Raw genomic sequence first — 112,010 nt, forward strand, 5'->3', positions numbered from 1 at the left:
TTATTGAGGCAGAGCTTAAAGAGCACTCGCGGCTTAACGAAAATCGTGGGGAACCCTAACAAGTGGTTCAAGTCGTTCGCTTCGCTCACTCGGGACGGGCTAAAGCCCGCCCCTTAACCAAACGTTAGGCTCTAGGAGAGTTATGTCGCCATCACCTGAACATAAGGCTTGGGTCACGGTGCTTCGCAAGAAAATTCCAGATGGATTTCGTGTCCACAACTATTGGGACGAAAATGAGACCCACAGCATCGCGGTATTTTCAGGGCACAACGACGATGAATACTTTGCCTCAACTGTGGGATTAATGGATATAGAACAAAGGAATTATCAAGGCGACTCAATATGTACGGAGATACTAATTGAGCGTAGAGGAACAGAGCAATGGCTCGGAAATTTAGCGTCAACGATTGCTTTCTACGCCTTAAAAGATGGCTGGAAAATAGCTCCTGGAGTTATCTTTGAGCGCATGCTTGAAATATATGACTCGCAAACATCACTGCCCCACATAATGTTCGTGCCAATTTTTCAATGGGATGATATGAGCAGAGTCTTTGCGGGGGCTAAAACCATTTATCCTCTTCTTGCTGTTCCAATCTCTGAAAAAGAGTTGCAACTAGTGGCAAAGAGCGGATCGCAAGCGCTGGAAGATCGTTGGGTTGCGCTAAAAACTGATGTTTTTGACTGGTCGCGAGAGTGTGTGGCATAAGCCTAACAAATGGTTCAAACCGTTCGCTTCGCTCACTGGGACGGGCTAAAGCCCGCCCCTTAACCAAACGTTAGCGGTATATATGAATTTCAACGTAACCGAAAAATACAAACGTAGCGAAAAACGAAAAGTGATACTCGCCGCTTTGCTTTTCATCGGCATAATCGCCGGCGCTGCCTGGATGTTCATCTCCAGCGAAAGCATGTATCACAAAATACTAGCTGCAATTATTTTTTTGCTACTCGTCAAGCATCTGCCCGGCGCGTATAAAAATATAAAAAATCACGACTCATCCTATCCATCCGTATCCATTATCGAATCTGAGAATAAAATCGACATATCACACAAAGGTGCCGTTGTGAGCATGCCGTTATCGGATATAGAAAGCCTTAGAATCCAGAGCATTAAGGGCAATATTAAATCTCTACTGTTAACCACAAAATCTTTCAGTAACCTACGCTTTGAAGGCTATGAAAATTTAGCTGAAATGGCGGAGTTGCTTAAAAAATATACCCCGGTAGGAAAAATCCAAAATGCCACGTGGTATCACCGCTAACAACTGGTTCAAACCGTTCGCTTCGCTCACTGGGACGGGCTAAAGCCCGCCCCTTAACCAAACGTTAGCAATCATTCCGGAATACGGTGCATGTCGGAAACAAAAGCCAGAGCCGAGATACTAATTAAGTTACTCGGACCCAAAGTCGATGTAGCCTCCATTAAGGCTCAATTTTCTAGCGATGATAGTGATTGGCACAGGGTCAGTACCAAGGCATATCAAATACACATTCGAAATGCCAAAAAACAAAGAAGTGAAGATGAGAAAAAACAGAATATTTCTTGTACTTCAAATTCTGAAATAGCCGAAATAATCGAATCAAACAATAAGTTGGCAGATTACGCATTATGCCTCCCAGCAACGTCCACGATGGGAGAATTTAGACAGGTCAAGGCACTACTTAAAGACATGCCAAATAACGAGCACAAGCTGGTCTCTTTAGTAGAAAGCGCTGTGTTGGACCCACGCATTAGAGCCCTCCAAAAGAAGGGCCGATTTGAGCACTTCTCAGCCTTCAAAGAATTTGTTCAGCTAATTGAAGCTGCAACTATTTGCTATTTTCGAGGAAATTACATTAGCTCATATATGACGTTAATGCCGGTCACAGAAGGAATAATGCTTAGGTGGATGGGCTACAATGGGGATGGTGAAAAACCAGAATTTGATGAATTGAGAAAATTCTTCACAAAGGCTCATACTCGTCAACCCTGCCCAGGCAATCCTCTATTCCACGAAGTTTACGCAAAAGCTTGTGACAAGATATTAAACGAGCATTTATATAAACCATCAAAAAACGGCCCCGCCCACGCAAACTTTAATAGACACTTGGCAGCCCATCTATTGAATCAATCTCAATTTGCCACAAAAGAGAACTGCGTACGCCTGTTTTTACTTCTAGACATCATGTCTGAGCTATATTTGTACGAGACATTCTGTGGCGACCCAAGGTTTAATTTGTCTGGGGATGATATCGCCACAGAGTACAGTGCATATCAATCCCTTAAGTTTAATCACATGATCACTAGAGAGCCAGAGCAGCAACTACTAGGAAATATACAGCAGTGAATGCTAACAAACGGTTCAAGCCGTTCGCTTCGCTCACTCGGGACGGGCTGAAGCCCGCCCCTTAACCAGACGTTAGTTGCCGTGGTGGAAGTTCGCACATGAATGCAAAGGAATTTGTCGCAAGCTGGAAAGCGGAGAAGGATGAAAAACTCTGCGAAATGCTTGCGGGAAACGGTTACGTTGGGGCGAAACTTCGTGAGCTAAGCCTTTCTAGCGAGCAAATCGATAGCGTTGTTCACCTGCTTGACTCATTCGCAATCGATATTCTCTACACATTGCTTTTTGGTCTAGATGGGGCTGCTGGTGTTGGCGATGCTTTGCAGCAGCCCTTCGAGCTTCGAGATCAGGGTGGTGGCCTGGTCTACCGCGGAGGCGAACTCCAGGTTGAGGCATTTGAGCAGTTGCAGGAAACACCGACGTCCCTTGCAGCCCTCAAGGAGCGTGCATTGTTGATCCACCGACAGAGACTCGGCGAGACAACGCTCCGCGCAGTAAAGGATGCCCACGTAACGGACAGTGGAAGCTGCCGTTGCCCACATTGCGGCAGGTCCTTCGTTATAAACTCGCTGCGATCGTGGGATGGGGAGAAACACCGGACGTGTGGCGGCTACCTCAGGCTTGTCAAATGCTCGGATCGCACCTAGCCATTCGCTCAAGCGTTAGGTGCCGTCGGCATGAATCCAGACATTCACGATGCAGTTCACGACATAGTTCTGGAAATCGTCAACGCATCTGAAGCGGAAAACAAACAAACTCAGTGGACTGCTTATCAGCGACTCCAGGCAATCTGTGAAGGCAATGAAAAAGCAGAAAGCAACCATCCCTTCCAATGAGAAACTTCAGGTGATTTCACAAGTGACAAAAGACCGGCGCTAGGCTTCTATAAAAAGGCATTGGGCTATACCGTTACAGGTTCGCTTGATGAATATATCGCATCAATATGCCTAGCAATTACCGAAATACACATTATCCAGAGCAACACCACTAGCGCAAAAAAAACTTTGTTGGACAAGCTAACGACGCAGCATTAAAAACAGATGATTTATGACTTAGAAGAAGCATTAGCGAACTATTACTTCAGCTATAAAACGGCATCTAACAAATGGTTCAAATCGTTCGCTTCGCTCACTGGGACCGGCTAAAGCCGGCCCCTTAACCAAACGTTAGGGCTCATATGAAATTTATTGCAGGCCATTTGATCATTTTCTTGGTCGCGTTCGTTATTTTCTTTTTTACGTTTGGTTTGTATGCGGAGGTACAAAATCGAATTGATTACGAACAGATTAAATCCTCCCCAGGCTTTGCCAGTGCTATACCAAATGGAGTAACTGTATCTGGCTATGGCCCACTTCAAGCCAAGATTGTAGTATTCGACTACGCTGTCTCAGGCATTACATATCAATCAACTACAAGCAAAACCAATGCATCAGGAGCGCTCAATTATTTCACGGATGCAAAGTATCGGGAAGTTGCGTACGACACGAGTAATCCAAACGTCTCAATGTTGCGCCATTACTATACCCACCCATCACGCAAACATGAAACATTAGGAAAAATATTAATTATTACTGCGTTGATTGGTGCCGTGCCTGCACTATTTCTAACCTTTCTGATTGCTGCAGTTATGTGGGTAATAAAACGTGCCGCGAACTCGCCCTAACAACTGGTTCAAATCGTTCGCTTCGCTCACTGGGACGGGCTAAAGCCCGCCCCTTAACCAAACGTTAGACACCACAAGGAAGTTATGCGTAAGTCCATCAGCATCGCAATCGTAGTCGCCATCTCGATTGCTCATTACTCAATCATGGGTTATCTGGGCTATGACCCTGCACCTGAGTACGAAAACTTAATGGCTTGGTCTTTCGCTCTCATGGTTGCACTGTGGTGTTTGGATGACGCAAAGAAATATAACTTCCACCGACCTTATGAGTTCGGTGCTTTTATTTTCTTCCTCTGGCCAATCGTTTTGCCGGCGTATCTCATTCACACGCGGGGCTGGCGAGGCACACTCATATTTTTGGCCTTTCTATTTATAGCGCTATTGCCTTACATTTGCGGCTGGGTTTCTTACTACGCAAGCCCTGTTTACAGTGAATATGGCATCTAACATATGGTTCAAGTCGTTCGCTTCGCTCACTCGGGACCGGCTAAAGCCGGCCCCTTAACCAAACGTTAGAAGCCAAAGAAGGACAGGTGTCAGTCCATAAAACGCAAAATATGCCAGTGACAGTAAAGATAGAGAACGACGAGTCAATTGATTTAGCGCTTAGGAAATTAAGCAAAAAAGTCAAAAACGAAATGGATCGGCGCTGGTATAAGCGGCGGTTTGGTTACTATGAAAAGCCGTCCACACTTAAGCGGAAGAGCAAGAAAATGAAGAAGCTTACAATCCAATCTGGTGGCGCGTTATGGCTGAAAATTGGATTGAAAGAGCAGTTTTCAAAAAATGGTGGCTCGGCCGCCGGTCGTTAGTCGTGCAATTGTCTTCTAACAATTGGTTCAAAGCCGCTCGCTTCGCTCACTCGGGACGGGCTAAAGCCCGCCCCTTAACCAAACGTTATGTGCCAAATATGCAGAAACTTCTTAAGGCATATCTTAGAAACGAGATCTCAAAATCCGACCTCTCTTCGGCCGTACTCGACATTGATGGGATAGAAACCAGACTTGGAAGAACCCGCTATTTGCGCCTCAAACACGGAGATAAGCGGTCAGCGCTAGATCTATTTCAGGAACTTAATGAGTGCCCAGTTTGCTCCAAGCTTCATTCAGAAAATTTGGCTAGCTCAGAGGAGCTTTTCAATAAATTAGACAGCCTTAGCACCAGGGGGAAGATTGAGCGCACACAGAAGCCAGCCTGGTATGAGCCTCATCTTGCCAGGCGCAATCCATTTGGTGCTCAAGCTTTCTTTAAATGCAGCGAGTGTGCCTCAATTATTGAGGTCTGTGAGCCAGAGCGAATGTATAGGGGTTTCTGTGAAATCCTTGGCTAAAAGGCACATAACAACTGGTTCAAACCGTTCGCTTCGCTCACTGGGACGGGCTAAAGCCCGCCCCTTAACCAAACGTTATGTTCCCTAATACTGAGCCTACTTAATGATCGAAATTTTAGAAGCCTTCAAACCATTATTATTAGTTTTGCTAGGCTCCCTAACAGCAATACTTGGCGGCTTTTTCCAGTTTAGAGTTAGTGATAAATCTAGAAAAATCACTCTACTTTCTAACAAGCTAGAAAGAGCATACGAGTTATGCCAACTGATTTATGATGGCCACAAGCGAGAAATAAACAACGCTCGAATTTTTTTGCCTTACAATCCAGATAAATATGCAGAACAAAGAAATCATCCAGGCATGGAAATGAGTGAGCTAAAAATGCTAATTCGTGCGTATATGCCAGATCTAAATCCACAACTAGAAAATCTAGATAAAGGTCACAAGCCTCTCAAGAAAAGCTTCAATACTCTTGACCAAGCCGTCGCTCAAGGGCTCTTTGGCACCACTAGAACATTTACGATATTACAGGCTGATCGTGATTCAAGAAAATGGGATGATTACCTTGCTTTACTAAGCAAAGGCTCCTTTGAGCTAAAGAAATCACTAGAAGAAAGAATGAGCAAATTAGTTTGACGCTTAATCCGTGAACATAACAATTGGTTCAAATCGCTCACTCCGTTCGCTGGGACGGGCTAAAGCCCGCCCCTTAACCAAACGTTATAAGCCTTTAGGAAATATCTATGGTGAGCCCAGAAAACCGAAATCGGTTGCTTATCAAATTCATGGATGAGCAGTATGTCGACAGCTTTATAAATGAAGGCTTATTGTTCATGAACAATATTCAATACTTTAGAGCTTACGAAGATAGCGACCCTGCATTGAGAGGCGATGCACACGAAGGGCTTGCAGCCAGTTTCCTTCCTGAGAATATAACTTTAGAAATCAACGGCCACGTTATTACCGATGCCGTTGATAAAGTTGATTTACGGCAATGCCATCAGGATGAAACCAACATCTACAGCATGACGATAATCAGCGACCAAGACATATTGAGCGCTGGTGAGAGCGGTTTAAATCTATCGAGCAATTTCTTAAAATTTGGCAACAAGGCAATTTTCATAGGCGGTAGCGACATAAGTGAATTTTGGCGTCGATTAAAAAACGCCATCGACAATAATCAATCAATATATACGTTAGAAGAAAACAATATTGTCGGCAGCAAAATCAGCTATGTAGAGCGAAAGTTACATCACAGCCAACTGAGTGTATTCAATAAATTCAACGAGTATGCATGGCAGCACGAATGGCGTATTGCTCTAAAACAAACCGAGCGCATTGGTCCACTGCCACTTAAAATAGGCCGCCTCGCAGACATAGCGCATGTAATTGACACCGCAGACCTCATAAAAGAACCAATTAAACTCCAGCAAAAAGTCTTATAACTACTGGTTCAAGCCGTTCGCTTCGCTCACTCGGGACCGGCTAAAGCCGGCCCCTTAACCAAACGTTAGGCTTGCATAAATGGCGCACGAACAACTCCACCAAATTGCAGCCGACTTCTTCCGTGTATTTTCTCGTACGGAATATGCTCTTAAAGCAAGCGGATTTAACAATGGCAATGGCCCAGCCGAAGCCAATTGGGGAAATTTTGCCCGCGCAGTTGAAGCAGCTATTGGTAGCCCGTCAACTCCTGAGCTTCGCCAAGCAATCGAATATATCCTCAATGAACCTCCAAAGAAGCAATTTATCGAGAATGGCCTCATTGAGTGGAGAGATACTGCGCCACAAACAAATTCAAATTCTGATGCTTTATTTCAATACATTAGGCGAATTCGGAACAATTTATTCCATGGAGGTAAGTTCAACGGTCATTGGTTTGCTCCCGAGCGAAGCGAGCGCCTTATCAACGCAAGCCTAATAATTTTGCAGGCAGCAGTTGAGATGGAGCCCAGTGTTCGGGAGGCATACCATGGCTGACACCTCCAACAGCCTAACAAATGGTTCAAGTCGTTCGCTTCGCTCACTCGGGACCGCGTTCCGCGGCCCCTTAACCAAACGTTAGAGGCATCACATGGCTGACCTGCAAATTGCAGAAATCCCATATGAAAGTGGAAAAGTTAAGTTCCGTTACTCACGGTACTTGTCATCAGATGGATCACGATGGATAAGACATGGCCTATTTATTGCGTACCATCCAAATGGTCAAACCGCTTCGGAAGGAAACTATGAACATGGTTTGGAGCAAGGGCTCTGGCGTGACTTTCACGATAACAGCAAACTAGCTGCCGAAGGCGAATACCAAGCAGGCGAACAAATAGGTAATTGGAAATATTGGAACAATGAGGGTGTCAGCGAAGGCTAAAAGCCTCTAACAATTGGTTCAAACCGTTCGCTTCGCTCACTGGGACGGGCTAAAGCCCGCCCCTTAACCAAACGTTAGGCAGCAGAGGCTAGTCTCCATGTACAACACGAACGCACCAAGCTACCCAGAGTTCGTCGAGACTGAGTTCTTTCATGTCTCAACGGTTCGACTGCCCGCATTCGCAGGTATGCAGATCACCAACGGCCCGTACGGCGCGGTCTCCGAGCAGGGTCCGTCAACTGGCGAGACGCATGCGGTTGTAGGAAAGGAGCTAGATATTTCGGTTGCTCGTGAGGTGGTCGCCTGGGTTATAGAGCATCAAAAAGAAATACGGGCACTCCTCTTTCCGGCCTTGGTTGAGGGATACCACGCAATGAGGGAGCTAATCATCGAAAGTCTGATTGATGAGAGCCCCGAGGATGTGGTTCCAGAAATACAGTCACCGGAAGAGCTTGCGCCACTGTGTGGGCTAGTGGCTCTGCACATTGGCGGTATCACCCAAGATCGCCAACCGTTATTTGGTATCGAACTCGGGTGTAACTGGGAGCCAGAACACGGTGCTGGAGTTTGTTTTCAAGGCCTAACGATCGTGATGGCTGGCGAGGCGTCAGATGCATTCGCGTTCCCTCAGTGACGACGCCTAACAAATGGTTCAAATCGCTCGCTTCGCTCACTGGGACGGGCTAAAGCCCGCCCCTTAACCAAACGTTAGAGCCAGAACCCATGGAAACCGTTGTTGACCTATACAATGCCGTCAGAGATCGCTATCCAGAGATCGCAGAGGCCGCTGATAGAGTTCACATAAAAACTTGGGGCGAACCTGATCCTGAGTTTGCTTATTCTTGGTTCGAAAGCCTCGCAAACTCTTTGAATATCGACATGAATAAAGGCATCGACCCCAGCAATTACATGAAGCTTTTTTCATTTTTCAATCAAACATTGCAGGGCTGCGGTACAGAAATCAAAAACTGCATTGACGTAGCGTTTGTCGAGAATCTATTTTGGCGAATACCTAGTGACAAAGCGGAACCATACTGGGCAAAGCTGCCTGCATCACTTAAAGAGCTCTACATAGCGTTTCACAGCCGTGCACCGCTCTAACAAGTGGTTCAAATCGCTCGCTTCGCTCACTGGGACGGGCTAAAGCCCGCCCCTTAACCAAACGTTATGCACTTTATGAAATTACCGATTGAACTCGATAACGCCTTAAGTTTCATTCATGGATTCCTCAAGGCACTAGAAATAGCTGCAGGTAGGAAGGCTGGAATTTCTGTAGGCATCTATAGAAGCAAAGGGGCGCTAGAAGCCGACCTAGCCTTGCACCTTAAAAAATGCAAAATTAAATATTTAACAATGAAAACATCACTATCAAACCGTGATGAATTCATTAGTAAATCTTGGCGCCAACTAGATGCGTCACTTTCGCATTTATCAGCTACAGCTCTAGAAGACTTGAAATGGCAATTTGAAGAGTGTATCGGCCTACTATCCACGTCAATTGGTGAAGGTTCGCCTTTCAACCCTCTCTACAGCGTTCCAATTTACGAAGTCGAAGTCACAAGCAGCAATATGCACTCTCTACATACTTTTGAAATCTGTGGCTGGGGGCTTGTATTTTCCAGCTAACACAGCGCATAACAACTGGTTCAAACCGTTCGCTGCGCTCACTGGGACGGGCTAAAGCCCGCCCCTTAACCAAACGTTAGGCGTACCAGATGTCACACGACGAGCATAAGAATGACATCCGAATCGGAGAAAACGAGTGGATCGCATTCATTGATTTATCCGGGCGGTACGAGTCAGCTATAAATATTGATCATATAATTCATAAAACATCAGACCTATGGAACTCCTTGGAAACCGAGTGCGTTGCTGGCTGCTGCGGCATTGATGCTTTTTCTTTTTACCCTAAAGACATCATCAGCGCGATATCAGAAAACGATAACTCCCAGCTTGGGGCCTTGATCCAAGAAACCATAAATGAAATAGAGTGCCTTCCAACCACTGTAGTAGTTAGTAATCGTCTCAACAATTACGAAGACAAAGCCGTTTTCATTGCACTTCTAAACCACTTGCTCAAAGTCATTACAAGCACCAATGAACACGCCTAACAAATGGTTCAAGTCGCTCGCTTCGCTCACTCGGGACCGGCTAAAGCCGGCCCCTTAACCAAACGTTATGCGCCAAGAGAGAACCGTGTGTGGATCAAGTAATTATTGCGCCCGATGAAGAGTGGATTACTTACATCGCTAAAATGTGGTTGCTTGGGAGCCACATTTCAGAAGAAATTACGGGCCAAAAAATGGATGGCTCCATGCAAGATCTTGATCGCATTCAGGCCATAGTCGCCTCTGGCCAAGTTCAAATAGAAAATACTCAAGAATTGCAATCGTTTGGAATAGTCTTCGGCAAAGTCTTCGTAAACGAGACGCAAGACTATGATTGGTGGGTTGTTGAAGATGATTATGGCAAAGATGCCTGTGTCCGCTACAAGGAAACAAGCCTGCTTATATTCCCCCAAACAATGCTTTCAAAGCGCATTGAGGATGGTGAGGCAGTTGATGTTTCTGAGCTATTTTATGGCTTAAGGGCACAACTGGAACTCATCAAAAATGAAAGCTACGCAGACGCATAACAAGCGGTTCAAGCCGTTCGCTTCGCTCACTCGGGACCGGCTAAAGCCGGCCCCTTAACCTATCGTTAGGCAACACATGAAAGAAATCCGAGCCAGCGCATCATCAATTGACAATCCAAATATTGCTCCTGCACGCCATTCCAAGCCAGCACTATGGAAAATATTCTGGTTGGCATATGTGATGCCAGCATTGGCATGGCCTATAGCGCTTGGCTACAGCCATTTATCACTAACTTTTACAAACACCATGATTTCCATTGTCAAAGCCACTGGTCTTCCACCTCAAAAGGCAATATGGCTCACTGTTATCGCCCCCGTTTATTGCTACAGTTTTCTTTGCTGGTACTGGGTCTGGAAGTATGCAAGAAATACAAACATGGTCATCTGGGGCCATCTTGCAAAAATCGTCACCTTTATTCACTGTTTTTGGTCCGCACAAAAAGCAATCAGTTTTTGGGCGGCCTAACAATGCGCTCAAAGCGCTCACTTCGTTCGCTGGGACCGGCGAAGCCGGCCCCTTAGCTTAATCGTTATGGCCAAAGCCGACATGGAACAATTCATAAAATCGCAGTTATTGAAAGCTGATTTAATAGAGATTGATCGCCAGCTGTCAGTAACAGGCATTAATGATATGACAAGCATGCTTCTTTTAAAGCAGGCCTTCATAACAGTATCTAACTTAGTGGATTTCGAAATCACAATTCGAAGCATATATCGCGAGCACGAAAAGCTTTCCAGTGAATATAAGTCATCCTCGAAAAATTACGAGTTTGCCAAATATCTTAGAAACAAATATATCGGCCACATCAAGCAAGAATTAATTCAAAAATCCATAGAATGGAAGCCAGAACTCCGGTACTCATTAAAAAGAATCGACGAACCCGGAATGATGTTTATTTTCAACTTATTCATACTGGAAACAGCAATCAATACATATGTCAACGATGACGGTAGCCACAAAATATTTGAATCAGAAACAGATCTTAAATATCCGCCTGACTTAAAAAGATTTCTTATATACCTATCATCTACGGTACGCTCGGCAATTAGCTACCTGAGCAACCTAGCTAACGCCTTTGGTGAAAGGGTCGAAATGCTTGATGCAAGCGAACAGAAAATAGAGCACTGGATTGCTGCAGGCGAAACAAGGTTTGAATTCATAAAAAAGTAGCCATAACAAATGGTTCAAATCGCTCGCTGCGCTCACTGGGACGGGCTAAAGCCCGCCCCTTAACCAAACGTTAGGCACTGCCATGGCCATAATCGAGTGCGCGTTAACAATCGACTCACCTCCTGCCGAAGTCTATAAAGCATCACAAGACTATTCTGTTAGGTATCAGTGGGATCCCTTTCCTGAAAAAATTGAACTCTTAGGAGGGGCAACTGAAATTGGTATTGGAGTGAAGACACTCGTAGTAGCTAAATCAGGTTTAAAAATGGAGGTTCAATTTGTACAAGTTGCACCTCCAACAACGGCCGCTATTATCATGACCCAAGGCCCGTCATTTATTCACAGCTTTGGAGGTAGCTGGGTATTTAACCTCTCAGCCCAAACTCAACCAGAGCAAAATTTCGCTACTCAATAAAAACAAAGGCTTGGGCAGTACCACTAATTTCCGAATACATAGCATCCCTGTATTTTAAGAAAATTGTCATGGCAAGGTTAATCGGCCTTAAGACATACTGTGAACGGCGTGCCTAACAACTGGTTCAAATCGCTCGCTGCGCTCTCTGGGACGGGCTAAAGCCCGCCCCTTAACCAAACGTTAGGCATTTATCATAAAGGTCGGTATGGATACCAAAATAATTCAACGGGTTTACGGTTCATATTATGGTCGTAACCGGTCTTCAGCTTATCAAGATCTAGTTTTTACAGTTGCCACCGCAGAAAGCTTGGATGGGGATATCCAAACTCAAACCAAAGCAACTCTAGAAAAAATCGAGCGCAACCTAATCGAGCTTGGCTCTAACAAACATCAAATACTTTCAGCCCAAGTTTATCTTGCAAATATTTCAGACAAGCCTGTATGACAATGGGGTAGAACCCCTCTTAAAAAATCACGTTCCTTGGCCACTCACCACGAAAAGCCATCGCCACTTCCTAACTAGGGTGAATACCTTAGCCACCAATAATCTTCATCACAGTTGCACCTCCGGAAAATGCCACGCTCTGCTTGTCGCCCAGCGACTTGACCAGCAAGCCCTGTAATGCAGGTAACGCCTGGTGACGTGGCTTGTCGAGCAAATCGCCGATGTAGTGGCGATTGCTTGATGACAGGCAACCATGCAACCAGCCGGTCGAGGATAAACGCAGCCGCGAGCAGGTACGGCAGAACGGCACGCTTTCATTGGCGATTACGCCGAAGTGGCCGACTTCAGGAATGGCGAAACGCAGCGCGGTGGCGTCCAGCGGGGCGTGCGCCTGAACATAGCCATAGCGGCTGCCGACCAACGCCAGCAGCTCGGCCATGCCGACAAACTGACGCTGGAAACCATTGCCATCGCGAGCCAGATGGCCCATACGCATCAATTCGATAAAACGCAGCTCGAAGCCATTCGCTAGACAGTAGTCGAGCAGCGGCAGCACCTGGTCGAGGTTCTGTCCGCGCAACGGCACCATATTGACCTTGATCTGCATCCCCGCCGCCCGCGCCTGCTGCAGGCCATCGAGCACTGTCGCCAGATCGCCACCACGGGCAATGGTGCGAAATGCCGCAGCGTCGAGGGTGTCCAGGGAAATATTCAAGCGGCGGATGCCGCATTCGAGTAGCAGCGGCAGTTTGCGCGCCAGCAACTGACCGTTGCTGGTCAGGCTGATATCCGCTAACCCAAGCTGGCTGACGCCACGCAGAAAGCTCTCCAACTTGGGGCTGACCAGCGGCTCACCACCGGTGATGCGCAGGCGCTCAATGCCAGCAGCTTCGATCAGGTAGGCCACACCACGCAGCATGGCCTCCGCGGAGAGTTCGTCCTGCGCCGCTACCAGCCGCTTGCCATCGGGGACGCAGTAGGTGCAGGCGTAGTTGCAAGCGGCGGTCAGGCTGACCCGCAGATTGCGAAAGCGTCTGCCCTGGCGATCAACAATCATGCATGGCTCCAGCGAAGGTGAGCAGCGAGTATAGAGGCGCCGCCAGCCCAGCAGATTGTTTATCCACCCGCTGAATACCTCAGCTAGCCGGGGCGTCACCCTCGCGCTTGCGCTTGTTGCCCATGCGCACGCCGATATCCATGAGGAACTGGAAGAAACCTTCCTGATCTTCCAGCACATTGCTCCAGAACGGAGAGTGGTACAGCGCCACAGCGCCGTGCACCAACGCCCAGGCGGCGCAGTAATGGAAATACGGCGGCACGTCTTCCAGCTTGCCTTCGGCGATGCGGCCCTTGATCAGCTGGGTCAGACGCTCGAAGTTGGAGGCGCGAATTTTGTGCAGCTGCTCGACCATCTCTGGCACTTGATTGCCCTTGACCACCTTCTCTTCCAAGCGGTCGAACAAACGGTAGCGCTGCGGGTCGCGCATGCGGAACTCGAAATAGGCGCGCGACAGCGCTTCCTTGTCACGGTCAACATCGGCCGAGTGCAGCAGCTCGTTGAGATCGCGCTCGTAGTCCAGCATCAGGCGCAGGTAAATCTCCGCCTTGGATTTGAAGTGTTTGTAGATGGTGCCTTTGCCGATACCAACCGTGTCGGCAATCATCTCCACAGTCACGCTGTCTTCACCCTGGTCGAGGAAGAGCTTCAGGGCTGTGTCGAGAATTTCCTGTTCGCGGCGGCGAAACTCACGGACCTTGCGGGGTTCTTTATGCATAAAAGGACTACGGGGTCAAAAAAACGAAGGCGCGTATTATGCCTAACTAACGGCAAATTGCACGGATCATCCGACCATGTACGACGTTCATGACGAGTTTCCGCAACTTCCTGGCCTGCGCTACCTGAACCACGCAGCCGTTTCCCCTTGGCCACAACGAGCGGTCGATGCGGTCAGCCGCTTCGCCATCGAGAACGCGCAAGCTGGCGCGCGCGACTACCCTGCCTGGCTACAGGTCGAACGCCGACTGCGCGAGCGCTTACAGCGCTTGCTCAATGCGCCCTCCCACAGTGATATCGCGCTGGTGAAAAACACCTCCGAGGCGTTGTCCTTTGTCGCCTTCGGTCTGGATTGGCGGCCAGGCGACCAAGTGGTGATCAGCGACGAAGAATTCCCCTCCAACCGGATTGTCTGGGAAGCGCTCGCGCCGCTGGGTGTTGAGGTCGTGCAGGTCAATCTGCATCAGGGTGATGCGGAAGCAACCCTACTCGCCGCCTGCGGGCCGCGTACGCGGTTAATGGCGATCAGTGCGGTGCAGTACGCCAGCGGCCTGCGCCTGGATCTTCCGCGTTTAGGGCAGGGCTGCGAGGCGCGCGGCGTGCTGCTGTGCGTCGATGCCATTCAGCAGCTCGGCGCCCTGCCCTTCGACGTGCAAGCCAGCCAATGCGCCTTTGCCATGGCCGACGGGCACAAGTGGTTGCTCGGCCCGGAAGGCCTTGGGGTGTTCTATTGCCGCAGCGACCTGCGTGCACAGCTCAAGCTGCATGAATATGGCTGGCACATGCTCGAACATGCCGGCGACTACCAACGCACCAGCTGGGAGCCCGCACACAGCGCCCGGCGCTTTGAGTGCGGCAGCCCGAACATGCTCGGCGCCATGGCCCTGGAAGCGAGCCTGTCGCTGCTCGAAGAGGTTGGCATGACGCAGGTCGAGGACGCTCTACAGGAGCGTATGCAATGGTTAATTGATGGCCTACATAAGGTGCCCGGAGCGCGCGTGCACAGTGCCGTGGCACGCCAGCAGCGTGCCGGAATTCTGACCTTCAGCCTGGATGGCTGGCAGCATCAGGCCTTGTTTGAACGCCTCAAGGAACAGCAGGTGATCTGCGCACAGCGCGGTGCAGGTATCCGCCTGTCGCCACACTTCTACAGCGAACCCAGGGTTATTGAAGAGACACTGGCGCTGCTGCAGCAGCTAGCGCCTGCTTGAGGACTCAACAGCGCGATGTGTATTCCAAATCCGTTTAAGAATGCAGGCAAACTGCCTGGACGATCGCCAATATTCACCAATACTGATGAGTACTGGTGTGCGGCGTATCCCCCAAGCGCCCCGCCAGCCAAGGTACCGTGGACCGCGTACCTTGATTTACTCCTAATGGTCTTAACCCGGTCTCATCCCCCAGAGCCCGGGTTTTTTTTATGCCCGCCATCCATGGCGGCCTCCCCTCGGGCCGCCGCTACGCGACGTTAAAAATTGCTCCATTTATTGCGCTGAATCTGCGGAGCTCACTTCACCCGAGCCAGCGGGAATAGGCGCTTGAAATTGGCGGTGGTCTGCTCAGCCAATTGCTCAAAGCTCACGCCACGTAGCACCGCCAGGTATTCGGCCACATCACGTACATACTCAGGCAGGTTCGGCTTGCCGCGATGCGGGATGGGCGCCAGGTAAGGCGAGTCAGTCTCTACCAACAAACGATCCGCCGGCACCTGGCGCGCCACCTCACGCAGCGCCTCGGCATTGCGGAAGGTGACGATCCCGGACAGGGAAATATAGAAACCAATATCCAGCGCGGACTTGGCCATTTCCCAGTCTTCGGTAAAGCAATGCAGCACGCCGGCCTGCGGCAGCGCCGCTTCACGCAGCAACGCTAGAGTGTCGGCGCGCGCCTCGCGGGTATGCACGATCACCGGCTTGCCGGTAATCCGCGCCGCATCCAAGTGCAAACGAAATGACGCTTGTTGCAGCGCTGCGGACTCCGGCTCGTAGTGATAATCCAGGCCCGTTTCGCCGATGGCTACCACCTGCGGGTGGTTCAACTCACCGAGCAGCCAATCCAGCGCTGGCGCCGCGCCGGGCTCAAGGTCCAACGGGTGCACGCCGACTGAGCAGTCGACATCGGTATAACGCTCTGCCAGGCCTTTGACAGTGGCGGCATTATCGGCGCTGACGCCGATACACAGGAAATGACCAACGCCGCGCGCGCGCGCAGCATCCAGCGCCGCATCGAGCGAACCGCCATGGGCGGCCAGATCAAGGCGGTCAAGATGACAGTGGGAATCAACCAGCATGGGGAGCAATCACTTGAAAATCGGTGCCACAGAGCGAGCACCGTGATACGGAGGAAAAACCACTTACATGGTGTGCGTAGGGCGATCCGAAGTCAGCGCACCGGCCAAGTAGGTTTCGATCTTGTTGCGCGCGGTATTGTCGCCATCATTGAACTGCACACCCACACCGGCAGCGCGATTGCCCTGAGCGCCCTTGGGCGTGATCCAGACGACCTTGCCGGCGACCGGAATCTTTTCCGGTTCATCCATCAGGTTGAGCAGCATGAATACTTCATCGCCGAGCTTGTAGCTCTTGTTGGTTGGAATAAACAGGCCGCCGTTCTTGATAAAGGGCATGTAAGCGGCATAAAGCACGGATTTGTCCTTGATTGTCAGCGACAAAATTCCGTTACGCGGGCCCAAGTTAGGAGGCAGACTCATGCGGCATTCCTGATTTTATTCACTTAATAGCCGATTCTAGCCCGGTCCGGGCAAGCTTGCCCACTGCACCAGCAAGGCTTCGAGAAGCAAGACACGGTTCAGGTTAGCCTTACCGAGAACTTTCTGGCGCTGCGCCAGCAACCAATCCTGCATATTCAGCACTTTCGGCTGCGGGGTCTTCTCCGCCAGGTACTGCACCACCTTGCGCATATCGGCTTGCCCGAGGCCGTCTTCATCACGGGTCAGTTGATAACGCAGCATCAACTGTGACCACTGACAGAACCAGTCGAACAGCAATTGCAGCGATACCGCATTCCAGCTTTCGGCCAATTGACTGGGCGCGATTTGCTGTTTGAGCAGCTTCTTCACCCCCTCCACCACCTGCGCACGCTGGGTGGTAACGCCCTGCGCATGCATCTTCACCGCCGCCAGCGGCGAGCCGGCAGCCAGAAACAGCAACTCGCGATGCTCTTCAGCGCTACAGCCCGGCAGCGCCTGCGCCAGCCACGCCAGGCTCATCGTCTCGCTCGGCAGCGGACAAGCCTGCTGCACGCAGCGGCTTTTCACCGTCGGCAACAAGCGGCTAGGTTGATGGCTGATCAACAGCAACACGGTATTGCCGGACGGTTCTTCCAGACTCTTCAGCAAGGCGTTGGCAGCGTTGACGTTCATCGATTCGGTCGGTTCGACTAACACCACCTTGCGCCCGGCCAGTTGCGCGGTCTGCACGACGAAGCTGACCAGCTCACGCACCTGATCGACCTTGATCGCCTTGTCGGCTTCTTCCGGCTCCAGAATGTAGTTATCCGGATGGGTACCGGCTGCTAGCAGGTGGCAGGACTTGCACTGACCACATGCATCCAGGCCGGCAGGCTGCTGACACAGCAGCCGCGCCATCAAGCGCTCAGCCAAGGCACGTTTGCCGATACCCGCCGGCCCGTGCAGCAAATAGGCATGGGCATGCTGCGCGCGCCCCGCCAGTTGCTGCCAAAGTGAATCCTGCCAGGGGTAAGCGTCAGCCACGCTGCAGCTCCAGCAGTTGCGGCAGCAACTTATCCAATGCCTGCTGCACCTCGCTCAAGGATTGCGCGGCATCCAGAATACGGTAGCGCTGCGGTTGCTCAGCTGCACGCCGCAGGTAAGTCTGGCGCACGGCATCGAAGAACTGCCGGCCTTCCTGCTCGAAGCGATCCAGCCGACCACGAGCTGCGGCACGGGCCAGACCCACTTCAACCGGTAGATCAAATACAAGCGTCAGGTCCGGGCGAAGTGAGCCCTGAACGAATTCCTCCAGCAAGGCAATACGCACCTCGGAGAGCCCCCGACCACCGCCCTGATAGGCATAAGTTGCATCGGTAAAACGATCACAAAGCACCACAGCGCCGCGCACTAATGCCGGGCGAATCACCTGCGCCAGATGCTGCGCACGCGCAGCAAACACCAGCAGCAGTTCGGTATCGGCCGCCATCGGCTCATCACTGGGCGCCAACAGCAGCTCGCGCACCCGCTCAGCCAAGGGCGTACCGCCCGGTTCACGGGTCAACAGCACATCGATACCCTGCTCGCGCAGGCGCTCGGCCAGGTAGTCTCGGTTGGTGCTCTTGCCAGCGCCCTCCGGGCCTTCCAGGGTGATAAACAAACCGCTCACAGGCTGTCCTTACTGATTATTGGGCGCGACTGGGGGCGGACTGGAACGGTAATCCGCTCGGCGCTTGAGTTGATACTCACGCACAGCCCGATTGTGCTGCTCCAAGGTATTAGAAAATACGTGACTGCCATCACCACGGGCGACGAAGTACAGGCTGCTACCCGCCACCGGGTTGAGCGCCGCATGAATCGCTTCACGGCCAACCAGGGCGATCGGCGTCGGAGGCATCCCATCGATGGTGTAGGTGTTGTAGGCCGTCGGCTGACGCAGGTCATTACGAGTGATGCGGCCGTTGTAGCGTTCGCCCATACCGTAGATCACCGTTGGGTCAGTCTGCAGGCGCATGCCGATGCGTAGACGCCGCACAAACACTCCGGCAATTTCGCCACGTTCTTGCGGCACACCGGTTTCCTTCTCAATCATCGAGGCCATGATCAGTGCGTCATACGGTTCTTTGTACGGCAGGTCCTTGGCACGCTGCGCCCATTCCTCGGCCAGCACCTGCTCCAGCCGCACATGCGCCTGCTTGAGCAATTCCAGATCGCTCATGCCGCGGACAAAGCTGTAGGTATCGGGGAAGAAACGCCCTTCCGGATTCAAGCCCGGCAAGCCAAGCTTCTTCATCAGCTCGGCATCGCTCAGCTCGCTCAGGGTCAGCTCCAGGCGTGTTTCGCGTGCTAGTGCGGCGCGCACCTGACGGAAATTCCAGCCCTCAACCAACGTCAGGCTGTATTGCAGCACTTCACCGCGTCGCCACTGCCCAAGCATATCCAGCGCTGTAGCGCCAGGCATCAGCCGGTATTCGCCACTGTGCAGCGGTTGATTGCGCAAATTGAAGCGCCAGTAAAGGCGCAACCAGAAAGCCTGATCAAGGATGCCATCGGCCTCAAGACGATTGAGCACGCCACCGGGAGTTGCGCCTGCGGGCACGTCCACCAAGTACTCGTCAGTCAGGTTCAGCGGCTGGTGCAGCGCCGTATGCTGTTGCCAGGCGGCAAATGCTATCAGCAAGCCCGCCAGCAACACGCCAGCTTCCAACAGCAGCAAAAATTTGCGTATCACGAATCAGCAGTCCAGTAGATCGCGGGCAAGGGCCTGCAGTTTACGGGTGAGCGGGCCGACCGGCCAGCCGTGTGCAAGTAAAGCGCGAACTGGCCACACGCCATAGACGCTGTTACACAGCATCACCTCATCAGCCGCCAGCAACTCGGGGTAACTGATATCACGCACCTGACACTCGATACCTTGCGCAACCGCCTGAGCCAAAAGCTCGGCGCGCATTACGCCAGCCACCCCGCAACGCGACAAGTCAGCGGTAATCAGCACACCAGCGCTGACCAGCAACAGATTGCTGTAAACCCCCTCAATCACCCGGCCGCTGGTGTCCAGCATCAGGCCCTCGGCATGCTCGGCGTCCTGCCACTCGCTACGCGCCAGCACCTGCTCCAGTCGATTGAGATGCTTCAGGCCCGCCAGCAATGGCTGCTCGGCCAGACGCGTAGCGCAGCCAAACAGACGTACGCCCTGTTCGGCATAGGCCGCGGGATAAACAGGCTTCGCAGCCGCCTGTAGTATCACGCGAGACGGCACCGAGTGTGGCGGCGCATAACCACGTTGCCCATCACCACGAGTGAGAATGAGCTTGGCCACGCCCTCACCGAGCTGCTGACTGAAGGCCAGCACCTGCGCACGCACAGCCGGCTGATCAACGGGTATTTTCAGTCGTACACAACCTTCAGCCAAACGAGTCAGGTGGCGCTCCAACAACACCGGCTGCCCAGCCTTTACAGCGATGGTCTCAAACAGCCCATCGCCATAGGCCAAGCCGCGGTCCTTGACGGATAGCAGCTCGACCGGCTGACCATCGACCCAACTCAGCATCAACCAGCGAACCGGCGGAACACCAGCGAGCCGTTAGTGCCACCAAAGCCGAAGGAGTTGGACAGCACGATGTCCAGCGCCATGGCTTTGGCCTGGTGCGCGACGAAGTCCAGATCACAGCCTTCGTCCGGGTTATCCAGGTTGATGGTGGGCGGTGCCACCTGATCACGCAGTGCGAGAATGCTGAAGATCGCCTCCACCGCCCCGGCAGCGCCAAGCAGGTGGCCGGTCATGGACTTGGTCGAGCTGACCGCCAGCTTGTAAGCATGCTCACCGAACACCGACTTCACAGCCGCCACTTCAGCCTTGTCACCTGCTGAGGTCGAAGTACCGTGGGCGTTGATGTATTGCACCTGATCGGCGTTCAAACCGGCATCACGCAGGGCATTGGCCATGCAACGAGCAGCACCGGCGCCATCTTCTGGTGGTGAGGTCATGTGGTAAGCGTCGCCGCTCATGCCAAAGCCGATCAGCTCGGCATGGATGGTCGCGCCACGCGCCTTGGCGTGCTCCAACTCTTCCAGCACCAGCGCGCCAGCGCCGTCGGAGAGCACGAAGCCATCGCGATCTTTGTCCCACGGACGGCTGGCCCGGCCCGGCTCATCATTGCGGGTCGACAGCGCACGAGCAGCACCGAAGCCGCCCATACCCAGGCCGCAAGCGGCCATCTCGGCGCCACCGGCAACCATTACATCGGCTTCGCCGTAGGCAATGTTGCGCGCCGCCATACCGATGCAGTGCGTACCGGTAGTACAGGCCGTAGCAATGGCGTAATTAGGCCCCTGCAGCCCCAGATGGATCGACAGGAAACCAGAAATCATATTGATGATCGAACCAGGCACGAAAAACGGCGAAATACGCCGCGGCCCTTGCTCATGCAGCGATTTACAGTTGTTTTCGATATTGGTCAGGCCACCGATACCGGAGCCCATGGCCACACCGATGCGTTCACGGTTGGCATCGGTAACTTCCAGGCCGGAGTTGCGCACTGCCTGAAAGCTGGCAGCGAGACCGTACTGGATAAACAGATCGAGCTTGCGCGCCTCTTTGGCAGACAAGTATTCCTCGACGTTAAAACCCTTTACCGCACCACCAAAGCGCGTGGAGTAAGCGGAAAGATCCATATGCTCAAGCAGGCCAATGCCACTGCGGCCAGCCAAAATGCCCTGCCAGCTACTCGGCACATCGTTACCCAATGGCGACAGCATGCCCATACCGGTAACCACGACGCGTCTACGCGACACAGCAATCTCCTTTTCTAGTTATCAACGCCTGGAAAGCGCTTAAAGAAAAGCCGCACGCCTGATGAAGGGAGTGCGGCTTTTCCGAGTCGGGATCCGACGATTACGTTTTACGCGTGAGCGGTAACGTAGTCGATCGCTTCCTGAACGGTGGTGATCTTCTCGGCTTGTTCGTCCGGGATCTCGGTCTCGAATTCCTCCTCGAGAGCCATCACCAGCTCAACGGTGTCAAGAGAGTCGGCACCCAGGTCTTCAACGAAGGAAGCGCTGTTGGTGACTTCCTCTTCTTTGACGCCCAGTTGCTCGGCAACGATTTTCTTGACGCGCTCTTCGATGGTGCTCATACGTTGTTCTCACTCCTAATGGGACAAATCTTGGCCACTGTTCTGCAGCCAAGTGTATAGAAAGGGTTTTTAGCATTTCAAGCTGAATGCCGGGGTGCCCCACAAACACTTCAACGACCTGCCTATAAACCTGTTGCAGCTTTATAACGGATTTTAGACAGCATCTATGACAGTTTTCTGAAGCCATCCGTCACATTCAGCTCATGTACATCCCGCCGTTCACAGGGATAGTAGCGCCTGTAACGTAAGCCGCGCCATCAGAAGCGAGGAAAGCGACCACTTTTGCGATCTCTTCAGCCTGCCCCAAACGACCCAACGGAATCTGTGTCAGCAGCGCATCACGCTGTGCTTCCGGCAATTCGCGGGTCATATCGGTGTCGATAAAGCCCGGCGCCACGGCGTTCACGGTAATTGCCCGCGAACCCACTTCACGTGCCAACGCACGACCAAAACCTTCAAGACCGGCCTTGGCAGCCGCATAGTTGACCTGGCCACCGTTGCCCATGGCGCCCACCACCGATCCGATGTTGATGATGCGACCATAACGCGCCTTGGTCATACCACGCAGCACTGCTTTAGTCAGGCGATACAAGCTGCTCAGGTTGGTATTGATGACATCGAACCACTCGTCATCCTTCATTCGCAGCATCAGATTATCGCGGGTGATGCCAGCGTTATTGACCAGAATCAACGGCTGACCAAGATGTTGCTGGATATGTTCGAGGGTACTGGCGACCGACTCACTGTCACTGACGTCGAGTACCAGCCCAGCCCCTTCAATACCATTGGCTTTCAGGGTTTCCGCTATCCGCTCGGCACCCGACGCGGTGGTGGCGGTACCAATAACCACCGCACCCTGACGCCCCAACTCCAGGGCAATCGCCTGGCCAATGCCACGGCTCGCGCCAGTGACCAGTGCAACCTTACCTTGCAGGCTCATATCGTTTCTCCTTAATCAGACCAGGGCCGCGTTCGCAGCAGCGAAGGCGTCCGGGGTGTCCAGGTTATGGGTATTGATGCCTTTGACGCAGCGCTTGTTCAAACCAGACAACACCTTGCCCGGACCGCATTCAACCAGATCAGTCACGCCCTGCGCAGACAGGCAGACAATCGACTCAACCCAACGCACCGGGCTATAGAGCTGAGCCAGCAGATCACGCTTGAGCCCTTCCAGATCAGTCACTGCCGCAGCGCTGACGTTCTGTACCAAAGCGATTTGCGGAGCCTGCCAGTCAATTGCCGCTACTGCTTCGGCAAAGCGCTCAGCCGCAGGGCGCATCAGCGCGCAATGCGACGGCACGCTAACCGGCAAGGGCATGGCGCGCTTGGCGCCACGTGCCTTGCACGCCTCAATGGCGCGCTCGACGGCAGCAGCGCCGCCGGCGATCACCACCTGGCCCGGGGCATTGAAATTCACCGCGCTGACCACTTCGCCCTGCGCAGCTGCGGCGCAAGCCGCCAATACATCAGCATCTTCCAGGCCGAGAATCGCCGCCATGCCACCCTGCCCAGCTGGAACAGCCTGCTGCATCAGCTGGCCGCGATGCTCAACCAGCTTAACCGCCGCGGCCAAGGACAAGCTGCCCGCTGCAACCAGCGCCGAGTATTCACCCAAGCTGTGGCCAGCGACAAAAGCCGGACGCGCGGCGCTCTCAGCAAGCCAGGCACGCCACAGCGCAACAGAGGCGGTGAGAATCGCCGGCTGGGTTTTGTCAGTTTGATTGAGTTGCTCTTCAGGACCTTGCTGGGTCAACGCCCAGAGGTCATAGCCGAGGGCTTCGGAAGCCTCAGCGAAGGTGTCGAGGATCAGCGGCCGTTGCGCACCATGCTCGGCGAGCATGCTCAGCGACTGGGAACCCTGACCCGGGAAGACGAATGCGAGAGATGCAGACATGGAAACCTGTTCCTAATGATCGTGATCGTCGGTAATACGCGCCCAGCCTAGCCAAGCGCAAGAAACTGACAGTTGGATGACAGGCTGCCCGCCGCAGTCACATTCTAAAGCAGGTGCTCACCCAAGCGACCGTGCAAACGCTGCGGCAAATTCTCTTCAATCTCCCGCAAAGCTCGGCGAATAGCGCTTTTAAAGCCATCAGGCCCGGCGGCACCATGACTTTTCACCACAATACCCTGCAATCCGACAAAACTCGCACCATTGTGCTGCGCCGGAGCCAACTCACCCTGCAAACGCCGCAACAGCGGTAACGCCAAAGCCCCCACCAAACGCGCCGCCAGGCTGGACGTGAACAGCGCCTCAATGCGAGCGGCAATCATCGCCGCCAGGCCTTCGCTGGACTTGAGCAGGATATTGCCGACAAAGCCATCGCACACCACCACATCGGCCTCACCGCGATACAACCCATCACCCTCGACAAAGCCGATGTAATTCAAGCCTTCCGCCTGCTGCAGCAAACTGGCCGCCAGCTTGACCTGCTGATTACCCTTGATCTCTTCAGTGCCGACGTTCAGCAACGCCACACGCGGACGCACTGTGCCTAGCGCTTCAGCTGTAACTGAGCCCATCACGGCAAACTGGTAAAGGTGCTCGGCACTGCAATCGACATTGGCGCCCAGATCAAGCAGGTGACAGAAGCCCGCCTGCGTAGGAATGGCGGCGACCATGGCCGGACGGTCAATTCCCGGCAGAGTTTTCAGCACATGGCGCGACAGAGCCATCAAGGCACCGGTATTGCCGGCACTGACACAGGCCCGCACCGCCCCACTGCGCAATAACTCAAGACTGATGCGCATCGACGAATCCGGCTTGCCGCGCAGCGCGCGGGCCGGCCGCTCGTCCATCTCGATAACCTCGCCAGCATGCGCAACGCGCAGGCGCACACGATCAACACCGGGATAGCGGGCAATCAGAGATTCAAGAAGAGAGGATTGGCCGACGAGGACCAGGTGTAACGAAGGGTATTCAGCCAGACAGGAGATGCAGGCTGGAACAATGCAGTGGGGACCGAAGTCCCCACCCATTGCATCAATCGCTATGATCGGAGCGGACAAGATTTACTCGTCAGCGCCCTTGTCGATCACTTTACGACCACGGTAAACGCCTTCTGGCGACACGTGGTGACGCAGGTGGATTTCACCGGTGGTTTTCTCGACCGACAGAGTGCTGGCCTCGAGGGCATCGTGCGAACGACGCATGTCACGGGCGGAACGGGATTTTTTGTTCTGCTGAACAGCCATAACTAATTAACTCCTAAACGTTTGGGTCACGCTTTAACTGCGCCAATACACTGAACGGGTTGGACCGCGTTACCTCGTCCTCGCTCGACTCGGGCTCTTCGAGGCCGGTCGGCTGCTGGCAATCTTTAGGGTCATGAGCCGGGACAATGGGCAAGGCGAGCAGAAGCTCCTCCTCAACCAGCGCCAGCAGATCCAATGGGTCTTCACCCAACTCAATCACGTCATAGCCTTGCGGCACTGACTGGGTATTCGCACCCTCTTTCACCACAGCGTAATCACACGCACTGTGGATCGGCAAAGTGACCAGCTCCAGACAACGCTGGCAAACCATCTTGACTTCAACCTCAAGCTCGCTGTGAAAAACTACAGCATTGCGCTCGTCGCGCTCGAAGAAGAACTTCGTACGCACCATGCCTTGGTTATCGGCAAGCGGGCCGCAGAGTCGCTGCAAATCTGACAGTTGCAGCTCACCTTCAAGGGTGGCGCTACGATCGGCTAATTTGCGCGGATCAACGTGAGGTGGAATCGGGCCATTTGACATAGGCGGCGCATTTTAGGGATGCAACCCGCCGCTGTCAAAGGAAATTCGGCCTGTCCAGCATATGGACCGACAGCTAGAATTGCCCACCCTCTGCAAACTCCTATATAGAAGGAAATCGCCGTGCTGCCTCTGGTGCTCGCCTCCAGCTCACCCTACCGACGTGAACTGTTCACCCGCCTGCGCTTGCCCTTCACCTGGAGCGCTCCGCACATCGACGAATCACGACGACCTGATGAAGACGCAGAAGCCCTGGCGCGACGGCTATCGCTAGAAAAGGCCCAAGCACTGAGCGCTACCCACCCGCAGCACCTGATCATCGGCTCAGATCAGGTGGCAGTACTCGGCTCGCAAATCATCGGCAAACCACACACCCTGGAGCGCGCTCGCGAACAGCTAATGGCCGCCAGCGGCAACAGCGTGACCTTTCTGACCGGCCTCACACTGCTTAACAGTGCCACAGGCCAGCAGCAAACCGCCTGCATACCCTTCACCGTGCATTTTCGGCCGCTCAGTGACGCGCAAATCATGCGCTACCTGACCGCTGAACAACCCTTCGACTGCGCCGGCAGCTTCAAGGCCGAAGGCCTGGGCATCAGCCTGTTTCGCAGCACAGAAGGCAGCGACAGCAACAGCCTGATCGGCCTCCCCTTGATCCGCCTGGTGGACATGCTACTGACCAGCGGTATCGATATCCCCTAAAAACAACAAGCCCGATCAATGACCGGGCTTATTTGCAACGGCTTCAGACCTTAGCGTAACGCCGCCCCTTGGAACCCCATCCACAGGGCAATGCGCTCAGCCATGCTGGCACCCAGGGTTTTCGCGAAGCGATCGAAAGGCGACTCCTGCACCGTGAAATCAACGATTTCCTTCTCACCAATCACTTCCCGCGCCACATAGCTGGTATTGCCCAAGGCATCGACCAAACCCAGCGTTAAAGCCTGCTCGCCCGACCAGACCAAACCCGAGAACAACTCAGGATGCTCGGCATCCTTCAAGCGCTCACCACGCCCCTTCTTGACACTGGCAATAAACTGGCGATGGGTGGTTTCCAGTACACCCTGCCAAAACTCGGTCTCTTCGGCTTTTTGCGGCTGGAACGGATCGAGAAACGCCTTGTGCTCGCCGGAGGTATACACACGACGATCCACACCCAGCTTCTCCATAGCCCCAACAAAACCAAAGGTTGCCGCAGTCACACCAATAGAGCCGACCAGACTGGCCTTGTCGGCATAAATCTCATCGGCCGCACTGGCGATGTAATAGGCACCCGACGCACCCAGATCAGTGATCACCGCATACAGCTTGATCGCCGGGTATTCAGTACGCAGACGACGAATCTCGTCATAGATATACCCCGACTGTACCGGACTGCCGCCCGGGCTATTGATGCGCAGGATCACGCCCCTGGTGTTGGCATCCTCAAACGCCGCACGCAGGCTGCTGACGATATTGTCGGCGCTGGCCGACTCTTGATCAGCAATCATCCCGCGCACCTCGATCACCGCAGTATGACTGCCGGTGGTCGCGCCCTTCTTCATCGCCAGCATGGGCGAGAATAAGGCCAGCGCGCCGAAGATATAAATAAAGGTCAGCAGCTTGAAGAAAATCCCCCAACGCCGCGCGCGGCGCTGCTCCTGCACACCGGCCAGAAGAGTCTTCTCCAGCAGCTGCCAGCTCTTACCGTCGCCATCAGCCGCCGACGCCTTCCATTCATCTGCCATGCAAAACCACCTCAACTGACTGATTAGACGCGCACCGACCTAGCCAGGCGCGCAACTCGGTAAAACATTCTATTGCCAGCGTAGGCCGGCACTCACGCAGCGCCTGCAACGACTGCGCACCATAACCCACCGCCACACAATCCATGCCAGCGCGCTGCGCCATCAACAGATCGAAGGATGAGTCACCCACCATCAGTGCCCGGCTGGCAGCAACACCGCTTTGCGCAAGAATCTCGTGCAACATCAGCGGGTCCGGCTTGCTCGCCGTTTCGTCGGCGCAGCGGCTGTAGTCGAAATAATCCAGCCAGCCACGATCCGCCAGCACGCGCTGCAAACCATGCCGCCCTTTTCCAGTCGCTACCGCCAGGCGATAACCCTCGGCACGAAACGCCTCCAAATCCTCAGCCACGCCATAGAACAGCGCCGATGGCTCAGACTCAAGGGCCAGGTAGTTTTCGCTGTAGCTTTGCCGCAAGCGCTGCGCACGAAGTGCGTCATGCATATCCGGATAAAGACAACGAATCGCCTCAGGCAAACCCAAGCCGATAATGCCGCGCACCTGATCATCCGTGCAGCGCGGCAAGCCGCAAGCATCTGCAGCCATATGCATCGCCGCGACAATCCGACCGATGGAATCAACCAGTGTGCCGTCCCAATCGAAGATCAGCAGCTGGTAGCCACGTTCCTGACAATCACTCACCGAGACGCACCATAGTTCGCGCCCACATCTCATCGACTGGAGCTTCAAGTTTGAGCTGACCACCTTCAGGCAGCGGCACAACCAACTCATAGGCATGCAGAAACAGGCGTTTGCCGCCTAGATCGCGAATTTCCTTGGTGAAATCGTCATCACCATACTTGCTGTCACCAGCAATGCAGTGTCCGGCATGCTGCGCATGCACACGAATCTGATGGGTACGCCCGGTCACCGGCTTAGCCTCAACCAGGGTAGCGAACTCACCAAAGCGGCGCAGCACACGAAAGACGGTCAAAGCCTCCTTCCCCTCAGGATTGACCTCAACCATGCGCTCACCAGAACGCAGATTGCTCTTAAGTAGCGGCGCATTTACCTGCTTCTTGGCCGTCGCCCAGTTACCACGCACCAGCGCCATATAACGCTTGTCCACGCCATCACCACGCAAGGCTTCGTGCAGGTGACGCAACATGCTGCGCTTCTTGGCAATCATCAACAGGCCGGAAGTATCGCGATCGAGGCGATGCACCAGCTCCAGATCCTTGGCATCCGGACGCAGCTGACGAAAGGCCTCGATAACCCCGTAGTTCAGGCCACTACCGCCATGCACGGCAATACCAGCCGGCTTATTGAGAACGATCAGCGCCTTGTCTTCATAGACAATCGCCGCTTCAAGGCGCTGCAAAAGCCCCTGCGCCAGCGGCTCTGGCTCATCGCGCTCAGCCAAACGCAGTGGCGGCACGCGAATGATGTCACCGGCCTGCAACTTGTACTCAGGCTTGATCCGACCTTTATTCACACGCACTTCGCCTTTACGCAAAATCCGGTAAATCAAAGTCTTGGGCACGCCTTTGAGCTGGGTGCGAAGAAAGTTATCAATGCGTTGGCCGGCAAGCTCCGGCGCAACCTCGAGCAGCTGGACGCCGGAGGTTGGAGGGGAAGGATTTGTCATCGCGCAATCATAACAATTTTTTATGGAATTGAAGCACTTAATCATTGCTGCTATAGTCGGGGACGCCGCCAAAAGCGGCCTGGTTTGCGGATGATCGCCAAAACTGCCATCCCCAACCAACGCAACCCATTCGGGACGTGAGGCCGTCCGACGGGTTATTCAACGAAAGAAAAGCCTCCAAGGCTGTGAATAACTCGGAAATAAAGCCTTTAAGCCATGATGCGCAACCTGCCCCTCTGGACGGTTGCGGTAATAGTTAACCCGCTGCGGATTTTCGCGAGCGGCACCCGAGTTTCAGCGATACGTGTAGGGTGGAGATGTACAACTGTTGGTCCGCGTAGCAGCTCGCTTTACCAAGACGCTTCATCTCGTCCGCTACCAACAGCTGATTCCTCCTCCTGACTTAGTGCTTTCTGTTATCACAGCGAGCAGGAGACGTCCGTCGCGGCCCAGCACAATTGGCTGACCGCCGCTAGACACTGGAACGCTTTACGACCGTTCCTGACGCACCTGACACCGACCCTGAAGTCGTGTGTGCCGAACGCCGCTTCCGCCAGCACCGGAAACCGACGGTATTACATGAAAAGAATGCTGATTAACGCAACTCAACCCGAAGAGCTGCGTGTCGCCCTAGTAGATGGGCAGAAACTCTACGACCTGGACATCGAGTCCGGTGCCCGTGAGCAGAAAAAATCCAACATCTACAAGGGTAAAATCACCCGTGTAGAACCTAGCCTCGAAGCCGCTTTCGTCGACTTCGGCTCTGAGCGCCACGGCTTTCTCCCGCTCAAAGAAATCTCCCGCGAATATTTCAGCAAGGCCCCAGAAGGCCGCGTCAATATCAAAGACGTGCTCAAGGAAGGCCAGGAAGTAATCGTTCAGGTCGAGAAAGAAGAACGTGGCAACAAGGGCGCAGCCCTGACCACCTTTATCAGCCTCGCCGGTCGTTACTTGGTACTGATGCCAAATAACCCACGCGCTGGTGGCATCTCGCGCCGCATCGAAGGCGAAGAGCGCAACGAACTGCGCGAAGCGCTGAATGGTCTGATCGCGCCTAGCGACATGGGCTTGATCGTGCGCACCGCAGGCCTCGGCCGCTCCAGCGAAGAAATGCAGTGGGACCTCGATTACCTGCTGCAACTCTGGACCGCTATCAAAGAAGCCTCACTGGACCGCGCTGCGCCCTTCCTGATCTACCAGGAAAGCAACGTGATCATCCGCGCCATCCGCGACTACCTGCGCCAGGACATCGGCGAAGTGCTGGTCGACAGCATCGAAGCGCAGCAGGAAGCTCTGAGCTTCATCAACCAGGTGATGCCGCAGTACGCCAGCAAGATCAAGCTGTACGAAGACAGCGTGCCGCTGTTCAACCGCTTCCAGATCGAAAGCCAGATCGAAACCGCCTTCCAGCGCGAAGTAAAACTGCCGTCCGGCGGCTCCATCGTCATTGATCCGACCGAAGCCCTGGTGTCCATCGACATCAACTCGGCGCGCGCCACCAAAGGCAGCGACATCGAAGAAACCGCCCTGCAGACCAACCTGGAAGCGGCCGAAGAAATCGCTCGCCAACTGCGCCTGCGTGACATCGGCGGCCTGATCGTTATCGACTTTATCGACATGACCCCGGCGAAGAATCAACGCGCCGTGGAAGAAAAAGTCCGTGAAAGCCTGGAAGCCGACCGTGCCCGCGTACAAGTGGGTCGCATCTCGCGCTTCGGCCTGCTGGAAATGTCGCGTCAGCGCCTGCGTCCGTCCCTGGGTGAAAGCAGCGGTATCGTCTGCCCACGCTGCAATGGTCAAGGCATCATCCGCGACGTCGAATCGCTGTCGCTAGCCATTCTGCGCCTGATCGAAGAAGAAGCCCTGAAAGACCGCACCGCTGAAGTTCGCGCCCAAGTGCCAATTCCAGTTGCAGCCTTCCTGCTCAACGAAAAACGCAACTCGATCACCAAGACCGAACTGCGTACCCGTGCGCGCATCGTGATCGTGCCGAACGATCACCTGGAAACCCCGCACTTCGAAGTCACCCGCATCCGTGACGACAGCCCGGAAGCTCAGTCCACTCAATCCAGCTATGAAATGGCGACCATTGAAGTGGAAGAAGAGAAACAGGCCGCCGCAACGCGCACCCTGGTTCGCCAGGAAGCCGCGATCAAGACCGCGCCGCAGCGCACTGCACCAACCCCGGTTGAAGCAGTAGCCACACAGCCTGTAGCTGCCGCCGAGCCGAGCCTGTTCAAGGGCCTGGTCAAGTCGCTGGTCAGCCTGTTCGCCGGTAAGGAAGAAGAAAAGCCTGCCGTCGTCGAGAAGAAAACCAGCGAACGTCCACAGCGCAGCGATGAACGTCGCAACGGTCGCCAACAAAACCGCAGCCGTGGTGGCCGCAACAATGAAGATCGCAAGCCGCGCGAGGACCGTGGTCCACGTGAAGAGCGTGCACCGCGTGAAGAGCGTCAGCCTCGCGCAGCCCGTGAAGAACGTGCTCCACGTGAGGAACGCGCACCGCGTGAAGAGCGTGCGCCACGCGAAGAACGCAGCCCGCGTGACGTCGTAGAAGTTCGCGAGCCACAGGAAGTGCGTCAATCGCGCCCACCGCGTGAAGAGCGTCAGCCACGCGACCGCAAACCACGTGAAGAGCGCCAGCCGCGCGAACTGCGTGAGCCACTGGATGCCGCACCTGGCGATAGCGCAACCGTTAGCGAAGAAGCCCGCGCCGAACGTCCGCAACGCGAACCGCGCCAGCCGCGCGCGCCGCGTGAAGAGCGCCAGCCGCGTGCCGAACAGGCTGCAGCTGTCAGTGACGAAGAAGCACTGAATGCTGAAGAAGCACTGCAGGACGATGAGCAGGAAGGCAGCGAAGGTGGTGATCGCCCACGTCGCCGCTCCCGCGGCCAGCGTCGTCGCAGCAATCGTCGCGAACGCCAGAACGATGCCAACGGCAACCCGATCGAAGGCAACGAAGAAACCGCAGAAGTTCAAGCCGATGCCGGCAACACGGTAGTGGCTACAGCAGCGACTGCAGCAGCTATCACTGCTGCGGACGAAACGGCTGAAGCAACGCCGGTAATTGCCGAGCCGGAGCAGCCACGTGAAGTCGCTGCAGCTGAAGCGCCGCAAGCAGTTGTTGAAACCGTTGCTGAGACCGCTGTTGTAGAAGCAGTAAGCAGCCCGGTTATCGAGGCCAGCGAAGCACCTGCACAGGCCGAAGTCAGCGAAGCTGCACCAGCACCTGCTGTTGTAGAAGCGCCCGCACCGGTCGCAGAAGTTGTTGAAGCGCCAGCTGTGGTTGCCGCTGCCGAGCCGGTTGCCGAAGTTGCAGTGACTGAAGTTGTGGCAGCTGAAGCCGCACCTGCGGTCGCTGTCAGCAGCAACGGTCGCGCACCGAACGATCCGCGCGAAGTGCGTCGCCGTCAGCGTGAAGCCGAGCGCCTGGCCCGCGAAGCCGCCGCCGAAGCCCCAACTGCCGCCGTGCAGGTTGAAGCGGCTGCGCCGATCGCTGCGGAGCCGGTTGCAGACGTAGTTGCCGAAGCCGTAGTGGAAACTGCAGCCGAAGCGCCTGCGCACAGCGAAGCAGCCGAGCCCAAAGCTGAAGCCACAGAAGCAGAAGTAAGCTCGGAGCCGCAAAGCTCGCTGTTTACTGAAGCAGAAGCTGACGAGCAGGATAAAGAAGCGGTCAAACCGCAGATCTGATCCGCTAGGTAATAAAAAATTGCCTGGAGCAATTTTTAACGTCGCGTAGCGACGGCCCGCAGGGTAGCTGCCAGGGATGGCGAGCTATAAAAAAGGGGATGCTTCGGCATCCCCTTTTGCGTTCTGGCTTTCTATGTCAGCGCGGCCAATCGCTATTCGCTGCCTGTCGCTAAAACGCCTTAAAGCACGTTCGGCTCGATCTCTAACTTAACCGAAAAACGCTGAAAAATATCCGCCTGGATACGCTGCGCCAGTGCCAACAGCTGCGCACCAGTGGCGGCGCCGTAATTCACCAGCACCAACGCCTGCAGACGATGCACACCCGCATCACCCTCACGAAAGCCCTTCCAGCCAGCCCGCTCGATCAGCCAGCCCGCGGCCAGCTTGACCTGCCCGTCCGCCTGGCCATTCACCACCTGAGGATAGGCCACCAAATCGGCATGCTCAGCGCGCAAACGCTGCGCCAGCTCACTCGATACCAGCGGGTTCTTGAAGAAGCTGCCGGCATTGCCTAGGTGAGCAGGGTCAGGCAATTTTTCGCTGCGAATGGCGCAGATCGCCTGGCTGACATCCAGCGCCGTCGGGGCATTGATTCCCTGCTCTTCCAGACGCTGACGCACTGGGCCGTAATCCAGATGCAGCGCAGCCGCACGACTCAAGGCAAAACGCACCCGCAGGATGACCCAGCGTCCGCTTTCGCGTTTGAACAGACTATCGCGGTAGGCAAAGGCGCAGTCCTGCAGAGAGAACTCGCGCAGCTCGCCACTGCGCCGATCCAAGGCGGTCAAACCGGCAAACAGATCCTTCAACTCAACGCCGTACGCGCCGATATTCTGCACCGGAGCCGCGCCCACGGTGCCTGGGATCAGGCTGAGGTTTTCCAGGCCGGCAAAGCCCTGCGCCAGCGTCCATTGCACAAACGGATGCCAGGGCTCCCCCGCTTCTGCCTCGATCACAACACGCTCACCGTCATCGCTCAGTACGCGAATACCGCGACTGGCCATACGCAGCACCAGCGCCTCGACATCGGTTGTGAGCAGCAGATTACTGCCACCACCGAGTAACAGCAGCGGAAGCTGCTGCGTTTGCGCATAGCTCAGCGCTTCGCGCACCTGCTGATCGTTCTCGGCTTCGGCAAAATGACTGGCCTGGGCCTCGACGGCAAAGCTGTTATAGGGCTTCAGTGATACCTGAGTGCGCACCTGCAGGCTCATAAGCGCCCCTTGAGTTCGATCACCAGCGCATCACAGGCCTGCTCGATCAAATCCAGCACCTGGGTAAAACCGGCTTCCCCCCCGTAATAGGGATCCGGAACTTCATCCAATTCAAGCTGATAGCGGCGCAGAAACAGGTCCAGCTCGGCCGGGGTATGACCCGGACGCAACTGCGTTAAGTGCTGCAGGTTACTATTGTCCATCGCCAGAATCAGATCGAAGGCATGAAAATCCTCAGCCATGACCTGCCGCCCACGCAATGCAGAAAGGTCGTAGCCGCGCTGTAATGCGGCCTGACGCGTACGCAGATCCGCCGCCTTACCCACATGCCAATCGCCGGTACCGGCAGAATCGACTTCAATGCGCCCTTCCAGCCCGGCCTCACGCAGCTTGTGGCGCAACACGCCTTCGGCGGTGGGCGAGCGACAGATATTGCCCAGGCAGACGAACAGAACGCGCATCAGGCCCCCAACAGGCGACGAACCCGCTCGAGGTCTTCCGGGGTGTCGACGCCGGCGGGCGGCGCTTGCAGCGCATCGGCGACATGGATACGCACCCCGTGCCAGAGCGCACGCAGCTGCTCCAGACACTCGGTATCTTCCAACCAGCATGGACCCCAGCTGACGAAGTCATGCAGAAATTGCGCACGGTAGGCGTAGATGCCGATATGCCGGCGGTACGGCACGCCGACTGGCAGTTCGTCACGGCTCTTGGCGAAGGCATCGCGCGCCCAGGCTAGCGGCGCGCGGCTGAAAGTCAGGGCCAGGCCGGTCTTGTCGCTGACCACCTTGACCACGTTGGGGTTGAACAACGCCTGCACATCCTCAATCGGCTCGGCCAAAGTGGCGATTGCCGCCTGCGGGTTGGCCGCCAGGTTGGCCGCCACCTGATCGATGACCGATGGCGGGATCAGCGGCTCATCGCCCTGCACGTTGACCACGATGGCATCAGCCGCCAGGCCCAGAGCAGTGGCTACTTCAGCCAGGCGGTCGGTGCCGGAGTTGTGGTCGACGCGAGTCAGCACTACCTGCGCACCAAAGCTGCGGCACACCTCAACGATGCGTGCATCGTCGGTGGCAACCACCACCTGCTGCGCGCTGCTTTTGCACGCCTGTTCCCAGACATGCTGAATCATCGGTTTGCCGGCAATATCCTGCAGCGGCTTGCCCGGCAGGCGACTGGAAGCGAAACGCGCCGGAATCACAACGGTAAAGACAGTGCTCATTTACTTGTCCAGACGCTCGTCGACGTTGAGGGTGCGGGCTTCGCTTTCCAGCATCACCGGGATGCCATCGCGCACCGGAAAGGCAAGTGCGTCGGCCTTGCAGATCAGCTCGCTCTTGTCAGCGGCGAGCTTCAGCGGGCCTTTGCACAGTGGGCAGGCGAGAATGTCGAGTAGTTTCGGGTCCATGGGAGATCCTTGAGAGGAAGCAGCTACTGGGGCGGACGAAGCCGCCGAATGATCAGAACAATCAGGTGCGCGGCACAAGGCGCTGCAATTGCTGATCAAACCAGGCGACAAACGCAGCCGAGGGCTCGGCATCCACCGCCAGGTACCACCAATCGTCAGCCGCAAAGGCACGGCACTTGACCGCATCCTTTTCCGTCATCAGCACCGGCAGTGCCGGACTGAAATTCAACAGCTCGGCGCTGTACGGTGCATGGTCAGCAAAGGCATGCGCGACAGGCCGCCAGTGTAGCCCTTCGAGGGTGTTGAAGAAACGCTGCGGGTTGCCAATACCGGCGACCGCATGCACGGCCTGACCGGCCGAGAAATGACTCAGCGGGTGCTGCTGAGCACTGCGTAGATTGACCAGGGCGCGCGGCTGCAGGGTAAAACCGTAACCGCCCTGCGGATCATTGGAGGCGCCGTTATACAGCAGCGCATCCACAGCCTGTAGACGCTCGACCGGCTCACGCAGCGGGCCGGCAGGCAGGCAACGACGATTGCCCAAGCCGCGCGCGGCATCGATCAGCACCAATTCAAGATCTCGGGCCAGACGGTAGTGCTGCAAGCCGTCATCACTGAAAACCAGGTCCAACGGTTCGGCCGCCAGCAAAGCCGCCACGGCGCGACCGCGATCAGGGTCAATCATCAGCGGCACGCCGCTGCGTTGCACAATCAGCAATGGTTCATCACCGGCCACGCTGGCAGCCTGATCGGCCTGCACCAGCCAGGGCAGCTGTGGCGGCTGCGCGCCATAGCCACGACTGACCACACCGACGCGCAGCCCTTGGCGGCGGCAGTGCTCAATCAGCCAGAGAATCATCGGGGTCTTGCCGGTGCCACCAACGGTGATATTGCCAACCACCACGACCGGCACCGGTGCACGGTAGATTTCGCCCTCGCCCGCCAGAAAGCGTGCACGCTTGCGCCGCACCACCACGCGATAGAGCCACTCCAGCGGACGCAGCAAGCCCAATGCCGGATGACCGGCGTACCAGGCAGCAGTGAGTCGCGTGGATAGGCTCATCAGCGGGCAAGCCTCAAGGCGCGGCTTGCGCCTCAATGGTGGTCATACGCAGGTGGGCAAAACCCAGCTTGCCGGCCGCATCCATCGCGGTAATCACCGCCTGATGCTGCGCCTTGGCATCGGCACTGATGATCAGCGGTAGGCTGTTATCGCCTTCCGATTCCTTCTGCAGCGCCGCCATCAGGCTTTGCAGATCACTTTTCAGCAACTGCTTGGCATTCAGCGAGTAGCTGCCATCGGCGGCGATCAGGATTTCCAGCTGCTTCAGTTCGGTCTGCTCTGGCGGCGTACCAGTAGCGGCCTCAGGCAGATCGACCTTGAGCTGAGTCTCACGGGTAAAGGTAGTTGTGACCACGAAGAACAGCAGCAGGATAAATACCACGTCGATCAACGAGGCCAGATTGATCTCGACGTTCTCCCGCGGTTTGCGCCGGAACTTCACGCCTTATCCTCACCCAGGTCAACGTCACGGTCACCCTGCACCACTTCCACCAGGCGAATCGCTTCCTGCTCCATGCCCACTACCAGCTCATCGACCCGGCGTTGCAGGTAGCGATGGAAGAACAGTGCAGGGATAGCCACCATCAGGCCTGCGGCCGTGGTGATCAGCGCCTTGGAAATGCCGCCGGCGAGTAATGCCGCATTGGCCATACCCGAGCCCATAAAGGAGCTGAAAATTTCGATCATGCCAAGCACGGTCCCCAGTAGACCCAGCAACGGAGCGATACCGGCAATGGTCCCCAACGCATTCAGATAACGCTCAAGGTCATGAATGACTCGGGCGGCAGCTTCCTGAATGCACTCTTTCATGATCTCGCGACCATGCTTGGAATTGGCCAGGCCCGCAGCAAGGATTTGCCCCAAGGGTGAGTTGGCGCGCAGCTCCTTGAGCTTCTGGTTATTAAGCTTTTTATCTTTGATCCACTTCCATACCTGACCGAGCAGGTTGGGTGGCGTGATGCGGCTCGGCCGCAGTGTCCAGAGGCGTTCGGCAACGATGCCGGCCGCAGCGATAGAACACAGAATGATTGGCAGCATCATCCAGCCGCCAGCTTTAACCAGTTCCCACACGTGGCAGTTCCCCTTCACAAAAGTGGCGCCACTCTAGCATAGGGTCGCCGCCTCGCCGACCGCTGCCGTTCTCATTTTTCCCGCCAAAAACGTGCTCGATAGCGCAAACCCTGCGCCTGCTCGAATGCACCCAGGCGAATCCGTATAGCGCCATGCAGAGCCGTGTCGTACAGCTGCGTATTCAAGGCCCGGTAGCGGGCTACCACCTCGTCATGCGGATGGCCAAAAGCATTGTGCGCACCGCGGGAAACCAGCGCGGCAGCGGGCCTGACCTGCTCCAGTAAGGCGGCAGATGACGAACTGCGACTGCCGTGATGGGGTGCCAACAGCCATTGCGCCGGCATCATCAAGCCGCTGTTGAGCAGTGCCCACTCGGCATCGTTGTCGATGTCGCCGGTCAACCACAGCCGCTCGCCATTGGCTTCTATACGCAGCACGCAGGATGCCTGATTGCCATCAGTCGCCTGCGTCCAACGCCAGGTGCTGAACTCGACCCCATCCCAGTTCCAGCTCAGCCCATTGACGCAGGCGTCGGCCAACAATAAAGGTGCGAGCTTATCCGGCTCGCCACTGAGCACTTGGCTCACGGGCAGACCGCGCTTGATCGCTGCAGCGCCTCCCGCGTGATCGTTATCGGCATGACTGATCAGCAACAGATCAAGCCCGCGCACATCCAACGCCCGTAGAGATGGCAACACCACCCGCTCACCGGTATCGAATTCGCCAAAGCGCGGTCCCGCGTCATACAGCAAATCATGCCCCTGGGTGCGAACCAGCACCGCCAGGCCCTGACCTACATCCAGCACCCACACCTCGGCTCGCCCATGTTCAGGACCCTGTTGCGGGCTGAACAACAAAGGCAGCAGCAATAACGCGCCCAGGCTTCGCATCGGCAAGGCGGCCGGCAAGAGCAACACCAGCGCGCCAAGCGCAACGAGCAGCCAGGCCCAATAGGGCAAAGCGCTGGGCAACCAAGCCGGCAGCCACAGAGCGAACAAGGCCAGTAATTCGAACAGCAAGTTCAGCACCCAGCCCGCCAGCCAAAGCAGTGCTGCCCCCACCCCAGGTACTGGCAGCAATAACGTACCGAGTAATGCCAGCGGCACCACCAATAACCCCACCACTGGCACAGCCAGCAGATTGGCCAAGGGGCCACTGGCACTTACCGGCAAGCCGAGCGCCAGCAATAACGGCAACAAGCCGATTGCCATAGCCCATTGTGCGCGCAGCAGGGTATTCCACCAGGGCCAAGCGCCGAGGCGACCGCTGAAGATCAGAATCAGCAGCATCACTGCACCAAAGGACAACCAGAAACCCGGCTGCAAACTAGCCAGCGGTTCACCCAACAGCACCATAAGTAATGCCACTAACAACGGCAGCCACACGCCCAGATGGCGGAAACGCCAGCGCCAGAGCAGCACCAAACCGACCATCACGCAGGCGCGCTGTACCGGCACCTCAAAACCGGCCAACAGCCCATAAGCCAACGCGCCGGCAAAGGCCATTACACAAGCGCACGGCAGCCAGAGCCAGTTGCGCGGCCAGAAGCCCAGCCGCGCCAAGACGGCCACCAGGCCGTATAAAAGCGCCGCCAACAGACCGATATGCTGACCGGAGATCACCATCAGGTGCACCGTGCCGGTGTTCTGCAGCACCTGCCAGTCGGCTGTCGACAACCCCGAGCCATCGCCCAGCACCAAGGCCGCCAAGGCGCCTTCACGGCCATGTGCGGGCGTTGCCAAGAGCTGCTGACGCAAGCGGTCGCGCCAAGCACCGCTTCCACGGGCAGGCGCAATTAGCTCACCACTTTTTACCGTGCCCGTAGCCCCGATGCGCTGTGCCAGCAGCCACGCCTCGTAATCGAATGACTGGGGGTTGACCAGGCCATGGGGACGCTTAAGGCGTACAGCCAAGCGCCAGGTTTCACCAGCGCGCAGTGTCGGCCCGTCATACCAGGACAGACGCAGACGCGTGGGCAACTTAGCGCGGCGTGAAAGCACTTGCTCCAACTCGAAACGCACCACCCCATGACTCGCTTCAGGCAGTCCGACCACCTGCCCCTGCAGCCACAGGGTTCGAGCATCCAGCTGCCGCGCCAGGCGTTCATCCAGCGCCCACTGCGCCGATACGCAGGCCCACGTGAAACCAAACAGAAACAAGGCGATGGGATAACTGCGAAACGGCAATAGCATCAAGCCGGCGACTGGCAGAAAAATCAGCAGCCATAACGGCGGCAAGGCCGGAAGAAAACGCAGCACCAGTAGCCCAGCTACCAGCGCCAAAATCCCTGTGCGCATAGACTCGCTCCGTGAGTCAGATCCAGCGTTTAACCTGTCGATCAGCTTTTGCATATTTGCTGTCACAAAGTCGGACAGCGGACGGTCATCAAAGGGTGCATAATATCGGCGCTTTTACCTGCCAGAGAGCCTTCATGCCGCGTCGTTTATTCAAGCGCTACATGCCCCACCCAGACCGCATAAAGGGCAATAAATCCCTGCGCTTTCTGGGCAGTCTGATCCACGACCCCAACCTCTGGCACCTCAACCGACATTCTGTTTCACGGGCCATGGCCATTGGCCTATTCTGGGCAATGATTCCTATACCGATGCAAATGGTCGCCGCTGCCGCCGTAGCCATTCCCGCTCGGGGCAACCTGCCAATCTCGATTGGCCTAGTCTGGCTGACCAACCCGATCACCATGCCGCCTGTGTTCTATTGCAGCTATAAATTTGGCGCCTGGCTGATGAGCACACCCACGTTGAAAATGCCTGATCACATCACCCTTGGTTGGGTCGGCCATGTTCTGCAAACGCATTGGCAGCCGCTGTATCTGGGGTCTCTGGTGCTGGGGCTACTGCTCGCCCTGATCGGCTACTTTGGCACCAACGCCTACTGGCGCTGGTGGGTGCGGCACAACTGGCGCAAACGCCAGGAAAAACGCCTTCAGCAAGACGCACCGAACTGACACAAAAAAGCCGTTACTCAGTAACGGCTTTTTTGTTTCTGCCAGCGTAGCTTATTCGTAACGCAGCGCATCGGCCGGCTGAATCTGCGCGGCACGCCAGGACGGGTAAACGGTAGCCAGAAAGCTCAGGCTGAACGCCGCCCCGCAGATCAACAGGACATCAGACAGCAGCAGTTCCGACGGCAGGTTACTAATGAAGTACACGTCCGAACTCATCACCTGCTGGCCACTCAAGCGTTCAATCCAGGCGACCAGTTGGCTGACATTCAGCGCCGCGAGAATGCCCAGCACCGCGCCGATCACTGTACCAATTACACCGATCACAGTGCCCTGCACCATAAAGATGCCCATAATCTGCCCCGGCGTCGCACCCAGGGTACGCAAGATGGCGATATCCGCGCCCTTGTCTGCCACCACCATGATCAGCGTGGCGATGATATTGAAGGCCGCCACCGCAACGATCAGCAGCAGCAACAGGCCGATCATGGTTTTTTCCATTTTCATCGCACTGAACAGGCTACCCTGGGTCAGCGTCCAGTCGGCGGAGCTATAACCTGCGCCCAGCTCGCCAACAATCTGCGCGGCTACCTGCGGCGCCTGATAGAGGTCCTTCAGCTTCAGCCGAACACTCTGCACCTGGCCTGGCTGCATGCGCTGGATATGCGCCGCATCGGCGACATGAATCAGCGCCAGCGAACTGTCCAGCTCGGCCCCCACCTTGAAGATGCCGACCACGTTGAGACGCTGCATACGCGGGCTGATACCGCCCGGCACGCTGCTCAGTTCCGGCACGATCAGCGCAAGCTTATCGCCCACGCGCAGTTGAAAGCGTCGCGCGGTAATTTCACCAAGCACCACGCCAAACTCACCTTCGCGCAAATCGCTCAGACGGCCTTGCTGCATATGTTTGTCGATGATCGATACCTGCGGTTCCAGCGCCGGATCGACGCCGTGCAGTTGCACCGGCTGCATCGCCCCGCGCACCGAGAGCATGCCTTCCAGCTCGGCAAACGGCACTGCGGCGACCACCTGCGGATTGCTCTTCGCGGTGGCTGCAACCTGCTGCCAATCATCCAGCGGCTGCGCCCCGGCGATGCTGGCATGCGGCACCATGCCGAGGATGCGCGTGCTCATTTCCTTCTGGAAACCGTTCATCACCGACAGCACCACAATCATGGCCAGCACGCCCAGGGCCAGGCCGATCATTGAGGTCATCGAGATAAAGGAAATAAAGTGGTTGCGCCGCTTGGCCCCGGTATAGCGGATACCGATAAAGATACTCAGCGGACGAAACATCAGGCGGCCACCAACTTGCCGTCTTCCAGACGCAGAATGCGGTCCATCTTTTGCGCCAGCTCCATATCGTGGGTCACCACCAGAAAGGCCGTTTGCGAGGCGCTGCTAAGCTCCTTCATCAGGTCCTGAATGCCCTGCGCGGTGTGGTGATCAAGGTTACCGGTGGGCTCATCGAGCAACACCAAGCCTGGCTGATTGACCAGCGCGCGGGCAATCGCCACACGCTGACGCTCGCCCCCGGATAGTTCAGACGGCTTGTGTGACAAGCGGTGACCCAAGCCAACGCGCTCCAGCAACGCGGTGGCGCGTTCGCGTGCTTCGCTGATCGGCGTGCGGCCAATCAGCAGCGGCATGCAGACGTTTTCCAGCGCGGTGAACTCCGGCAGCAGGTGGTGGAACTGGTAAACGAAACCCAGGGCGCGGTTACGCAGCAGACCGCGCTGCTTTTCATTCAGCGCTGACAACTCCTCGCCAGCCAGCCAGACGCTGCCGGTACTCGGCGTATCCAGGCCGCCAAGCATATTCAGCAAGGTGCTCTTGCCCGAGCCGGAACTGCCGACAATTGCCACACGCTCGCCGGGGTGCAATTCAAGTTGCAAACCATCCAGCACCACCACCGATTGCGGGCCCTCGTCGTAGCTTTTACCGAGGTTGCGACAACTAAGAACTGCACGATCTTGCATAGCGGGATCACTCATAACCTGATCATTCATAACGTAGCGCCTCCGCGGGCTGGGTACGCGCCGCGCGCCAGGCCGGGTACAGGGTGGCGAAAAAACTCAGAATCAATGCCGCGCCACAGACCAGCAGCACGTCGACCAGCATCAGCTGCGAAGGCAGGTAGTCGATGAAGTACACATCGGCATTAAGGAACTTGATCCCCAACAGCCCTTCCAGCGCGGCAATCGCACTGCTGATATTCAAGGCAGCGAGACAGCCCAGCAGCGCGCCGATGGCCGTACCAAATACGCCGATCACCGTACCCTGGACCATAAAGATCGCCATGATCTGCCGTGGGGTCGCGCCGAGGGTTCGCAGAATCGCGATATCGCCCTTCTTGTCGGTAACCACCATCACCAGCGTGGAAATGATATTGAACGCGGCCACCGCAACGATCAGCAGTAACAACAGGCCAATCATTGCTTTTTCCATGCGGATCGCTTGGTACAGATTGCCGTGGGTGCGGGTCCAGTCGCGGGCATAGTAATCGCCCTCACCGAGAGTTTGCGCCAGCGCCCAGGCGGTGCGCGGGGCCTCAAACAGATCGGCGAGCTTCAGGCGAATGCCCTGCACTTGGTCGGGCTGCCAACGCTGCAAACGTGCCAGATCCTGCACGTGGGTCAGAGCCAGGTGGCCGTCAATTTCGCCGGCGCCGACATGGAAAATACCGACCACGGTAAAGCGCTTAAGGCGCGGAAACATGCCGGCGGGAGTAACCGTGACTTCCGGGGCGACGAAGGTGACCTTGTCACCCAGGTCGACGCCGAGTTTGGCGGCGGCCTTATCACCCAGCACCATGCCAAACTCGCCGGGTTGCAGCGCTTCGAGGCGACCCTGCTGAAAGAAATTGCCAATGATCGAAACCTTGGCTTCCTCCAGCGGATCGACCGCATTGATCAGCACCTTCTGCACCTTGCCGTCGTTGGTCAGCAAGCCCTGCATCTGGCTGAAAGGCGCAACCGCAAGCACTTGCGGGTTGCTTTGCGCCCGTTCGGCCAGGCTGCGCCAGTCCTTGATCGGGGTGGCACTTTCCACGGTGGCATGCGGCACCATACCGAGCACCCGGGTGCGCATTTCATGGTCGAAGCCATTCATTACCGACAACACTAGGATCATCACCAGCACACCAAGTGCCAGCCCGATCATTGAGGTCAGGGAAATAAAGGATACGAAGTGATTGCGACGCTTGGCCCGCGTGTAGCGCGTGCCGATAAATACGAACAGAGGTCTGAACATGTGAGGGCTGATTCGAGGGAAAAAGAAACGTCCTTGTGGGGGCTTGGCGAGCAGCCTTACACTCTAAATCAGGGTAAAGTCTGCTGCGCGTCGGACCTGCTACGTTGAAAACTGTCTCGGAATGCTCATTTACATTCGTAAACTGCGCTTCCTCACCACTTTTCGCCTTGCATGCCGCTAGCTCGCAAGACTTTGAACAGGTTCTTCGACCACTACTGCTGCCATGGGTTCGCCATGCCGACTCAAGATGAAGATGATCGCCGCGAATACTATCGTATCGACGATACGATCGCACTGGAATTCACCCTGCTCTCGGGCGCAGAAGCCCTGGCCAGTGACGAGCTTCACGACAGCTCCCCACTGTTCAACCTGCTCAGCGATCTGCACCTGATGGACTTCGAGTCGCAGCATCTGCTGCGGCACATCACCGAGCGTGATCGCACCCTGGCCAATTACCTCAAGGTGATGAACAAGCGTATCGACCTGCTCGGCCAGGCCGTGGCGCAAAGCCTGCTGCGTGACATCGGCACGCCGCGCAAGGTCAGCTTGTCCGAGGGTGGCGTCAGTTTTAATAACCCTCAACCCGTGGCAACCGGCGCGCACCTGGCGGTGAAGATGGTGCTGATGCCGCAGGCTCTGGGCCTATTGCTAAGGGCCAAGGTGGTGCATTGCCAACCACTGCCCTCGCAGCAATTTGAAATTGGCGCAGAATTCGAAGCGCTGAGCGATGCTCAACGCCAGCTACTTGCCCGGCATATCCTGCAACGCCAGGCTCTGGAACGTCGCCAGGCCCGCGAGCAGCCCCTGTAACCCTGATAGCGAGCCATCATGCCCCGTCTGTTTCTGCTTCTCGCCCTGCTCCTGTCTCTCGGCGCTAATGCTGACACCCTGCAAATCCCCATCGGCCAGCAAGGTGGAAGCGCGCTGCAGCTGCCGCAGTTCGGCGAATCCCAACGCTCCGTGCTTGAGCGTTTCGGACTGGCCGATGAAGAGCACCCCAGCGTCGGCAACCCGCCGATCACCCGCTGGGATTACCGCGAATTCAGCGTCTACTTCGAGCATAAACACGTGATCAACAGCGTGCGTCATCACCAGCCCGGCGCCGCCCTGCCCGACAAGGAGCAACAGTGACAGTTATCTATGGACACCGCGGCGCCAAAGGCGAGGTGCCGGAAAACACCCTGGCCAGCTTCCAGCAATGTTTGAAGCATGGTGTGCGCCGCTGCGAGCTGGATCTGCACCTTTCACGCGATGGCGAGCTGATGGTGATTCACGACCCGACCCTCAAGCGCACCACCGGCCACCGCGGCAAGGTAGTCGAGCATGACGCCGCCGAGCTGGTGACCTATGACGCGCGCAAAGGCGGCCCTGGCGCAGTTACGCCCTGCCCAATTCCACGACTGGAAGAGCTGTTCCAGCACTGCGATTTCGAGCACTGGCAGCTGGAAGTCAAAAGCGCCTCGAAGGTTCGCTCGGCGCGGATGGTCAAGGCGATTGCCGAACTGGCCGAGCGCTACAACCTCAGCGACAAAATCACTGTCACATCCAGCTCACGGGAAGTGCTGCGGGCTTTGCAGCGCCTGGCCCCACACCTGCAACGCGGCCTGGTTGCCGAATATGCCTGGCTCGACCCGTTGAAAGTGGCCAAGCACTATGGCTGCCACCTGCTCGCGCTGAACTGGACGCTGTGCACTCCGGAGCGCCTGCTGAAAGCACAGAAAGCCGGTTTGCATGTCTCGGTATGGACGGTCAATGAGCCTGCACTCATGCGGCGCTTGGCGGATTTTGGCGTGGACAGCATCATCACCGACTTCCCCGGACTAGCAATGGTGACTCTGGCATAGTCACCCGCAGAGCCACAGAAACGAAAAAACCGGCCACAAGGGCCGGTTTTTTCGTTAAGCCTGATCAGAAACTCTCGCGATTAGGCCAACGCCAATCGCTGGAGTCACTGAACGGGTTCTCCCCGGCCGGCTCAGGCCACCGGCCGGAGCCGCTCAAAAAAGCCGGTTGAGGCCGTCGAATGCCGCAACCCGATAGGCTTCCGCCATAGTCGGGTAGTTAAACGTGGTGTTGACGAAGTACTTGATGCTGTTGGCTTCGCCCTTCTGATTCATGATCGCCTGGCCGATATGCACAATCTCGGATGCCTGGTAACCGAAGCAGTGCACGCCCAGCACTTCCAAAGTTTCGCGGTGAAACAGCAGCTTGAGCATGCCCACCGGCTCGTGAGAAATCTGCGCACGGGCCATGCCTTTGAAGAATGCCTTGCCGACTTCGTAAGGGATTTTAGCCTGGGTCAGTTCGCGCTCGGTTTTGCCGATCGAACTGATCTCCGGAATGGTGTAAATACCGGTCGGCACGTCATCGACGAAGCGCCAGCTGCCATTGTCGACGATGCTACCAGCAGCCGAGCGCCCCTGGTCGGCCGCCGCACTGGCCAGACTCGGCCAGCCGATTACATCGCCCGCCGCATAGACGGTCGGCACTTCGGTACGGTAAGTCTCGTCGACTTCGATTTGCCCGCGACTGTTGACCTTAATGCCGATATTTTCCAAGCCCAACTGGTCGGTGTTACCGGTACGGCCGTTGCACCAGAGGAAGGCATCGGCCTTAATCTTCTTGCCGGACTTAAGGTGCAGAATCACCCCGTTCTCTACGCCCTCAACACTTTCGTATTCTTCGTTATGACGAATCAGTACGTTGTTGTTGCGCAGGTGGTAGCTCAAGGCGTCGGAGATTTCCGCATCGAGGAAGCTCAGCAACTGGTCGCGGTTGTCGATTAGGTCGACCAGCACACCCAGCCCGCTGAAGATCGAGGCGTACTCGGAGCCGATAACCCCGGCGCCATAGATGATGATGCGGCGCGGGGTGTGGCCAAGGCTGAGGATGGTGTCGCTGTCGTAGACGCGCGGGTGGTGAAAGTCGACGTCCACCGGGCGGTAAGGCCGCGAGCCGGTAGCAATGACGATCTGCTTGGCCACCAGCTTTTCCACCACACCATTGGCGCAGACCACTTCGATGGTGTGTTCATCGGCAAAACTACCGGTGCCGAAAAACACATCGATGCGGTTACGCGCGTAATAACCGGTACGCGAACTCACCTGCTTGGCAATCACCCGTTCAGCACTTTTCAGCACATCAGGAAAGGAGAACCAGCGCGGCTCGCCGATCTGACGGAACATCGGGTTGGTGTTGAATTGCATGATCTGCCGCACCGAGTGGCGCAGCGCCTTGGACGGGATGGTGCCCAAGTGAGTGCAGTTGCCACCGACTTCACGACGGCTGTCGACCACGGCCACCTTGCGCCCGGCCTTGGCCGCGTTCATTGCCGCGCCCTCACCTGCCGGGCCAGAGCCCAACACCACTACGTCGTAGTTGTAGACCGCCATGTTTACTCCTTCAGATCACGCCGGAGCTCTTGTACCGAGCTCTCGGCAGGGCCAGCACTGCGTATGCAGCCTGGCAACAGTTCGTTCGCTGCAAGCCTAGCCGCTAAGCCGGCCACAGGACGATTAGCGTTTGGTCGCGTCGTAGGCCAAGGCTGCGGTCTTGCCTTGCGAGTCGCTGTTGATTTCCTCGCATTTCTCGCGGCTGCCACCACAAATCGAGCATTCCTTCTCGATGCCCAGGTTGGCGATACCACCGCACGAGCCAGCGATGGGCTTACGCCCCATCATCACGCCCACGGCCATCATGCCCACCACCAGCAGCATGGTCAGAAAAACCACTAAAAATGTCATTGCTCGTCTCCTGCAGCGAATAGCTGCTCGAAAGCCTGAGTAGTCTGTGTGACGAAAGTGTCACCTTCACGGGTCACGAAAAACGCCGCAATACCCATGCGCTCAGCAAATGCCAGGCCAGGCTCAGTGCCCATCACCATTAGCACTGTAGACAAGCCATCGGCACGCAAGGTCGATTTATCTACCACGGTTACCGCAGCCAGCTTGTGGATGATCGGCGCACCGGTCAGCGGATCGAGAGTGTGCGAATAACGCTGCCCTTCTTCCTCAAAGTAGTTGCGGTAATCACCCGAGGTGGAAATGCCGTAACCATCGACGGCAAGCACACGCTGAGCGACACGCTGGCCGTCCTGCGGCGCTTCCAGGCCGATCCGCCAAGGTTGACCATCCGGCTTTTTGCCGGCAGCCTTGAGCTCCCCGGTGACCTCAACCATATAACTGGTCACGCCCAGCTCATTGAAACGCTGGACGATCTTGTCCACCGCATAGCCTGCGGCAATGCTGTTGAAATCAACCTGTACATCAACATCCTTGCACAGCTGCTCACCTTCGCGACGCAGGTGCTGCATACCGATACGCTCACGAGCGACGGCTAACTGCTCCGGTGTTGGCACTTTCTCGGCTCTGGCCTTGGGTCCGAAGCCCCAAAGGTTAAGCAGCGGTTCCAGAGTCAGGTCGAACGCACCGGTACTTTGCTCATGCAGCGCGCGCCCAGCCTCAACCAATTCCAAGACCCCGGCCGGCATCGCCTGACAGGTGCCGGCCGGAGTCTGGTTGAATTGTTCGATTGCGGAATCATCGCGGTAGGTCGACATCTGTTGATCAACCTCAGCCAGGATTGCATCGGTTTCGCGCTTGAGTAACTCAAGGCTCGGCAAATCCTTGCTGCGCACATATTTAACGGTGTAGGTGCTGCCCATGGTCGGGCCACCAAACTCTTCTACCCGTTCTGAAAACCAGCAGCCCGTTAGAGCTGCCAGCAAGCTGGCTGCAATAACGGGCCGTAGTACCGCATAGATCATGAATCAGCCGCCGAAGTCGTCGAGCAGGATGTTCTCCTCCTCCACACCCAGGTCGACCAGCATCTTGATCACCGCCGCGTTCATCATGGGCGGACCGCACATGTAGAACTCGCACTCTTCCGGAGCCGGATGGTCCTTCAGGTAGTTTTCGTACAGCACGTTGTGAATAAAGCCCTTGAGGCCGGTCCAGTTGTCTTCCGGCAGCGGATCGGACAGCGCCAGATGCCACTTGAAGTTCGGATTCTCGGCCTGCAACTGATCATATTCTTCGTTGTAGAAAGCCTCACGCATGGAGCGGGCGCCATACCAGAAGCTGATCTTGCGGGTCGACTTCAAGCGCTTGAGCTGGTCGAAGATGTGCGAGCGCATCGGCGCCATACCGGCACCACCGCCGATAAACACCATCTCGGCTTCGGTTTCCTTGGCGAAGAACTCACCAAATGGGCCGTACACGTCGATTTTGTCGCCCGGCTTGAGGCTGAACACGTAGGAGCTCATCTTGCCCGGAGGCAGATCATCCTTGCCTGGTGGCGGCGAAGCGATACGGATATTGAACTTCACCAGACCGACTTCTTCTGGGTAGTTGGCCATGGAGTAGGCACGGATCACGGTCTCTTCGACCTTGGACACGTACTTCCACTGGTTAAACTTGTCCCAGTCGCCGCGGTACTCTTCCTGAATATCGAAGTCCTTGTAGTGCACTTCGTGCGGCGGGCATTCCAGCTGCACATAACCACCGGCGCGGAAATCGACGTTCTCGCCCTCTGGCAGCTTCAATGTCAGCTCTTTGATGAAGGTGGCCACGTTGGGGTTTGACTCAACGGTGCATTCCCACTTCTTCACGCCGAAGACTTCTTCCGGCACTTCGATCTTCATGTCCTGCTTGACCGGAGTCTGACAGGACAAGCGCCAGCCAGCCTTGGCTTCGCGGCGGGTAAAGGCGGCCTCTTCGGTCGGCAGCATTTCGCCACCGCCGTGCTCGACCACGCACTTGCACTGGGCGCAGGTACCACCGCCGCCACAAGCCGAGGAGAGGAAAATATTGTTGGCCGCCAGGGTCTGCAGCAACTTGCCGCCAGCCGGCACCACAATGGTTTTTTCGCCGTTGATCTCGATGCTTACGTCACCGCTGGAAACCAGCTTGGCGCGCGCCGCGATAATGATCAGCACCAACGCCAGCACAATGCCGGTGAACATGCCGATGGCGATGAAAATCTCGAAATTGATCATCTATTCATCCCTTCCTTACAACTGCACGCCGGAGAAGGACATGAAGCCCAGAGACATCAGACCGATGGTGATAAAGGTGATGCCCAATCCCTGTAGACCTTCAGGTACATCGCTGTACTTGAGTTTCTCGCGAATACCCGCCAGCGCGGCAATTGCCAGGGCCCAGGAAACGCCGGCACCGACACCGTAGACGGTACTTTCCGCCAGGTTGTAGTCACGCTCGACCATAAACAGCGAGCCACCCATGATGGCGCAGTTCACGGTGATCAACGGCAGGAACACGCCGAGGGCGTTGTACAGCGAGGGCACGTACTTATCCAGGGTCATCTCGAGGATCTGGACGATCGCCGCGATCACGCCGATAAAGGTCAGCAGGCCAAGGAAGCTCAGATCGACTTGGGGATAACCGGCCCAGGCCAGTGCACCGTCCTTGAGAAGATTGGTGTAGATCAGGTTGTTCACCGGCATGGTGATACCCAGCACCACCACTACGGCAATACCGAGACCAATGGCGGTTTCGACCTTTTTCGAGATGGCAATAAAGGTGCACATGCCAAGGAAGAACGCCAGCGCCATATTCTCAACGAACACCGCACGGACGAACAGGCTGATGTAGTGCTCCATTAGTAGGCCTCCTTATTGGATACCTGAGGCGCCATCTTGAAGCTCGGTTTCTCGATCTGGTCTCTTTTCCAGACGCGAATACCCCAGATAAACAGACCGATCAGGAAGAACGCCGAAGGCGGCAGCAAGAGCATGCCGTTAGGCTGGTACCAGCCACCGTCGTTGATCACCGGGATGATCTCGTAACCCATCAGTTTCCCCGCACCAAACAGCTCACGAATGATGCCCAGGGCAACCAGCATGGCGCTATAGCCCAGACCGTTACCGATACCATCGAAGAACGACACCACTGGCGGATTCTGCATGGCAAAGGCTTCTGCGCGGCCCATCACGATGCAGTTGGTGATGATCAGACCGACAAACACCGAGAGCTGCTTGGATAGGCTGAAGGCATAGGCTTTGAGCACCTGATCAACCACGATCACCAAGGAGGCAATGATCACCATCTGCACGATCATGCGGATCGAGCCTGGGATCTGGCTGCGAATCATCGAGATAAACAGGTTGGAGAACCCGGTTACCAACGTCAGCGCGGCAGACATCACCAGCGCGGTTTTCAGGTTCGAGGTCACCGCCAGGGCGGAGCAGATACCGAGGATCTGCAGGCCAATCGGGTTGTTGTTGAAAATCGGGTTAAGCAGGACTTCTTTAATAGTCGGCTGCGACATGATCAAGCCTCCCCTGCACGCAGGTTCGCGATAAACGGACCGAAGCCATTCTGGCCAAGCCAGAACTTCAGCAAGTTGTCCACCCCATTGCTGGTCAGGGTAGCGCCTGCCAGGCCATCAACTTGATGCACGGCCTTGGGGCTTTGTGGATCGACGCCACCCTTGACGATTTGCACGGCCAGTTTGCCGTCCTCATCGAACAGGGTTTTGCCTGGCCACTGGCCTTTCCACTTCGGATTGTCGACTTCACCACCCAGGCCCGGCGTTTCGCCGTGCTGGTAGAAGCCCATGCCGACCACAGTATTAAGGTCACCCTTGAGCGCGATAAAGCCATGCAGGGTCGACCACAGACCGTAACCGCGCACTGGCAGGATCAGGGTTTCCACCTGACCATTCTTCTCCACCACATACACGGTGCTGAAGCGCTCCTGACGCTTGATCCCGGCAATGTCCTCGCTGCTCTGAAGCACGTCAGACATTTTCGGGTCTTTGGACGCCTTAAGCGGATCGAAGGTGACCGGGTCATGGGCGTCAGAGAACTTGCCAGTTTCCAGGTCCACCAGCTTGGCGCTGATGGTGCCTTTGAACATGTCCTTGACCTGAGCACTAGACATGCTGGCATCGCCCAGACCGGCAATCGCCAGAATGCTGCGCTGCTTATCCAGCAGACGGTTGTCCACCTGGGTCGGTTTCAGCGCCACGGCTGCACCGGCGACAAACACCGAGCACACCAGGCAGACCAACAGGGCCACCACCAGCGTGCGGACGGTGGATTCTTTTTGACTAGACATTACGTGCCAGCCTCCGCTTGATATTGGCTTGAACGACAAAGTGGTCGATCAGCGGTGCGAACAGGTTGGCGAACAGAATCGCCAGCATCATGCCTTCCGGGAACGCCGGGTTGACCACACGAATCAACACCACCATCACACCGATCAAGGCGCCGAAAATCCACTTGCCGGTATTGGTCATGGACGCCGACACCGGGTCGGTGGCCATAAACAACATACCGAAAGCAAAGCCACCCACCACTAGGTGCCAGTACCAAGGCATGGCAAACATCGGATTGGTAGCCGAGCCGATGGAATTCAGCAGCAGGCTAAGGCCAATCATCCCCAGCATCACACCGGCGACGATGCGCCAGGAAGCGATCTTGGTGATCAGCAGCACACCACCACCGATCAGGATTGCCAGGGTGCTGGTTTCACCGAGCGAGCCGTGAATGGTGCCAACAAAAGCGCTCATCCAGGTAACGCCATTGCTCACTACATTGTCGATACCACCTGCCGCCGCCAGGCTCAGCGAAGTAGCACCGGCAAAACCGTCTACGGCAGTCCATACCGCATCACCGGACATCTGCGCCGGGTAAGCGAAGAACAGGAAGGCACGGCCGGTCAGCGCCGGATTGAGGAAATTTTTGCCGGTCCCGCCGAACACTTCCTTGCCAATCACCACACCAAAACTGATACCCAATGCGACCTGCCAGAGCGGAATGCTCGGCGGCAGAATCAGGGCAAACAGTACGGAGGTGACGAAGAAGCCTTCGTTGACTTCGTGCTTACGGATCGACGCAAACAACACTTCCCAGAAACCACCGACGATAAACGCCGTCGCATACACCGGCAGGAAGTACGCCGCGCCCTGGATAAAGTTATCCCACAGGCTATTGGGATCAAACCCGGCCAGCGAGCCGATCAGCGCAAAGCGCCAGCCCTCTTGTGCCGTCAGCAGCTCAGGGTTGTTAGCAAAAATCAGGTTGGCCTGGTAACCGGTGTTCCACATCCCAAAAAACATCATCGGGAAGGTACACAGCCACACGGTGATCATCATGCGCTTGAGGTCGATACCGTCACGCACGTGGGCGGTGGTCTTGGTTACGCTGCCAGGGCGATAGAAGAAGGTGTCGACAGCCTCATAGAGGGCGTACCAATTCTCGTACTTGCCGCCTTTTTCAAAGTTGTGCTCGATTTTATCGAGGAATGCACGAATACCCATGACTTAACCCTCCTTCTCAATACGGGCGAGGTTATCGCGCAGGATCGGGCCGTACTCATACTTACCGGCACACACATAGGTGCACAGCGCCAGGTCTTCTTCATCGAGCTCCAGGCAGCCCAATTTCTGAGCCATCTCGGTGTCGCCGACAATCAAGTAGCGCAGCAGTTGCGTCGGCAGGATATCCAGCGGCATAACGGCTTCGTAGTTGCCCACCGGCACCATGGCGCGCGGGCTGCCATTGGTGGTGGTAGAGAAGGCGAACTTCTTCGCGGCATTGAGCTTGGACACAAAAATGTTCATCACCGAGTGCTTGTTTACCCCGGCACGCAGGTAATGCATCAGCTCACGCTCGTGTCCTTCAACCAGGCAGGACACCTGCAGGTGATAGCGACCGAGGAAGGCGAAAGCACCCTGCGCCGTACGGCCACCCAGCACTGAGCCGGAAATAACCCGATTGACACCAGGCTGCAGCTGACCTGCAGTCAGCTCACTGAGACTCGCGCCCAGACGCGTGCGCAGCAGACGTGGCTGCTCAACCACAGGGCCGGCCAGCGCAACGACACGCTCGGTCCAGAGCTGACCGGTGGTGAACAGTTTGCCGATGGCAATCACGTCCTGATAGTTGATCGACCAGACGCTCTTGGTGGCGCTGACCGGATCGAGGAAGTGGATGTGCGTGCCCGGCAAACCCGCCGGGTGCGGGCCAGCGAAGGCTTCGGTGTGCACGTTGCTCAGCTGCTCACCAGGCAAGCTGGTACCTTCAGCCTTGCACAGAAACACCTTGGCCAGATTGCTCAGCACTTGCAGACCATTGTTAAAGTCGTCGGCATACTCGGCAATCACCACAGCCGGATCGGCTGCCAGCGGCTGGGTATCAATGGCCGTAACGAAAATCGAGCTGGGCTGTGCATCAGCAGCCGGCACCTTGCTGAAAGGACGGGCACGCAGTGCGGTCCACAGGCCCGATTGCAGCAGGACTTCACGCACTTTGGCGTCGCCAACAGTCGCCAGCTGGTCAACTGCTACGTGATCAAAGGTGATTTGCTCATCGCCCTCGACATCGATCACCACCGATTGCAGCACACGCTTTTCACCACGGTGGATTGCGCTGATCACGCCTGCGGCTGGAGCGGTGTATTGCACGCCTGGCGACTTCTTGTCCGAGAACAGCACCTGGCCAAGCTTGACCCGGTCACCGACCTGGACCTCCATCGAAGGCTTCATACCGTGATAATCGAAGCCTATGACGGCGACGCTACGCACCGGCCTTGCAGCCTCAATGCGCTGCGCCGGCACGCCTGTTATGGGCAAATCAAGCCCATGTTTAATTTTGATCATAGGTTTGCCTAACCACTGATTTATAAGCTTTTTTAGAATACGGACGACACCAACGCAGAAAAATGCGGCGCAACGCCAAAACAGATCGGGCGCTAGGCAGGATGTCGGTCGCGGGAAAAAATCTGGCCGATTATAAGTCGCACCTTCGGCCACTGGCCACCCAAGCGCTTGCTTTTATCCGGTTTAACGTAACAGAAGGCAACAGATGCCGGCTTGACTGCAAAGCCGTCGCGCGCGACATAAGACTAATAGACCAACGGAGCACTGCCATGCGCCTGCTACTCGCGCTTACCACCCTAATGCTGCTGAGCAGCGAGTTATTCGCCAACAACCGCGAACGCCTGCAAGAAGCCAACTTCGCCACCACGCACCAGCTCGAGCAGAACAGCCTGGAGCGCAAGAACCAAAGCGTGCTCACCTACCTGTGGGCCGATGTCTATGCTGCGGCCTTCTATGCCCCCAGCGAGGCCAGTGCCAGCCAGGCAGCCGCCCAGCCACTCACACAACGCCTGGAGCTCTATTACTTCCGTAACATCGACAGCCAAGACGTGATCAAAGCCGCCTGGGTCACGCTCGAACGCCAGCACGACGCCGCCACACTGCAGCGCCTTCGCCCCGAAGTAGACACCCTACACGCCACGTTCAAAGATATTCGCCCAGGTGACCGTTACGCCCTGAACCTTAACGCAGGCAGCGGCCTGACCTTGGAAATAAACGGCAAAGTCGCCTACGCCAGCCAGGACCCGGCACTGGCCAAGGCCTACCTGGGCATCTGGCTGTCACCTAACGGCCTGTCGGATAAGTTACGCACCAGTCTACTGGCCGACTAAAACAGGCTGTCAAAACCACCTGCGTTGCCATCGCGACGTTAAAAACGGCCGGGACGCGACGTCTCAAAGTGCTCATTTACAGCCCGTAAGCCCCGTTTTTTTTCGTCTGTTTGACCGCCGGAAGCTGTTACTAACGCGGCGCCTGCGCTGGCTGCCTCACCGACGTTTTCAACGACCTGTTTTTCCAGACAATAAAAAACGGGAGCCGAAGCTCCCGTTTTTTTATTGCCTGCGCTTAGCGCGGGAAGGCTGGCGGGTTGACCCCGGCCATGTCTTCCATCACGCGTACCACCTGGCAGCTGTAACCGAATTCGTTGTCGTACCAGACGTACAGCACAACGCGGTTGTCATTGCAGATGGTGGCTTCGGCATCGACCACACCGGCGTGGCGCGAGCCGACGAAGTCAGTGGAGACCACTTCCTGCGACTGCACGAAGTCGATCTGCTTCTGCAGGTCCGAGTGCATGGCCATCTGGCGCAGGTACTCGTTGACCTCTTCACGGCTGGTGGCTTTCTCAAGGTTGAGGTTGAGAATGGCCATCGACACGTTCGGCGTCGGTACGCGAATCGCGTTACCGGTCAGCTTGCCTTTCAGCACCGGCAGCGCCTTGGCGGCAGCAGTGGCGGCACCGGTTTCGGTGATCACCATGTTCAGCGGCGCGCTGCGGCCACGGCGATCGCCCTTGTGGAAGTTGTCGATCAGGTTCTGGTCGTTGGTGTACGAGTGCACCGTTTCGACGTGACCGTTGACGATGCCGTACTGATCATTGATCGCCTTAAGCACCGGCACGATGGCGTTGGTGGTGCAGGAAGCGGCCGAGATGATCTTGTCGTCAGCGTTGATTTCGCCGTGGTTGATGCCGTGCACGATGTTCTTCAGCGCGCCCTTGCCCGGCGCGGTCAGCACCACGCGATCGACACCCGGGCAGGCCAGGTGCTGGCCCAGGCCATCGGCGTCACGCCACACACCGGTGTTGTCCACCAGCAGCGCGTTCTTGATGCCGTACTGGGTGTAGTCGACTTCGGCCGGCGACTTGGCGTAGATCACCTGAATCAGGTTGCCGTTGGCGGTCAGAGTGCTGTTTTCTTCGTCGATGGTGATGGTGCCATCAAACTTGCCGTGTACTGAGTCGCGGCGCAGCAAACTGGCGCGCTTGACCAGGTCATTGGTCGCGCCCTTACGCACAACAATGGCGCGAAGACGCAGACCGTCGCCGCCACCGGTTTTCTCGATCAGAATGCGCGCCAGCAGGCGGCCGATACGACCGAAGCCGTACAACACCACGTCGGTACCTTCGCGGGCTTCGCTATTCTGCGTACCTGCTACTTCGACCAGCTCGTCCTTGACGAACTGCTCAATGCTGCGGCCCTGGCCTTCAGTCTTGAACTTGCTGACCATCTTGCCCAGGTCCACCGAGGCGGCACCCAGCTTGAGTTCGCTCATGGCCTTGAGCACCTGGAAGGTATCGTGCACCGACAATTCACTGTCGCCAGCCAGACGGTGACGCGCGAAGCGGTGGGCCTTGAGAATGTCGATCACCGAACGGTTGATCAGACCACGGCCGTAGATCGAGGTGACCACGTTGTTGTTACGGTAGAGCTGGCCAATCATCGGAATCATCGCTTCCGCAAGGGCTTCTCGATCGATCCACTCACCGAGACACTGGTCGGGCTTCTGAGTCACGGGCAGTACCTTCCACATGTAGGGGCTGAAAAAAGGGGCTACATTATGACGGCGCAAGCAAGCATGAGCAATGCACGACTGTCGTAACTGACACCGCACATAAACGCCCGCTACAATCGTCGGCCTTGTGCCATGACCGTGAGCCGCCCGTGCCTGTACTGCGTCTACCGTCCCTGCCGGCCACTGCCGGCAAACAACACTGGGGCAACCTGCCCGGTGCCGCGCTGAGCCTGGCGATTGCCGAAGCCGCCAGCAATGCCAAACGCTTCACCCTGCTGCTGACTGCCGACAGCCAGAGTGCCGAGCGCCTGCAAGAGGAGTTGAGCTTTTTCGCTCCGGATTTGCCGGTGCTGCATTTCCCTGACTGGGAAACCCTGCCCTACGACCTGTTCTCACCACACCAGGACATCATTTCCCAGCGTATTGCTGCGCTATATCGCCTGCCCGAGCTGAAACACGGTGTTTTGGTAGTGCCGATCACCACCGCCCTACACCGTTTGGCGCCCAAGCGCTTCTTGCTTGGCAGCAGCCTGGTCATGCAGGTCGGCCAGCAACTTGACGTCAATCAGATGCGCAGCAACCTGGAAGCCGCTGGCTACCGCTGCGTTGACACGGTGTATGAGCATGGCGAATTCGCCGTGCGCGGCGCGCTGATTGATCTGTTTCCGATGGGCAGCAGCCTGCCGTATCGCATCGACCTGTTCGATGACGAAATCGAAACCCTGCGCACCTTCGACCCGGAAACCCAACGTTCCATCGATAAGGTTGAGTCGATCAAGCTACTGCCGGCGCGCGAGTTTCCGCTGGAAAAGAAAGCCGTCACCGATTTCCGCGGGCGCTTTCGCGAACGTTTCGATGTGGATTTTCGCCGCTGCCCGATCTATCAGGATCTCTCCACCGGCATCACCCCTGCCGGTATCGAGTACTACCTGCCGCTGTTTTTTGAAGAAACCGCCACCCTCTTCGACTATTTACCCAGCGACACCCAAGTGTTCTCTCTGCCCGGCATTGAGAAAGCCGCCGAGCAGTTTTGGGTGGATGCGCGCAGCCGCTACGAAGATCGCCGCGTCGACCCGGAACGCCCGCTGCTGCCGCCTGCAGATATTTTTCTACCGGTAGAAGACTGTTTTGCCCGGCTGAAGAACTGGCCGCGCGTCGTAGTCAGCCAGGACGACATCGAAACCGGCGTCGGCCGCTTACGCTTCGATGCCAAACCGCTACCGGATCTGGCCATCCAGGCCAAAGCCGGTGAACCGCTGGCCGCGCTGCGCCGATTTATCGAGGAATACCCCGGCCGCGTGTTGTTCTGCGCCGAATCCGCCGGCCGCCGCGAAGTGCTGCTGGAGTTGCTCGCCCGCCTCAAGCTCAAGCCCAACGAATTCGACAGCTGGCCAGCGTTCACCGCCAGTAAAGAGCGCCTGGGTATCTGTATCGCGCCGCTGGATGACGGCCTGCTGCTGGAAGACCTGGCACTGGTGGCGGAAAGCCCACTGTTCGGCCAGCGCGTCATGCAGCGCCGCCGCCGCGAGAAATCCCGCGACGGTGGCGATAACGTCATCAAAAACCTCACCGAACTGCGCGAAGGCTCGCCGGTGGTGCATATCGACCATGGCGTCGGCCGCTACCTGGGCCTGGTGACCATGGAGTTCGACGGCCAGGCCGCCGAGTTCCTCGCCCTGATGTACGCCGAGGAAGCCAAGCTCTATGTGCCGGTGGCCAGCTTGCACCTGATCGCCCGCTACACCGGCAGCGACGACGCCCTCGCGCCGCTGCACCGCCTCGGCTCGGAAATCTGGCAGAAGGCCAAGCGCAAGGCCGCCGAACAGGTGCGCGATGTCGCCGCCGAACTGCTCGACGTCTACGCTCGCCGCGCCGCCCGCGAAGGCTATGCATTTGCCGACCCGAAGGCCGACTACGCCACGTTCAGCGCCGGCTTCCCTTTCGAGGAAACGCCGGATCAGCAAGCCGCCATCGAGGCGGTATACAGCGACATGCTCTCCGCCAAACCCATGGACCGCCTGGTATGTGGCGATGTTGGCTTCGGCAAAACCGAGGTGGCGATGCGCGCCGCCTTTATCGCCATGCATGGCGGCAAGCAGGTGGCGGTGCTGGTGCCCACCACCCTGCTCGCCCAGCAGCACTACAACAGCTTCCGCGACCGCTTCGCCGACTGGCCGGTCAAGGTCGAGGTGATGAGCCGTTTCAAGTCGGCCCGCGAAGTTAACGAGGCCATGCAGCAACTGGCTGAGGGCAAGGTAGATATCGTTATCGGCACCCACAAGCTGCTGCAGGACGACGTTAAATTCAGCAACCTGGGCCTGGTGATCATCGACGAAGAGCACCGCTTTGGCGTGCGCCAGAAAGAACAGCTCAAGAGCCTGCGCAGCGAGGTGGACATCCTCACCCTCACCGCCACACCAATTCCGCGCACCCTGAACATGGCCGTGGCCGGCATGCGTGATCTGTCGATTATCGCCACGCCGCCAGCGCGGCGTTTGTCGGTGCGCACCTTCGTCATGGAGCAGAACAACCCGACGATCAAAGAAGCGTTGCTGCGTGAACTGCTGCGTGGTGGTCAGGTGTACTACCTGCACAACGATGTTAAGACCATCGAGAAATGCGCCGCCGATCTCGCCGAATTGGTGCCCGAAGCCCGTATCGGTATCGGCCACGGGCAGATGCACGAACGGGAACTGGAACAGGTGATGGGCGATTTCTATCACAAGCGCTTCAACGTGCTGATCGCCTCGACCATCATCGAAACCGGTATCGACGTGCCGAGCGCCAACACCATCATCATTGAGCGCGCTGACAAGTTCGGCCTGGCTCAGCTGCATCAGCTGCGCGGGCGCGTCGGCCGCAGCCACCACCAGGCCTACGCCTACCTGCTGACCCCGCCGCGTAAACAGATGACCGACGACGCGCAAAAGCGCCTGGAAGCCATCTCCGGCGCCCAGGACCTCGGCGCCGGCTTTCTGCTGGCCACCCATGACTTGGAAATCCGCGGTGCCGGCGAGCTGCTCGGCGACGGCCAGAGCGGGCAGATACAGGCGGTGGGCTTCACCCTCTATATGGAAATGCTCGAGCGCGCGGTTAAATCGATCCGCAAGGGCGAGCAGCCCAACCTTGACCAACCACTGGGCGGTGGCCCGGAGATCAACCTGCGCGTACCGGCGCTGATCCCCGAGGACTACCTGCCCGACGTGCATACGCGCCTGATTCTCTACAAGCGCATCGCTAACGCTGCCGACGAGGATGGCCTGAAAGAACTGCAAGTGGAGATGATCGACCGCTTCGGCTTGCTGCCGGATCCGACCAAGAACCTGGTGCGCATCACCTTGCTGAAATTGCAGGCGGAAAAGCTCGGAATCAAGAAGGTCGATGCAGGTCCACAAGGCGGGCGTATCGAGTTCGCCGCCGATACCTGCGTCGATCCGCTAACCCTGATCAAACTGATCCAGAGCGCGCCAAACCGCTACAAGTTCGAAGGCGCGACAATGTTTAAAATCCAGGTGCCCATGGAGCGCCCGGAAGAACGCTTCAATACCTTGGAGGCGCTGTTCGAGCGCCTGTCTCCCGCTACCTAAAGGACTGACCCATGCGCGCATTCCGCACCCTGGCCCTGCTGCCGCTTCTCCTGCTGGGCCTGCTCAGCAGCACTACCGCCCTGGCTGAAAGCCTGTATCAGGTTGAAGTCATCGTATTCCGCCAAGCCGCCACGCCGATTTCCGCCGGCCAACTACCACCCGACAACTGGGCGCAGAATGCGCTGCCGGTGGATGGCAGCAACAGCCGCAGCACCGCACTAAATGCCGAAGCCGGCAAGCTCAGCCCCTCCAATGGTTATCAGGTATTGCTGCACAAAGCCTGGTCCCAGAGCCTGGGCGAGTCGAGCAGCCGCGTCGCCATCAGCACCGGCGATGAGCAGTTCGGTCACTACCCAGTCGAAGGCACAATCAGCCTTAAAGCCGGCCGCGTGATCGAGCTAGACAGCGACATCTGGGTCAACCAGCTCGACGCCAGCGGCATCCTCACCGACAGTGAGCGCATCAAACAGAGCAGCCGCCTGAAAAGCGGCGAGCTGACCTTTGTCGATAATGGCAGCCTGGGCATGCTGATTCGCGTCAGACCGCTGTAGAACCTACTTACGATCAGCTGCGCGTCGGCCCTACTGCGTTAAAAACAGGCTCGCAAAGCCACTTGTGACTAACGCGCTTCAGCGCGACCCGAAGGGCGAGTGAAACGAGTAATGCTCATTTACATCAGTAAACTCGTGTGCGAGCCCAGCCCGCTTCCTCGCCGCTTTGACCAACCATCGGCTGTTACTACGTAGCGCCTTGCATGGCTCTAGCTCGCAAAATCGTAACTAGCTTCTAAGAACTTAAAAAAGGGCCGCATTGCGCGGCCTTTTTTATTGCAGCACAGCCCAGTCAGCTGGCCAGCACCCGCGCCAATACGGCCTTGACCGTACCCATACCCTCTTCCAGAGCACGTTCGATTTCCGCCATGGTGATCAGCGCACGGGACTTGCCAGCGGCCGGGTTTACCACCAACGCCAGGCAGGCATAGGGCAAAGCCAGTTCACGGGCCAGCACGGCTTCCGGCATACCGGTCATGCCGACGATATCGCAGCCATCACGCTCCATCCGCGCGATCTCAGCAACGGTTTCCAACCGCGGCCCCTGGGTGCAACCGTAAAGACCGTGGCTGCTAAACGCGCAGTGTTCGGCAGTCAGGGCGTTAGCCAGCTTGGTGCGCAACCCTGCGTCATAGGGGTGGCTGAAATCGACGTGAGTGACATGCTCCAGCTCCCCCTCGAAATAGGTGTGCTCGCGCCCCGAGGTGTAATCGATGATCTGGTGCGGAAGGCAGAAATGCCCGGTACCCATGGCCGGGTGAATACCACCCACCGAGTTGACCGCGATAATCGCCTTGGCGCCAGCCTCACGCAGCGCCCAGAGGTTGGCGCGGTAGTTGACCTGATGCGGCGGAATGCGATGCGGGTGCCCGTGGCGAGCGAGGAACAGCACCTCACGACCGGCATAGTCACCTTTGAGCACCGCCGCAGAGGGCGCACCATAGGGCGTATCGATATGCAGCGCCGCCTTGATGGTCAGCCCGTCCAACTTGGTCAGACCGGTGCCACCGATAATCGCGTAAACCGTCATCCATTACTCCTTAGTCGATTAATTGCGCATCGCGCAGGCTGCCAAGTGCCGCCAGCCAACGCGGACTCTGCCGATACTCAATGCCAGGGAAGGCCTGCCGGCGCATCCGCGCCAGACCTTGTGGCGGTTCCACCTTGAGGCGCTGCAAGGCGCTCAAGGCCAGCTCAGCTGATGCTCGGTCATTACATACCAGGCCCATATCACAACCTGCCGCCAACGCCGCCTCGATACGGCAAGCCGCATCACCGACCACATGGGCGCCGGCCATGGACAAATCGTCGCTGAAAATAACCCCATCAAAGGCCAGCTCGCCGCGAAGGATGTCTTGCAACCAACGCCGGGAAAAGCCAGCAGGCTGGTTATCCACCTGAGGGTAGATCACATGAGCAGGCATCACCGCAGCCAACTGCCGACGCAATTGTGCAAAAGGCTGTATATCGACTGCACGAATCTGTTCCAGGCTGCGCTCATCCACAGGGATGGCCACATGGGAATCCGCCTCGGCCCAGCCGTGGCCAGGGAAATGCTTGCCGGTGGCAGCCATACCCGCAGCGTTCATCCCGCGGATAAATGCGCCAGCCAGTAAGGTGGCGCGCTGCGCATCACCTTCAAAAGAACGACTGCCAACTACAGCACTACGCTGATGATCGAGATCCAGCACCGGGGCAAAGCTCAGGTCCAAGCCTGCTGCCAGCACTTCGGTTGCCATGACCCAGCCGCACTGCTCGGCCAGATGCTCGGCATTGGCGTTATCGGCCAACGCGCGCATCGCCGGCAAGCGCACAAAGCCCTGACGCAGACGCTGCACGCGCCCGCCTTCTTGATCCACCGCCAGCAGCAAATCAGGCCGCACTGCACGAATGGCCGCAGACAGCTCGCGCACCTGGCGCGGGTCTTCAATATTGCGCGCGAACAGAATCAATCCGGCCACCTGCGGCTGTCGTAGCAGCTGGCGATCCTCAGCGGTCAGCCAGGTGCCTGCGATATCCAGCATCAATGAACCTTGCATGCGTGTACTCACAACTCTTCCTTAATTAAGAGACGCTACCGCCCACTCGGGGCAGGCGGCCTCGTCAATCTGTACCGCACAGTGAAGCGGAACGCGCGCATACAGCTCCAACAGATCACTGTTGCGCAGACGCACGCAGCCATGCGACAGCGCCACGCCCATGGGCTCGCTGTCCGGCGTACCGTGTATGTAGATATAGCGGGCAAAGGTATCGACAGCGCCCAGACGATTGCGCCCAGGCTCACGACCACTCAACCAGAGAATGCGCGTGAGAATCCAGTCGCGCCCGGGAAATTGAGCATGCAACTCGGGCGACCAGACCTCGCCCGTCCAGCGCCGACCACGCAGCACAGCGGCATTTGGCAAGCCCTCGCCAATCTTCGCCCGCACCTGGTGCAAGCCACGCGGTGTGCAGCCAGAACCATTGCGCTCACCGGCGCCATTGAGCGCGGTAGACACACTCAGGCGCAGCAGCAGCTGCCCGTTGGCAAAGCCATACAGGCACTGATCAGCGAGGGAAATATGTAGAAAATCGAGAGCAACCATGGGCGGCTAGCTTAGCGGATAGCATCCGCCAAGCCCACCTACCGAGGTCAAACTTTGCTGAGCGCAGCGGGAGTTTTGGTACGCGGTTTGAGTTGAGCGCTGGCCAGAGCTTCATCGGTCAAACCGGTTTCCGAACGCATGCCGGCAGCCAGGAATGGCACCATCAGGCGCATCACCTGCTCAATCGAGGTGTTAACGCCGAAATCGGTTTCCGACATGGCCCGCAGGGCCTTGATCCCGGACATGCTGAACGCCGCGGCGCCGAGCATAAAATGCACGCGCCAGAACAGTTCCAGCGGAGGAATGCGCGGAGCGGCTTCATGCACCAGCTGCATGTAACGGCGGAACACCTTGCCGTACACCTCTTCGAGGTACTTACGCAGGTGTCCCTGACTCTGGCTGAAGGCCAAGCCCAGCAAACGCATAAAGATTGAGAGGTCGTTGCCGCTGCGCGGCTTTACTGCCAGCGCCTGCTCGACCAGCAATTCCAGCAGCTCTTCGAGGCTGACCTTGGTTTCCGGCTTGGCCTGACGGCGATCCAGCTCACGCTCCAGGCTTACGCAGAAAGGCCCGAGAAAGCGCGAGAACACTGCCTGAATCAGGGCCTTCTTCGAGCCGAAATGATAATTCACCGCAGCCAGGTTTACCCCTGCCTTACTGGTGATCAAACGCAGAGAAGTTTCTGCGAAACCTTTCTCCGCAAAAAGCTGCTCTGCCGCATCGAGAATGCGTTCAACGGTTTCCGACTGGGCCATGACTCTTTTCATCTGAACAAACACTTGTTTGAAACATACGTTTCAGCCGCCCGCCTTGTCAAGCCGGGCAAACCATCTTGTGGCCGGGTGGTCACAGACATCCGCTAAAGGTACGAGCTAACCCTAGCTAGACGCCCCATGAGATGCCCGAGTAACAGTGCGCTGCAACAGACGGGGGTAAAGATCAATTGAGTAGAGATCAGAACACAAGGATTGCCAACCGCTGATCACTGTATATAATCCCAGTCACTGTACAAAAAAACAGAGCCGACCATGCTAAAACTGACGCCGCGCCAAGCTGAAATACTCGCCTTCATCAAGGAGTGCCTTGAAGACAACGGCTACCCGCCTACCCGCGCGGAAATCGCCTTGAAACTGGGTTTCAAATCCCCCAACGCAGCGGAAGAGCACCTAAAGGCCCTGGCCCGCAAGGGTGCTATCGAAATGACGCCTGGCGCTTCACGCGGCATCCGCATTCCAGGCGTCGAGCCCAACACCGAGGAAGAGGAAGGCTTGCCGGTGATTGGCCGCGTCGCTGCAGGTGCGCCGATTCTGGCGCAGCAGCATGTCGAAGAGTCCTGCAAGATCAATCCAGACTTCTTCCACCCCAAGGCCGACTATCTGCTGCGCGTACGCGGCATGAGCATGAAAGACATCGGCATCTTTGATGGCGACCTGCTGGCCGTACACACCACCCGCGAAGCCCGCAATGGGCAAGTTGTTGTGGCGCGCCTTGACGATGAAGTGACCGTCAAACGCTTTAAGCGCGAAGGCAACAAGGTCTGGCTGATTGCGGAAAACCCGGAATTCGCGCCGATCGAAGTAAACCTGGAAGAACAGGACCTGATTATTGAAGGCTTGAGCGTCGGCGTTATCCGCCGCTAGTGGAGGATTTATGCAGTTCCCGCAATCACTGAACCGTACACAACTGCCTTTGTTCGATGCATTTCTGGCATCGACGGTGACGCCATTACTTGCCGATAGCGCTGAACTGCCCTGGCAGGGTGATGAGACAGAGACATTCAGTGAACTGTCGCTGCGTGGTGCAGCCGGGCACTGCCTGAACCTTCTAGCGCCGATTCTACGTGAGCTTAGCGACAACCACGACGAACGCTGGCTGACCCTGATCGCACCACCATCGAGCCTGACCCAAACCTGGCTACGCGAGGCAGGCCTGAACCGCGAACGCATTCTGCTGCTGCACCCACGCGGCGCACAAAGCGCGCTGGAGTTGGCGCAACAAGCCTTGACGCTGGGCCGCAGTCACACCGTAGTCAGCTGGCTGCACCCACTTGAGCGCCAGGCACGGCAACAGCTTGAGCAAGCGGCCCGTCAGGGCAAGGCGCAAAGCCTGAATATCAGTCTGGGGTAATTGGCCGAAGGTCACGCACAAGGAATGTGCATGTTAGCCAGTAAAAACCTGATGCAAGAAACAGCTAACAAGGACAGAACGCTCTAGCTCAATACCCGGAAGGATTCTGCACTCAATGCAGAATCCGCGGCCCTTCTTCCTGCTGGAAATTATTTTCAGCCAAGCGCCCTGCCATCTGCACACCGACATTGAGCATGGCCTTGGCCACCTCAACATGCTGCCCCTGCAGGAAGGCCTTGGCATCGGCAGAGAAGTCCAGTACCACCAGTGACTCTTCATCCTCTGCACGACGCAGGGCGATGCGCCCGTCGGGCAATTCAACAATTTCCAAGAATGATGTAGGCATTGGCTTAGCTCTCCACGATAGGCCGACAGTGTAACAGCCGACCCGGGCTCACCCTAGTCCGCCGGTCCAATCAGCCTCTTACCATTCGCTCAGGGTTTGCCGAAAGCGCTGTGCCAGAGCCTTCAATTGCTGACGCCAGGCCTCAAGCGTGTCCTGCGCCAAAGGGGCGACTTCTTCATCCAGGCTGACCGCGGTGATCAACGGCGTAGCGGGATCGAGCTTGGCCTTCTTGCCAGCTTGCGGCGGCTGAAACAACTCGGCATATGCCTTGAGCAGTTGCGCGACCCAACTATCGGCTGACTGCGCCAACTCGACCAGCTCACCCAACTCCTGGCTTGGCGCAGCCTGCAACACCGCCTCAGTGAGAAAGCGCTCGACACGCGACGCGGCGCTGTCAGGCAAGCGGTAGTAGCCGCCGATTTCATGGCACAGGCCCAGCAGGGCACCGTACAGATGAAACAGCGCAGCCTCACGCTCTGCCTGGATCAACGCCAGGGCATTCAAGCTCTGGCCTTGCTCAGCCTTACGCCAAGACTCCAGCGCCAGACCGGCGTAGAAAATTTTCTGATTGGTACGGGTATAGAGCTCATTGGCCATTGCGGCACCCTCCGTAGCGGATCGAATAAGCATACGCGCGCCCGCAACAACAGGCGTGCACTTAGAGCCAGTTTACGACCTAGCGCGCTAGAGCCAGTCAAGATAAAAACAGCCGAGGAAGCGCAGTTTACTGGTTGTAAATGAGCATACCGAGGCTGTTTTTAATGCAGGATGGCCGACACGCAGCAGATCGTAAGCTGGTTCTTAGCTAGATCAGCTCTTGTCTTCCACTTTCCACTTGCCGCCATCAAAGAACGCGCGCCAACCCGTCGGCTTGCCGTCGACCTCGGTCTGCACGTACTGCTCCTTAGTCTTGCGGCTGTAGCGAATCACCGCTGCACGACCTTGCGGGTCTTTCTTCGGTGCGTCGCAGAGGAAGTGATACTTGGGGTCGATCTCATCGCGATGCGGAATCAGCTCCAACACCAGCGGTGCACGGGTTTCGCGGTTCTTCGGGAACTGGCTGGCGGCCAGGAAAAGACCCGAGGCACCATCGCGCAAGATGTAGGTATCGTTAACCTTCTCGCACTTGAGCTCCGGCATCTTCACCGGGTCCATTTTCGGCGGCGCCGCTTCACCGCTTTTCAGCAGTTTGCGGGTGTTCTTACACTCACTGTTGGTGCAACCGAAGAACTTGCCGAAACGGCCCGTCTTGAGCTGCATCTGGCTACCGCACTTATCGCACTCCAGGCTCGGACCCTCGTAGCCTTTGATACGGTACTGACCCTGCTCCACTTCATAACCGCTGCAATCCGGGTTATTGCCGCAGATATGCAACTTGCGGGTTTCATCAAGCAGATAGGCGTCCATCGCAGTCGAACAGATCGGGCAGCGGTGCTTGCCAAGTAACACGCGCGACTCCGACTCGCCTTCATCGTCCGCAGCAATTTCATCGCCCGGCACCAGATTGACGGTGGCTTTGCAGCGCTCTTTCGGCGGCAATGCATAGCCCGAGCAACCAAGGAATACGCCAGTTGATGCGGTACGAATGGTCATCGGCCGACCGCAATCGCGGCAGGCGATATCGGTCAGCGTAGGTGTATTGGCGCGCATGCCGCCATCACTGTCGCCTGCCACCTCAAGCTTCTTCTTGAAGTCACCGTAGAACTCGTCGAGCACGTGCTTCCACTCACGCTCGCCCTGGGCCACATCATCAAGATGCTCTTCCATGCCAGCGGTAAAGCCGTAATCCATCAGATTGGAGAAACTCTCAGCCAGACGCTCGGTGACGATGTCGCCCATCTTCTCCGAGTAGAAACGACGATTGTGCAGGGCCACGTAGCCGCGATCCTGGATGGTGCCGATAATCGCCGCGTAGGTCGAAGGACGACCGATACCACGCTTTTCCATCTCCTTGACCAGGCTGGCTTCCGAGTAACGCGCGGGCGGCTTGGTGAAGTGCTGACTAGGGTCGAGCTTGATCAGCTTGAGCGTTTCGCCTTGAGCCATGTCTGGCAGCACATCGTCATCGCCCGGCTTACTTAGCTGCGGCAACGCACGGGTATAACCATCGAATTTGAGAATACGGCCCTTGGCACGCAGTTCAAACTGCGCAGCCGTCACGGTGACCGTGGTCGACAGGTATTCGGCCGGCGGCATCTGGCACGCCACAAATTGGCGCCAGATCAGCTCATACAGACGCTCAGCGTCACGTTCCATGCCCGACAGCTGAGTCGGTTTGAGGTTGACGTCGGAAGGACGAATCGCCTCGTGCGCTTCCTGGGCGCCTTCCTTGCTGCTGTAGGTAATCGGGTTGGTCGGCAGGTACTTTTTGCCGAACTCACCTTCGATAAAGCCCCGCACCATGCTCACGGCATCGGCCGAAAGATTGGTCGAGTCGGTACGCATATAGGTGATGTAACCGGCCTCATACAGACGCTGGGCCATCATCATGGTTTTCTTCACCCCGAAACCCAAACGGTTACTCGCGGCCTGCTGCAGAGTGGAGGTAATAAACGGCGCGGAAGGCTTGCTGCTGGTTGGTTTATCTTCACGCTTGCTAATGCTGTAGCTAGAGGCTTTCAGCGTAGCCAAAGCGGCCATGGCCTGGGCTTCATTCAGCGGTTTGAACGCAGCGCCGTTCTCACGGGCCACTTCAAAGCGCACGTTAGCGCCTTTGGCGGTCCCCAGGTCAGCGTGCACTTCCCAGTATTCTTCGGGAACAAACGCGCGGATCTCTTTCTCGCGCTCCACCACCAGCTTCACCGCTACCGACTGCACACGGCCAGCCGACAAACCGCGAGCGATCTTCGCCCACAGCAGCGGCGAGACCATGTAGCCCACTACACGGTCGAGGAAGCGCCGCGCCTGCTGGGCATTGACCCGGTTGATATCAAGCTCGCCAGGCTTAGAAAACGCGTCCTGGATGGCCTTCTTGGTAATTTCGTTGAACACCACGCGCTTGTAACGGCTGTCGTCGCCACCAATGGATTCGCGCAGGTGCCAGGCAATGGCTTCCCCCTCGCGGTCCAAGTCGGTTGCGAGATAGATGGTGTCGGCATCCTTGGCCAAACGGCGCAACTCCTCGACGACCTTCTCTTTGCCTGGAAGAATCTCGTACTTGGCCTTCCAGCCGTGCTCGGGATCAACCCCCATGCGCGCAAACAGCTGACGCTTGGCTTTTTCCTTGGGCGACAGCGCCGGTACTTCACCTGCAGCGGCTTTGCCACGCTTGACCGGCTCTTTGGCGGTGCTCGCCGAACCACTGGTGGGTAGGTCACGGATGTGGCCGATGCTCGACTTCACCACGTACTCGTTGCCCAAGTACTTGTTGATGGTCTTGGCCTTGGCCGGGGATTCCACGATGACCAGCGATTTGCCCATGGATTGGAAAATTCCTGAATTCGGTAAATAAAAGCGGGAGGCGCTGTACTGCCTGCTAGCGCGGCACCGCTATATATAGTGGTGGTCCGGCCGAGGTCAAGCGCAGCAGTGGCCCGATGTCAGCTCAAGGCTGAGTGAACAGTGCAGTTTCCGCCTGAATCAAAGCAAAGCGTGGAACCGTCTCGCCGTCCACCTCAACGCTTTCGCAGAACATCTCCAGCGGCCGCACCCACAGGCCAAACTCACCGTACAGCGCCTGATAGACCACCATCGCCTGCTCCGTTTCGGAATGCTGGGCTACGCCAAAAACACGGTATTCAGGGCCCTTATAGTGACGGTAGAGGCCGGGCTGTAGCTGCATCGGTGAATTCCTTGAAGATTTTCTGCTGATAAACAAAAACCGGGGCACTTGGCCCCGGTTTTTCCATCTCTTACACCTGTGAAGCTTAGAGGCGTTCGAAGACGGTGGTGATGCCTTGGCCGAGACCTACGCACATGGTCGACACACCGAAGGTGCCGCCATTCTGCTTCATCACGTTCAGCAGGGTACCGGAGATACGCGCACCGGAACAACCGAACGGGTGGCCCAGGGCGATCGCGCCGCCGTGCAGGTTGACCTTATCTTCCATCTTGTCGAGCACTTTCAGGTCCTTCAGCACAGGCAAGGCCTGAGCAGCGAAGGCTTCGTTGAGTTCGAAGAAGTCGATGTCATTGATGGTCAAACCAGCACGCTTGAGGGCTTTCTGAGTCGACGGGACTGGACCGTAACCCATGATCGCAGGATCCACACCGGCCACGGCCATGGCGCGAACCACGGCCATTGGCTGAATGCCCAGATCCTGAGCGCGCTGGGCACTCATGACGATCATGCAGGAAGCGCCGTCAGTGATCTGCGAGGAGGTACCCGCAGTCACGGTGCCGCCTTTCGGGTTGAACGCAGGCTTCAGTGCAGCCAGGCTTGCCAGGGTGGTTTCCGGACGAATGGTTTCGTCGTAGTCGAACACCTTGAGGAAGCCGTTCTCGTCGTAGCCTTGCATCGGGATGATTTCATCCTTGAACTTGCCTTCGACGGTGGCCTTGTGCGCCAGACGGTGCGAACGCTCACCGAACGCGTCCTGCTGCTCACGGCTGATGCCGTGCATCTTGCCAAGCATTTCAGCGGTCAAACCCATCATGCCCGAGGCCTTGGCCGCATACAGCGACAGGTGCGGGTTTGGATCAACGCCGTGCATCATGCCAACGTGGCCCATGTGCTCCACACCGCCGATGACGAACACGTCACCGTTACCGGTCTGGATCGCCTGCACAGCAGTGTGCAGCGCGCTCATGGACGAGCCGCACAGGCGGCTTACAGTCTGGCCAGCAGCGGTGTGCGGGATTTGGGTCATCAGCGACGCCATGCGCGCGATGTTCCAGCCCTGCTCCAGGGTCTGGTTAACGCAGCCCCAGATCACGTCTTCCACTTCAGCTGGGTCCAGCTTAGTGTTACGTGCCAGCACGCCGCTGATCAGGTTGGCCGACATAGTTTCGGCACGGGTGTTGCGATGCATGCCGCCCTTGGAACGACCCATCGGGGTACGACCGAAGTCGACGATGACTGCATCTCTAGGATTCAGGCTCATAAATTCACTCTCGCTCTAGTCGTTGCGCGATTAACCGAAAAACTTCTGGCCCTTAGCGGCCATTTCGCGAAGCTTGGCAGTCGGGGTGTAAAGCGCGCCCAGCTCGGCATATTTGTCGGCCAGGGCAACGAACTCGGCTACACCGACAGTATCGATGTAACGCAGCGCACCACCGCGGAACGGCGGGAAGCCGATGCCGTAGATCAAGCCCATATCGGCTTCGGCAGCGGTATCGACGATGCCATCTTCCAGGCAACGCACGGTTTCCATGCACAGCGGGATCATCATGAAGTTGATGATGTCTTCATCAGTTACTTCACGTTGCTCGGTGACAATCGACTTGAGCAATTCGTAAGCCTGCGGGTCAATGACCTTCTTCGGCTTGCCGCGTTTGTCCATTTCGTAGGCGTAGAAGCCTTTGCCGTTCTTCTGGCCCAGACGATCTGCTTCATACATCACGTCAACCGCGGTACGGCCTTCAACCGCCATGCGGTCCGGGAAGCCTTCAGCCATTACGTCACGGCCATGGTGACCGGTGTCGATACCAACCACGTCAGACAGGTACGCCGGGCCCATCGGCCAGCCGAACTTCTCCATGACCTTATCGATACGCACGAAGTCTACGCCCAGCTCCAGCAGCTTGGAGAAGCCACCGAAATATGGGAACAGTACGCGGTTGACCAGGAAGCCTGGGCAATCGTTGACCACAACCGGGGTCTTACCCATTTTCTTGGCGTAAGCAACAGTGGTAGCAACAGCTACATCACTGGACTTCTCGCCACGGATGACTTCAACCAGCGGCATCATGTGCACCGGGTTGAAGAAGTGCATGCCGACGAAGTTTTCCGGCCGCTTGAGGGCCTTGGCCAGCAAGTTGATGGAAATGGTCGAGGTGTTGGATGCGAGGATTGCGTCTTCTTTAACCACACCTTCGACTTCAGCCAACACAATCTGCTTGACCTTCGGGTTCTCGACCACAGCTTCAACAACGATGTCGACAGCGCCGAAGTCGCCGTAGGACATGGTCGGACGAATCGCGGTGAGTGCCTCAGCCATCTTCGCCGGGGTCATACGACCTTTGGCAACGCGACCGCCAAGCAGCTTGGATGCCTCGGCCAAGCCCATCTGGATACCCTCTTCACGGATATCCTTCATCAGGATTGGAGTGCCTTTGGACGCCGACTGGTAAGCGATGCCGCCACCCATGATGCCGGCACCGAGTACGGCGGCCAGTTTCACGTCTTTGGCGATTTCATCATGCTGCTTGGCTTTTTTCTTCAGGTCCTGATCGTTCAGGAACAGACCGATCAGGCTGGCAGCAACCGGGGTTTTAGCCAGTTTAACGAAGCCCGCAGCTTCCACTTCCAGCGCTTTGTCGCGACCGAAGTTGGCGGCTTTCTGAATGGTTTTGATCGCTTCAACCGGCGCCGGGTAGTTCGGGCCAGCCTGGCCTGCGACGAAACCTTTGGCGGTTTCGAAGCACATCATCTGCTCGATCGCGTTGAGCTTGAGCTTTTCCAGCTTCGGCTGACGCTTGGCCTTGTAGTCCAGCTCGCCAGAGATGGCGCGCTTGATCAGGTCCAGGGCAGCGGCTTGCAGCTTGTCAGCGGCAACCACGGCATCCACTGCACCCATTTTCAGAGCGTCAGCTGCTTTGTTTTCTTTACCACCGGCAATCCACTCAACAGCGTTATCGGTGCCGATAACACGCGGCAGACGCACAGTTCCGCCGAAGCCTGGGTAGATACCCAGCTTGACTTCCGGCAGGCCAACTTTGGCGCTTTCGGCCATGACGCGGTAATCCGCAGCCAGGCACATTTCAAAACCACCGCCTAGGGCGATGCCATTAATCGCGACAACAGTCGGAACATTGAGGTCTTCAAAATCACTGAAGATCTTGTTGGCTTCGAGGTTGCCAGCCACCAGTTCTTCGTCGGGCAACTTGAAGTTGTCAACGAACTCGGTGATGTCGGCGCCGACGATAAATACGTCTTTGCCACTGGTGACAATCACGCCTTTGATCGAACCATCGGCCTTGATCGCATCAACGGATTGACGCAGTTCATTGAGGGTAAGACGGTTGAATTTGTTGACGGATTCACCCTTGAGGTCGAATTTCAATTCGACGATGCCACTCTCAAGAGTCTTAACCGTGATGGCTTTACCTTCGTAAATCATCAACTGATCTCCACGGTATGGAAGCTGAACAGTACACATCGGAGCCAACCAGCAAGCTACTCCACGACATAGTCGTTTTAGAGTAGCCCCAATCAGCCTGGCACACCCACCGACGCGATAATCGGGCTGTAAAGGCGGTGCCTTTGAAGGCAAACGCTCAATTCATACGCCCGTTTGATTTGGGTGCACACACCTTCAAGGAAAAGCCCCTGCTTGTCAATTGGCCTGTAGTGCCTGCAAAGGCGTACAAAACGTTACGTTTACGCTTACAGCGGTGAGCCGATGACTCTGCAGCGAACAAGCTGCCATCCGCAGCGATATAAGGTCACATCGCTAACTTGGCAGACAGAAGTGTGACCCAGCGCATACCTAGCAAAATGATTTGGCTGCAGGTACAGTCGTTTCAATACGGCCGTTTTAGACCGCCCGTAGCCCAAAACAAAAACAATTAGAGCCCAATCAAGGGCGCACGGAGTTTTCCCCTATGTCGAGCCGCATGCTTGCCATTGCTTTGAGCACCCTGCTCGCAATCACCCTCCCCCTAATTAGCGCCACCACCCAGGCTGCAGATGCCGCTACTAACCTGCTTAAACTGCACCAACTGCGCCTGGCAGCACAAAAATCCCTGGGTGATTTCTATATGTTTAACGGTATGGAGGGTGATCAACGCTATGCTCGGATGATCAACGACTCACTCAGCGAGGTGAATAGCCATCTGACGGCGTTGACTGACATGCCTGGCGAAGGTGCAAAAGCCCTGCGCTCGCAGCTTGATCAGCAATGGAAGGGTTATCAGATTGATCTCAACAACCTAGTAAACGCGCTGAAGAGCCAGGGCTACACAGACCTGCAGCCGGTAGCCGACTTAGCTGCGCGCAACCAGCAACTGATGACGCTAAGTCATGAGCTGTATACCAAGATCCAGCAAGAAGGCAGCTACAGCGTGCCAGCACTGACCCAGCGCAGCCGTGAACAGAGCCTGCTGATGCAAGGCATTGCTGTGGATTACGCCTCACGCAGCGCCTCGGTAGGCGCCACTTTTATGGGCGGCGGCGATGCACGGCCGATCGAGGAGCTGGTCAGTGAATTCGCCAGCAAGATGGCGGCATTAGAGAAAGACCCGAAGAACACGCCGCAGCTCAAACAATCCTGGGAAGGGGTTGCCACTAAATGGCGCTATATTGAGAAGTCGTTGATCAACTACAACGAGAACAGCGTGCCATTTCTGGTCAACAAGTACTCCAACACCATCATCCAGGGCATTGAACAGATTTCCAGCCAGTACGCGGCCGCCAACCTCTGATCGCGATCGCCGCCATCCGCATTCATTTTACCGGTCTGCCTGGCCGTACTCCGGCCCAGTGCTTGCGCTGGGCTTTCTTTATTATGGCCTGCCATCCCTGGCGGCCACCCTTCGGGCCGTCGCTACGCGACGTTAAAAAATGTTCCAGACAATTTTGTTCAGGCTTTGGCCTGGAGAAACGCGACAATTGTCTCCAACGCCTCGCTAGCGCCCCGCTCACCCCAGCAGACCGACAGCATCTGATCAGTCGCCTCGACCTTGAACGCATCCGTCGGCAACGCCTGCAATTGCGTCAACAGGGCCTGATCGGCGCAGGGCTCGCGCCATTTATTCACCCATTGACCGGGCTCCATCTGCCAATAGCACCAGCTATCGACCCGGCCGCGGCGGCGTGCACGGTGGTATTGCGGACAAGAATGCGGCGGCTGACGCAGCAACCAATGCGGCCACTCTTGGCGCGACAGCTGCATCGCCACACCCATACGCCGCGCCTGCAGACGCACATCCATCTGCCCACGCTGATGGCGCGAGGGCACCAGCCAGGCCAGCGGACTGAGCAAAAAGGCCAAGAGCAAAAGCAGAAACCAGGGACTCATATCGTTATCTCACCGGCAAAAACCTGTCATTAGCGCTCAAGACGGCCATACTAAAACCATTGATCCATTTGCAAGGAGACTTACCCCATGCCCTACCAGCACATTCTGGTCGCCGTCGACCTTACCGAAGAATGCGACCCGGTGATGCACCGCGCGCAGAAACTGGCCGCCAGCAGTGGGGCCAAGTTGTCTGTGGTGCATATCGTCGAACCCATGGCCATGGCCTTTGGCGGCGACGTGCCGATGGATTTATCGATGTTGCAACAGCAGCAGTTCGACCAAGCCCGTGAGCGCCTGGACAAATTTTCTGGCAAGTATCCCGACCTCAGTGCCGAGCACCGCCACCTGGCCTACGGCCAACCGCGCCAGGAAATCCATCGCCTGGCCGAAGAACAGCAGTGCGACCTAATCGTCGTCGGCAGCCACGGCCGCCACGGCCTCGCACTGCTACTGGGCTCGACGGCCAATGACGTGCTGCACGGCGCGCCCTGCGACGTGCTGGCCGTACGCCTGAAAAAAGCCGACTAAAGCAAACTGCGGGTGAATAACGTGGCAGCGTTATTCACCGCTAACAGATGGGCTCATGACCAGTGGCCGAATCTTCTGCAACTGGGTTTCCAGCGAATAGGTCATGCTCGAGGCCATGGAGAAAAAGGTCAGGAACGCCTTGAGGTTGGAGTCGCCCTCGCAGGTCGCGTGAATCCGCTGCCAGAACGCCTGATTGACCAGCTGCAACTGCTGAAACATACGCACCAGCCCCTTCAGTTCCCAGTCAGGCGTGCGTCCTTCGCGCAGATTGAAGTACTGCTGCGTCAGGTACAGCGACACCGTGCGCAGAATAAATTCCTGGCTATTGGCAAACGGCAGGTGGTGCTGCGCCATCGGTTTGAGCTTGCCCAGCACCGGGCAGGCGCTGGTGGCCATGATCACCCCGAGCAGCGCACGTAAGCCCTCTTCCAGGCCGACCTGCTTGTTGTACTCGCGCTCAGGCGTGCGCACCCACACGGCCACTTTCTTGAATGCCGGCAGGCCCTGAAAATCCTCGATTACCCGGTGCAGATCGACAGCGGCTGGGCAATGACTGAAATTGTCCTTGCTCAGTGGGCAGTTGCTGCACTGCTGGTATTCAAGACGCGTCCAGGCCGGTGCGCTTTGCGCTGCCTCTGCTTCATACACCCGATCCAGCTCGATCCTGTAGCTGAACTGATGATTGTCGTCGAGAGTGATGCGGTACTCGATGGCCATGACTGTCTCCGCCAGAAATCTCAAAATCCTGTTTGAGCGCGCTACATACTTAACACACCGGGTTTAGCCTTCCAGCTCAGCCCAACGCTCGACCAATTGTTCCAGTTCATGCTGCACGGCTTGCAGCTTCGCCAGCACCTCAGCGGTTTTTTCCGCAGGCTGCTGATAGAAACTCGGCGAGCCGATCTGTTCTTGCAAAGTGGCAACCTGCCCCTCCAGCACATCAATCTGCCCGGGAATGGCTTCCAGTTCGCGCTGCAGCTTGTAACTGAGTTTTTTCTTGCTCGCTGCTGCGGCCACGGCCGCCACAGGCTCTGCCGCTACCGGCGTCGGGACCACTGCTGAGGCTAGTTCAGGCTTGCCGGCTTTGCTCTCGCCAACCCCGAGCAGGCGCGGCGAACCGCCCTGACGTAGCCAATCCTGATAACCGCCGACGTATTCGCGCACGCGCCCTTCGCCTTCGAATACCAGAGTGCTGGTCACCACGTTATCGAGGAATGCCCGGTCGTGGCTGACCATCAGCACGGTACCCGGGAAGGTCAGCAGCACTTCTTCAAGCAACTCCAGAGTTTCCACATCGAGGTCGTTGGTCGGTTCGTCCAGCACCAGCAAGTTGGCCGGTTTGCTGAACAGCTTGGCGAGCAAGAGGCGTGCCCGCTCACCGCCAGACAGCGCCTTGACCGGGGTACGCGCACGCTGCGGGCTGAACAGGAAGTCACCCAGGTAGCTCAGTACATGGCGGTTCTGCCCGTCGATCTCGATAAAGTCGCGGCCTTCGGCGACGTTGTCGATCACGGTCTTTTCCAGATCGAGCTGGTGACGCAATTGGTCAAAATAAGCCACATCGATGCGCGTGCCTTCGGCCACTTCACCGCTGGTAGGCTGCAAGCCGCCGAGCATTAGCTTGAGCAGCGTGGTTTTGCCGGTGCCGTTGGCGCCGAGCAGACCGATGCGGTCGCCGCGCTGCAGCACCATAGAGAAGTCCTTGATCAGGAACGGCCCACCTGGATGCGCAAAGCTGACGTTTTCCAGCACCATCACCTGCTTGCCGGATTTCTCTGCAGTTTCCAGCATGATATTGGCCTTTCCGGTACGCTCACGGCGCTCGCTGCGCTCCACGCGCAGGGCTTTGAGTGCTCGCACGCGGCCTTCGTTACGGGTGCGGCGAGCCTTGATGCCTTGGCGAATCCACACTTCTTCCTGCGCCAGGCGTTTGTCGAACAGCGCGTTGGCGGTCTCTTCGGCGGCCAGCGTGGCTTCCTTGTGTACCAGGAAACTGGCGTAGTCGCCGTTCCAGTCGATCAGGCCGCCACGGTCCAGTTCGAGGATGCGCGTGGCCAGGTTCTGCAGGAAGGAACGGTCGTGGGTGATAAACAGCACTGCCCCCTGGAAATCGGTCAAGGCTTCTTCGAGCCAGGCAATCGCACCGATATCCAGGTGGTTGGTGGGTTCGTCGAGCAGCAGCAGATCCGGCTCGGAGACCAGCGCCTGAGCCAGTAGCACGCGGCGACGCCAGCCGCCGGACAGTTCAGCCAGGGTCTTGTCGGCGGGCAGTTGCAGGCGGCTCAGGGTACTGTCGACCAGTTGCTGCAAGCGCCAGCCGTCACGGGCCTCGAGGTCCTGCTGGACATGCATCAGTTTGTCCAGATCGGCTTCAGTGACGCAGTTCTGCGCCAAGTGGTGGTATTGCGCGAGCAGTTCACCTACACCGTCCAGGCCTTGGGCGACCACATCGAATACGGTGCGGTCATCAGCCTGCGGCAATTCCTGCGGCAATTCGCCGATCTTCAGGCCAGGTGCGCGCCAGACGGCGCCGTCATCGGCCTTCTGGTCGCCCTTGACGAGCTTCATCATGCTCGACTTGCCGGTACCGTTACGGCCGATGATGCACACCCGCTCGCCACGGGCGATCTGCCAAGACACCTTGTCCAAGAGCGGCATTGCGCCGTAGGCCAGTGAAATATCGGTGAACTTGAGCAGGGTCATGGCACGCCTCAACAAAAAACGACGGGTGAACGCTGGTAAAACCGCGGCAGAGCAACGGGCTTCGTTGCATCCAGGGCACAGCGGCAACCTGAAACACCCAGAAAATCATCTGCAGCTGCCCAAGGCACCCGCAAAACAGGGCGCGCATTCTAACCGAGAAGCGCCAGACCAAGCAGGCAATTTAAGCGGCAGGTGCGGTAAATTCTGCATTGCCCGTAAGTCTCCCAGGCGGCAAGCGCTCTAGCACGCGAGCCAAGACTCAAGCCGCGATTAATGCCGACAATTAAGCGTTGAAACGTATTGCGCCTTCACCACCCATAGGCAAAAGACTAAGCTAGAGCCATATGCATTATTTGCCTGGAAGTGTCATGCGCAGTCCCCTGTTCAGCCTGCTGTCCTGCCTGTTGGTTTCCTCCCTGAGCTTTACTGCGGCGCAAGCCGCCACCCTGACGCAACAACGTCAATATTACGACCAAGCCAAAGCCGCACTGGCCAAGGGTGACAAAGGACCTTACCAGCGCTACGCCAGTGCCCTGCGTGACTATCCGCTGGAGCCCTATCTGGCGTATGACGAGCTAACTGCTCGGCTGAAATGGGCAAGCAATGACGAAATCGAGAAATTCCTCGCCGAACATGGTGACTTGCCGCAGATCAGCTGGATGAAGCTACGTTGGTTGCGCTGGCTGGCCGAGCGCGGCGAATGGACGACTTTTATCAATTATTACGACCCAACGCTCAATTTCACCGAGCTCGACTGCCTATATGGCCAATACCAACTGAGCCACGGCATGCGCGCCGAAGGCAACGCTACCGCCGAGAAACTCTGGCTGGTGGGCAAGTCGCAGCCTAACGCCTGCGACCCGCTGTTCGCGCTGTGGGCCGCAGAAGGCCAGCTTACCGAGCAGAAACGCTGGCAGCGCGCCAAGCTGGCGGCCGAATCGCGTAACTACGGCCTGGTCACTCACCTGATCAAGACCATGACAACCCTGGGCAACCACAGCAAAACGCTGTTGCAGGTTGCGCAGAAGCCTGAACTGCTGAAACAGACTGCACGCTTTACCCAGACCGACCCGGCCATGGCCGATGTAGTTGGTCTGGGCCTTCGCCGTTTGGCCCGCCAGGACCCGGAAAGCGCACTCAAACTGCTCGACAGTTATTCTCAGCGGTTGAAGTTCTCCAGCGACGAACAAGTCGCCATCGCCCGAGAAATCGGCCTGACCCTGGCCAAGCGCTTCGATCCTCGCGCCCTGCAGGTCATGGCCAAGTACGACCCCGAACTGCGCGACAACACCGTCAGCGAATGGCGCGCCCGCCTGCTGTTACGCCTGGGTCGCTGGGATGAAGCCAACCAGCTGACCCGCCGAATGCCTGCCGAACTGGGCAATACCAACCGCTGGCGCTACTGGCAGGCGCGCAGCCTGCAACTGGCGCAGCCCAATAGCCAGGAACCTAAAGTGCTGTACCAGGCGCTGGCCAAGGAGCGTGATTTTTACGGTTTTATGGCCGCCGACCAGGTGCAAGCCCCCTACCAGTTGAATAACAAGCCACTGGCCCTGAGCCCGCAGACCATCGAGAAAGTACGCAACTCGGCAGCGATTCGCCGTGCCCTGGAGTTTCATGCCCGTGGTCAGGTAGCCGATGGCCGGCGCGAGTGGTACAACGTCAGCCGCCTGTTCAGTCGCGATGAGATGGTCGCCCAGGCACGCCTGGCCTATGAAATGGGCTGGTACTTCCCAGCCATCCGCACTATCAGCCAGGCGCAATATTGGGACGATCTGGAAGTACGTTTCCCGATGGCCCACCGCGAACATTTGGTGCGTGAGGCGAAGAACCGCGACATCCATTCCAGCTGGGTATTTGCCGTCACCCGCCAGGAAAGTGCCTTTATGGCCGATGCCAAGTCTCACGTCGGCGCCATGGGTTTGATGCAGCTGATGCCGGCCACCGCCAAGGAAACCGCCAAGCGCTTTGGCATTCCGCTGTCATCGCCGCAACTGGCCTACCGCCCGGAGGTCAATATCCAGCTGGGCGCGGCCTACCTGAGCCAGATCTACGGCCAGTTCAACGGTAATCGCGTACTCGCCTCCGCCGCCTACAACGCCGGCCCAGGCCGTGTACGGCAGTGGCTACGCGGTGCGGATCATCTGTCATACGACGTATGGATCGAGAACATTCCCTTCGACGAGACCCGCCAATACGTACAGAACGTGCTCTCTTACTCGGTGATCTACGGCGAGAAGCTCAACGCGCCGCAGCCACTGGTGGCTTGGCACGAGCGTTACTTCGACCAATAACGGCTAAATCCGCACGCCCAACAGCTGCTGTTGAGCGTGCATGGCCCGCCTACTCCAGCACCTGTACCGGCATATCCAGACGCAACTGCCCTTCGCCACAGGCGATCAGGTTTTGCCCGAAATACACCTCGCCTCCACGCTCGCGGTAGGTTTTCAAGGTGGTCAACGGTTCACGATCCGCACTGCGCTCACCCGTTTGCGGGTCGAGGGTAGTCATTATGCAGCGCGAGCAGCCTTTAACCACCCGAAACTCCAGCTCGCCAATGCGAATGCGCTTCCAGCGGTCTTCGGCATAAGGCGCGCTGCCGCTGACCACCAAGTTGGGGCGAAAGCGCAGCATCGGCAACGGCCGGCCAACCCGCGCCGACAGGTCATCCAGCGAAGCCTGACTGATCAGTAGCAAAGGGAAGCCGTCGGCAAACGCCACCTTGTCGCCTACCTCGCAATAGGCCGTATCGACCTGCCGTGCACGTGGCTCCGACACTTGCACTAAGCGACACGCACGGCCAAGCCACTGGCTTAGCCACTGCGCGGCCTGATCGCCAGCATCCGGTACCTGCAAGCTGTCGCGCCAGATGGTCACGTCACGTAGCGGCGCGTGCTCATCCGGTAGTGCCACCTTCAGTTCAGTCATGCCTGGCGCACTCAGTTGCAGGTGTGTGCTGCCTATCCAGCGCGCGCGCAACTGAGTCATCTGTGCCAGCAAACGTTGCGTAAGGAAGCGCCCGGTTTCAGCATCGACTACCATCCAGCGACGATCACCCTGCACGCCCAAGGCGTCCAGCGTCGTTTCGCGCAAGGCCTCACCTGCCGCCGACTTCAATGGATAACGGTACAACCCGGAGAGATGCAACATGAACCCAGCTTCCCTTTGGCAAAACGCACTTATACGAGTAACCCGCCGCGCTCACAAGCCCGTTGTAGCACTGTCCCTGCTGGTATTGCTGAGCGCCTGCAGCGGCAACGCGCCGGATAATCTGGGTATCCGTGAGGGCCGTCTGGCCAGCTGCCCGGATTCACCAAACTGCGTAAACAGTCAGGCCAGCGATGCGCGGCACGCCATTGAACCGCTGCCGCTGCAAGGCACTGCCGAACAAACCCAAGCCCACCTCAAGGCACTGCTCAGCGAAGAGCCACGAGTGAATCTGGTGGAGGAGACGCCGGGTTACCTGCGCGCCGAGTTCACTAGCAAGCTGATGCGCTTTGTCGACGATGTGGAGTTTCTGATTGGCGCGGCGGCAGTGGATGTGCGCTCGGCATCACGCATGGGGCACTCGGATTTCGACGTCAACCGCGAACGCATCGAGCATCTGCGGCAACGCCTGGCCGAATAACCGCGGGGTTACTCGGCCGGGTGCAGCAGCGCCAAACGCTGGTGCACCACATCCACCAGCTTGTCCGGCTGAAACTTTGAAAGAAAGTTGTCGCAACCAACCTTCTTCACCATCGCTTCATTGAAGCTGCCGGACAGCGAGGTGTGCAGCACCACGTACAATTCCTTGAGACGAGAGTCATTGCGGATTTCGGTGGTCAGGCGGTAACCATCCATCTCTGGCATTTCCGCATCGGTAATCACCATAAGCAGCTTCTCGTGTACATCGACGCCATCATCCGCCCAGCTTTTCAGCAGGTTCAGCGCGCGCAGACCGTCGCTGGCGGAGTGACAACGAATATCCAGCTGCGCCATGGTGCCCTTGAGCTGACTCATAGCCACGTTGGAGTCATCCACCAGCAGCACTTCACGGCCCTTGGCATATTCGAGCAAGGGGTCGGCAAGTTTTTCTGGGGACACCTTGGTGCTCATCGGGCTGATTTCCGCCAGCACCTTCTCCACGTCAATGACTTCGACAATCTGGTCTTCGACCTTGGTGATTGCGGTCAGATAATGCTGACGCCCCGCCCCGCCCGGCGGCGGCAGGATGGACTCCCAGTTGAGGTTGAGAATGCGCTCGACCCCACCGACAAGAAAGGCCTGCACTGAGCGGTTGTATTCGGTCACGATAATGGTGCTGCGCTCATCCGGCACAATCGGGCGCATGCCGATGGCCTGGGACAGATCGATCACCGGCAGGGTCTGCCCACGCAGGTTGACCACACCACAGACAAACCGGTGACGCTGCGGCATCAGGGTCAGCTTGGGCATCTGCAGGACTTCCTGCACCTTGAACACGTTGATCGCAAACAGCTGCCGACCCGCCAGGCGGAACATGAGAATTTCCAGGCGGTTCTCACCCACCAGCTGGGTGCGTTGGTTCACTGAGTCGAGAATGCCGGCCATCATGCGCTCCTGTTCACTTATCGATCTAGCCTAGCTCAAATAGCCACGCCCTGATGTATCGGCCATCTGCCGCGCATCTGAAGGCAGATGGCGCAGCGCCATCATGCGACAAGCGCAGCAACGAGGCCAGCCGGTCGACTGTACATTCTGGTTTAGTCCAGTAACAACGGCGAGCCTTCCGGCAGGTGCAGCCGCAAGGCAGCCGGCATTGCGGCAAAACGCAGCTTACGACTTTCCATCGGCTCGCCATCCAGATTGAGGTCCAGTCCTTCTGGCGCCTCGACTTCCAACCAAGGCAGCCGCGCACTCAGGGCCACGCTCTGCAAACCATTGATGCCGCCGGACAGCAGCGTGCCCAAGGTGCCGACCACATCGACCGCCGCAGGCACAATGCAGATATCCAGCAAACCATCATTGACCCGCGCCTGGGGGCACAGCACGTGCCCACCGCCAGCCTGTCGACCATTGCCAATGCCAAGGGCGAGAAACTCGCCTTCCCACTGGAAATCCGGACCGGTAAAGCGGCCGAACGAGGACCGTACTTCGGCAAAACGGGTCAGTCCGGTCAGAAAGTAAGCCGCGACGCCAAGCACGCGTTTGAGGTCTTCCGAGGTATTGGCGGTGACATTGGAGCCAAAACCACCAGTAGCCATATTGAGAAACACCTGGCCGTCGGCTTCGCCCAGGTCAATCGCCTGCGCTGGCGTATCCAGCAGCGCCAGCGCAATTTGAGGCTCGAGGCCGATTCCCGCCGCGTGGGCAAAGTCGTTGGCCGTGCCCAGTGGCAATAGCGCCAGGCTGGCAGTGGTCTTCGCCAGCGCCATGGCTTCGGCTACATCACGCAGTGTGCCATCACCACCACCGGCAATCAGGGTCGGGTAACCGGCTTGCAAGGCTTCATTGACCAGACGCTGCGCATCGCCCGCTTCCCAGGTCACCCGCACATCCAGTTGCCAGCCCTCGTCACGACGTTCCTGCACCGCAGCACGCACCTCGGCATTGAGGGCTTGCTTACCATGCAGAATCAGCAGCGCTTTACGTTCTTGCATTCCCGGCATCCTTTTCACGCTTCAGATAAGGCTGAGCAACATGGCTTGAGACGACATCAGCTTGCAAGCCGTCGATTTAAATATCAATAAAACAGATAATAAAGCTCAATAATTACGTATTTTTAATCGTATTAATTTATTAGATCATCTATCCATCGCCCACCAACACTGCAGCCAAAAGCCGGTGTTCTTAAATGAGGATACGCAGATGATCGAAGTACGCCCCTTCGCCGAACTCGGCGGTGCCCATCATGGCTGGCTGAATGCCCGTCACCACTTTTCCTTTGCCGAATACTACGACCCGGAGCGTATGAGCTGGGGTCCACTGCGGGTCTGGAACGATGATGAGATCGCCCCGCATACGGGCTTTCCTACCCACCCACACCGCGACATGGAAATCATCACCTATGTACGCCAAGGGGCCATCACCCACAAGGACAACCTGGGTAACCAGGGGCGCACCGAAGCGGGTGATGTCCAGGTGATGAGCGCCGGCACCGGCATCGCCCACAGCGAATACAACCTGGAAGACAGCACCACTAAGATCTTTCAGATCTGGATTCAGCCCAACCAGTCAGGCCTGCCGCCATCCTGGGGCGCCAAGCCGTTCCCTAAAGGCGAACGCGCTGGTGCCTTTGTTACCCTGGCCAGCGGCTTTGCCGAGGATAAGGATGCTCTGTCGATCCGCAGCAACGCACGGATGGCCGCCGCCACCCTACAAGCTGGGCAAAGCACCGACTATCCGATTGGCGCGGCGCGCAGGGCTTATCTAGTGACCGCCAGCGGCAGCATTGAGGTCAACGGCGTCAGCGCTCAGGCTCGCGATGGTGTGGCTGTTAGCGATGTCGAAGTGATTCGGGTGACGGCTATCGAAGACAGTGAAATCATTCTGGTGGATGTGGCCTAAGCGCCTGCCTGCGATCTGCTGCGCGTCGGCCCTGCTGCGTTAAAAACAGGCTTGGAATGCTCATGTACAACAGCACACTCCGCTTCCTCGTCTGTTTTTGCCTTGCAGGGCTCTAGCTCGCGAGATCGCTAACCAGCTCTTGATCAGCCTTTTAAGCCGGATAACCGGTGATTTTTCGGATGGTCTGGTACAGCGGCTTAAGCTGCTTGTACATGCGCTGATAAACCTGGGTGTAGAGCTGCTGATAGGTGCTCTGCGCCTCAGGATTAGGTTCAAACACCTGGCCTACCCGCGTCATGGCGGCGATCGCCGTGGGGTAATCCGGGTATAGGCCCAACCCTACCGCGCAGTTGATTGCCGCGCCCAGGCCGCTGGTTTCATAGAGGTGCGGGCGCTCGGCAGGCAGGCCAAAAATATCAGCGGTCAGCTGCATCGCCGCATCGCTCTGCGAGCCACCACCGGAGACGCGTAAGCGGGTGATGCGCGTGCCCGAACGCTTCTCGATCTTCTCCTTACCCTGGCGCAGGGCATAGGCCAGCCCTTCGAGAATCGCCCGGTAGATATGCGCACGGGTGTGCACGTCGCCAAAGCCGATGATCGAGCCCTTGGCCTCCAGCCCTGGCTCGCGGATGCCCGGCGACCAGTACGGCTGCAGCATCAGGCCCATGGAGCCGGCCGGCACACTGTTGACCAACTCATCGAACAACGCCTCAGGCTCGACGCCCAGTTCCTTGGCACGCTGCATTTCGCGCAGGCCGAATTCCTGCTTAAACCAGCTGACCATCCAGAAGCCGCGGTAGATCATCACCTCGGTATTGAAGTGATCAGGAATCGCCGACGGGTATGGCGGAATCAGCGGGATGGTTTCCAGGTACTTGCTGCGGGTGGTGTTGATGGTCGCCGTGGTGCCATAGGACAGACAGGCCGTGCTCGCCTCGACCCCGCCAGCACCGAGCACCTCACAGGCCTTGTCGGCGCCGGCGGCAATCAACGGCAGGCCTTCGGGAATCCCGGTATGGCGGCTGGCTGCCGCGCTGATATGGCCGAGCAGCTCTCCAGGCTTGCACAGCTCCGGCAACTGCTCGCGGCGTACCGGCATGGCCTGCCATTTCCAGTCACCGGGTTTGGCCCACTGTAGGCGTTTGTAGTTGAACGGCAAATAAGCCACGCAGCTGGTCAGCGAATCGACGAACTTGCCACACAGCCGGTGAGTAAGAAAACCCGAGAGCAGCAACACCTTGTGGGTATTGGCCCAGATCTCCGGCTGGTTCTGCGCGATCCAGTTGACCTCGGCCTGGGCGCGAAAATGATCCACCGTCGCCTGCAAACCCGCGAGTTTAAACAGCCAGCCCCAGGGCCCGGTGATCCGCCCTTCGACCTTGGCCTGGCGCTGATCGAGCCAGAGCATGGCCGGGCGCAAGGGCTGACCTTGCTGATCAACATTGATCAGGGTGCCGCGCTGGGTGGTAAGCGACACGCCCTTGATCAGGCTGCGGTCGATATCCACCTGCTGCCACAACTGCGAACAGGCCTGGCCCAGGCTGGCCCAGTAATACTCAGGGTCCTGCTCGGCCCAACCGGGCTGCTTGGAGTAATAAGCCTCAAGTTCCACCTTGCCCTTGGCGAGCAGATTGCCCTGAAAATCGAACAACAGTGCCCGGATACTTTGGGTGCCATTGTCGATGGCCAGCAGGTAACTTTTCTCGCTCAAGGCGCCGTCCTTCCTATTTGATCAATCTTCTGCCGGCAGGCTGTAGCAGCGCTGCCAGAGTTGCAGATACGCCTGCTCTTCCCACTGCCAGCGCGTGTCACTCCAGCCCAGACGCGCCTGACACAGTGTGCGGACACGCGGCAATTCGGCCGCCGCGCCCTGAGCCAGCAACAAGCCAAGGCGGGTACGGCGTAGCAGCAGATCATCCAGATGCAGCACCAGCTCCTGCTCGGCCGCCCAGGCCAACTCGGCCCACAGCGTGTCTGTTCCAGCCACCTGCTCGACGCCCAATTCCTCAAGCAGCGCCAGCAGCTGCGGCAGTGCCCGGCCATAACGGCCAATCAGACGCTTCTGCTGGGCAGGGCTCAGGGTTGGCATCGGTTGACTGGGGACAGGTGCAAAAGTCGCCGCGCCTAGATCATCCACAGAACGCCCCACAAAAGGTGTACAGGCACGCAGCACTTCCAGCGCCAATAAACGGAACGTAGTTAGCTTGCCGCCAGCCAGGGTGACGCAACCGGGTTCAACCCACAGCGCATGCTCACGCTTCTCATCCGAGGGCTTGCGCCCCGCAACGCCGTCGCTGACCACCGGACGCACGCCGGCCCAACTCGACAGCGCATCCGCAGCGCGAATCCCGGCGCAAGGAAATTGCTGATTGCAGGCAGCCAACAGGTAGTCAACCTCTCCACAGCTGATTCGTGCTTCCTGCACCAACGGCGCAGGATGATCCAGATCGGTGGTGCCGATCACCGTCGCGCCTTCCCAGGGGAAGACAAACACCGGACGGTTATCAGCCGCGTGCATAAAGCTGAACGCATGGGCAACCGGCAAGCGCCAGGCGGGCAGCAACAGATGGCTGCCACGCAACGGGCGGATATGTTCCAGACCGGTTTTCCGGCGCAACTGATCGGCCCAGGCACCGGTGGCCTGGGCCACCACGCGGCAGTTAAAGCGGTACAACTTGCCGGTTTCGGCATCCTCGGCCAACAGGCCGCTGACCTGCCCGCCCTCGCGGCACAATTCAGCCACACGCATGCCATTTAGTGCTTCACCACCTTCGGCGCGGGCCTCACCCAGCACGCGCTGCACCAGCCGCGCATCATCGGTCACCGCATCAAAGAACCGCGTACCGCCCAGCAGCCCATCTTCCTTCAGGCCCGGAGCCAGATAGCGCAGTTGCTGCAACGGGTAGTACAGATGATTGCGCTTGCCGGCCAGGGCGTCGTACACCGCCAGCAAACTGCCGAATACCTTGGGGCCGGGAAAACCGCCCTGGTAATGGGCCATGATAAAACTCAAGGGATCGACCAGCCCTGGCGCTTCCTGCAGCAGGCGCTGACGCTCGCGTACTGAATCGCGGGTCAGGCCAAACTGGCCCTTGGCGATATAGCGCAGCCCGCCGTGGACCATCTTCGAGGAGCGACTGGAGGTGCCCCAGGCGAAGTCGCGCTGCTCCAGCAACAGGCACTTCCAGCCGCGCCGCGCTGCTTCACGCAGAATCCCGGCACCGCTGATACCGCCGCCGACCACGATCAGATCCCAATCGCGTGCGGCCAGCTCGGGCAAGGCCTGTTCGCGCCAGACGGCGTTCCAGTTGCTCATCATCAATCCTGAATCAGCACGCCAGGGGCCAGACGCTGCTCAGGGTCGAAGTGCCCGGCCAGCGCCTTGAGCGTGGCGATGCCCAGTTCGCCCTTCTCCACCGGCAAATAAGGTGCGTGATCGCGACCGACACCGTGCTGATGGCTGATGGTGCCGCGATTCTCGGCGATGGTCAGGCTGGCGGCGTGCTTGAGCTTCTGCCAGCGCGCCATGGCCTCGGCGTAGCTATTGCCAGGGCGGAACACATAGGTGGTGTAGATGCTCGAACCTTCGTTGTAGACGTGGGACAGGTGGGTAAACACATGCACCTGCTCGCCCTCTTCACTCAGACCATTGCGCAGGCTGGCCTCGACCTTGTTCAGCAGGCTGTCGACATTGCTCCAGTCGGTGGCGGTTTCCAGGGTGTCCACCGCATAACCGGCGGCCCATAGGCCATGGCGCAGGTAGGGGAAACGGAAGCGGTTCTCTGCCCACTTCTTGCCCAGCAGGGTGCCAGTAAACACGCCGTCAAAGCTCTTCAGCAGCTTCTTCGCCTGTTTCAACGAGGCGGCGTTCTGCGTGCGGCTGCCGGTGACGCCAAAGGTCAGCATGCACTTGCCATCGCGTGCGCCGCGCAGGGCCAGGTATTTCTCCAGCCAGGCGATCTGCTGGGGATGGCCGGCCAGGGCCAGTTGCGTTTTGGTTTCGATGGCGTTGGACAGGCGCAACATCGACAGCGGCACCCGCGCCTGGGCCAGACTGCGAATGGCGTTCAGCGCCTGCTGCCAGTTTGGCAGGAACACCGCATAGAAGTTTTCCTGCTCGGCCAGGCGGGTGATGCGCACCTTGACCTCGGAAATAATGCCGAAACGCCCTTCCGAGCCCATGAGGATTTCACGCAGATCGGGGCCCGCAGCAGACGCCGGGAAAGTCGGAATCTCCAGGGTGCCTGCAAAGGTCTCGACCTTGCCGCCGGCGAATAGCTGCTCGATACGCCCGTAGCGCAGCGACTGCTGGCCGCTGGAGCGGCTGGCCACCCAACCGCCAAGAGTCGACAGCTCCCAGGACTGCGGGAAATGACCGAGGGTGTAGCCTTGGGCGCGCAACTGGCTTTCCACCTGCGGGCCAGTGGCACCAGGGCCGAAAGTGGCGATCAGGCTGTCGTGATCGATCTCGATCAGCTTGCCCATGCGCTCAAGCGACAGGGTCAGCACCGGCTTGCTGCCGGCCTGCGGGTTGATATGCCCGGCGACCGAGGTGCCGCCACCATAGGGGATCACGATCAGGTCCTGCTGGCTGGCCCAGGCCAAAAGCTCGCGAATCTGCGCGGCACTTTCCGGGTAGGCCACGCCATCGGGAAACACACCAAAGTCGCCAGAGCGCATGGCCAACCAGTCAGGCAGGCTCTGGCCACGGGCATGACGCACGCGGTCTTCAGCCTTCAGGCAGATCAGCGGATGGGCCTGCAGACGCGAAGCCGGTACTTGGGCCAGCACCTGCTCCAGGCTGGCATCGGAAAGCAGCTGACCTGGGCCGACCAACTCGGCGAGAAAATCCTCGCCATGGGCCGGCAGTTCCACCACTGTTGCTTCATCACCCCAGCCGTTCCAACGTCGCATCTGTGTCTCCCGGATATTTCAGTCACCCTCGATGGCTGCCTATACTAGCTGGCCGCCTCAGGGCGTCACTGTCGTATCGAGCCAGGCGTTATCGCCAATCAAGACATTCAGAATAAGAACAGTTCATGGAAAACCTCGGTTATACCTCTGTCCCCTCCCTGCTCAAGTACCTGCGCCACGCCGAGCAATTGGGTCTGGATATCGACCAGGCGTTGGCAGCTGCCGGTATCAAGGCCGAGGACCTGGCCGATAACGGTAAGCGTATCCCCAGCGAAACCCATGAGCGCCTGCTCGATCACTTGCTCAAGGTGTCGGCTGACCCGCTATTTGGCCTGCACTGCGCGCGCTTTGTGCAGCCGGGTTCGTGGAGCGTGCTGGGCTATATCACCATGAACTGCGCCACCCTCGGCGAGGCCATGAGCCGCATCGTGCCGTACGAAAAGCTGGTTGGAGATATGGGTGTCAGCCGAGTCGAGGCCGGTGCCGACCACGTTCGTCTGATCTGGACCTGTCGCCATCAGGCTGAGCCGATCCGCCGGCACATGGTGGAAAACGTACTGGCTTCCTGGCTGCTGTATGCGCGCTGGATCTCCGATTCGGACAGTTCGCCACGGGAGGTGTGGTTCGAGCACGCCCTGCCTGAGGGCGTCGATATTGCCGAGTACCAGGCGATTTTCGGCTGCCCGATCCGCTTCGAGCAAAGCTGCAATGCGCTGCTCGTGCCGCTGGAATACCTCGCGGTGCCGCTGCGCCAGGCCGACGCCAACCTGCTGCGCACTTTAGAAGAACACGCCCTGACCCTGATGGCTGGGCTGGACGACAACGAGCCGCTGCCGCAACGAGTGAAAAACGCCCTACGCCTGCTGCTCAAGGATGGTCTGCCGCGCAAGGAACGCGTGGCGGAGAAATTCAATATGACGGTTCGCACCCTGCAGCGTCATCTGCAACTGGCCGGCACCAGCTACCAGCAGATTCTCGATGAACTGCGCCAGGAGCTGGCCGAGCACTATTTGCTGCGCAGCGACCTGGCGATTCAGGATATCGCCAGCTACCTGGGCTTTACCGAGTCGCGCTCATTCCACCGCAGCTTCAAGAGCTGGACCGGACAGACGCCTGGGGAATTCCGCGAAAGCCGGCGCACGGGTTAACCCGCTTGGTGGATGGGTGAAGCGCCAGCCACCCTACCCGGCTGGTACACGCCACACTATCGAACGTAGGGTGGATGACGCTGTTTTCATCCACCGCTACGCTGACCTACCCGAGGATTTCACTGAGCGGGATAAACCGCAGGCTATCGCCCTCGGCCAGCGTGGTGTTTTCCAAGACTTCGGCAAAGCCCTCGGCCCAGGCGGCGCTGCGCAGCACCCCAGAGCTCTGGTTCGGATAAGGCACCACCCGACCGTTTTCCAGACGCGCACGCAGGTATTCGCGGCGATTGCCCGGCTTGCTCCAAGTGAAACCGGCCGGCATCGGAAAGCCCAACGGTTCGACCCGCTGCACACCCAGGCGACGCAACAGATAAGGCCGCGCCAACAGACCGAAGGTCACCAACGTCGAGGCCGGATTTCCCGGCAGACCAATCACCGGCACCCCGCGAAACTGCCCGCAGGTCAGCGGCTTGCCCGGTTTGATTGCCAGTTTCCACAACGCCAGCTCGCCCTCTTCGCGCAGGGCCATACCCAGGAAATCCGCCTCACCCACCGACACGCCGCCGGTGGATAGAATCAGGTCAACGTCGCTCAATGCGCCCAGAGCCGCGCGGGTCTGTTCAAGGTCATCGAGCAGAATACCGCCGTCCACCACCGCACAACCCAGCCGCTGCAGCCAGGCGATCAATACGCGGCGGTTGCTGTTGTAGATCTGCCCTGGCCCCAGCGGTTGGCCCGGTTCGACCAGCTCATCACCAGTGGACAACACCGCCACGCGCAGGCGCCGACGTACTGTCAATTCGGCGCAGCCCAGTGACGCAGCCAAGCCCAGCTCGATCGGTCCTAGACGCGTGCCGGCCGGCAATACCGAATCGCCAATACGGGTTTCCTGGCCCTGAGCGCGCACATTCTGCCCAAGCTTGAGCGGCTCGCTAAAGGCAACGCGGCCATCCTCACCGAGCACGGCGTTTTCCTGCATTTCCACGCTATCGGCGCCAGCTGGCAGCGGCGCGCCGGTAAAGATCCGCGCACAGCTGCCAGGCTGCAAAGGCGTAGGCGCGCTGCCGGCCTGGATACGTTGACTGACGACCAGAGGCTCGCCATTCCAATCGGCCAAGCGCAAGGCGTAGCCATCCATGGCGCTGTTGTCCCAAGGCGGCAGATCAAGCGGAGCAAGCAACGGCTCGGCCAATACCCGGCCAGCTGCGTCGCTTAGATTGACCTGCTCACATTCAACAATCGCGCTGGCCTCGGCCTGCGCCAGCAAACGCGCCAGCGCGGCCTCGACGGGCATCAGCCCAGGTTTGTCACAGCAGCTCATCCACGGCTCTCGCAGGCGGCCACCGGTTTGAGATGCGGGACAAAATTGCACGGGCGGTGACGGTTATCCAGCTGCTCGCCGAGGATGCCATCCCAGGCGGTGCGGCAGGCGTTGGTAGAGCCCGGCAGGCAGCACACCAGGGTGCCGTTGGAAATCCCGGCCAGAGCGCGGGATTGAATGGTCGAGGTACCGATATCAGGTACGGAAATCTGCCGGAACAGCTCGCCGAAACCATCCACCGTTTTGTCCAGCAAACAAGCCACGGCCTCCGGTGTGCTATCGCGCCCGGTAAAACCGGTACCGCCGGTGATCAGCACCACCTGCACCTGATCTTCGGCAATCCAGGTGGCGACCTGCGCGCGAATCTTGTACAGATCATCCTTGAGCAAAACCCGGGCAGCGAGCTGATGGCCGGCCGCCTGCAGGCGGTCGACAAACAGCTGGCCGGAGGTGTCAGTATCCAGGCTGCGGGTGTCGCTGACGGTCAACACCGCGATATTCAGGGGCACGAAATGTGCCTCGGCCTTGTGGTTCATGGCAGGCTTCCAGTTATGGGCGATAATGCCCGCCGTTATATCACAGGCCCACTCCCGGAGGCTCCGCCATGCCCGCTCTCAGCACCCTGCCCGCCTGCTCCGTCCTGCTGCTCTCAGGTGGCCGCGGGCAACGTATGGGCGGCGCTGACAAAGGCCTGCTCGACTGGCAAGGCCGCCCGCTGATTGCCTGGCTACATACGCTGGTGCGACCGCTGACCGATGATCTGATCATCTCCTGCAATCGCAACGCAGAGCGCTATGGGCCCTTTGCGGATCGTCTGGTGAGTGATGACGACGCTGACTTTCAGGGCCCACTGGCAGGCATTCGCGCCGGCCTGCGCGCGGCGCGTCATGCGAACCTGCTGATCCTACCGTGTGATGCTCCGCAGCTCGACAGACCACTGCTGGAGGCGCTACTCAGCCTGGCTGGGGAACGCGCAGTCGTAGTGCGTCAGGGGGCGTTTCTCGAACCACTGTTCAGCGTCATTCCCAGCGCACTGCATGTCGACCTGGAGCAGGTCTGGCAAGCCGGCGAACGCAGCCCGCAGCGCTGGTTGCGCAGTCTTGATCCACTGACAGTCGAGTGCGCGCACGGTGACCCTCGCCTGGCCAACCTCAACACGCCGGACTTGCTGACAACACACGGATAAACACCGGCAAGGGAACTTGATCGACAAATTTTCGTCACAAGCAGGGTAAAACCCCTATCAATCAAGGAGAAACCCATGACTCAGCGGATTATTCCAGCATTGCTGCTTACCTTGGGCCTGGTCGCGCTGACAGGTTGCGCGTCCCCGACTGTGATCACCCTCAATGATGGCCGCGAAATCCAGACTGTCGACGAGCCGAATTTTGATGAGGATTCGGGCTTCTACGAGTTCGAACAACTCGATGGCAAACGTGCCAAGATCAACAAGGATCAGGTGCGTACCGTAAAAGAGCTATAAGCCGAGATATCCCAGGTGTTGCAAAGTACTTTCTGACTCAGCACCTGGACTCTAATTGATGTATCCAAAGCCTTGGCTGATAGGAAAATTCCAAATCCAACGGCTTGTACCGGAAAACTTTTTCAGTAGAACTTCGACCCATTCGGAGTGTAGCGCAGCTTGGTAGCGCGTCTCGTTCGGGACGAGAAGGTCGCAGGTTCGAATCCTGTCTCTCCGACCAAATCGCATAAAAAGCCCGCTTAGTCGCGGGCTTTTTTATAGCTGTGAGAAAGCCTATTGCAAGCTTTCAAATGCATGCACCAAAGCCTTGCTCAGGTCCACGATGGAGAACTTGGTCAGCACGGCATTGGCGCCGACCGCCTTGGCTTTTTCGGTGTTCATGGTGCTGTCGAGCGAGGTGTGCAGCAACACATAGAGCTGCCCGATATCCGGTTTCTTGCGCAGCGTGCGCACCAGGTCGTAGCCGTCCATTTCCGGCATTTCAATATCCGACACCAGCACCTCGATGGGCTCCCCGGCATCAAATTGTTTCTGCAGCAATTCGAGCGCTTCGGCAGCACTACGGACCATCTGGCAATCCAGTTCCAGCTTGCGCAGGGTAATCATGGTCTGGTGTAACGCCACGTGGGAGTCATCCACTACCAGCACGCGACGCCCCTTGAGCAGTGCCCGCTCGCGCTCTGACAGCATTTGCTCGTCCAACTCCTCAATAATCACTGGCGCGAGTTCGTGCAGGACTTTTTCGATATCGAGAATCTGCACGATCTTGCCGTCGATCTGCGCCACACCAGTGATAAAGGCTTTGCTACCTGAACCTGCCGGCGGCGGGCGAACATCACGGGTGTAGCACTGCACGATGCGCTCCACACTTTGTACATGCAGCCCCTGACGCGAGCGGCTGAGCTCGGTGACGATCAGGCAACCGTCATTGCTGCCAGGTACGCCCTGCTCACCGATGGCCTTGGCCAGATCGATCACCGTCAACGCCGAACCACGCAGGGTAGCTACGCCACGTACATGTGGATGACGACTGGGCAGCTTGGTCAGCGCTGGACAGGGAATGATTTCCTGAACCTTGAGCAGGTTGATCCCCAGCAAGCGACCGCTGTGCAAACGAAACAGCAACAGCGACAGAGCGTCTCCAAGCACCATGCTCATTGATTCTCTTCCCTCGTTAAATCATTGACCGCGCGCGCCTCGAGCATCAGGCGCTGCGCAGAAATTCGACAATCTGTTCGGCTTCAAATGGCCAGTTCAGCTCAGCCCCGGTGTCACTTCGACGCAGCACCGGGATGCGCAGACCATAGTCTTCAACCAAATGTTCATGCTCGGCAATATCGATCAGTTCGACCAATAGGCCATGCTCGACAAAAGGCATCAGTAATGCCTCGGCCACCTCACACAGGTGGCAGCCGAGCGTACCGAATAATTGGCATTCGGGGAGCATCTACTTACCTCCATTGAACACTGGAGGAGCAGTTTAGCACTCAGACGCCAGCAGGCTTGCTGCTGTCTAGGCCTGGGTTGAGCAGGTTTTGCAGGCCATCGAGCAAGCGGCTGTTGAGCTGCTCGGCCTTGTCCAGGCGACCGCTGTCAAAACGCTCATCAAGCGAGAAGCCGCCTTTGAGCATATCCAGCAGGCTGGTTTTAGCTGTGCCTTCTTCAGCCACCTGATTGGCACTGCGCAATGCTTCGAGCAGACCCTGGGCGTAGTCGACCAGCGAACTGTTGACCGCACTGGCAGCCTGGCCACCATCTTGTGCCACGGTACTGTAGGCATCGGTCGCCTGCCGCACAGTGGTTTGGGTCAGACGCAGGGACATCGACGCCAACTGCTCGCCATCCATCTCCAGCGCCATGGCGCGGTCGAAGGCACCGGACAGGTCACCGGCATAGAATTTGTTGGAAAGCTCTTGCACCTGACCGAAGAGTTTCTCCAACGCGGCGCGTTCATCGCCATCCAGCTCGCCTTCAACGCTGACCTGCCAGCCACCAATCTGCAGACTGCCGGACTGGCTGCTGGCAGCCACCGAGCTGCCGTTGCCATTTCTGCTGGCGACAGCGCCACTCTGCGACCAGTTGGCCGAGGCCTGAGCGATGGAGATACGAAGGCGGTCACCATCACGGGTGGTCACTTCCATATCGAAGGTTTCCGCTTGGGCTGCAAAGCGCTCGCTGTAGGCAGAGATATTGGTTGAGCCCTTAGCCAGCCCTGCATCAGGATTAAAGCGCTTGGTCAGATCGTTAAACCCATCCTGAATTTTCTGGTAGGTGTCGTCGATATCGCTCGCGACTTTGCCCTGTAAAACGCCCATGCCATCGAGAATCTTGCGGGCTTCAGCAAAGCCCTTGACCACGCCGCTACGGGCCTGGTCAAGGAGCTTCTGCAGCTCACCGGTATCGGCACCAGCAGCTTGCTCGCTCTGCAAGCGCTGCTCGATAAAACCGAGAATGCGCCCGGCGACTTTCTCCGGGGTGTAGTCGTTAGCCTTCTTGCCAACCAACGCACCCGGTTCAAGCCCAAGGCGTTCAGCAAGTCGATTGGCCAGTGTTGCCTGCGCGTCGGCAGCGTTGCGCCCTAATGGCTGTGCGCTAACGGAGGTAGGCCGTGAAGTGGACGATAAGTTTGAGGCCAGAGGATTCATAGTTAATTACCTAGGCGGTGTATCTGACTGTTAGACGGCCGGGAACAATAAAACTTTAACCTTTCTGCGAATAACCCGATCAACGGCACGGCTGCGCAAGCTAGAGCGACTGCCGCTATATCTGCCACTCGCCACCACGATTCAGGCAGTCTACGAGCAGACCAAAGTCTAAGCGCCAAGCACCTACGGCCATGCTTTATTGCGCCTCGCTGTATCAGATCGGCCACAAGCCGACCCGCACACACGAGGAGCTAACAATAATGACTCAATCTCCCCTCGCCCACGCGGTGGCACTCGCCACACTGGGCACCTGCCTCACCCTGCCATCGATGGCCCAGGCAGAATTTATCAAGGACAGCAAAGCCACTATCGAAGCGCGCAACTTCTACTTCAACCGCGATTTCCGCCAGGAAGGCGCGGCCCAGCACAAGCAAGAAGAATGGGCGCAGGGCTTTATCCTGCGCGCTGAATCGGGCTTCACCGAAGGCACCGTAGGTTTTGGTGCTGATGCCATTGGCATGTTTGGCTTCAAGCTGGACTCAGGTGATGGCACTGCTGGCAGCGGTCTGCTGGTGCCGGATCGTTCGTCTGGTGGTTCGCAGGATAACTACTCTGGTCTGGCTATCGCAGCCAAAGCCAAAATATCCAAAAGCACCCTGCGTGTTGGCGGTATGCAGTTCAAGAACCAGGCGATTGCCTCAAGCGACAGCCGTTTGTTGCCGCAGGTTTTTCAAGCTGGCCATCTGGTCTCACAGGAAATCGACGGTCTGACACTGGATATGGGCCATGTGCGTGAAGTTAACGGTCGTAACTCCAATGACTACGAAGATATCGCCCTGACCACCGGTGGCCGTCGCGGCATCACCACTACCGGCGGCACTACTACTGACTCGTTCAGCTTCTTCGGCGGCAACTACAAGATCACCAAGGATCTGACTGCCGGCTACTACCACTCCAAACTGGAGGATATGTACAAGCAGAACTCCTTCAGCCTGGTGCACGTACTGCCACTGGCGGACAAGCAGACTCTGAAGACCGATCTGCGTTATGCCCGCTCCACCGACGACAGCCGCAGCAACATCGATAACAAAGCCCTAGGCGCGATGGTCACCTACGGCATTGAAGGTCACAGCTTCGGTCTGGGCTACCAGAAGATGAGCGGTGACACCGGCTTTGCCTACATCAGCGGCACTGACCCGTTCCTGGTCAACTATGTGCAGATCAGTGACTTTGCCAACAAGGACGAGAAGTCCTATCAGGCACGTTATGACTTCAACTTTGCCAGCATCGGTATTCCGGGTCTGACCTTTATGACCCGCTACCTGACCGGCGACAATGTCGACCGTGGCCGCAATGTTTCTGAAGGTAAGGAATGGGAACGCAACAGCGAGCTAATGTATGTGTTCCAAGAAGGCGCCCTGAAGAATTTGGGCGTGCGCTGGCGCAATGCGACTGTGCGCTCGAACTTCGCCAATGACATTGACGAAAACCGCCTGATCGTCAGCTACACCCTGCCACTGCTCTGAGCCTAAACACTTAAACGGTTGCAATAAAAAGGCCCGGACATTGTCCGGGCCTTTTGCATTAGCGCGTCGCCATCAATCCTGGCTGACGGCGCCAATCTTATGCACCGATAGATCGGCACCGTGATACTCCTCCTCTTGGCTCAGGCGGATACCCACAGTCACTTTCAGTACGCCGTACACCAGCACTCCGCCAATCAAGGCCACCAGCACGCCCAGCGCAGTGCCGACAAACTGGCTGGTCAGGCTTACGCCGCCAAGTCCACCCAGCGCCTCTTGGCCGAAGATTCCGCAAGCGATACCGCCCCACACGCCGCACAGACCGTGCAGCGGCCAGACACCAAGCACGTCGTCGATCTTCCACTTCACCTGAGTCGCGGTAAACGCCCAGACGAACAATGCTCCGGCAATGGCGCCAGTGACCAGGGCACCGACCGGATGCATCAGATCGGAGCCGGCACACACCGCCACCAGGCCAGCCAGTGGGCCATTGTGCAGAAAGCCTGGGTCATTACGGCCAACAAGCAAAGCCGCCACCGTACCGCCGACCATCGCCATCAGGGTATTGACCGCGACCAGACCGCTGACGCTGCCCAGAGTCTGTGCGCTCATCACGTTAAAGCCGAACCAGCCGATGATCAGAATCCATGAGCCCAGCGCCAGGAACGGAATATTCGACGGGGCGAAAGCCACCAGACGACCATCGCGATAACGGCCATTGCGGCGCCCCAGCAAAATTACCGCGCCAAAGGCCAACCAGCCACCCATCGCATGTACCACCACCGAGCCGGCAAAATCATGGAAGGCTGCACCGAACTGCGCTTCCAGCCAGGCCTGCACGCCATAGTTGCCGTTCCAAATCACGCCCTCGAAGAAGGGATAGATAAAGGCCACGATCAGCACAGTGGCACACAGCTGCGGACCGAATTTGGCGCGTTCGGCAATGCCACCGGAAATGATCGCCGGAATGGCTGCAGCAAAGGTCAGCAGAAAGAAGAACTTCACCAAGGCATAGCCGTTGCCTTCAGTCAGCACGCTGGCCGGTTCGAGAAACGTCACGCCGTAGGCGATCCAGTAGCCGATAAAGAAATAGGCCAGGGCCGACACGGCAAAGTCGGAGATGATCTTCGACAAGGCATTGACCTGATTCTTCTGCCTGACCGTGCCTACTTCCAGAAAAGCAAAGCCGGCGTGCATCGCCAGTACCATTACGGCACCGAGTAGAATAAACAGAGTATTGGAGCCGTGAATCAGGGTTTCCACAGCACTGTTGATGTTTTCCATCTGCAAAGAAAACTCCGTCGCGGGAAAAAGCACCAAAGCGGAACACAGCCTAATAAACGCGCACCATAAGACAGCATTTATCACGGACCGCCTTGTGAAGGCAGGACCCGTACAGCACCAAACAAGTGCCACCCGGACTCTGCTTTGAAGTACTTATTCCATAGTTATTAATAAGTTATTTGTGCACCACGGCGTCCTAGCCAAAATCCTCACAGCCCCATAAAGGAGCGCATCTGCAAGGTTGCGCACCAGCGCAATGCAAGCGCTGTACCAGCCGATATCTCATCAGCACTGCCGCATAGGGAAGAAAGAAGGAACCACTACCGCACAGTGGACTCGAACTTTATTACACGCCCGTCAAGCCAATTAGGAGAGACACCATGGCCAATACCAAACCTCAATCGTCCAACTCGGATCAGTTGATCAACGAATTCAAGGCATTGGTGCGCGACACGGAAAGCTTGCTGCAGCACTCCGCCAGCCTTGCTGGCGAGCAGGCCGAGGAATTGCGCAATCAGATCCGCGGCAGCCTGGGGCGCGCGCGCAGCACTCTGCATAATGCCGAAGACGCCCTGCATGAACGCGGTAAAGCAGCCATCAATGCCACTGAAGGCTATGTGCAGACTCACCCATGGCAAACCCTCGGCATTGCGGCCGCTATCGGTTTGCTGCTGGGCATGCTGATTTCTCGTCGCTAGCAGGTCGTTGAAAATTCTCAGCGATTGCTGACGCTATGATGAAACAGACCAAGAGCCGTATTGGAACGTAAATCGGCTCGCGGCTGTTGTAGCCAGCCAGAGGCGCTACTGAGGTAGCGCCTCGCTCAACAGCCCCGCTTACATTCAACGACTGGTTAAAGAGAGCGTTCATGGATGCAACACCACCTAACCCGCCAAGTCGACGCGGTTCGCCACGGCGCTTTGCCAGCGCCTTGCTCGGGTTATTACATGGCCACATTGCGCTGCTGGGTGAAGAGCTTAAAGAACAGCAAAGCCATACTCTAAACCTACTGGTGTTAACTGGCCTGAGCCTATTTTTCAGCTTGCTGCTCATCATAGGTTTGTCAGCTGCGCTGCTGATTGCCTTTTGGGAGACTCACCGCTTTCTGGTTGTTGGCGCTCTTTGCGGCGTCTACGCGCTCGGCCTGCTGAGCACTTTGATTACCCTATTGCGGCGTATACGTAACGCCCCCGCACCTTTCAGCGCCAGTCTCGAAGAGTTGGCCCGTGACCGTGAGCAACTGCTGCCATGACTATGTCCGAGCATAATGCCAAGGCCTCACGCCGTGAGCTACAGAAAACCCTGCTGCGCATGCGCCTGGAAATGCACCGCCAAGAATTACGTCACGAGACCCTAGTGATGCTGCAACCACTGCGGCAGGCGCAACATTGGCGCAAACACTGGCGTGAGGAGCTGAGCAACAGCAGCGCACCACTTTGGGTCGCAGGTGGTGCTGTGCTGTTGGCCACCATTGGTATCCGCCGCGGCCATTGGCGCCGCTGGCTCCGTATCGCCTTGGTCGTGTTCCCGTTGCTCAGACGCCATCCACCGCGCCGCCCAGGCACGCCAGCGACCACGACTAAAGATACCCACGCAGAAGTTTGAGCTGGCCACAATCTTGCTTAGTTCCCAGGCTACGCCGCCCCACTAGGGCGTCTTCCCAGGCTAAGGAAACTGCGCAGTGTTCAACGGTCAACCGCTTGCTGTTTTCCAACCTTTTATTGATACCGCCACCGGGCGTATTGCCGGTGTCGAGGCGTTGGCGCGGCTGCGCAGCGAAGATGGCCGGCTGCATTCAGCAGGCCCCTTGTTCAGTGATGCAAAAACCTCACCCACCGCCCTACGACGACTGGACCGCGAGGTGCGCGAACAGGCCCTGGCACGCTTTCATGAAGCCCCGCAAGACTGGTTTCTCAGCCTAAATATCTCACCACGCTGGATTAGCCGCCTGCGCCCGGAACAAACTTTGCCCAGCCTCAAACAGCTGCAGCGCAGCGGCATCGATCCGGCACGTATCGTCTTTGAAATCACCGAACTGGGCGGCGCCAGCGCACGATTGCCGGGCGTGGTGCAACGCTATCGGCAGGCAGGCGCACGGATTGCCATCGACGACTTCGGCGCAGGCTACTCACAGCTCGATCGCGTACTGGCCCTGCAACCTGACATCCTCAAGCTGGACATGCGCCTGTTTCAGCAGGCCGCCCGGGGTGGCCCGAGCAGCGAGATCGTCAAAGCCCTGGCGCAGATGGCGGAAAAGACCGGCTGCTGGATCATCGCTGAAGGCGTGGAAACCGAAGCCGAGCTGAATTTTGCCCTGGAGTGCGGCGCACGTTATGTACAGGGCTACTTGTTTGCCAAACCCGAAGAGGCATTTTTTAGTAGCCACGCCTTCGTAAAACGCTTCGCCCAGTTGCGCGATTGCTATGTGCAGCAAAAGCTCGCCGAGCGCGCACGCCTGATGACCCTGCGCCAGCAGCTCGGCGAACTGATGAACAGCTTCAAGGCCTGGGTCGAAAGCGGCGCACGCCCTGAACAACTGCCACAACCACACGCGTATCCCTGGCTACTGCGTATCTTCCAGTGCGACCGCCACGGTACCCAGCTGACTGCCAATCTGGAATGGCGCGAACAAGCCTGGCACAACGATGCGCGCTATGTCGGGCATAACTGGTCATGGCGGCCGTACTTTTATCAGTTGCTGGCCGAAGGCTGGGAGGAACGCCGGCTGATTCTCTCCAGCACCTACCGCGATGCCACCACTAACCAGTACTGCCTGACTGCGGGGCAATTCATCGACAACGGCAAGCGCTTACTACTGATCGACATTGACGCCGTCGGCTTTTAACAGCACCTCGCCTTGCATCGTCGGTATAGAACCCCGAAGCTAGCTGCCACAGCCAGGTAACGGCGAGGACATACCTTGGATTGGCAAACCCTGCTCAACCGTGAACGACTCGGCAAGCCGACGCACAGCGTCGCCGAACTGGGCCGTACCCCGTTTCACAAAGACCATGACCGCATCATCTTCTCCGGCGCCTTTCGCCGGCTGGGGCGCAAGACGCAGGTGCACCCGGTGTCGAGCAACGACCATATCCACACGCGCCTGACCCATTCGCTGGAAGTCAGCTGCGTAGGCCGCTCCTTGGGCATGCGGGTCGGCGAAATGATCCGCCACGCTCTACCAGACTGGTGCGAGCCAAGCGATATGGGCATGGTCGTGCAATCCGCCTGCCTGGCCCACGATATCGGCAACCCGCCGTTTGGCCACTCCGGTGAAGACGCCATCCGTCACTGGTTTCAGCAAGCCGCCGGGCGTGGCTGGCTGGATTCGATGAGCACGGCCGAACGCGGTGACTTCCTCAGTTTCGAGGGCAATGCCCAGGGCTTTCGCGTGCTCACCCAGCTGGAATACCACCAGTTCGACGGCGGTACCCGGCTGACCTACGCAACCCTTGGCACCTACCTGAAGTACCCCTGGACCGCGCGCCACGCCGAAGCCCTGGGCTACAAGAAACACAAGTTCGGCTGCTACCAGAGCGAACTGCCGCTGCTTGAGCAGATCGCCGGCAAACTCGGCCTGCCGCAGCTGGAAGAACAGCGCTGGGCACGCCATCCGCTGGTCTATCTGATGGAGGCTGCGGACGACATCTGCTACGGTCTGATTGACTTGGAAGACGGCCTGGAGATGGAGCTGCTTGAGTACAGCGAAGTTGAAGCACTGTTGCTCAACTTGGTTGGCGAGGATATTCCGGAAACCTACCGTCAACTTGGACCGCAGGATTCGCGGCGGCGCAAGTTGGCCATTCTGCGCGGCAAGGCCATCGAACACCTGACCAATGCCGCCGCCGAAGCCTTTGTCGAACAGCAGGACGCCTTGCTCAAAGGCACCTTGCAGGGTGATCTGGTCGAACATATGCACGGCACCGCCAAGCGCTGTGTACAGAGCGCCAAGGACATGGCCCGGCAGAAAATATTCCAAGACAAACGCAAGACCCTGCACGAGATCGGCGCCTACACCACCCTGGAAATTCTGCTCAACGCCTTCTGCGGCGCAGCGCTGGAACAGCATGGCGGGCGCACGCCATCGTTCAAGAACCGCCGTATCCTCGACCTGCTCGGCAATAACGCACCCGACCCAAGCTGGCCGCTGTATCGCTCATTCCTGCGCATGATCGACTTTATCGCCGGCATGACTGACAGCTACGCTACTGAAATGGCTCGTGAGATGACGGGCCGTTCAAGCCCGGTATAAGCCATGAATAGCCTATTGCGACAAACCTTCAGCTGGCATGCCGGCCCCCCTGCCTGGGGGCCGGCTATGGTCGCTGGTTTCGGCTGTGCGTTGCCGCTGCTGCTCGGGCTGTTCAGCGCTCACCCGGGCTTTCTCTGGGCGTCGGCGGGTGCCTTCCAGGCGGCGCAGGCCAGCCCGCTGCACCGTCTGGGCATGCTGCGGATGTTGATGCTTTGCGGGCTGGGCGCCTGTAGCGCCGGGCTGGGCTTCTGGTCCGCCGAGCATGCCTACGCGAGTTTGCTGATCTTCGCCGCGTTCGGCTTCCTCCTCGCTTGGCTGCAACGTTTTGGCAGCGAAGCTGGCAAGCTAGGCATCGGTCTGGCCATCTGCCTATGCCTGGGCCAAGGCCAGTACGGCCTGGGCAGCCTGAACAACCCCTACGCGATTGCCGCGCTGTTTATCCTCGGCGGCCTCTGGGTGATGCTGCTGGCCTTCGGGCTGCGCGGCATGCATGGCCTGCGCATGTGGCCGTACATGCCGCGTTTTATCAGCATCTTCAAAGTGCTCAAGCGCCACGCCAAACGCTTGCCACAACAGAAGTGGCGGCTGCATGCACTGGGCTGCACCCTGGCATTCGCTCTCTCCGGGCTGATCGTCAACCTGGCCGAGCTGCACCGTGGCTACTGGCTGACACTGACCGTGGTCACCACCTTGCAGTTGGATTTCCAGGGCAGCCTGGTACGCGCCGTGCAATCTATTCTCGCCAGTCTGGGTGCGGCCGCACTGCTGATTCTGCTCGGACACAGCATGCAAAATCCGGCGCTGATGGTCGCCACATTACTACCGCTGATCGCCCTTAGCCGCGCCCTGCAAGCCAACCATTACGGCCTGTTTGTGCTGCAGACCACGGTGTGCTTCGTGCTGCTGGCCGAAAGCCTGGCGCATGACTGGCAACTGCCGCAGGTGCGCCTGTTCAACAGCCTGATCGGCGTAGCTCTGGCCTTGCTGGTAGCGCTGTTGGTATATGGTCTGGAGCGCTGGCTCGAACACCGGCACAACCTGCAAAAAACCAAGCACAGCACAGACCCAATTTAGAGCTGCTGCAGCGCAAAAAACCTGTATCCGCGCAACGGCAAAGCACGTAAGGCTCCACTATGCTTTGCGCTTAGTCAGGGCATACAAGGGCATGCGCGGATGCAGCAGACAGCAAGGTCCAAGGAACGACGTTTTCCGCTCCATATCCATATCAGCGTGCTGTTCACCCTGCTGTTGCTGGGTTCGGGTGTGGTGCTGGGATTTTTCAACTACCAGCAAACCAGTAGCATCATCCTCAGCAGCAGCGACCAGCTGTTCAGCCAGATGCGCAAGGAAGTCCAAGCGGATTTGCGCAATACCTACCAACCCATTCGTAACATGATCAATCTGCTGACGCGTAACGAGCAGATCAATGGCCGCGACCGCCATGAGCGCATGATCATGCTGCCGGTTTTCAGCCAAGCGTTGCGCGACAACCCCAAGTTGGCGTCAATCTATGTCGGCTATGCCGACGGCAGCTTCTTTATGGTGCGGCCGCTACGCAGTGAAAAACTGCGGCAGATTTTCTTTGCTCCCGACAACGCGGCGTATCAGGTGTGGAGTATCGACCGCATCAGTGAGCAACGCCTGGATTCTGAATACCTGTTCTTCGACGCGCAGCTGCAACCGATCAGCCGGCGGCAGAACCTCAAGGAGACCTACGATCCACGTACCCGGCCCTGGTACAACAGTGCACTGCAGAGCCAGAAACACTTCACCACAGCGCCCTATGCCTTCTTCTCCACTGGGGAAATCGGCACCACCATCGCCCGCAAAAGCAGCGAAACCACGGTGGTAGGCGCCGACCTGACCCTTGATGACCTCTCAGCCACCCTGGCCGGACATCGCCTGACACCTTCCACCGAAGTGGTGCTGTACAGCCCCGACGGCAGCGCGGTTGCTTACCCGGACAGTGCACGCCTGGTGATTCCCGGAGAAAAGTTGCAACTGGCGCAGGTCAAAGACCTCAGCCCGGTGCTTGCCAGTTTTCTCGCCCTCGGTCTGATTGAGGATCGTCAGGGCGCCGTGCGCCTGAACAAGCAACGTTGGCAAATTTCCTACAGCCAGTTCAGCGAAGGCGGCCCCCAAGGGTTGCGCCTGGCCCTGCTGGCCCCGGAAAGCGAGCTGCTGGCCGATGCCTACCGCATTCGCTGGCAGGGCGCAGTACTGACCCTGGGCATTCTGCTGCTGTGCATCCCTATTGGCTGGCTGCTCTCCAATATTCTGGTCAAACCGCTGCGCTTGCTGGTCGGTGAGGCCGAAGCTATTCGCAGCTTCAATTTCGATTACCCGGCCAGTGGTCGCTCCTTCGTCAAGGAAGTTGACCAGCTGGCGGTATCGATGGGACGGATGAAAGAGACCATCTCCAGCTTCCTCGACATTGCCGCCACGCTCTCGGCGGAAACCCGCTTCGATGCACTGCTGCGCCGAGTGCTGCGCGAAACCGTCGACCTCAGCGAAGCCAGCGGCGGCCTGCTCTATCTGCGCGACAGCAGCAGTGGCCGTCTCGAACCGCACGGCCTGTTTATCAACGAGCTGCAACACAATCTGGAAGAACACCGCATCCCCAGCTTCGATCCAAGCGACCCAACCCTGCCCGACTGGCTTGGGGAAACGGCTACGGGCGGCCCCAGCGTCACCGTGGCGCTCGGCTTCGAGCATGCGCAGGGCTTCCAAAGCTTGCTGCACACCCTCGACAGCCCACGCGCGCACCTGGTCTGCACTGGCCTGCATAACCGCCAAGGCCAGACTCTGGGCGTGCTGGTACTACTGCACCGCGACACCGGTGATGAAGCTGATCTGGCCATGCTGCGCCCTGAGCGCATCGCCTATGTCGAGGCCGTATCCGGCGTTGCCGCGCTGTGCATCGAGAGCCAGCGCCTGCTCGATCAACAGAAGAAACTGCTCGACGCCTTTATCCAACTGATCGCCGGTGCCATCGACGCCAAGAGTCCCTATACCGGTGGCCACTGCCAGCGCGTACCGGAAGTCACTCTGATGCTCGCCCGCGCCGCTGCGGCAAGCGACGAAGCGCCGTTCCGCGATTACCAGCCCAGTGAAGAAGAATGGGAAGCCCTGCATATCGCTGCCTGGCTGCATGACTGCGGCAAGGTCACCGTGCCCGAGTACGTGGTGGACAAAGCCACCAAGCTGGAGACCATTTACGACCGCATCCATGAAGTGCGTATGCGCTTCGAGGTGCTCAAACGCGATGCCTGGATCAGCTACTGGGAACACCTCAGCCTGGGTGGTGAGGCCACGAGCCTCGGCCAGGCGCGCGATGAATTGCTAGCCACTCTGGATGATGAATTCGCCTTTATCGCCCGCTGCAACCTAGGCGGTGAAGCGATGGCCGACGCCGACCTGGAGCGTTTGCACAGCATCGCAACACGCACCTGGACGCGCACCCTGGATGATCGCCTGGGCGTGTCCTGGGAAGAAAACCTGCGCCAGTCACGCACGCCGGCTCCGGCGTTACCGGTGCAGGAAGCGCTGCTCAGCGACAAACCTGAACACCTAATCGAACGCCCCGAAAGCGAACTGATTGCCGACGACAACCCCTGGGGCTTCAAGCTGGACGTGCCGCATTACAAACACAACCGTGGTGAGGTCTATAACCTCGGTACTCGCCGCGGCACCCTGACCAACGAAGAGCGCTTTATCATCAACGGCCATATGGTGCAGACCATCCGCATGCTCAGCCATCTGCCCTTCCCCGCGCACCTGGCCAATGTTGCCGAGATCGCTGGCGGTCACCATGAAAAAATGGACGGCACCGGCTACCCGAAACGCCTGAAGCGCGAGGACATGAGCCTGCCGGCACGGATGATGGCGATTGCCGATATCTTCGAAGCGCTGACCGCCGTGGATCGCCCCTACAAAAAGGGCAAGCTGTTGTCCGAATCGCTGAACATCATGGCGGGCATGTGCAAAGGCGCGCACATCGACCCCGAGTTGTTCGGACTGTTCGTACGGGAAAAGATCTACCTCAGCTACGCCGAACGCTTTCTACGTCGAGAGCAGATTGATCAGGTCGATAACGCTGCGCTGCTGGCCAAGGCGGGCCTGAGCGAATAGAGGGGGAACAACAACGGGGTATGCGTGGCGCATACCCCGCTTACAGCATCAGGCCTGATTGATCGCGTTGTCTGGATACCAGACATCGATCAGTGGGCTGGCAGTGAAATCCACCAGCTCGTCACGGCCTTTCAGCCAGGCTTCAACGGCTGCACGCTGCTCTTCACTGACCGAGCCACGCTTGCCCAGGCACACCAGACCGAAGTCATCGCCGCCGACATAGCCCAGGCCGTTAGCGGTCATGGCGTCACGCAGGAACTGCTCAAGAAAGCTGTCGATGGCTTCATCAGCCAGGTCTTGCTTGAAGTTCAGGTTCAGCTCAAAACCCAGCTCCTGGAATTCATCCACGCAGAGTTTTTTGCGCAGACGGCGGGAACGGTTAGTAGCCATGGAACAATCCTCAAAAGTGATAACGCGCGGCACTCTAGCAGTTTCGCGGCTTGCGCGCCCGCCTCGAAGACGACAGGTCAGTCGATAGCCCACGAAAAATCCCGGCCGATGCCATTTACTGCCATTCAGCTGGAACTGTATTGGGGCATAATTGCCAACATATTCTCAATCCGCGACGGAACCTCTTTACATGCCTCGCGTCACCTTTGTCCCTCAGCTGGAGGGTAGCCGCCCCATGATCAAAACCCTGCGTCACCTGGCCATCGCCGGCCTGCTATTACCCGTTTGTCTGCCACTGGCAGCCGCCACGAGCGGTATCTCAAACAAGGTTCAGCAATCGCTGAAAGCCAACAAGATCAGCAGCCAGTCGCTGTCGGTAGTCACCGTGCCGCTCAACGGCCCTGGCAACAGCACCTTTTTCAATGCTGACATCTCCGTCAACCCAGCTTCCACCATGAAGCTGGTCACCACCTATGCAGCGCTTGAACTGCTCGGCCCGACTCACCAGTGGAAAACCGAGTTTTTCACCGACGGCCAACTGAAGAACGGCGTGCTCAACGGCAACCTGTACCTCAAGGGCGGCGGCGACCCCAAGCTGAACATGGAAAAGCTCTGGCTGATGATGCGCGACCTGCGGGCCAACGGCGTGCTGCAGGTCACGGGCGATCTGGTGCTCGACCGCAGCCACTTCGTACAACCGCAACTGCCGAGCTTCAATGACGACGGCGGCGACGCCAACAAACCGTTTCTGGTGACGCCCGACTCGCTGTTGGTCAACCTCAAGGCCCTGCGTTTTATCGCCCGCGCTGAGGGTGGCAAGGTGCATATCGCCGCCGAGCCGCCGATTGCTGATATCCGCATCGACAACCGCGTCAAAGCCCTGCCGGCAGCCAAATGCCCAGGCTGGCCGGATGTGCGCTACAACCCGGTCACCGAATTCGACGGCACCACGGTCATTGTGACCGGCAAGCTGGCCGAAGGCTGCAGCTCGCAAACCTATTTGTCGCTGCTCGACCACCCGAGCTACGCCGCCGGTGCAATCCGCGCCATCTGGCAGGAACTGGGCGGTAGCATCATGGGCAAGGATCGCCTCGCCCCGGTTCCGGAGAAGGCCCGCCTGCTAGCCCGCGCCTACTCGCCGGACCTGACCGAGATCATCCGCGACATCAATAAATACAGTAACAACACCATGGCCCGGCAACTGTTCTTGAGCCTCGGCGCGCAGTTCCGCAACTCCGCCGATCAGGACGACAGCAAAGCCGCACAACGGGTCATTCGCAGCTGGCTGGCGCGTAAAGGCATTACTGCGCCGCACCTGGTGATGGAGAACGGCTCCGGGCTGTCACGCGCAGAACGAGTTAGCGCACGGGAGATGGCCGCACTGTTGCAGGCTGCCTGGAAAAGCCCTTACGCCGCCGAATTTATGGCCTCGCTGCCACTGGTGGCGATGGACGGCACCATGCGTAAACGCCTGCATCGCACCCCGCTGGTGGGCGAGGCGCGGATCAAGACCGGTACGCTGAATAACGTACGCGCTATCGCCGGTTTCAGCCGCGACAGCAATGGCAACAGCTGGGCCGTTGTCGCGATTCTCAACGACCCACGCCCATGGGGTGCCTCGTCGATTCTCGACCAAGTGTTGCTCGACCTCTATCGCCAACCCAAGGCCAGCAGCACTCGCTAAGCTCACTCCATTTCACCGCACAGCTCGGCTGCACGTAATAGCGCGGCAGTCAGGCTGTAGCGCTCCCAATCGCTGAGCCCCGCGAAGCGTTGCACAAACTCCGGCGGCAGCAAGCTCGGGGCCTGCTGCACCAGCGCCCGACCAGGTTCGCTAAGCAACAACCATTGCTTACGACGGTCCTGATCATCACGCTGACGTTGCAGCAAGCCGCGCTCCTCCAACCGATCAAGCATGCCTGACAAGGTCGCAGCCGTCAGGCTGACCCGGCCACTCAAGTCGCTGGCCGTCAGGCGCTTCTCCCCCGCTAGCACCTGCAAAATCAGCAAGTGCATGGGCGTCAGCCCACCAAAACGACTCACCCGCTTGGCATGCACTTCACCTGCCTGCTGCAGGCGTCGCAGCGCCTGAAACAACGGCAACTCAAAAACAGAAACAGATGACAAATCTATTTCAGTAGAAACCTTTTTAACTAGCATAATCACCTTTTTAATCGCCATTAAGCTTTGACATCAAAGCATTTTTTTGTTCTTCTGTAAAAGGTTCGGCTAGCCCGGACTACTCCCCAACGGCAATACCGGTAAGGAAAATTATGTGCGGAATAGCTGGAGAACTACGCTTTGATCAACGACCGGCCGACCTGGCTGCAGTCGAGCGGATCACCCATCACCTAGCCCCGCGCGGTCCCGACGCGCATGGCTTCCACAGTCAAGGGCCGCTTGCCCTTGGCCATCGTCGGCTGAAGATCATGGATCTCGCCGAAGCGTCAGGCCAACCGATGATCGACAGCGATCTTGGCCTGTCCATGGTCTTCAACGGCGCTATCTACAACTACCCGGAACTGCGTGACGAGCTCAAGGCGCTGGGTTATCGCTTTTTCTCTGGTGGTGACACCGAAGTGCTGCTCAAGGGCTATCACGCCTGGGGTACAGACCTGCTGCCAAAGCTCAATGGCATGTTCGCCTTTGCCATTTGGGAGCGTGACAGCCAGCAGCTATTCATTGCCCGCGACCGCCTTGGCGTCAAACCGCTGTACCTGTCGCGCACCGGCCAACGCCTGCGTTTTGCCTCCAGCCTGCCGGCCCTGATGGCCGGTGGTGATATTGGCAAAACCCTCGATCCAATCGCGCTCAATCACTACCTGAACTTCCACGCCGTGGTCCCGGCGCCGCGCACCCTACTGGCTGGCGTAGAGAAGTTGCCACCAGCCACTTGGATGCGCATCGACGCCCAGGGCAACTGCGAGCAAAAAACCTGGTGGAGCCTGCAGTTCGGCCCGCAACGTGATGAAATCAGCTTTGGCCTAGATGAATGGAAAGAACGCGTACTCGATGGCATGCGCGAGGCCGTTTCGATCCGCCAGCGCGCCGCTGTAGATGTTGGCGTGCTGCTTTCGGGTGGTGTCGATTCGAGCATGCTGGTTGGCCTGCTGCGTGAAGCTGGGGTGGAAAACCTGTCGACCTTCTCCATCGGCTTTCAAGATGCCGGTGGCGAACGCGGTGATGAGTTCCAATATTCCGACCTGATCGCTGAACGCTTTAATACTCAGCATCACCAGTTACGCATTGGCGAGCACGAAATTCTCGAACAGCTGCCAGCGGCGTTTCGCGCTATGAGCGAGCCGATGGTCAGCCACGACTGCATCGCCTTCTATCTGCTGTCACGCGAGGTTGCCAAGCACTGCAAGGTGGTGCAAAGCGGCCAGGGCGCCGACGAACTATTCGCCGGCTATCACTGGTACCCCCAGGTGGACGCCGCCGAAGATGCCTTCAGCGCTTACCGCGCGGCGTTCTTCGACCGTGACTATGACGAATACGCCGCCTGCGTGCAGCCCGCCTGGCTGACCGGCGATGCTGCCGGCGATTTTGTCCGCGAACACTTCGCCCAGCCCGGCGCCGTTGCTGCCGTGGACAAAGCCCTGCGTCTGGACAGTACGGTGATGCTGGTCGATGACCCGGTCAAACGGGTCGACAACATGACCATGGCCTGGGGCCTGGAAGCGCGTACACCGTTCCTCGATTACCGCCTAGCCGAGCTATCGGCGCGCATTCCTGGGCGTTTCAAATTGCCCGACGGCGGCAAGCATGTGCTCAAGGAAGCCGCACGTCAGGTAATCCCCAGTGAGGTGATCGACCGACCCAAGGGGTACTTCCCAGTGCCTGGCCTCAAGCATCTGGAAGGTGCAACTCTAGGCTGGGTACGCGATCTATTGCTTGACCCGAGCCAGGATCGCGGCCTGTTCAACCCGGCCATGCTTGATCGTCTGCTGAGCGACCCCTATGGCCAGCTGACTCCGCTGCGGGGCTCCAAG

Annotated in this window: 117 protein-coding genes and 1 tRNA gene (1 of these 118 running past the window's edge); 52 read left to right on the top strand and 66 right to left on the bottom strand. The window is 57.8% G+C overall.

The features are described 5' to 3' along the window. Positions 1 to 142 precede the first annotated feature (142 nt). The 21 genes from AACX99_RS03865 (at position 143) to AACX99_RS03965 (ending at position 12,346) form a co-directional block, all read left to right on the top strand. Positions 143 to 706 (top strand): suppressor of fused domain protein, encoded by a 564-nt coding sequence (locus tag AACX99_RS03865; RefSeq protein ID WP_339409672.1) that lies wholly within the window; start codon positions 143 to 145, stop codon positions 704 to 706. Positions 707 to 788: 82 nt separating this feature from the next. Further along, positions 789 to 1,262 carry a hypothetical protein gene (locus AACX99_RS03870; protein ID WP_339409674.1) on the top strand — a complete coding sequence of 158 codons (474 nt, stop codon included), beginning with the start codon at positions 789 to 791 and terminating at the stop codon, positions 1,260 to 1,262. A gap of 90 nt (positions 1,263 to 1,352) precedes the next feature. Beyond that, on the top strand, positions 1,353 to 2,327 hold the full coding sequence (locus AACX99_RS03875) for a hypothetical protein (RefSeq protein ID WP_339409675.1): 975 nt from the start codon (positions 1,353 to 1,355) through the stop codon (positions 2,325 to 2,327). A 98-nt stretch (positions 2,328 to 2,425) separates the two neighbouring features. Then, complete coding sequence (locus AACX99_RS03880; RefSeq protein WP_339409676.1) at positions 2,426 to 2,971, top strand: hypothetical protein; 546 nt, start codon at positions 2,426 to 2,428, stop codon at positions 2,969 to 2,971. Between the two features lie 30 nt (positions 2,972 to 3,001). Then, positions 3,002 to 3,160: a hypothetical protein gene (locus AACX99_RS03885; RefSeq protein ID WP_339409677.1), complete on the top strand. Its 159-nt coding sequence runs from the start codon at positions 3,002 to 3,004 to the stop codon at positions 3,158 to 3,160. Between the two features lie 341 nt (positions 3,161 to 3,501). Beyond that, positions 3,502 to 3,987: a hypothetical protein gene (locus tag AACX99_RS03890; RefSeq protein WP_339409679.1), complete on the top strand. Its 486-nt coding sequence runs from the start codon at positions 3,502 to 3,504 to the stop codon at positions 3,985 to 3,987. Positions 3,988 to 4,071: 84 nt separating this feature from the next. Further along, positions 4,072 to 4,434 (top strand): hypothetical protein, encoded by a 363-nt coding sequence (locus AACX99_RS03895; RefSeq protein WP_339409681.1) that lies wholly within the window; start codon positions 4,072 to 4,074, stop codon positions 4,432 to 4,434. Between the two features lie 86 nt (positions 4,435 to 4,520). Further along, positions 4,521 to 4,799, top strand: coding sequence for a 30S ribosomal protein S21 (gene rpsU, locus AACX99_RS03900; protein WP_339409683.1), 279 nt, complete (start codon positions 4,521 to 4,523; stop codon positions 4,797 to 4,799). Between the two features lie 621 nt (positions 4,800 to 5,420). Continuing rightward, a complete protein-coding gene (locus AACX99_RS03905) occupies positions 5,421 to 5,951 on the top strand; it encodes a hypothetical protein (RefSeq protein ID WP_339409685.1) in 531 nt (176 codons plus the stop codon). 110 nt (positions 5,952 to 6,061) lie between these two features. Then, complete coding sequence (locus tag AACX99_RS03910) at positions 6,062 to 6,760, top strand: hypothetical protein (protein ID WP_339409687.1); 699 nt, start codon at positions 6,062 to 6,064, stop codon at positions 6,758 to 6,760. 79 nt (positions 6,761 to 6,839) lie between these two features. Further along, a complete protein-coding gene (locus tag AACX99_RS03915) occupies positions 6,840 to 7,295 on the top strand; it encodes a hypothetical protein (protein ID WP_339409688.1) in 456 nt (151 codons plus the stop codon). A gap of 94 nt (positions 7,296 to 7,389) precedes the next feature. Continuing rightward, positions 7,390 to 7,680, top strand: coding sequence for a toxin-antitoxin system YwqK family antitoxin (locus tag AACX99_RS03920; RefSeq protein WP_339409689.1), 291 nt, complete (start codon positions 7,390 to 7,392; stop codon positions 7,678 to 7,680). 97 nt (positions 7,681 to 7,777) lie between these two features. Continuing rightward, a complete protein-coding gene (locus AACX99_RS03925; protein ID WP_339409690.1) occupies positions 7,778 to 8,314 on the top strand; it encodes a DUF6985 domain-containing protein in 537 nt (178 codons plus the stop codon). 89 nt (positions 8,315 to 8,403) lie between these two features. Continuing rightward, positions 8,404 to 8,781: a DUF7674 family protein gene (locus AACX99_RS03930; RefSeq protein WP_339409691.1), complete on the top strand. Its 378-nt coding sequence runs from the start codon at positions 8,404 to 8,406 to the stop codon at positions 8,779 to 8,781. Between the two features lie 75 nt (positions 8,782 to 8,856). Further along, positions 8,857 to 9,306 carry a hypothetical protein gene (locus tag AACX99_RS03935; RefSeq protein WP_339409693.1) on the top strand — a complete coding sequence of 150 codons (450 nt, stop codon included), beginning with the start codon at positions 8,857 to 8,859 and terminating at the stop codon, positions 9,304 to 9,306. Positions 9,307 to 9,395: 89 nt separating this feature from the next. Continuing rightward, entirely contained in the window at positions 9,396 to 9,791 is a 396-nt protein-coding gene (locus tag AACX99_RS03940; RefSeq protein ID WP_240223335.1) for a DUF6331 family protein, read from the top strand. A gap of 89 nt (positions 9,792 to 9,880) precedes the next feature. Next, positions 9,881 to 10,315 (top strand): DUF3806 domain-containing protein, encoded by a 435-nt coding sequence (locus AACX99_RS03945; RefSeq protein ID WP_339409698.1) that lies wholly within the window; start codon positions 9,881 to 9,883, stop codon positions 10,313 to 10,315. A 76-nt stretch (positions 10,316 to 10,391) separates the two neighbouring features. Beyond that, positions 10,392 to 10,781: a hypothetical protein gene (locus tag AACX99_RS03950; protein WP_339409700.1), complete on the top strand. Its 390-nt coding sequence runs from the start codon at positions 10,392 to 10,394 to the stop codon at positions 10,779 to 10,781. A 66-nt stretch (positions 10,782 to 10,847) separates the two neighbouring features. Further along, on the top strand, positions 10,848 to 11,486 hold the full coding sequence (locus AACX99_RS03955) for a hypothetical protein (protein WP_339409702.1): 639 nt from the start codon (positions 10,848 to 10,850) through the stop codon (positions 11,484 to 11,486). Positions 11,487 to 11,568: 82 nt separating this feature from the next. After that, positions 11,569 to 11,901 carry a hypothetical protein gene (locus tag AACX99_RS03960; protein WP_339409703.1) on the top strand — a complete coding sequence of 111 codons (333 nt, stop codon included), beginning with the start codon at positions 11,569 to 11,571 and terminating at the stop codon, positions 11,899 to 11,901. A 205-nt stretch (positions 11,902 to 12,106) separates the two neighbouring features. After that, positions 12,107 to 12,346: a hypothetical protein gene (locus AACX99_RS03965; protein ID WP_339409704.1), complete on the top strand. Its 240-nt coding sequence runs from the start codon at positions 12,107 to 12,109 to the stop codon at positions 12,344 to 12,346. Between the two features lie 88 nt (positions 12,347 to 12,434). Here AACX99_RS03965 and AACX99_RS03970 read toward each other — a convergent pair whose 3' ends face one another. Continuing rightward, entirely contained in the window at positions 12,435 to 13,403 is a 969-nt protein-coding gene (locus AACX99_RS03970; RefSeq protein ID WP_339409705.1) for a GTP 3',8-cyclase MoaA, read from the bottom strand. 79 nt (positions 13,404 to 13,482) lie between these two features. Then, the gene (locus AACX99_RS03975) at positions 13,483 to 14,121 is read right to left on the bottom strand and encodes a TetR/AcrR family transcriptional regulator (RefSeq protein WP_339409707.1); all 639 of its coding nucleotides are present in this window, start codon (positions 14,119 to 14,121) and stop codon (positions 13,483 to 13,485) included. Between the two features lie 76 nt (positions 14,122 to 14,197). On the opposite strand from AACX99_RS03975, the gene AACX99_RS03980 reads away from it, so the two are divergent. After that, entirely contained in the window at positions 14,198 to 15,331 is a 1,134-nt protein-coding gene (locus tag AACX99_RS03980) for an aminotransferase class V-fold PLP-dependent enzyme (RefSeq protein ID WP_339409708.1), read from the top strand. Between the two features lie 296 nt (positions 15,332 to 15,627). Here AACX99_RS03980 and AACX99_RS03985 read toward each other — a convergent pair whose 3' ends face one another. The 13 genes from AACX99_RS03985 to AACX99_RS04045 form a co-directional block, all read right to left on the bottom strand. Beyond that, the gene (locus tag AACX99_RS03985) at positions 15,628 to 16,410 is read right to left on the bottom strand and encodes a TatD family hydrolase (RefSeq protein ID WP_339409709.1); all 783 of its coding nucleotides are present in this window, start codon (positions 16,408 to 16,410) and stop codon (positions 15,628 to 15,630) included. 63 nt (positions 16,411 to 16,473) lie between these two features. Next, the gene (locus AACX99_RS03990; RefSeq protein ID WP_090238100.1) at positions 16,474 to 16,830 is read right to left on the bottom strand and encodes a PilZ domain-containing protein; all 357 of its coding nucleotides are present in this window, start codon (positions 16,828 to 16,830) and stop codon (positions 16,474 to 16,476) included. Between the two features lie 36 nt (positions 16,831 to 16,866). Next, entirely contained in the window at positions 16,867 to 17,853 is a 987-nt protein-coding gene (locus AACX99_RS03995) for a DNA polymerase III subunit delta' (RefSeq protein WP_339409711.1), read from the bottom strand. After that, entirely contained in the window at positions 17,846 to 18,478 is a 633-nt protein-coding gene (gene tmk, locus AACX99_RS04000; RefSeq protein ID WP_339409712.1) for a dTMP kinase, read from the bottom strand. The genes AACX99_RS03995 and tmk overlap by 8 nt, the downstream gene beginning before the upstream one ends. 9 nt (positions 18,479 to 18,487) lie before the next feature. Next, a complete protein-coding gene (mltG, locus tag AACX99_RS04005) occupies positions 18,488 to 19,540 on the bottom strand; it encodes an endolytic transglycosylase MltG (RefSeq protein ID WP_339409714.1) in 1,053 nt (350 codons plus the stop codon). A 3-nt stretch (positions 19,541 to 19,543) separates the two neighbouring features. Beyond that, entirely contained in the window at positions 19,544 to 20,359 is an 816-nt protein-coding gene (pabC, locus tag AACX99_RS04010) for an aminodeoxychorismate lyase (RefSeq protein ID WP_339409715.1), read from the bottom strand. After that, positions 20,359 to 21,603 carry a beta-ketoacyl-ACP synthase II gene (gene fabF / locus AACX99_RS04015; RefSeq protein ID WP_339409717.1) on the bottom strand — a complete coding sequence of 415 codons (1,245 nt, stop codon included), beginning with the start codon at positions 21,601 to 21,603 and terminating at the stop codon, positions 20,359 to 20,361. Before fabF ends, pabC begins: the two co-directional genes overlap by 1 nt. A 107-nt stretch (positions 21,604 to 21,710) precedes the next feature. Further along, entirely contained in the window at positions 21,711 to 21,944 is a 234-nt protein-coding gene (gene acpP, locus AACX99_RS04020) for an acyl carrier protein (protein WP_058066290.1), read from the bottom strand. A 196-nt stretch (positions 21,945 to 22,140) separates the two neighbouring features. Then, on the bottom strand, positions 22,141 to 22,884 hold the full coding sequence (gene fabG, locus AACX99_RS04025; RefSeq protein WP_167141161.1) for a 3-oxoacyl-ACP reductase FabG: 744 nt from the start codon (positions 22,882 to 22,884) through the stop codon (positions 22,141 to 22,143). A gap of 15 nt (positions 22,885 to 22,899) precedes the next feature. Further along, positions 22,900 to 23,838, bottom strand: coding sequence for an ACP S-malonyltransferase (gene fabD / locus AACX99_RS04030; protein ID WP_339409721.1), 939 nt, complete (start codon positions 23,836 to 23,838; stop codon positions 22,900 to 22,902). 104 nt (positions 23,839 to 23,942) lie between these two features. After that, positions 23,943 to 24,953 carry a phosphate acyltransferase PlsX gene (gene plsX, locus AACX99_RS04035; RefSeq protein WP_339409722.1) on the bottom strand — a complete coding sequence of 337 codons (1,011 nt, stop codon included), beginning with the start codon at positions 24,951 to 24,953 and terminating at the stop codon, positions 23,943 to 23,945. 3 nt (positions 24,954 to 24,956) lie between these two features. Further along, entirely contained in the window at positions 24,957 to 25,139 is a 183-nt protein-coding gene (rpmF, locus tag AACX99_RS04040) for a 50S ribosomal protein L32 (RefSeq protein ID WP_002552688.1), read from the bottom strand. A 13-nt stretch (positions 25,140 to 25,152) separates the two neighbouring features. Beyond that, positions 25,153 to 25,680: a YceD family protein gene (locus AACX99_RS04045; RefSeq protein WP_170049017.1), complete on the bottom strand. Its 528-nt coding sequence runs from the start codon at positions 25,678 to 25,680 to the stop codon at positions 25,153 to 25,155. 120 nt (positions 25,681 to 25,800) lie between these two features. Here AACX99_RS04045 and AACX99_RS04050 point away from each other — a divergent pair, with 120 nt between their 5' ends. Then, a complete protein-coding gene (locus tag AACX99_RS04050; protein ID WP_339409723.1) occupies positions 25,801 to 26,379 on the top strand; it encodes a Maf family protein in 579 nt (192 codons plus the stop codon). 50 nt (positions 26,380 to 26,429) lie between these two features. Here AACX99_RS04050 and AACX99_RS04055 read toward each other — a convergent pair whose 3' ends face one another. From AACX99_RS04055 to rluC, 3 genes are read right to left on the bottom strand one after another with little or no spacing between them, the layout of a single operon-like run. Beyond that, complete coding sequence (locus AACX99_RS04055; RefSeq protein ID WP_339409724.1) at positions 26,430 to 27,404, bottom strand: S49 family peptidase; 975 nt, start codon at positions 27,402 to 27,404, stop codon at positions 26,430 to 26,432. Next, complete coding sequence (locus AACX99_RS04060; RefSeq protein ID WP_339409725.1) at positions 27,394 to 28,104, bottom strand: HAD-IA family hydrolase; 711 nt, start codon at positions 28,102 to 28,104, stop codon at positions 27,394 to 27,396. The genes AACX99_RS04055 and AACX99_RS04060 overlap by 11 nt, the downstream gene beginning before the upstream one ends. After that, positions 28,097 to 29,050 (bottom strand): 23S rRNA pseudouridine(955/2504/2580) synthase RluC, encoded by a 954-nt coding sequence (gene rluC, locus AACX99_RS04065; protein ID WP_339409726.1) that lies wholly within the window; start codon positions 29,048 to 29,050, stop codon positions 28,097 to 28,099. Before rluC ends, AACX99_RS04060 begins: the two co-directional genes overlap by 8 nt. 579 nt (positions 29,051 to 29,629) lie before the next feature. Here rluC and rne point away from each other — a divergent pair. Beyond that, positions 29,630 to 32,740 (top strand): ribonuclease E, encoded by a 3,111-nt coding sequence (gene rne / locus AACX99_RS04070; RefSeq protein WP_339409727.1) that lies wholly within the window; start codon positions 29,630 to 29,632, stop codon positions 32,738 to 32,740. Between the two features lie 179 nt (positions 32,741 to 32,919). Here the strand turns inward: rne and murB are convergent, their stop codons facing one another. From murB to AACX99_RS04110, 8 genes are all read right to left on the bottom strand, one after another. Next, entirely contained in the window at positions 32,920 to 33,954 is a 1,035-nt protein-coding gene (murB, locus tag AACX99_RS04075) for a UDP-N-acetylmuramate dehydrogenase (RefSeq protein ID WP_339409729.1), read from the bottom strand. After that, positions 33,951 to 34,415 carry a low molecular weight protein-tyrosine-phosphatase gene (locus AACX99_RS04080; protein ID WP_339409730.1) on the bottom strand — a complete coding sequence of 155 codons (465 nt, stop codon included), beginning with the start codon at positions 34,413 to 34,415 and terminating at the stop codon, positions 33,951 to 33,953. Before AACX99_RS04080 ends, murB begins: the two co-directional genes overlap by 4 nt. After that, positions 34,415 to 35,179 (bottom strand): 3-deoxy-manno-octulosonate cytidylyltransferase, encoded by a 765-nt coding sequence (kdsB, locus tag AACX99_RS04085; RefSeq protein ID WP_339409731.1) that lies wholly within the window; start codon positions 35,177 to 35,179, stop codon positions 34,415 to 34,417. The genes AACX99_RS04080 and kdsB overlap by 1 nt, the downstream gene beginning before the upstream one ends. Then, entirely contained in the window at positions 35,180 to 35,365 is a 186-nt protein-coding gene (locus AACX99_RS04090) for a Trm112 family protein (protein ID WP_090442371.1), read from the bottom strand. A gap of 61 nt (positions 35,366 to 35,426) precedes the next feature. After that, positions 35,427 to 36,428, bottom strand: coding sequence for a tetraacyldisaccharide 4'-kinase (gene lpxK / locus AACX99_RS04095; RefSeq protein ID WP_339409733.1), 1,002 nt, complete (start codon positions 36,426 to 36,428; stop codon positions 35,427 to 35,429). 13 nt (positions 36,429 to 36,441) lie between these two features. Then, complete coding sequence (locus AACX99_RS04100) at positions 36,442 to 36,870, bottom strand: ExbD/TolR family protein (protein ID WP_339409735.1); 429 nt, start codon at positions 36,868 to 36,870, stop codon at positions 36,442 to 36,444. After that, positions 36,867 to 37,499 (bottom strand): MotA/TolQ/ExbB proton channel family protein, encoded by a 633-nt coding sequence (locus tag AACX99_RS04105; RefSeq protein WP_339409736.1) that lies wholly within the window; start codon positions 37,497 to 37,499, stop codon positions 36,867 to 36,869. Before AACX99_RS04105 ends, AACX99_RS04100 begins: the two co-directional genes overlap by 4 nt. A 71-nt stretch (positions 37,500 to 37,570) precedes the next feature. After that, positions 37,571 to 39,796: a DNA internalization-related competence protein ComEC/Rec2 gene (locus tag AACX99_RS04110; protein WP_339409738.1), complete on the bottom strand. Its 2,226-nt coding sequence runs from the start codon at positions 39,794 to 39,796 to the stop codon at positions 37,571 to 37,573. A 134-nt stretch (positions 39,797 to 39,930) separates the two neighbouring features. Between AACX99_RS04110 and AACX99_RS04115 the strand changes: the two genes are divergently transcribed. After that, the gene (locus tag AACX99_RS04115; RefSeq protein WP_339409739.1) at positions 39,931 to 40,464 is read left to right on the top strand and encodes a DUF2062 domain-containing protein; all 534 of its coding nucleotides are present in this window, start codon (positions 39,931 to 39,933) and stop codon (positions 40,462 to 40,464) included. 51 nt (positions 40,465 to 40,515) lie between these two features. Here AACX99_RS04115 and AACX99_RS04120 read toward each other — a convergent pair whose 3' ends face one another. Genes AACX99_RS04120 through AACX99_RS04130 form a run of 3 tightly spaced genes read right to left on the bottom strand, consistent with a single transcriptional unit; the run spans position 40,516 to position 43,716 of the window. Beyond that, the gene (locus AACX99_RS04120) at positions 40,516 to 41,760 is read right to left on the bottom strand and encodes a lipoprotein-releasing ABC transporter permease subunit (RefSeq protein ID WP_339409741.1); all 1,245 of its coding nucleotides are present in this window, start codon (positions 41,758 to 41,760) and stop codon (positions 40,516 to 40,518) included. Further along, entirely contained in the window at positions 41,760 to 42,443 is a 684-nt protein-coding gene (gene lolD / locus AACX99_RS04125; protein ID WP_339410558.1) for a lipoprotein-releasing ABC transporter ATP-binding protein LolD, read from the bottom strand. Before lolD ends, AACX99_RS04120 begins: the two co-directional genes overlap by 1 nt. A gap of 22 nt (positions 42,444 to 42,465) precedes the next feature. Continuing rightward, positions 42,466 to 43,716 (bottom strand): lipoprotein-releasing ABC transporter permease subunit, encoded by a 1,251-nt coding sequence (locus AACX99_RS04130; protein WP_339409742.1) that lies wholly within the window; start codon positions 43,714 to 43,716, stop codon positions 42,466 to 42,468. 234 nt (positions 43,717 to 43,950) lie between these two features. Between AACX99_RS04130 and AACX99_RS04135 the strand changes: the two genes are divergently transcribed. From AACX99_RS04135 to AACX99_RS04145, 3 genes are read left to right on the top strand one after another with little or no spacing between them, the layout of a single operon-like run. Then, the gene (locus AACX99_RS04135; RefSeq protein WP_339409744.1) at positions 43,951 to 44,526 is read left to right on the top strand and encodes a PilZ domain-containing protein; all 576 of its coding nucleotides are present in this window, start codon (positions 43,951 to 43,953) and stop codon (positions 44,524 to 44,526) included. Between the two features lie 18 nt (positions 44,527 to 44,544). After that, positions 44,545 to 44,847, top strand: coding sequence for a phosphodiesterase (locus tag AACX99_RS04140; protein ID WP_339409746.1), 303 nt, complete (start codon positions 44,545 to 44,547; stop codon positions 44,845 to 44,847). Next, positions 44,844 to 45,560, top strand: coding sequence for a glycerophosphodiester phosphodiesterase (locus AACX99_RS04145; protein WP_339409747.1), 717 nt, complete (start codon positions 44,844 to 44,846; stop codon positions 45,558 to 45,560). Before AACX99_RS04140 ends, AACX99_RS04145 begins: the two co-directional genes overlap by 4 nt. Positions 45,561 to 45,713: 153 nt before the next feature. Here the strand turns inward: AACX99_RS04145 and sthA are convergent, their stop codons facing one another. The 9 genes from sthA to AACX99_RS04190 all read right to left on the bottom strand — a co-directional run bounded on the left by sthA (position 45,714) and on the right by AACX99_RS04190 (position 54,339). Further along, a complete protein-coding gene (sthA, locus tag AACX99_RS04150) occupies positions 45,714 to 47,108 on the bottom strand; it encodes a Si-specific NAD(P)(+) transhydrogenase (RefSeq protein WP_339409748.1) in 1,395 nt (464 codons plus the stop codon). 123 nt (positions 47,109 to 47,231) lie between these two features. After that, a complete protein-coding gene (gene nqrM, locus AACX99_RS04155; protein ID WP_339409749.1) occupies positions 47,232 to 47,459 on the bottom strand; it encodes a (Na+)-NQR maturation NqrM in 228 nt (75 codons plus the stop codon). Next, complete coding sequence (locus AACX99_RS04160) at positions 47,456 to 48,379, bottom strand: FAD:protein FMN transferase (protein WP_445261832.1); 924 nt, start codon at positions 48,377 to 48,379, stop codon at positions 47,456 to 47,458. The genes nqrM and AACX99_RS04160 overlap by 4 nt, the downstream gene beginning before the upstream one ends. A gap of 105 nt (positions 48,380 to 48,484) precedes the next feature. Further along, positions 48,485 to 49,711, bottom strand: a complete 1,227-nt coding sequence (nqrF, locus tag AACX99_RS04165; protein ID WP_339409752.1) for an NADH:ubiquinone reductase (Na(+)-transporting) subunit F — start codon at positions 49,709 to 49,711, stop codon at positions 48,485 to 48,487. A gap of 15 nt (positions 49,712 to 49,726) precedes the next feature. Then, entirely contained in the window at positions 49,727 to 50,335 is a 609-nt protein-coding gene (nqrE, locus tag AACX99_RS04170; RefSeq protein ID WP_090387314.1) for an NADH:ubiquinone reductase (Na(+)-transporting) subunit E, read from the bottom strand. Further along, entirely contained in the window at positions 50,335 to 51,009 is a 675-nt protein-coding gene (locus AACX99_RS04175) for an NADH:ubiquinone reductase (Na(+)-transporting) subunit D (RefSeq protein ID WP_339409754.1), read from the bottom strand. Before AACX99_RS04175 ends, nqrE begins: the two co-directional genes overlap by 1 nt. Continuing rightward, positions 51,006 to 51,794 carry a Na(+)-translocating NADH-quinone reductase subunit C gene (locus AACX99_RS04180; protein ID WP_339409755.1) on the bottom strand — a complete coding sequence of 263 codons (789 nt, stop codon included), beginning with the start codon at positions 51,792 to 51,794 and terminating at the stop codon, positions 51,006 to 51,008. Before AACX99_RS04180 ends, AACX99_RS04175 begins: the two co-directional genes overlap by 4 nt. Further along, positions 51,787 to 52,998 (bottom strand): NADH:ubiquinone reductase (Na(+)-transporting) subunit B, encoded by a 1,212-nt coding sequence (locus AACX99_RS04185; protein ID WP_339409756.1) that lies wholly within the window; start codon positions 52,996 to 52,998, stop codon positions 51,787 to 51,789. Before AACX99_RS04185 ends, AACX99_RS04180 begins: the two co-directional genes overlap by 8 nt. Before the next feature lie 3 nt (positions 52,999 to 53,001). Beyond that, the gene (locus AACX99_RS04190; RefSeq protein WP_339409757.1) at positions 53,002 to 54,339 is read right to left on the bottom strand and encodes a Na(+)-translocating NADH-quinone reductase subunit A; all 1,338 of its coding nucleotides are present in this window, start codon (positions 54,337 to 54,339) and stop codon (positions 53,002 to 53,004) included. Between the two features lie 269 nt (positions 54,340 to 54,608). On the opposite strand from AACX99_RS04190, the gene AACX99_RS04195 reads away from it, so the two are divergent. After that, a complete protein-coding gene (locus AACX99_RS04195; RefSeq protein WP_339409758.1) occupies positions 54,609 to 55,169 on the top strand; it encodes a chalcone isomerase family protein in 561 nt (186 codons plus the stop codon). Positions 55,170 to 55,404: 235 nt separating this feature from the next. Here AACX99_RS04195 and AACX99_RS04200 read toward each other — a convergent pair whose 3' ends face one another. After that, complete coding sequence (locus AACX99_RS04200; protein ID WP_339409760.1) at positions 55,405 to 56,871, bottom strand: glyceraldehyde-3-phosphate dehydrogenase; 1,467 nt, start codon at positions 56,869 to 56,871, stop codon at positions 55,405 to 55,407. A 131-nt stretch (positions 56,872 to 57,002) separates the two neighbouring features. On the opposite strand from AACX99_RS04200, the gene mfd reads away from it, so the two are divergent. Together mfd and AACX99_RS04210 are read left to right on the top strand one after the other, a co-directional pair. Next, the gene (gene mfd / locus AACX99_RS04205; RefSeq protein ID WP_339409762.1) at positions 57,003 to 60,440 is read left to right on the top strand and encodes a transcription-repair coupling factor; all 3,438 of its coding nucleotides are present in this window, start codon (positions 57,003 to 57,005) and stop codon (positions 60,438 to 60,440) included. 11 nt (positions 60,441 to 60,451) lie between these two features. Then, positions 60,452 to 60,991, top strand: coding sequence for a CsiV family protein (locus tag AACX99_RS04210; protein ID WP_339409763.1), 540 nt, complete (start codon positions 60,452 to 60,454; stop codon positions 60,989 to 60,991). Between the two features lie 292 nt (positions 60,992 to 61,283). Here AACX99_RS04210 and AACX99_RS04215 read toward each other — a convergent pair whose 3' ends face one another. Genes AACX99_RS04215 through AACX99_RS04230 form a run of 4 tightly spaced genes read right to left on the bottom strand, consistent with a single transcriptional unit; the run spans position 61,284 to position 64,331 of the window. After that, on the bottom strand, positions 61,284 to 62,021 hold the full coding sequence (locus tag AACX99_RS04215; RefSeq protein WP_339409764.1) for an S-methyl-5'-thioinosine phosphorylase: 738 nt from the start codon (positions 62,019 to 62,021) through the stop codon (positions 61,284 to 61,286). A gap of 10 nt (positions 62,022 to 62,031) precedes the next feature. Next, the gene (nagZ, locus tag AACX99_RS04220) at positions 62,032 to 63,030 is read right to left on the bottom strand and encodes a beta-N-acetylhexosaminidase (protein ID WP_339410560.1); all 999 of its coding nucleotides are present in this window, start codon (positions 63,028 to 63,030) and stop codon (positions 62,032 to 62,034) included. A gap of 21 nt (positions 63,031 to 63,051) precedes the next feature. Continuing rightward, complete coding sequence (locus tag AACX99_RS04225) at positions 63,052 to 63,576, bottom strand: L,D-transpeptidase (protein WP_339409765.1); 525 nt, start codon at positions 63,574 to 63,576, stop codon at positions 63,052 to 63,054. A 47-nt stretch (positions 63,577 to 63,623) separates the two neighbouring features. Beyond that, the gene (locus AACX99_RS04230; RefSeq protein ID WP_339409767.1) at positions 63,624 to 64,331 is read right to left on the bottom strand and encodes a TetR/AcrR family transcriptional regulator; all 708 of its coding nucleotides are present in this window, start codon (positions 64,329 to 64,331) and stop codon (positions 63,624 to 63,626) included. Positions 64,332 to 64,604: 273 nt separating this feature from the next. Here AACX99_RS04230 and lexA point away from each other — a divergent pair, with 273 nt between their 5' ends. Further along, positions 64,605 to 65,216, top strand: coding sequence for a transcriptional repressor LexA (gene lexA, locus AACX99_RS04235; RefSeq protein WP_339409768.1), 612 nt, complete (start codon positions 64,605 to 64,607; stop codon positions 65,214 to 65,216). A gap of 10 nt (positions 65,217 to 65,226) precedes the next feature. Further along, complete coding sequence (gene sulA / locus AACX99_RS04240) at positions 65,227 to 65,703, top strand: SOS-induced cell division inhibitor SulA (protein ID WP_339409769.1); 477 nt, start codon at positions 65,227 to 65,229, stop codon at positions 65,701 to 65,703. 112 nt (positions 65,704 to 65,815) lie between these two features. Here the strand turns inward: sulA and AACX99_RS04245 are convergent, their stop codons facing one another. From AACX99_RS04245 to fadB, 6 genes are all read right to left on the bottom strand, one after another. Further along, the gene (locus AACX99_RS04245) at positions 65,816 to 66,049 is read right to left on the bottom strand and encodes a hypothetical protein (protein WP_167141216.1); all 234 of its coding nucleotides are present in this window, start codon (positions 66,047 to 66,049) and stop codon (positions 65,816 to 65,818) included. 78 nt (positions 66,050 to 66,127) lie between these two features. Continuing rightward, positions 66,128 to 66,646 (bottom strand): DUF6586 family protein, encoded by a 519-nt coding sequence (locus tag AACX99_RS04250; protein WP_339409770.1) that lies wholly within the window; start codon positions 66,644 to 66,646, stop codon positions 66,128 to 66,130. Positions 66,647 to 66,859: 213 nt separating this feature from the next. Then, complete coding sequence (gene topA / locus AACX99_RS04255; protein WP_339409772.1) at positions 66,860 to 69,469, bottom strand: type I DNA topoisomerase; 2,610 nt, start codon at positions 69,467 to 69,469, stop codon at positions 66,860 to 66,862. 124 nt (positions 69,470 to 69,593) lie between these two features. Continuing rightward, positions 69,594 to 69,830 carry a DUF1653 domain-containing protein gene (locus AACX99_RS04260; protein WP_339409773.1) on the bottom strand — a complete coding sequence of 79 codons (237 nt, stop codon included), beginning with the start codon at positions 69,828 to 69,830 and terminating at the stop codon, positions 69,594 to 69,596. 85 nt (positions 69,831 to 69,915) lie between these two features. Next, positions 69,916 to 71,091, bottom strand: coding sequence for an acetyl-CoA C-acyltransferase FadA (fadA, locus tag AACX99_RS04265; protein ID WP_339409774.1), 1,176 nt, complete (start codon positions 71,089 to 71,091; stop codon positions 69,916 to 69,918). Positions 71,092 to 71,121: 30 nt separating this feature from the next. Beyond that, on the bottom strand, positions 71,122 to 73,269 hold the full coding sequence (fadB, locus tag AACX99_RS04270; protein ID WP_339409775.1) for a fatty acid oxidation complex subunit alpha FadB: 2,148 nt from the start codon (positions 73,267 to 73,269) through the stop codon (positions 71,122 to 71,124). A gap of 484 nt (positions 73,270 to 73,753) precedes the next feature. On the opposite strand from fadB, the gene AACX99_RS04275 reads away from it, so the two are divergent. Beyond that, the gene (locus AACX99_RS04275; RefSeq protein ID WP_339409776.1) at positions 73,754 to 74,572 is read left to right on the top strand and encodes a hypothetical protein; all 819 of its coding nucleotides are present in this window, start codon (positions 73,754 to 73,756) and stop codon (positions 74,570 to 74,572) included. 158 nt (positions 74,573 to 74,730) lie between these two features. Here the strand turns inward: AACX99_RS04275 and AACX99_RS04280 are convergent, their stop codons facing one another. After that, complete coding sequence (locus AACX99_RS04280; protein WP_339409777.1) at positions 74,731 to 75,168, bottom strand: hypothetical protein; 438 nt, start codon at positions 75,166 to 75,168, stop codon at positions 74,731 to 74,733. Positions 75,169 to 75,255: 87 nt separating this feature from the next. Here AACX99_RS04280 and AACX99_RS04285 point away from each other — a divergent pair, with 87 nt between their 5' ends. Further along, positions 75,256 to 75,696: a universal stress protein gene (locus AACX99_RS04285; protein ID WP_339409778.1), complete on the top strand. Its 441-nt coding sequence runs from the start codon at positions 75,256 to 75,258 to the stop codon at positions 75,694 to 75,696. A gap of 30 nt (positions 75,697 to 75,726) precedes the next feature. Here AACX99_RS04285 and AACX99_RS04290 read toward each other — a convergent pair whose 3' ends face one another. Together AACX99_RS04290 and AACX99_RS04295 are read right to left on the bottom strand one after the other, a co-directional pair. After that, on the bottom strand, positions 75,727 to 76,413 hold the full coding sequence (locus AACX99_RS04290; protein WP_339409779.1) for a DUF6901 family protein: 687 nt from the start codon (positions 76,411 to 76,413) through the stop codon (positions 75,727 to 75,729). 63 nt (positions 76,414 to 76,476) lie between these two features. Then, the gene (locus tag AACX99_RS04295) at positions 76,477 to 78,399 is read right to left on the bottom strand and encodes an ATP-binding cassette domain-containing protein (protein ID WP_339409780.1); all 1,923 of its coding nucleotides are present in this window, start codon (positions 78,397 to 78,399) and stop codon (positions 76,477 to 76,479) included. A 368-nt stretch (positions 78,400 to 78,767) separates the two neighbouring features. On the opposite strand from AACX99_RS04295, the gene AACX99_RS04300 reads away from it, so the two are divergent. Continuing rightward, the gene (locus AACX99_RS04300) at positions 78,768 to 80,693 is read left to right on the top strand and encodes a transglycosylase SLT domain-containing protein (RefSeq protein ID WP_339409781.1); all 1,926 of its coding nucleotides are present in this window, start codon (positions 78,768 to 78,770) and stop codon (positions 80,691 to 80,693) included. 49 nt (positions 80,694 to 80,742) lie between these two features. On the opposite strand, the gene AACX99_RS04305 is transcribed toward AACX99_RS04300, so the two are convergent. Continuing rightward, positions 80,743 to 81,549 carry an MOSC domain-containing protein gene (locus tag AACX99_RS04305; protein WP_339409782.1) on the bottom strand — a complete coding sequence of 269 codons (807 nt, stop codon included), beginning with the start codon at positions 81,547 to 81,549 and terminating at the stop codon, positions 80,743 to 80,745. Between AACX99_RS04305 and AACX99_RS04310 the strand changes: the two genes are divergently transcribed. Continuing rightward, positions 81,548 to 82,027 carry a DUF1499 domain-containing protein gene (locus tag AACX99_RS04310; RefSeq protein ID WP_339409784.1) on the top strand — a complete coding sequence of 160 codons (480 nt, stop codon included), beginning with the start codon at positions 81,548 to 81,550 and terminating at the stop codon, positions 82,025 to 82,027. The two genes, AACX99_RS04305 and AACX99_RS04310, sit on opposite strands and share 2 nt — an antisense overlap. 8 nt (positions 82,028 to 82,035) lie before the next feature. On the opposite strand, the gene AACX99_RS04315 is transcribed toward AACX99_RS04310, so the two are convergent. Then, positions 82,036 to 82,971 carry a chemotaxis protein gene (locus AACX99_RS04315; protein ID WP_339409786.1) on the bottom strand — a complete coding sequence of 312 codons (936 nt, stop codon included), beginning with the start codon at positions 82,969 to 82,971 and terminating at the stop codon, positions 82,036 to 82,038. Positions 82,972 to 83,123: 152 nt separating this feature from the next. Next, positions 83,124 to 84,020 carry a lipid kinase YegS gene (gene yegS, locus AACX99_RS04320; RefSeq protein WP_339409788.1) on the bottom strand — a complete coding sequence of 299 codons (897 nt, stop codon included), beginning with the start codon at positions 84,018 to 84,020 and terminating at the stop codon, positions 83,124 to 83,126. 208 nt (positions 84,021 to 84,228) lie between these two features. Between yegS and AACX99_RS04325 the strand changes: the two genes are divergently transcribed. Beyond that, the gene (locus AACX99_RS04325; protein ID WP_339409789.1) at positions 84,229 to 84,927 is read left to right on the top strand and encodes a pirin family protein; all 699 of its coding nucleotides are present in this window, start codon (positions 84,229 to 84,231) and stop codon (positions 84,925 to 84,927) included. A gap of 151 nt (positions 84,928 to 85,078) precedes the next feature. On the opposite strand, the gene AACX99_RS04330 is transcribed toward AACX99_RS04325, so the two are convergent. The 3 genes from AACX99_RS04330 to AACX99_RS04340 are packed head-to-tail and all read right to left on the bottom strand — an operon-like array spanning position 85,079 to position 89,841. Then, positions 85,079 to 86,638 (bottom strand): FGGY-family carbohydrate kinase, encoded by a 1,560-nt coding sequence (locus tag AACX99_RS04330; protein WP_339409791.1) that lies wholly within the window; start codon positions 86,636 to 86,638, stop codon positions 85,079 to 85,081. Positions 86,639 to 86,659: 21 nt separating this feature from the next. Continuing rightward, positions 86,660 to 88,243 carry a glycerol-3-phosphate dehydrogenase/oxidase gene (locus AACX99_RS04335; RefSeq protein ID WP_339409792.1) on the bottom strand — a complete coding sequence of 528 codons (1,584 nt, stop codon included), beginning with the start codon at positions 88,241 to 88,243 and terminating at the stop codon, positions 86,660 to 86,662. A 2-nt stretch (positions 88,244 to 88,245) separates the two neighbouring features. After that, positions 88,246 to 89,841: an FAD-binding oxidoreductase gene (locus tag AACX99_RS04340; protein ID WP_339409794.1), complete on the bottom strand. Its 1,596-nt coding sequence runs from the start codon at positions 89,839 to 89,841 to the stop codon at positions 88,246 to 88,248. A gap of 125 nt (positions 89,842 to 89,966) precedes the next feature. Here AACX99_RS04340 and gliR point away from each other — a divergent pair, with 125 nt between their 5' ends. After that, positions 89,967 to 90,989: an AraC family transcriptional regulator GliR gene (gene gliR / locus AACX99_RS04345; protein WP_339409795.1), complete on the top strand. Its 1,023-nt coding sequence runs from the start codon at positions 89,967 to 89,969 to the stop codon at positions 90,987 to 90,989. Between the two features lie 106 nt (positions 90,990 to 91,095). Here gliR and AACX99_RS04350 read toward each other — a convergent pair whose 3' ends face one another. Together AACX99_RS04350 and moaB are read right to left on the bottom strand one after the other, a co-directional pair. After that, entirely contained in the window at positions 91,096 to 92,310 is a 1,215-nt protein-coding gene (locus AACX99_RS04350; RefSeq protein ID WP_339409797.1) for a molybdopterin molybdotransferase MoeA, read from the bottom strand. Further along, positions 92,307 to 92,846, bottom strand: a complete 540-nt coding sequence (gene moaB, locus AACX99_RS04355) for a molybdenum cofactor biosynthesis protein B (protein ID WP_339409799.1) — start codon at positions 92,844 to 92,846, stop codon at positions 92,307 to 92,309. The genes AACX99_RS04350 and moaB overlap by 4 nt, the downstream gene beginning before the upstream one ends. A gap of 68 nt (positions 92,847 to 92,914) precedes the next feature. Between moaB and mobA the strand changes: the two genes are divergently transcribed. The 3 genes from mobA to AACX99_RS04370 all read left to right on the top strand — a co-directional run bounded on the left by mobA (position 92,915) and on the right by AACX99_RS04370 (position 94,013). Continuing rightward, complete coding sequence (gene mobA, locus AACX99_RS04360; RefSeq protein ID WP_339409801.1) at positions 92,915 to 93,496, top strand: molybdenum cofactor guanylyltransferase MobA; 582 nt, start codon at positions 92,915 to 92,917, stop codon at positions 93,494 to 93,496. Between the two features lie 75 nt (positions 93,497 to 93,571). After that, the gene (locus tag AACX99_RS04365; protein ID WP_339409803.1) at positions 93,572 to 93,793 is read left to right on the top strand and encodes a YgdI/YgdR family lipoprotein; all 222 of its coding nucleotides are present in this window, start codon (positions 93,572 to 93,574) and stop codon (positions 93,791 to 93,793) included. 143 nt (positions 93,794 to 93,936) lie between these two features. Then, positions 93,937 to 94,013: transfer RNA gene (locus AACX99_RS04370), tRNA-Pro, on the top strand. A gap of 53 nt (positions 94,014 to 94,066) precedes the next feature. Here AACX99_RS04370 and AACX99_RS04375 read toward each other — a convergent pair. Genes AACX99_RS04375 through AACX99_RS04385 form a run of 3 tightly spaced genes read right to left on the bottom strand, consistent with a single transcriptional unit; the run spans position 94,067 to position 96,438 of the window. Further along, positions 94,067 to 94,951, bottom strand: a complete 885-nt coding sequence (locus AACX99_RS04375; protein WP_339409805.1) for a chemotaxis protein CheV — start codon at positions 94,949 to 94,951, stop codon at positions 94,067 to 94,069. Positions 94,952 to 94,997: 46 nt separating this feature from the next. Then, the gene (locus AACX99_RS04380; RefSeq protein ID WP_339409807.1) at positions 94,998 to 95,240 is read right to left on the bottom strand and encodes a glutaredoxin family protein; all 243 of its coding nucleotides are present in this window, start codon (positions 95,238 to 95,240) and stop codon (positions 94,998 to 95,000) included. 40 nt (positions 95,241 to 95,280) lie between these two features. Then, a complete protein-coding gene (locus tag AACX99_RS04385; protein ID WP_339409809.1) occupies positions 95,281 to 96,438 on the bottom strand; it encodes a DUF5610 domain-containing protein in 1,158 nt (385 codons plus the stop codon). A 260-nt stretch (positions 96,439 to 96,698) separates the two neighbouring features. On the opposite strand from AACX99_RS04385, the gene AACX99_RS04390 reads away from it, so the two are divergent. Beyond that, positions 96,699 to 97,964: an OprD family porin gene (locus AACX99_RS04390; RefSeq protein WP_339409811.1), complete on the top strand. Its 1,266-nt coding sequence runs from the start codon at positions 96,699 to 96,701 to the stop codon at positions 97,962 to 97,964. A 72-nt stretch (positions 97,965 to 98,036) separates the two neighbouring features. Here the strand turns inward: AACX99_RS04390 and AACX99_RS04395 are convergent, their stop codons facing one another. Further along, entirely contained in the window at positions 98,037 to 99,245 is a 1,209-nt protein-coding gene (locus tag AACX99_RS04395; RefSeq protein WP_339409813.1) for an ammonium transporter, read from the bottom strand. Between the two features lie 380 nt (positions 99,246 to 99,625). On the opposite strand from AACX99_RS04395, the gene AACX99_RS04400 reads away from it, so the two are divergent. The 7 genes from AACX99_RS04400 to AACX99_RS04430 all read left to right on the top strand — a co-directional run bounded on the left by AACX99_RS04400 (position 99,626) and on the right by AACX99_RS04430 (position 107,628). Beyond that, complete coding sequence (locus AACX99_RS04400; protein ID WP_339409814.1) at positions 99,626 to 99,943, top strand: DUF883 family protein; 318 nt, start codon at positions 99,626 to 99,628, stop codon at positions 99,941 to 99,943. Between the two features lie 170 nt (positions 99,944 to 100,113). Then, complete coding sequence (locus AACX99_RS04405; protein ID WP_339409816.1) at positions 100,114 to 100,497, top strand: phage holin family protein; 384 nt, start codon at positions 100,114 to 100,116, stop codon at positions 100,495 to 100,497. After that, complete coding sequence (locus AACX99_RS04410; RefSeq protein WP_339409818.1) at positions 100,494 to 100,850, top strand: hypothetical protein; 357 nt, start codon at positions 100,494 to 100,496, stop codon at positions 100,848 to 100,850. Before AACX99_RS04405 ends, AACX99_RS04410 begins: the two co-directional genes overlap by 4 nt. 76 nt (positions 100,851 to 100,926) lie before the next feature. Then, positions 100,927 to 102,090 (top strand): EAL domain-containing protein, encoded by a 1,164-nt coding sequence (locus AACX99_RS04415; RefSeq protein WP_339409820.1) that lies wholly within the window; start codon positions 100,927 to 100,929, stop codon positions 102,088 to 102,090. Between the two features lie 75 nt (positions 102,091 to 102,165). Continuing rightward, positions 102,166 to 103,497: a deoxyguanosinetriphosphate triphosphohydrolase gene (locus AACX99_RS04420; protein ID WP_339409822.1), complete on the top strand. Its 1,332-nt coding sequence runs from the start codon at positions 102,166 to 102,168 to the stop codon at positions 103,495 to 103,497. Between the two features lie 3 nt (positions 103,498 to 103,500). Continuing rightward, a complete protein-coding gene (locus AACX99_RS04425) occupies positions 103,501 to 104,571 on the top strand; it encodes an FUSC family protein (protein ID WP_339409824.1) in 1,071 nt (356 codons plus the stop codon). 99 nt (positions 104,572 to 104,670) lie between these two features. Further along, entirely contained in the window at positions 104,671 to 107,628 is a 2,958-nt protein-coding gene (locus AACX99_RS04430) for an HD domain-containing phosphohydrolase (protein WP_339409826.1), read from the top strand. Between the two features lie 48 nt (positions 107,629 to 107,676). Here the strand turns inward: AACX99_RS04430 and AACX99_RS04435 are convergent, their stop codons facing one another. Then, on the bottom strand, positions 107,677 to 108,018 hold the full coding sequence (locus AACX99_RS04435) for a YggL family protein (protein WP_339409827.1): 342 nt from the start codon (positions 108,016 to 108,018) through the stop codon (positions 107,677 to 107,679). Positions 108,019 to 108,253: 235 nt separating this feature from the next. Between AACX99_RS04435 and dacB the strand changes: the two genes are divergently transcribed. Further along, positions 108,254 to 109,702, top strand: coding sequence for a D-alanyl-D-alanine carboxypeptidase/D-alanyl-D-alanine endopeptidase (gene dacB, locus AACX99_RS04440; RefSeq protein ID WP_339410562.1), 1,449 nt, complete (start codon positions 108,254 to 108,256; stop codon positions 109,700 to 109,702). 2 nt (positions 109,703 to 109,704) lie between these two features. Here the strand turns inward: dacB and AACX99_RS04445 are convergent, their stop codons facing one another. Beyond that, positions 109,705 to 110,178, bottom strand: a complete 474-nt coding sequence (locus tag AACX99_RS04445; protein ID WP_339409829.1) for a MarR family winged helix-turn-helix transcriptional regulator — start codon at positions 110,176 to 110,178, stop codon at positions 109,705 to 109,707. Positions 110,179 to 110,291: 113 nt separating this feature from the next. On the opposite strand from AACX99_RS04445, the gene AACX99_RS04450 reads away from it, so the two are divergent. Continuing rightward, positions 110,292 to 112,010 carry the 5' portion of an N-acetylglutaminylglutamine amidotransferase gene (locus tag AACX99_RS04450; protein WP_339409831.1) on the top strand. Its footprint extends 51 nt past the window's final position, so 1,719 of the gene's 1,770 nt are visible here — the first part of the coding sequence; the start codon lies at positions 110,292 to 110,294; the stop codon falls past the right edge of the window.

The organism is Pseudomonas sp. EA_35y_Pfl2_R5, from assembly GCF_963970805.1.
GTDB lineage: Bacteria > Pseudomonadota > Gammaproteobacteria > Pseudomonadales > Pseudomonadaceae > Aquipseudomonas.

What these genes read in the sequence shown, in the direction of transcription:
- nqrF (WP_339409752.1), bottom strand. Translation starts at nt 49,711, where the DNA reads ATGATCAATTTCGAGATTTTCATCGCCATCGGCATGTTCACCGGCATT.
- fabD (WP_339409721.1), bottom strand. Translation starts at nt 23,838, where the DNA reads ATGTCTGCATCTCTCGCATTCGTCTTCCCGGGTCAGGGTTCCCAGTCG.
- AACX99_RS04315 (WP_339409786.1), bottom strand. Translation starts at nt 82,971, where the DNA reads ATGGCCGGCATTCTCGACTCAGTGAACCAACGCACCCAGCTGGTGGGT.
- AACX99_RS04130 (WP_339409742.1), bottom strand. Translation starts at nt 43,716, where the DNA reads ATGTTCAGACCTCTGTTCGTATTTATCGGCACGCGCTACACGCGGGCC.
- sthA (WP_339409748.1), bottom strand. Translation starts at nt 47,108, where the DNA reads ATGGCGGTCTACAACTACGACGTAGTGGTGTTGGGCTCTGGCCCGGCA.
- nqrM (WP_339409749.1), bottom strand. Translation starts at nt 47,459, where the DNA reads ATGACATTTTTAGTGGTTTTTCTGACCATGCTGCTGGTGGTGGGCATG.
- AACX99_RS04325 (WP_339409789.1), top strand. Translation starts at nt 84,229, where the DNA reads ATGATCGAAGTACGCCCCTTCGCCGAACTCGGCGGTGCCCATCATGGC.
- AACX99_RS03865 (WP_339409672.1), top strand. Translation starts at nt 143, where the DNA reads ATGTCGCCATCACCTGAACATAAGGCTTGGGTCACGGTGCTTCGCAAG.
- murB (WP_339409729.1), bottom strand. Translation starts at nt 33,954, where the DNA reads ATGAGCCTGCAGGTGCGCACTCAGGTATCACTGAAGCCCTATAACAGC.
- AACX99_RS04400 (WP_339409814.1), top strand. Translation starts at nt 99,626, where the DNA reads ATGGCCAATACCAAACCTCAATCGTCCAACTCGGATCAGTTGATCAAC.
- AACX99_RS03985 (WP_339409709.1), bottom strand. Translation starts at nt 16,410, where the DNA reads ATGCTGGTTGATTCCCACTGTCATCTTGACCGCCTTGATCTGGCCGCC.
- lexA (WP_339409768.1), top strand. Translation starts at nt 64,605, where the DNA reads ATGCTAAAACTGACGCCGCGCCAAGCTGAAATACTCGCCTTCATCAAG.
- AACX99_RS04200 (WP_339409760.1), bottom strand. Translation starts at nt 56,871, where the DNA reads ATGTGGAAGGTACTGCCCGTGACTCAGAAGCCCGACCAGTGTCTCGGT.
- AACX99_RS04115 (WP_339409739.1), top strand. Translation starts at nt 39,931, where the DNA reads ATGCCGCGTCGTTTATTCAAGCGCTACATGCCCCACCCAGACCGCATA.
- kdsB (WP_339409731.1), bottom strand. Translation starts at nt 35,179, where the DNA reads ATGAGCACTGTCTTTACCGTTGTGATTCCGGCGCGTTTCGCTTCCAGT.
- AACX99_RS04310 (WP_339409784.1), top strand. Translation starts at nt 81,548, where the DNA reads ATGAACCCAGCTTCCCTTTGGCAAAACGCACTTATACGAGTAACCCGC.
- AACX99_RS04350 (WP_339409797.1), bottom strand. Translation starts at nt 92,310, where the DNA reads ATGAGCTGCTGTGACAAACCTGGGCTGATGCCCGTCGAGGCCGCGCTG.
- AACX99_RS04445 (WP_339409829.1), bottom strand. Translation starts at nt 110,178, where the DNA reads ATGCTAGTTAAAAAGGTTTCTACTGAAATAGATTTGTCATCTGTTTCT.
- AACX99_RS03885 (WP_339409677.1), top strand. Translation starts at nt 3,002, where the DNA reads ATGAATCCAGACATTCACGATGCAGTTCACGACATAGTTCTGGAAATC.
- AACX99_RS04305 (WP_339409782.1), bottom strand. Translation starts at nt 81,549, where the DNA reads ATGTTGCATCTCTCCGGGTTGTACCGTTATCCATTGAAGTCGGCGGCA.
- AACX99_RS04230 (WP_339409767.1), bottom strand. Translation starts at nt 64,331, where the DNA reads ATGGCCCAGTCGGAAACCGTTGAACGCATTCTCGATGCGGCAGAGCAG.
- AACX99_RS04300 (WP_339409781.1), top strand. Translation starts at nt 78,768, where the DNA reads ATGCGCAGTCCCCTGTTCAGCCTGCTGTCCTGCCTGTTGGTTTCCTCC.
- fadB (WP_339409775.1), bottom strand. Translation starts at nt 73,269, where the DNA reads ATGATTTACGAAGGTAAAGCCATCACGGTTAAGACTCTTGAGAGTGGC.
- moaB (WP_339409799.1), bottom strand. Translation starts at nt 92,846, where the DNA reads ATGAACCACAAGGCCGAGGCACATTTCGTGCCCCTGAATATCGCGGTG.
- AACX99_RS04385 (WP_339409809.1), bottom strand. Translation starts at nt 96,438, where the DNA reads ATGAATCCTCTGGCCTCAAACTTATCGTCCACTTCACGGCCTACCTCC.
- rluC (WP_339409726.1), bottom strand. Translation starts at nt 29,050, where the DNA reads ATGACAAATCCTTCCCCTCCAACCTCCGGCGTCCAGCTGCTCGAGGTT.
- AACX99_RS04405 (WP_339409816.1), top strand. Translation starts at nt 100,114, where the DNA reads ATGGATGCAACACCACCTAACCCGCCAAGTCGACGCGGTTCGCCACGG.
- AACX99_RS04245 (WP_167141216.1), bottom strand. Translation starts at nt 66,049, where the DNA reads ATGCCTACATCATTCTTGGAAATTGTTGAATTGCCCGACGGGCGCATC.
- AACX99_RS03905 (WP_339409685.1), top strand. Translation starts at nt 5,421, where the DNA reads ATGATCGAAATTTTAGAAGCCTTCAAACCATTATTATTAGTTTTGCTA.
- AACX99_RS04250 (WP_339409770.1), bottom strand. Translation starts at nt 66,646, where the DNA reads ATGGCCAATGAGCTCTATACCCGTACCAATCAGAAAATTTTCTACGCC.
- AACX99_RS03895 (WP_339409681.1), top strand. Translation starts at nt 4,072, where the DNA reads ATGCGTAAGTCCATCAGCATCGCAATCGTAGTCGCCATCTCGATTGCT.
- AACX99_RS04375 (WP_339409805.1), bottom strand. Translation starts at nt 94,951, where the DNA reads ATGAGCATGGTGCTTGGAGACGCTCTGTCGCTGTTGCTGTTTCGTTTG.
- AACX99_RS04045 (WP_170049017.1), bottom strand. Translation starts at nt 25,680, where the DNA reads ATGTCAAATGGCCCGATTCCACCTCACGTTGATCCGCGCAAATTAGCC.
- AACX99_RS04180 (WP_339409755.1), bottom strand. Translation starts at nt 51,794, where the DNA reads ATGTCTAGTCAAAAAGAATCCACCGTCCGCACGCTGGTGGTGGCCCTG.
- AACX99_RS04260 (WP_339409773.1), bottom strand. Translation starts at nt 69,830, where the DNA reads ATGCAGCTACAGCCCGGCCTCTACCGTCACTATAAGGGCCCTGAATAC.
- AACX99_RS03935 (WP_339409693.1), top strand. Translation starts at nt 8,857, where the DNA reads ATGAAATTACCGATTGAACTCGATAACGCCTTAAGTTTCATTCATGGA.
- topA (WP_339409772.1), bottom strand. Translation starts at nt 69,469, where the DNA reads ATGGGCAAATCGCTGGTCATCGTGGAATCCCCGGCCAAGGCCAAGACC.
- AACX99_RS03915 (WP_339409688.1), top strand. Translation starts at nt 6,840, where the DNA reads ATGGCGCACGAACAACTCCACCAAATTGCAGCCGACTTCTTCCGTGTA.
- AACX99_RS03955 (WP_339409702.1), top strand. Translation starts at nt 10,848, where the DNA reads ATGGCCAAAGCCGACATGGAACAATTCATAAAATCGCAGTTATTGAAA.
- AACX99_RS03890 (WP_339409679.1), top strand. Translation starts at nt 3,502, where the DNA reads ATGAAATTTATTGCAGGCCATTTGATCATTTTCTTGGTCGCGTTCGTT.
- pabC (WP_339409715.1), bottom strand. Translation starts at nt 20,359, where the DNA reads ATGCTGAGTTGGGTCGATGGTCAGCCGGTCGAGCTGCTATCCGTCAAG.
- dacB (WP_339410562.1), top strand. Translation starts at nt 108,254, where the DNA reads ATGATCAAAACCCTGCGTCACCTGGCCATCGCCGGCCTGCTATTACCC.
- AACX99_RS03950 (WP_339409700.1), top strand. Translation starts at nt 10,392, where the DNA reads ATGAAAGAAATCCGAGCCAGCGCATCATCAATTGACAATCCAAATATT.
- AACX99_RS04275 (WP_339409776.1), top strand. Translation starts at nt 73,754, where the DNA reads ATGTCGAGCCGCATGCTTGCCATTGCTTTGAGCACCCTGCTCGCAATC.
- AACX99_RS04140 (WP_339409746.1), top strand. Translation starts at nt 44,545, where the DNA reads ATGCCCCGTCTGTTTCTGCTTCTCGCCCTGCTCCTGTCTCTCGGCGCT.
- AACX99_RS04295 (WP_339409780.1), bottom strand. Translation starts at nt 78,399, where the DNA reads ATGACCCTGCTCAAGTTCACCGATATTTCACTGGCCTACGGCGCAATG.
- fadA (WP_339409774.1), bottom strand. Translation starts at nt 71,091, where the DNA reads ATGAGCCTGAATCCTAGAGATGCAGTCATCGTCGACTTCGGTCGTACC.
- AACX99_RS04335 (WP_339409792.1), bottom strand. Translation starts at nt 88,243, where the DNA reads ATGAGCAACTGGAACGCCGTCTGGCGCGAACAGGCCTTGCCCGAGCTG.
- AACX99_RS04390 (WP_339409811.1), top strand. Translation starts at nt 96,699, where the DNA reads ATGACTCAATCTCCCCTCGCCCACGCGGTGGCACTCGCCACACTGGGC.
- AACX99_RS03920 (WP_339409689.1), top strand. Translation starts at nt 7,390, where the DNA reads ATGGCTGACCTGCAAATTGCAGAAATCCCATATGAAAGTGGAAAAGTT.
- lpxK (WP_339409733.1), bottom strand. Translation starts at nt 36,428, where the DNA reads ATGAGCCTATCCACGCGACTCACTGCTGCCTGGTACGCCGGTCATCCG.
- AACX99_RS03965 (WP_339409704.1), top strand. Translation starts at nt 12,107, where the DNA reads ATGGATACCAAAATAATTCAACGGGTTTACGGTTCATATTATGGTCGT.
- AACX99_RS04395 (WP_339409813.1), bottom strand. Translation starts at nt 99,245, where the DNA reads ATGGAAAACATCAACAGTGCTGTGGAAACCCTGATTCACGGCTCCAAT.
- AACX99_RS04080 (WP_339409730.1), bottom strand. Translation starts at nt 34,415, where the DNA reads ATGCGCGTTCTGTTCGTCTGCCTGGGCAATATCTGTCGCTCGCCCACC.
- yegS (WP_339409788.1), bottom strand. Translation starts at nt 84,020, where the DNA reads ATGCAAGAACGTAAAGCGCTGCTGATTCTGCATGGTAAGCAAGCCCTC.
- AACX99_RS04190 (WP_339409757.1), bottom strand. Translation starts at nt 54,339, where the DNA reads ATGATCAAAATTAAACATGGGCTTGATTTGCCCATAACAGGCGTGCCG.
- nagZ (WP_339410560.1), bottom strand. Translation starts at nt 63,030, where the DNA reads ATGCAAGGTTCATTGATGCTGGATATCGCAGGCACCTGGCTGACCGCT.
- AACX99_RS04365 (WP_339409803.1), top strand. Translation starts at nt 93,572, where the DNA reads ATGACTCAGCGGATTATTCCAGCATTGCTGCTTACCTTGGGCCTGGTC.
- AACX99_RS03970 (WP_339409705.1), bottom strand. Translation starts at nt 13,403, where the DNA reads ATGATTGTTGATCGCCAGGGCAGACGCTTTCGCAATCTGCGGGTCAGC.
- sulA (WP_339409769.1), top strand. Translation starts at nt 65,227, where the DNA reads ATGCAGTTCCCGCAATCACTGAACCGTACACAACTGCCTTTGTTCGAT.
- AACX99_RS04055 (WP_339409724.1), bottom strand. Translation starts at nt 27,404, where the DNA reads ATGGCAGATGAATGGAAGGCGTCGGCGGCTGATGGCGACGGTAAGAGC.
- AACX99_RS04280 (WP_339409777.1), bottom strand. Translation starts at nt 75,168, where the DNA reads ATGAGTCCCTGGTTTCTGCTTTTGCTCTTGGCCTTTTTGCTCAGTCCG.
- AACX99_RS04340 (WP_339409794.1), bottom strand. Translation starts at nt 89,841, where the DNA reads ATGCGACGTTGGAACGGCTGGGGTGATGAAGCAACAGTGGTGGAACTG.
- AACX99_RS04435 (WP_339409827.1), bottom strand. Translation starts at nt 108,018, where the DNA reads ATGGCTACTAACCGTTCCCGCCGTCTGCGCAAAAAACTCTGCGTGGAT.
- AACX99_RS04185 (WP_339409756.1), bottom strand. Translation starts at nt 52,998, where the DNA reads ATGGGTATTCGTGCATTCCTCGATAAAATCGAGCACAACTTTGAAAAA.
- AACX99_RS03925 (WP_339409690.1), top strand. Translation starts at nt 7,778, where the DNA reads ATGTACAACACGAACGCACCAAGCTACCCAGAGTTCGTCGAGACTGAG.
- AACX99_RS04135 (WP_339409744.1), top strand. Translation starts at nt 43,951, where the DNA reads ATGCCGACTCAAGATGAAGATGATCGCCGCGAATACTATCGTATCGAC.
- lolD (WP_339410558.1), bottom strand. Translation starts at nt 42,443, where the DNA reads ATGCAAGATCGTGCAGTTCTTAGTTGTCGCAACCTCGGTAAAAGCTAC.
- AACX99_RS03930 (WP_339409691.1), top strand. Translation starts at nt 8,404, where the DNA reads ATGGAAACCGTTGTTGACCTATACAATGCCGTCAGAGATCGCTATCCA.
- AACX99_RS04225 (WP_339409765.1), bottom strand. Translation starts at nt 63,576, where the DNA reads ATGGTTGCTCTCGATTTTCTACATATTTCCCTCGCTGATCAGTGCCTG.
- AACX99_RS04410 (WP_339409818.1), top strand. Translation starts at nt 100,494, where the DNA reads ATGACTATGTCCGAGCATAATGCCAAGGCCTCACGCCGTGAGCTACAG.
- AACX99_RS04430 (WP_339409826.1), top strand. Translation starts at nt 104,671, where the DNA reads ATGCAGCAGACAGCAAGGTCCAAGGAACGACGTTTTCCGCTCCATATC.
- rne (WP_339409727.1), top strand. Translation starts at nt 29,630, where the DNA reads ATGAAAAGAATGCTGATTAACGCAACTCAACCCGAAGAGCTGCGTGTC.
- rpmF (WP_002552688.1), bottom strand. Translation starts at nt 25,139, where the DNA reads ATGGCTGTTCAGCAGAACAAAAAATCCCGTTCCGCCCGTGACATGCGT.
- mobA (WP_339409801.1), top strand. Translation starts at nt 92,915, where the DNA reads ATGCCCGCTCTCAGCACCCTGCCCGCCTGCTCCGTCCTGCTGCTCTCA.
- acpP (WP_058066290.1), bottom strand. Translation starts at nt 21,944, where the DNA reads ATGAGCACCATCGAAGAGCGCGTCAAGAAAATCGTTGCCGAGCAACTG.
- AACX99_RS03880 (WP_339409676.1), top strand. Translation starts at nt 2,426, where the DNA reads ATGAATGCAAAGGAATTTGTCGCAAGCTGGAAAGCGGAGAAGGATGAA.
- AACX99_RS04090 (WP_090442371.1), bottom strand. Translation starts at nt 35,365, where the DNA reads ATGGACCCGAAACTACTCGACATTCTCGCCTGCCCACTGTGCAAAGGC.
- AACX99_RS04215 (WP_339409764.1), bottom strand. Translation starts at nt 62,021, where the DNA reads ATGACGGTTTACGCGATTATCGGTGGCACCGGTCTGACCAAGTTGGAC.
- AACX99_RS04425 (WP_339409824.1), top strand. Translation starts at nt 103,501, where the DNA reads ATGAATAGCCTATTGCGACAAACCTTCAGCTGGCATGCCGGCCCCCCT.
- AACX99_RS04380 (WP_339409807.1), bottom strand. Translation starts at nt 95,240, where the DNA reads ATGCTCCCCGAATGCCAATTATTCGGTACGCTCGGCTGCCACCTGTGT.
- AACX99_RS03990 (WP_090238100.1), bottom strand. Translation starts at nt 16,830, where the DNA reads ATGAGTCTGCCTCCTAACTTGGGCCCGCGTAACGGAATTTTGTCGCTG.
- AACX99_RS03975 (WP_339409707.1), bottom strand. Translation starts at nt 14,121, where the DNA reads ATGCATAAAGAACCCCGCAAGGTCCGTGAGTTTCGCCGCCGCGAACAG.
- AACX99_RS04120 (WP_339409741.1), bottom strand. Translation starts at nt 41,760, where the DNA reads ATGTTTCGTCCGCTGAGTATCTTTATCGGTATCCGCTATACCGGGGCC.
- AACX99_RS04285 (WP_339409778.1), top strand. Translation starts at nt 75,256, where the DNA reads ATGCCCTACCAGCACATTCTGGTCGCCGTCGACCTTACCGAAGAATGC.
- AACX99_RS03940 (WP_240223335.1), top strand. Translation starts at nt 9,396, where the DNA reads ATGTCACACGACGAGCATAAGAATGACATCCGAATCGGAGAAAACGAG.
- AACX99_RS03980 (WP_339409708.1), top strand. Translation starts at nt 14,198, where the DNA reads ATGTACGACGTTCATGACGAGTTTCCGCAACTTCCTGGCCTGCGCTAC.
- AACX99_RS04290 (WP_339409779.1), bottom strand. Translation starts at nt 76,413, where the DNA reads ATGGCCATCGAGTACCGCATCACTCTCGACGACAATCATCAGTTCAGC.
- nqrE (WP_090387314.1), bottom strand. Translation starts at nt 50,335, where the DNA reads ATGGAGCACTACATCAGCCTGTTCGTCCGTGCGGTGTTCGTTGAGAAT.
- AACX99_RS03875 (WP_339409675.1), top strand. Translation starts at nt 1,353, where the DNA reads ATGTCGGAAACAAAAGCCAGAGCCGAGATACTAATTAAGTTACTCGGA.
- AACX99_RS04110 (WP_339409738.1), bottom strand. Translation starts at nt 39,796, where the DNA reads ATGCGCACAGGGATTTTGGCGCTGGTAGCTGGGCTACTGGTGCTGCGT.
- AACX99_RS03870 (WP_339409674.1), top strand. Translation starts at nt 789, where the DNA reads ATGAATTTCAACGTAACCGAAAAATACAAACGTAGCGAAAAACGAAAA.
- AACX99_RS04160 (WP_445261832.1), bottom strand. Translation starts at nt 48,379, where the DNA reads ATGGGCAGCACCTACACCGTTAAATATGTGCGCAGCAAGGATTTGCCG.
- AACX99_RS03960 (WP_339409703.1), top strand. Translation starts at nt 11,569, where the DNA reads ATGGCCATAATCGAGTGCGCGTTAACAATCGACTCACCTCCTGCCGAA.
- fabG (WP_167141161.1), bottom strand. Translation starts at nt 22,884, where the DNA reads ATGAGCCTGCAAGGTAAGGTTGCACTGGTCACTGGCGCGAGCCGTGGC.
- AACX99_RS04195 (WP_339409758.1), top strand. Translation starts at nt 54,609, where the DNA reads ATGCGCCTGCTACTCGCGCTTACCACCCTAATGCTGCTGAGCAGCGAG.
- AACX99_RS04210 (WP_339409763.1), top strand. Translation starts at nt 60,452, where the DNA reads ATGCGCGCATTCCGCACCCTGGCCCTGCTGCCGCTTCTCCTGCTGGGC.
- gliR (WP_339409795.1), top strand. Translation starts at nt 89,967, where the DNA reads ATGGAAAACCTCGGTTATACCTCTGTCCCCTCCCTGCTCAAGTACCTG.